General features: G+C 70.8%; 107 protein-coding genes, 1 tRNA gene and 3 pseudogenes (1 of these 111 only partly in view). 60 read left to right on the plus strand and 51 right to left on the minus strand.

Translation table 11 applies throughout. The features are described 5' to 3' along the window. A pseudogene (locus ABD987_RS13555) lies at positions 1-302 on the plus strand (hypothetical protein); the annotation flags it as partial. A 128-nt stretch (positions 303-430) separates the two neighbouring features. On the opposite strand, the pseudogene ABD987_RS13560 reads toward ABD987_RS13555, so the two are convergent. Together ABD987_RS13560 and ABD987_RS13565 are read right to left on the minus strand one after the other, a co-directional pair. Beyond that, positions 431-757 (minus strand): annotated as a pseudogene (locus tag ABD987_RS13560) (GNAT family N-acetyltransferase); the annotation flags it as partial. Positions 758-828: 71 nt separating this feature from the next. Continuing rightward, complete coding sequence (locus ABD987_RS13565; protein WP_345391636.1) at positions 829-1,380, minus strand: nitroreductase/quinone reductase family protein; 552 nt, start codon at positions 1,378-1,380, stop codon at positions 829-831. 85 nt (positions 1,381-1,465) lie between these two features. On the opposite strand from ABD987_RS13565, the gene ABD987_RS13570 reads away from it, so the two are divergent. Together ABD987_RS13570 and ABD987_RS13575 are read left to right on the plus strand one after the other, a co-directional pair. Further along, positions 1,466-2,071, plus strand: coding sequence for a TetR/AcrR family transcriptional regulator (locus ABD987_RS13570; protein ID WP_345391639.1), 606 nt, complete (start codon positions 1,466-1,468; stop codon positions 2,069-2,071). 143 nt (positions 2,072-2,214) lie between these two features. Then, entirely contained in the window at positions 2,215-3,453 is a 1,239-nt protein-coding gene (locus ABD987_RS13575) for an amidohydrolase family protein (RefSeq protein ID WP_345391642.1), read from the plus strand. On the opposite strand, the gene ABD987_RS13580 is transcribed toward ABD987_RS13575, so the two are convergent. Further along, positions 3,437-4,954, minus strand: a complete 1,518-nt coding sequence (locus ABD987_RS13580) for a glycosyltransferase family 39 protein (RefSeq protein WP_345391645.1) — start codon at positions 4,952-4,954, stop codon at positions 3,437-3,439. The genes ABD987_RS13575 and ABD987_RS13580 overlap by 17 nt on opposite strands. A gap of 190 nt (positions 4,955-5,144) precedes the next feature. On the opposite strand from ABD987_RS13580, the gene ABD987_RS13585 reads away from it, so the two are divergent. Then, positions 5,145-6,344 (plus strand): LLM class flavin-dependent oxidoreductase, encoded by a 1,200-nt coding sequence (locus tag ABD987_RS13585; RefSeq protein WP_345391648.1) that lies wholly within the window; start codon positions 5,145-5,147, stop codon positions 6,342-6,344. A gap of 32 nt (positions 6,345-6,376) precedes the next feature. After that, the gene (locus tag ABD987_RS13590; protein WP_345393360.1) at positions 6,377-7,720 is read left to right on the plus strand and encodes an NtaA/DmoA family FMN-dependent monooxygenase; all 1,344 of its coding nucleotides are present in this window, start codon (positions 6,377-6,379) and stop codon (positions 7,718-7,720) included. A 74-nt stretch (positions 7,721-7,794) separates the two neighbouring features. Here ABD987_RS13590 and ABD987_RS13595 read toward each other — a convergent pair whose 3' ends face one another. Further along, positions 7,795-8,751: a cation diffusion facilitator family transporter gene (locus ABD987_RS13595; protein WP_345391651.1), complete on the minus strand. Its 957-nt coding sequence runs from the start codon at positions 8,749-8,751 to the stop codon at positions 7,795-7,797. A gap of 124 nt (positions 8,752-8,875) precedes the next feature. After that, positions 8,876-9,505: a transglycosylase SLT domain-containing protein gene (locus ABD987_RS13600; RefSeq protein WP_345391654.1), complete on the minus strand. Its 630-nt coding sequence runs from the start codon at positions 9,503-9,505 to the stop codon at positions 8,876-8,878. Positions 9,506-9,636: 131 nt separating this feature from the next. Between ABD987_RS13600 and ABD987_RS13605 the strand changes: the two genes are divergently transcribed. The 4 genes from ABD987_RS13605 to ABD987_RS13620 all read left to right on the plus strand — a co-directional run bounded on the left by ABD987_RS13605 (position 9,637) and on the right by ABD987_RS13620 (position 13,280). Continuing rightward, positions 9,637-10,146, plus strand: coding sequence for an ArsR family transcriptional regulator (locus tag ABD987_RS13605; RefSeq protein ID WP_345391657.1), 510 nt, complete (start codon positions 9,637-9,639; stop codon positions 10,144-10,146). A 25-nt stretch (positions 10,147-10,171) separates the two neighbouring features. Beyond that, the gene (locus tag ABD987_RS13610) at positions 10,172-11,275 is read left to right on the plus strand and encodes a serine hydrolase domain-containing protein (RefSeq protein WP_345391660.1); all 1,104 of its coding nucleotides are present in this window, start codon (positions 10,172-10,174) and stop codon (positions 11,273-11,275) included. Between the two features lie 95 nt (positions 11,276-11,370). After that, positions 11,371-12,843 carry a 2-hydroxymuconic semialdehyde dehydrogenase gene (locus ABD987_RS13615; RefSeq protein ID WP_345391662.1) on the plus strand — a complete coding sequence of 491 codons (1,473 nt, stop codon included), beginning with the start codon at positions 11,371-11,373 and terminating at the stop codon, positions 12,841-12,843. A 2-nt stretch (positions 12,844-12,845) separates the two neighbouring features. Next, complete coding sequence (locus ABD987_RS13620; RefSeq protein ID WP_345391665.1) at positions 12,846-13,280, plus strand: RidA family protein; 435 nt, start codon at positions 12,846-12,848, stop codon at positions 13,278-13,280. Here the strand turns inward: ABD987_RS13620 and ABD987_RS13625 are convergent. Further along, a complete protein-coding gene (locus ABD987_RS13625) occupies positions 13,275-13,955 on the minus strand; it encodes a LysR substrate-binding domain-containing protein (protein WP_345391668.1) in 681 nt (226 codons plus the stop codon). The two genes, ABD987_RS13620 and ABD987_RS13625, sit on opposite strands and share 6 nt — an antisense overlap. A 118-nt stretch (positions 13,956-14,073) precedes the next feature. Beyond that, positions 14,074-14,235: pseudogene (locus ABD987_RS44560) on the minus strand (helix-turn-helix domain-containing protein); the annotation flags it as partial. A 101-nt stretch (positions 14,236-14,336) separates the two neighbouring features. Here ABD987_RS44560 and ABD987_RS13635 point away from each other — a divergent pair. Then, complete coding sequence (locus ABD987_RS13635; RefSeq protein ID WP_345391674.1) at positions 14,337-14,861, plus strand: 3-hydroxyanthranilate 3,4-dioxygenase; 525 nt, start codon at positions 14,337-14,339, stop codon at positions 14,859-14,861. A gap of 49 nt (positions 14,862-14,910) precedes the next feature. After that, on the plus strand, positions 14,911-15,915 hold the full coding sequence (locus ABD987_RS13640) for an amidohydrolase family protein (RefSeq protein WP_345391677.1): 1,005 nt from the start codon (positions 14,911-14,913) through the stop codon (positions 15,913-15,915). 8 nt (positions 15,916-15,923) lie between these two features. Here the strand turns inward: ABD987_RS13640 and ABD987_RS13645 are convergent, their stop codons facing one another. Next, complete coding sequence (locus ABD987_RS13645; protein WP_345391681.1) at positions 15,924-17,432, minus strand: MFS transporter; 1,509 nt, start codon at positions 17,430-17,432, stop codon at positions 15,924-15,926. A gap of 120 nt (positions 17,433-17,552) precedes the next feature. Here ABD987_RS13645 and ABD987_RS13650 point away from each other — a divergent pair, with 120 nt between their 5' ends. Continuing rightward, positions 17,553-18,524 carry an Lrp/AsnC family transcriptional regulator gene (locus ABD987_RS13650; RefSeq protein WP_345391684.1) on the plus strand — a complete coding sequence of 324 codons (972 nt, stop codon included), beginning with the start codon at positions 17,553-17,555 and terminating at the stop codon, positions 18,522-18,524. Here the strand turns inward: ABD987_RS13650 and ABD987_RS13655 are convergent. Next, positions 18,472-19,419, minus strand: a complete 948-nt coding sequence (locus ABD987_RS13655) for a LysR family transcriptional regulator (RefSeq protein ID WP_345391687.1) — start codon at positions 19,417-19,419, stop codon at positions 18,472-18,474. The two genes, ABD987_RS13650 and ABD987_RS13655, sit on opposite strands and share 53 nt — an antisense overlap. A gap of 112 nt (positions 19,420-19,531) precedes the next feature. On the opposite strand from ABD987_RS13655, the gene ABD987_RS13660 reads away from it, so the two are divergent. The 3 genes from ABD987_RS13660 (at position 19,532) to ABD987_RS13670 (ending at position 22,778) form a co-directional block, all read left to right on the plus strand. Then, positions 19,532-21,265 carry a pyruvate dehydrogenase gene (locus ABD987_RS13660; protein WP_345391690.1) on the plus strand — a complete coding sequence of 578 codons (1,734 nt, stop codon included), beginning with the start codon at positions 19,532-19,534 and terminating at the stop codon, positions 21,263-21,265. A gap of 105 nt (positions 21,266-21,370) precedes the next feature. After that, the gene (locus ABD987_RS13665; RefSeq protein ID WP_345391693.1) at positions 21,371-22,261 is read left to right on the plus strand and encodes a glycosyltransferase family 2 protein; all 891 of its coding nucleotides are present in this window, start codon (positions 21,371-21,373) and stop codon (positions 22,259-22,261) included. A 133-nt stretch (positions 22,262-22,394) separates the two neighbouring features. Then, a complete protein-coding gene (locus ABD987_RS13670) occupies positions 22,395-22,778 on the plus strand; it encodes an STAS domain-containing protein (protein ID WP_345391696.1) in 384 nt (127 codons plus the stop codon). Between the two features lie 60 nt (positions 22,779-22,838). Here ABD987_RS13670 and ABD987_RS13675 read toward each other — a convergent pair whose 3' ends face one another. Both ABD987_RS13675 and ABD987_RS13680 read right to left on the minus strand, forming a co-directional pair. Then, the gene (locus tag ABD987_RS13675) at positions 22,839-23,642 is read right to left on the minus strand and encodes a SigB/SigF/SigG family RNA polymerase sigma factor (RefSeq protein ID WP_345391699.1); all 804 of its coding nucleotides are present in this window, start codon (positions 23,640-23,642) and stop codon (positions 22,839-22,841) included. Continuing rightward, positions 23,639-24,094, minus strand: a complete 456-nt coding sequence (locus tag ABD987_RS13680; RefSeq protein WP_345391702.1) for a hypothetical protein — start codon at positions 24,092-24,094, stop codon at positions 23,639-23,641. Before ABD987_RS13680 ends, ABD987_RS13675 begins: the two co-directional genes overlap by 4 nt. Positions 24,095-24,186: 92 nt before the next feature. Between ABD987_RS13680 and ABD987_RS13685 the strand changes: the two genes are divergently transcribed. Then, positions 24,187-24,684 carry a hypothetical protein gene (locus ABD987_RS13685; RefSeq protein WP_345391705.1) on the plus strand — a complete coding sequence of 166 codons (498 nt, stop codon included), beginning with the start codon at positions 24,187-24,189 and terminating at the stop codon, positions 24,682-24,684. A gap of 51 nt (positions 24,685-24,735) precedes the next feature. Then, positions 24,736-26,481 (plus strand): aa3-type cytochrome oxidase subunit I, encoded by a 1,746-nt coding sequence (gene ctaD, locus ABD987_RS13690; protein ID WP_345391708.1) that lies wholly within the window; start codon positions 24,736-24,738, stop codon positions 26,479-26,481. A 3-nt stretch (positions 26,482-26,484) separates the two neighbouring features. Here the strand turns inward: ctaD and ABD987_RS13695 are convergent, their stop codons facing one another. Genes ABD987_RS13695 through ABD987_RS13710 form a run of 4 tightly spaced genes read right to left on the minus strand, consistent with a single transcriptional unit; the run spans position 26,485 to position 29,301 of the window. Beyond that, positions 26,485-26,952, minus strand: coding sequence for a GNAT family N-acetyltransferase (locus ABD987_RS13695; protein WP_345391711.1), 468 nt, complete (start codon positions 26,950-26,952; stop codon positions 26,485-26,487). A gap of 13 nt (positions 26,953-26,965) precedes the next feature. After that, positions 26,966-28,393: a sensor histidine kinase gene (locus ABD987_RS13700; protein ID WP_345391714.1), complete on the minus strand. Its 1,428-nt coding sequence runs from the start codon at positions 28,391-28,393 to the stop codon at positions 26,966-26,968. Then, positions 28,390-29,079 (minus strand): response regulator, encoded by a 690-nt coding sequence (locus ABD987_RS13705; RefSeq protein ID WP_345391717.1) that lies wholly within the window; start codon positions 29,077-29,079, stop codon positions 28,390-28,392. The genes ABD987_RS13700 and ABD987_RS13705 overlap by 4 nt, the downstream gene beginning before the upstream one ends. A 54-nt stretch (positions 29,080-29,133) precedes the next feature. Beyond that, positions 29,134-29,301 carry a hypothetical protein gene (locus ABD987_RS13710; RefSeq protein ID WP_345391720.1) on the minus strand — a complete coding sequence of 56 codons (168 nt, stop codon included), beginning with the start codon at positions 29,299-29,301 and terminating at the stop codon, positions 29,134-29,136. A 224-nt stretch (positions 29,302-29,525) separates the two neighbouring features. Between ABD987_RS13710 and ABD987_RS13715 the strand changes: the two genes are divergently transcribed. After that, entirely contained in the window at positions 29,526-30,506 is a 981-nt protein-coding gene (locus tag ABD987_RS13715; protein ID WP_345391723.1) for a CE1 family esterase, read from the plus strand. Positions 30,507-30,609: 103 nt separating this feature from the next. On the opposite strand, the gene ABD987_RS13720 is transcribed toward ABD987_RS13715, so the two are convergent. The 3 genes from ABD987_RS13720 to ABD987_RS13730 form a co-directional block, all read right to left on the minus strand. Next, on the minus strand, positions 30,610-32,178 hold the full coding sequence (locus ABD987_RS13720) for an outer membrane protein assembly factor BamB family protein (RefSeq protein ID WP_345391726.1): 1,569 nt from the start codon (positions 32,176-32,178) through the stop codon (positions 30,610-30,612). Between the two features lie 164 nt (positions 32,179-32,342). Continuing rightward, positions 32,343-34,427, minus strand: coding sequence for a transglycosylase domain-containing protein (locus ABD987_RS13725; protein WP_345391729.1), 2,085 nt, complete (start codon positions 34,425-34,427; stop codon positions 32,343-32,345). A 143-nt stretch (positions 34,428-34,570) separates the two neighbouring features. Further along, complete coding sequence (locus tag ABD987_RS13730; RefSeq protein ID WP_345391732.1) at positions 34,571-35,683, minus strand: TetR/AcrR family transcriptional regulator; 1,113 nt, start codon at positions 35,681-35,683, stop codon at positions 34,571-34,573. A gap of 103 nt (positions 35,684-35,786) precedes the next feature. On the opposite strand from ABD987_RS13730, the gene ABD987_RS13735 reads away from it, so the two are divergent. From ABD987_RS13735 to ABD987_RS13760, 6 genes are all read left to right on the plus strand, one after another. Continuing rightward, on the plus strand, positions 35,787-36,977 hold the full coding sequence (locus tag ABD987_RS13735) for a cytochrome P450 family protein (RefSeq protein ID WP_345391735.1): 1,191 nt from the start codon (positions 35,787-35,789) through the stop codon (positions 36,975-36,977). Positions 36,978-37,060: 83 nt separating this feature from the next. Continuing rightward, a complete protein-coding gene (locus tag ABD987_RS13740; RefSeq protein ID WP_345391738.1) occupies positions 37,061-38,032 on the plus strand; it encodes a hypothetical protein in 972 nt (323 codons plus the stop codon). A 144-nt stretch (positions 38,033-38,176) separates the two neighbouring features. After that, entirely contained in the window at positions 38,177-38,770 is a 594-nt protein-coding gene (locus tag ABD987_RS13745) for an HAD family acid phosphatase (RefSeq protein WP_345391741.1), read from the plus strand. Between the two features lie 66 nt (positions 38,771-38,836). Then, a complete protein-coding gene (locus ABD987_RS13750; RefSeq protein ID WP_345391744.1) occupies positions 38,837-40,000 on the plus strand; it encodes an NAD(P)/FAD-dependent oxidoreductase in 1,164 nt (387 codons plus the stop codon). Between the two features lie 28 nt (positions 40,001-40,028). After that, positions 40,029-41,558, plus strand: coding sequence for an L-piperidine-6-carboxylate dehydrogenase (gene amaB / locus ABD987_RS13755; protein WP_345391747.1), 1,530 nt, complete (start codon positions 40,029-40,031; stop codon positions 41,556-41,558). Between the two features lie 49 nt (positions 41,559-41,607). Beyond that, a complete protein-coding gene (locus ABD987_RS13760) occupies positions 41,608-42,207 on the plus strand; it encodes an AAA family ATPase (RefSeq protein ID WP_345391750.1) in 600 nt (199 codons plus the stop codon). On the opposite strand, the gene ABD987_RS13765 is transcribed toward ABD987_RS13760, so the two are convergent. After that, entirely contained in the window at positions 42,182-43,414 is a 1,233-nt protein-coding gene (locus ABD987_RS13765; RefSeq protein ID WP_345391753.1) for a helix-turn-helix domain-containing protein, read from the minus strand. The genes ABD987_RS13760 and ABD987_RS13765 overlap by 26 nt on opposite strands. Positions 43,415-43,448: 34 nt before the next feature. Further along, positions 43,449-43,937 carry an NUDIX domain-containing protein gene (locus ABD987_RS13770; protein ID WP_345391756.1) on the minus strand — a complete coding sequence of 163 codons (489 nt, stop codon included), beginning with the start codon at positions 43,935-43,937 and terminating at the stop codon, positions 43,449-43,451. A 172-nt stretch (positions 43,938-44,109) separates the two neighbouring features. On the opposite strand from ABD987_RS13770, the gene ABD987_RS13775 reads away from it, so the two are divergent. The 5 genes from ABD987_RS13775 to ABD987_RS13795 all read left to right on the plus strand — a co-directional run bounded on the left by ABD987_RS13775 (position 44,110) and on the right by ABD987_RS13795 (position 47,964). Beyond that, positions 44,110-44,415: an HC3 family zinc finger protein gene (locus ABD987_RS13775; protein ID WP_345391759.1), complete on the plus strand. Its 306-nt coding sequence runs from the start codon at positions 44,110-44,112 to the stop codon at positions 44,413-44,415. Positions 44,416-44,521: 106 nt separating this feature from the next. Beyond that, entirely contained in the window at positions 44,522-45,394 is an 873-nt protein-coding gene (locus ABD987_RS13780) for an ion transporter (RefSeq protein ID WP_345391762.1), read from the plus strand. 537 nt (positions 45,395-45,931) lie between these two features. Continuing rightward, entirely contained in the window at positions 45,932-46,666 is a 735-nt protein-coding gene (locus ABD987_RS13785; protein ID WP_345391766.1) for a S1 family peptidase, read from the plus strand. Continuing rightward, the gene (locus ABD987_RS13790; RefSeq protein WP_345391769.1) at positions 46,663-47,196 is read left to right on the plus strand and encodes a snapalysin family zinc-dependent metalloprotease; all 534 of its coding nucleotides are present in this window, start codon (positions 46,663-46,665) and stop codon (positions 47,194-47,196) included. Before ABD987_RS13785 ends, ABD987_RS13790 begins: the two co-directional genes overlap by 4 nt. 327 nt (positions 47,197-47,523) lie before the next feature. Beyond that, positions 47,524-47,964: a hypothetical protein gene (locus ABD987_RS13795; RefSeq protein WP_345391772.1), complete on the plus strand. Its 441-nt coding sequence runs from the start codon at positions 47,524-47,526 to the stop codon at positions 47,962-47,964. A 61-nt stretch (positions 47,965-48,025) separates the two neighbouring features. Here the strand turns inward: ABD987_RS13795 and ABD987_RS13800 are convergent, their stop codons facing one another. Both ABD987_RS13800 and ABD987_RS13805 read right to left on the minus strand, forming a co-directional pair. Further along, positions 48,026-48,406, minus strand: coding sequence for a tautomerase family protein (locus tag ABD987_RS13800; RefSeq protein WP_345391775.1), 381 nt, complete (start codon positions 48,404-48,406; stop codon positions 48,026-48,028). A gap of 32 nt (positions 48,407-48,438) precedes the next feature. Then, positions 48,439-48,993: a TetR/AcrR family transcriptional regulator gene (locus tag ABD987_RS13805; protein ID WP_345391778.1), complete on the minus strand. Its 555-nt coding sequence runs from the start codon at positions 48,991-48,993 to the stop codon at positions 48,439-48,441. A 341-nt stretch (positions 48,994-49,334) separates the two neighbouring features. Between ABD987_RS13805 and ABD987_RS13810 the strand changes: the two genes are divergently transcribed. The 4 genes from ABD987_RS13810 to ABD987_RS13825 all read left to right on the plus strand — a co-directional run bounded on the left by ABD987_RS13810 (position 49,335) and on the right by ABD987_RS13825 (position 53,037). Further along, positions 49,335-50,090, plus strand: a complete 756-nt coding sequence (locus ABD987_RS13810) for an SDR family oxidoreductase (RefSeq protein ID WP_345391781.1) — start codon at positions 49,335-49,337, stop codon at positions 50,088-50,090. A gap of 67 nt (positions 50,091-50,157) precedes the next feature. Beyond that, entirely contained in the window at positions 50,158-50,472 is a 315-nt protein-coding gene (locus tag ABD987_RS13815) for a nuclear transport factor 2-like protein (protein WP_345391784.1), read from the plus strand. Between the two features lie 46 nt (positions 50,473-50,518). Then, positions 50,519-51,394, plus strand: a complete 876-nt coding sequence (locus ABD987_RS13820) for a LysR family transcriptional regulator (protein WP_345391787.1) — start codon at positions 50,519-50,521, stop codon at positions 51,392-51,394. 95 nt (positions 51,395-51,489) lie between these two features. Next, on the plus strand, positions 51,490-53,037 hold the full coding sequence (locus ABD987_RS13825; protein WP_345391790.1) for a TetR/AcrR family transcriptional regulator: 1,548 nt from the start codon (positions 51,490-51,492) through the stop codon (positions 53,035-53,037). Positions 53,038-53,048: 11 nt separating this feature from the next. Here the strand turns inward: ABD987_RS13825 and ABD987_RS13830 are convergent, their stop codons facing one another. Beyond that, positions 53,049-53,744, minus strand: a complete 696-nt coding sequence (locus ABD987_RS13830; protein WP_345391793.1) for an IclR family transcriptional regulator — start codon at positions 53,742-53,744, stop codon at positions 53,049-53,051. Positions 53,745-53,853: 109 nt separating this feature from the next. Here ABD987_RS13830 and ABD987_RS13835 point away from each other — a divergent pair, with 109 nt between their 5' ends. The 12 genes from ABD987_RS13835 (at position 53,854) to ABD987_RS13890 (ending at position 65,915) form a co-directional block, all read left to right on the plus strand. Then, positions 53,854-54,300: a nuclear transport factor 2 family protein gene (locus ABD987_RS13835; RefSeq protein WP_345391796.1), complete on the plus strand. Its 447-nt coding sequence runs from the start codon at positions 53,854-53,856 to the stop codon at positions 54,298-54,300. After that, positions 54,297-55,115, plus strand: coding sequence for an SDR family NAD(P)-dependent oxidoreductase (locus tag ABD987_RS13840; protein WP_345391800.1), 819 nt, complete (start codon positions 54,297-54,299; stop codon positions 55,113-55,115). The genes ABD987_RS13835 and ABD987_RS13840 overlap by 4 nt, the downstream gene beginning before the upstream one ends. Continuing rightward, positions 55,108-55,887 carry an SDR family NAD(P)-dependent oxidoreductase gene (locus ABD987_RS13845; RefSeq protein ID WP_345391803.1) on the plus strand — a complete coding sequence of 260 codons (780 nt, stop codon included), beginning with the start codon at positions 55,108-55,110 and terminating at the stop codon, positions 55,885-55,887. Before ABD987_RS13840 ends, ABD987_RS13845 begins: the two co-directional genes overlap by 8 nt. Next, a complete protein-coding gene (locus ABD987_RS13850; RefSeq protein ID WP_345391806.1) occupies positions 55,884-57,290 on the plus strand; it encodes an FAD-dependent oxidoreductase in 1,407 nt (468 codons plus the stop codon). Before ABD987_RS13845 ends, ABD987_RS13850 begins: the two co-directional genes overlap by 4 nt. A 49-nt stretch (positions 57,291-57,339) precedes the next feature. After that, the gene (locus ABD987_RS13855) at positions 57,340-58,668 is read left to right on the plus strand and encodes an MFS transporter (protein WP_345391809.1); all 1,329 of its coding nucleotides are present in this window, start codon (positions 57,340-57,342) and stop codon (positions 58,666-58,668) included. A gap of 9 nt (positions 58,669-58,677) precedes the next feature. After that, a complete protein-coding gene (locus tag ABD987_RS13860; RefSeq protein ID WP_345391812.1) occupies positions 58,678-59,202 on the plus strand; it encodes a MarR family winged helix-turn-helix transcriptional regulator in 525 nt (174 codons plus the stop codon). Between the two features lie 89 nt (positions 59,203-59,291). Continuing rightward, complete coding sequence (locus ABD987_RS13865) at positions 59,292-60,119, plus strand: hypothetical protein (protein ID WP_345391815.1); 828 nt, start codon at positions 59,292-59,294, stop codon at positions 60,117-60,119. Further along, positions 60,116-61,294: a fumarylacetoacetase gene (fahA, locus tag ABD987_RS13870; RefSeq protein ID WP_345391818.1), complete on the plus strand. Its 1,179-nt coding sequence runs from the start codon at positions 60,116-60,118 to the stop codon at positions 61,292-61,294. Before ABD987_RS13865 ends, fahA begins: the two co-directional genes overlap by 4 nt. A 432-nt stretch (positions 61,295-61,726) precedes the next feature. Beyond that, positions 61,727-63,577: a RiPP maturation radical SAM C-methyltransferase gene (locus ABD987_RS13875; protein WP_345391821.1), complete on the plus strand. Its 1,851-nt coding sequence runs from the start codon at positions 61,727-61,729 to the stop codon at positions 63,575-63,577. Then, on the plus strand, positions 63,574-64,089 hold the full coding sequence (locus ABD987_RS13880; protein WP_345391824.1) for a DUF5825 family protein: 516 nt from the start codon (positions 63,574-63,576) through the stop codon (positions 64,087-64,089). Before ABD987_RS13875 ends, ABD987_RS13880 begins: the two co-directional genes overlap by 4 nt. After that, positions 64,086-64,781 (plus strand): class I SAM-dependent methyltransferase, encoded by a 696-nt coding sequence (locus ABD987_RS13885; protein WP_345391827.1) that lies wholly within the window; start codon positions 64,086-64,088, stop codon positions 64,779-64,781. Before ABD987_RS13880 ends, ABD987_RS13885 begins: the two co-directional genes overlap by 4 nt. Positions 64,782-64,805: 24 nt before the next feature. After that, positions 64,806-65,915: a SagB/ThcOx family dehydrogenase gene (locus ABD987_RS13890; protein ID WP_345391830.1), complete on the plus strand. Its 1,110-nt coding sequence runs from the start codon at positions 64,806-64,808 to the stop codon at positions 65,913-65,915. On the opposite strand, the gene ABD987_RS13895 is transcribed toward ABD987_RS13890, so the two are convergent. Both ABD987_RS13895 and ABD987_RS13900 read right to left on the minus strand, forming a co-directional pair. Further along, positions 65,906-67,243: an amidase family protein gene (locus tag ABD987_RS13895; RefSeq protein WP_345391832.1), complete on the minus strand. Its 1,338-nt coding sequence runs from the start codon at positions 67,241-67,243 to the stop codon at positions 65,906-65,908. The genes ABD987_RS13890 and ABD987_RS13895 overlap by 10 nt on opposite strands. A 56-nt stretch (positions 67,244-67,299) precedes the next feature. Then, positions 67,300-68,097 (minus strand): hypothetical protein, encoded by a 798-nt coding sequence (locus ABD987_RS13900; protein WP_345391835.1) that lies wholly within the window; start codon positions 68,095-68,097, stop codon positions 67,300-67,302. Positions 68,098-68,389: 292 nt separating this feature from the next. Here ABD987_RS13900 and ABD987_RS13905 point away from each other — a divergent pair, with 292 nt between their 5' ends. Continuing rightward, entirely contained in the window at positions 68,390-69,496 is a 1,107-nt protein-coding gene (locus tag ABD987_RS13905) for a S1 family peptidase (RefSeq protein WP_345391838.1), read from the plus strand. A 51-nt stretch (positions 69,497-69,547) separates the two neighbouring features. Here the strand turns inward: ABD987_RS13905 and ABD987_RS13910 are convergent, their stop codons facing one another. From ABD987_RS13910 to ABD987_RS13920, 3 genes are read right to left on the minus strand one after another with little or no spacing between them, the layout of a single operon-like run. Continuing rightward, on the minus strand, positions 69,548-70,264 hold the full coding sequence (locus ABD987_RS13910) for an alpha/beta fold hydrolase (protein ID WP_345391841.1): 717 nt from the start codon (positions 70,262-70,264) through the stop codon (positions 69,548-69,550). 54 nt (positions 70,265-70,318) lie between these two features. Further along, positions 70,319-70,663 carry a hypothetical protein gene (locus tag ABD987_RS13915; RefSeq protein ID WP_345391844.1) on the minus strand — a complete coding sequence of 115 codons (345 nt, stop codon included), beginning with the start codon at positions 70,661-70,663 and terminating at the stop codon, positions 70,319-70,321. A gap of 56 nt (positions 70,664-70,719) precedes the next feature. Continuing rightward, positions 70,720-71,655: a zeta toxin family protein gene (locus ABD987_RS13920; protein ID WP_345391847.1), complete on the minus strand. Its 936-nt coding sequence runs from the start codon at positions 71,653-71,655 to the stop codon at positions 70,720-70,722. Between the two features lie 189 nt (positions 71,656-71,844). Between ABD987_RS13920 and ABD987_RS13925 the strand changes: the two genes are divergently transcribed. After that, complete coding sequence (locus tag ABD987_RS13925; protein WP_345391850.1) at positions 71,845-72,195, plus strand: hypothetical protein; 351 nt, start codon at positions 71,845-71,847, stop codon at positions 72,193-72,195. Here the strand turns inward: ABD987_RS13925 and ABD987_RS13930 are convergent. The 3 genes from ABD987_RS13930 to ABD987_RS13940 form a co-directional block, all read right to left on the minus strand. Further along, a complete protein-coding gene (locus tag ABD987_RS13930; RefSeq protein ID WP_345391853.1) occupies positions 72,153-73,064 on the minus strand; it encodes a glycosyltransferase in 912 nt (303 codons plus the stop codon). The two genes, ABD987_RS13925 and ABD987_RS13930, sit on opposite strands and share 43 nt — an antisense overlap. A gap of 99 nt (positions 73,065-73,163) precedes the next feature. After that, entirely contained in the window at positions 73,164-73,805 is a 642-nt protein-coding gene (locus ABD987_RS13935) for a S1 family peptidase (protein WP_345391856.1), read from the minus strand. 166 nt (positions 73,806-73,971) lie between these two features. Then, complete coding sequence (locus tag ABD987_RS13940) at positions 73,972-74,715, minus strand: class I SAM-dependent methyltransferase (RefSeq protein ID WP_345391859.1); 744 nt, start codon at positions 74,713-74,715, stop codon at positions 73,972-73,974. 119 nt (positions 74,716-74,834) lie between these two features. On the opposite strand from ABD987_RS13940, the gene ABD987_RS13945 reads away from it, so the two are divergent. Beyond that, positions 74,835-75,905, plus strand: coding sequence for a hypothetical protein (locus ABD987_RS13945; protein ID WP_345391862.1), 1,071 nt, complete (start codon positions 74,835-74,837; stop codon positions 75,903-75,905). Between the two features lie 14 nt (positions 75,906-75,919). Here ABD987_RS13945 and ABD987_RS13950 read toward each other — a convergent pair whose 3' ends face one another. The 3 genes from ABD987_RS13950 to ABD987_RS13960 are packed head-to-tail and all read right to left on the minus strand — an operon-like array spanning position 75,920 to position 79,280. After that, positions 75,920-76,654: a succinate dehydrogenase/fumarate reductase iron-sulfur subunit gene (locus ABD987_RS13950; protein ID WP_345391865.1), complete on the minus strand. Its 735-nt coding sequence runs from the start codon at positions 76,652-76,654 to the stop codon at positions 75,920-75,922. Beyond that, positions 76,651-78,579 carry a fumarate reductase/succinate dehydrogenase flavoprotein subunit gene (locus tag ABD987_RS13955; RefSeq protein WP_345393363.1) on the minus strand — a complete coding sequence of 643 codons (1,929 nt, stop codon included), beginning with the start codon at positions 78,577-78,579 and terminating at the stop codon, positions 76,651-76,653. The genes ABD987_RS13950 and ABD987_RS13955 overlap by 4 nt, the downstream gene beginning before the upstream one ends. Before the next feature lie 2 nt (positions 78,580-78,581). Beyond that, positions 78,582-79,280, minus strand: coding sequence for a succinate dehydrogenase cytochrome b subunit (locus ABD987_RS13960; protein WP_345391868.1), 699 nt, complete (start codon positions 79,278-79,280; stop codon positions 78,582-78,584). Positions 79,281-79,363: 83 nt separating this feature from the next. Between ABD987_RS13960 and ABD987_RS13965 the strand changes: the two genes are divergently transcribed. Further along, positions 79,364-80,314, plus strand: a complete 951-nt coding sequence (locus ABD987_RS13965; protein WP_345391871.1) for a LysR family transcriptional regulator — start codon at positions 79,364-79,366, stop codon at positions 80,312-80,314. Here ABD987_RS13965 and ABD987_RS13970 read toward each other — a convergent pair. The 5 genes from ABD987_RS13970 to ABD987_RS13990 form a co-directional block, all read right to left on the minus strand. Next, positions 80,295-82,496: an SMI1/KNR4 family protein gene (locus ABD987_RS13970; RefSeq protein WP_345391874.1), complete on the minus strand. Its 2,202-nt coding sequence runs from the start codon at positions 82,494-82,496 to the stop codon at positions 80,295-80,297. The genes ABD987_RS13965 and ABD987_RS13970 overlap by 20 nt on opposite strands. A 150-nt stretch (positions 82,497-82,646) precedes the next feature. Beyond that, complete coding sequence (locus ABD987_RS13975) at positions 82,647-83,996, minus strand: MFS transporter (protein ID WP_345391877.1); 1,350 nt, start codon at positions 83,994-83,996, stop codon at positions 82,647-82,649. A gap of 33 nt (positions 83,997-84,029) precedes the next feature. Next, a complete protein-coding gene (locus tag ABD987_RS13980; protein ID WP_345391880.1) occupies positions 84,030-85,169 on the minus strand; it encodes a M20 family metallopeptidase in 1,140 nt (379 codons plus the stop codon). Continuing rightward, the gene (locus ABD987_RS13985; RefSeq protein ID WP_345391883.1) at positions 85,169-85,846 is read right to left on the minus strand and encodes a DUF1028 domain-containing protein; all 678 of its coding nucleotides are present in this window, start codon (positions 85,844-85,846) and stop codon (positions 85,169-85,171) included. Before ABD987_RS13985 ends, ABD987_RS13980 begins: the two co-directional genes overlap by 1 nt. Next, the gene (locus ABD987_RS13990; protein WP_345391886.1) at positions 85,843-86,268 is read right to left on the minus strand and encodes a RidA family protein; all 426 of its coding nucleotides are present in this window, start codon (positions 86,266-86,268) and stop codon (positions 85,843-85,845) included. The genes ABD987_RS13985 and ABD987_RS13990 overlap by 4 nt, the downstream gene beginning before the upstream one ends. 231 nt (positions 86,269-86,499) lie before the next feature. On the opposite strand from ABD987_RS13990, the gene ABD987_RS13995 reads away from it, so the two are divergent. Continuing rightward, positions 86,500-87,741, plus strand: coding sequence for a flavin-containing monooxygenase (locus tag ABD987_RS13995; RefSeq protein ID WP_345391889.1), 1,242 nt, complete (start codon positions 86,500-86,502; stop codon positions 87,739-87,741). Positions 87,742-87,751: 10 nt separating this feature from the next. On the opposite strand, the gene ABD987_RS14000 is transcribed toward ABD987_RS13995, so the two are convergent. After that, on the minus strand, positions 87,752-88,663 hold the full coding sequence (locus tag ABD987_RS14000; protein ID WP_345391892.1) for a LysR substrate-binding domain-containing protein: 912 nt from the start codon (positions 88,661-88,663) through the stop codon (positions 87,752-87,754). A gap of 109 nt (positions 88,664-88,772) precedes the next feature. Here ABD987_RS14000 and ABD987_RS14005 point away from each other — a divergent pair, with 109 nt between their 5' ends. Beyond that, positions 88,773-89,984, plus strand: a complete 1,212-nt coding sequence (locus ABD987_RS14005) for an amidohydrolase family protein (protein ID WP_378214033.1) — start codon at positions 88,773-88,775, stop codon at positions 89,982-89,984. A 116-nt stretch (positions 89,985-90,100) separates the two neighbouring features. On the opposite strand, the gene ABD987_RS14010 is transcribed toward ABD987_RS14005, so the two are convergent. Next, positions 90,101-90,751, minus strand: a complete 651-nt coding sequence (locus ABD987_RS14010) for a GntR family transcriptional regulator (protein ID WP_345391898.1) — start codon at positions 90,749-90,751, stop codon at positions 90,101-90,103. 131 nt (positions 90,752-90,882) lie between these two features. Here ABD987_RS14010 and ABD987_RS14015 point away from each other — a divergent pair, with 131 nt between their 5' ends. Continuing rightward, positions 90,883-92,235, plus strand: coding sequence for a TrpB-like pyridoxal phosphate-dependent enzyme (locus tag ABD987_RS14015; protein WP_345391901.1), 1,353 nt, complete (start codon positions 90,883-90,885; stop codon positions 92,233-92,235). Between the two features lie 14 nt (positions 92,236-92,249). Here ABD987_RS14015 and ABD987_RS14020 read toward each other — a convergent pair whose 3' ends face one another. Then, positions 92,250-92,846 carry a TetR/AcrR family transcriptional regulator gene (locus ABD987_RS14020; RefSeq protein WP_345391904.1) on the minus strand — a complete coding sequence of 199 codons (597 nt, stop codon included), beginning with the start codon at positions 92,844-92,846 and terminating at the stop codon, positions 92,250-92,252. A gap of 81 nt (positions 92,847-92,927) precedes the next feature. On the opposite strand from ABD987_RS14020, the gene ABD987_RS14025 reads away from it, so the two are divergent. Together ABD987_RS14025 and ABD987_RS14030 are read left to right on the plus strand one after the other, a co-directional pair. Continuing rightward, a complete protein-coding gene (locus ABD987_RS14025; protein WP_345391907.1) occupies positions 92,928-93,782 on the plus strand; it encodes an alpha/beta hydrolase in 855 nt (284 codons plus the stop codon). A 321-nt stretch (positions 93,783-94,103) separates the two neighbouring features. Beyond that, a complete protein-coding gene (locus ABD987_RS14030; RefSeq protein ID WP_345391910.1) occupies positions 94,104-95,357 on the plus strand; it encodes a sodium:proton exchanger in 1,254 nt (417 codons plus the stop codon). Between the two features lie 61 nt (positions 95,358-95,418). Here the strand turns inward: ABD987_RS14030 and ABD987_RS14035 are convergent, their stop codons facing one another. After that, on the minus strand, positions 95,419-96,393 hold the full coding sequence (locus ABD987_RS14035) for a PI-PLC domain-containing protein (RefSeq protein ID WP_345391913.1): 975 nt from the start codon (positions 96,391-96,393) through the stop codon (positions 95,419-95,421). Positions 96,394-96,628: 235 nt separating this feature from the next. Between ABD987_RS14035 and murJ the strand changes: the two genes are divergently transcribed. Then, on the plus strand, positions 96,629-98,443 hold the full coding sequence (gene murJ / locus ABD987_RS14040; RefSeq protein WP_345391916.1) for a murein biosynthesis integral membrane protein MurJ: 1,815 nt from the start codon (positions 96,629-96,631) through the stop codon (positions 98,441-98,443). 27 nt (positions 98,444-98,470) lie between these two features. On the opposite strand, the gene ABD987_RS14045 is transcribed toward murJ, so the two are convergent. The 4 genes from ABD987_RS14045 to ABD987_RS14060 all read right to left on the minus strand — a co-directional run bounded on the left by ABD987_RS14045 (position 98,471) and on the right by ABD987_RS14060 (position 101,093). Continuing rightward, positions 98,471-99,064: an HD domain-containing protein gene (locus ABD987_RS14045; protein ID WP_345391920.1), complete on the minus strand. Its 594-nt coding sequence runs from the start codon at positions 99,062-99,064 to the stop codon at positions 98,471-98,473. Between the two features lie 21 nt (positions 99,065-99,085). Beyond that, positions 99,086-99,385, minus strand: a complete 300-nt coding sequence (locus ABD987_RS14050; RefSeq protein ID WP_345391923.1) for a ribosomal protein L7/L12 — start codon at positions 99,383-99,385, stop codon at positions 99,086-99,088. Between the two features lie 110 nt (positions 99,386-99,495). Next, positions 99,496-99,819 (minus strand): type VII secretion target, encoded by a 324-nt coding sequence (locus ABD987_RS14055; RefSeq protein WP_345391926.1) that lies wholly within the window; start codon positions 99,817-99,819, stop codon positions 99,496-99,498. Between the two features lie 14 nt (positions 99,820-99,833). Continuing rightward, entirely contained in the window at positions 99,834-101,093 is a 1,260-nt protein-coding gene (locus ABD987_RS14060) for an amidase domain-containing protein (protein WP_345391929.1), read from the minus strand. A 116-nt stretch (positions 101,094-101,209) separates the two neighbouring features. On the opposite strand from ABD987_RS14060, the gene ABD987_RS14065 reads away from it, so the two are divergent. The 3 genes from ABD987_RS14065 to ABD987_RS14075 all read left to right on the plus strand — a co-directional run bounded on the left by ABD987_RS14065 (position 101,210) and on the right by ABD987_RS14075 (position 103,036). Beyond that, a complete protein-coding gene (locus ABD987_RS14065) occupies positions 101,210-101,524 on the plus strand; it encodes a hypothetical protein (protein WP_345391932.1) in 315 nt (104 codons plus the stop codon). Continuing rightward, a complete protein-coding gene (locus ABD987_RS14070) occupies positions 101,524-102,810 on the plus strand; it encodes a hypothetical protein (RefSeq protein WP_345391935.1) in 1,287 nt (428 codons plus the stop codon). Before ABD987_RS14065 ends, ABD987_RS14070 begins: the two co-directional genes overlap by 1 nt. 152 nt (positions 102,811-102,962) lie before the next feature. Further along, positions 102,963-103,036: transfer RNA gene (locus ABD987_RS14075), tRNA-Pro, on the plus strand. A 117-nt stretch (positions 103,037-103,153) separates the two neighbouring features. Here the strand turns inward: ABD987_RS14075 and ABD987_RS14080 are convergent. The 3 genes from ABD987_RS14080 to ABD987_RS14090 all read right to left on the minus strand — a co-directional run bounded on the left by ABD987_RS14080 (position 103,154) and on the right by ABD987_RS14090 (position 108,395). Beyond that, positions 103,154-103,345 carry a site-specific integrase gene (locus tag ABD987_RS14080; RefSeq protein ID WP_345391938.1) on the minus strand — a complete coding sequence of 64 codons (192 nt, stop codon included), beginning with the start codon at positions 103,343-103,345 and terminating at the stop codon, positions 103,154-103,156. Positions 103,346-103,820: 475 nt separating this feature from the next. Then, complete coding sequence (locus ABD987_RS14085; RefSeq protein ID WP_345391941.1) at positions 103,821-106,979, minus strand: type ISP restriction/modification enzyme; 3,159 nt, start codon at positions 106,977-106,979, stop codon at positions 103,821-103,823. A 900-nt stretch (positions 106,980-107,879) separates the two neighbouring features. After that, entirely contained in the window at positions 107,880-108,395 is a 516-nt protein-coding gene (locus ABD987_RS14090) for a DUF4236 domain-containing protein (RefSeq protein ID WP_345391944.1), read from the minus strand. Between the two features lie 469 nt (positions 108,396-108,864). Between ABD987_RS14090 and ABD987_RS14095 the strand changes: the two genes are divergently transcribed. Further along, positions 108,865-109,716: an immunity 49 family protein gene (locus ABD987_RS14095; protein ID WP_345391947.1), complete on the plus strand. Its 852-nt coding sequence runs from the start codon at positions 108,865-108,867 to the stop codon at positions 109,714-109,716. Positions 109,717-110,171: 455 nt separating this feature from the next. After that, on the plus strand, positions 110,172-110,939 hold the full coding sequence (locus ABD987_RS14100; protein WP_345391950.1) for a hypothetical protein: 768 nt from the start codon (positions 110,172-110,174) through the stop codon (positions 110,937-110,939). Between the two features lie 100 nt (positions 110,940-111,039). On the opposite strand, the gene ABD987_RS14105 is transcribed toward ABD987_RS14100, so the two are convergent. Continuing rightward, positions 111,040-112,842, minus strand: partial view of a glycosyl hydrolase family 18 protein gene (locus ABD987_RS14105; RefSeq protein WP_345391953.1) — the 3' portion only. 453 nt of this gene lie beyond the right edge of the window; 1,803 of the gene's 2,256 nt are visible here — the last part of the coding sequence; its start codon lies off the right edge, out of view; the stop codon is at positions 111,040-111,042.

The following is a 112,842-nucleotide window of genomic DNA, read 5'->3' on the forward strand; positions in this document are numbered from 1 at the left end:
GCCTGATGGCAACTCGTGGAGAGCCGGATGCGGTGAAAGTCGCACGTCCGGTTCGGGGGAGCGACATCGGGGAAACGACCCGGGGCAACCCGGGCACCGCGCCCCGTGTCGACTCCTACTGGGCACACCACGGGGAGACCAAAGTGGACAATTTAGTGCTCGTATGTTCCATACACCACAAGGTCATCCACCGATCCGAATGGGAAGTCCGCATCGCCACCGACGGGCTACCGGAGTTCCTGCCACCCACCTGGCTCGACCCGGGCCGCACCCCACGCCGCAACACCATCCACCGAACCTGAGCTTGTCGTTTAAGGACCTGGTGTCCTCGTCGATCATGAGGAAGTCCGCCGGCGTCTGCTCGGCGTCGAACCGATCCCGCAGCGCCTACGCCACCATCGAATCCGGGCTTCCGCCGACTCGGGATCCGTCAGCTTCCCGGCAGCGTGCGCACGTGCCTGTGCCCGCCGACCGGGTAGGCCGGTAGCAGCTCGTGCAGGAGGTAGCCGCACTTCTCCGCCACGCGACAGGAGGCCTGGTTGTCCTGCGCGTGTAGCAGATCGAGGCGGGGCAGCCGGGCGAGCTCCTGGGTGCTTAGTGCCCACCGCGACGCGGTCTCCAGGGCACGGGCGGCGATGTCGCGCCCGCGGACCTGGGCCGCCGTCCAGTAGCCGACTTCGGCCACATCGGCGGTCCTCGCCTTCACCACCACGTGGCCGACGGGTGCGTGGTCGTTCTCATCGACGATCACCGCGAAGCTGAACCGTGTCGCCGAGTCTCAGCGATCAGCCTGCTGTGCGGTACGGACAAGATGATCGTCACGATCGTTCATTCTGCCCTGTCGGGGCGACTCGCCGGGTTCCGGTTCGGGATGACCGGACCTCGGCCTTGTACGTGGACTCGCTCCAGGAGGACGACGGGGATCTGCCTGCCGGAGGCCGCCTCGAACTCGGCGAACTTCGGGATGAGCGCGACCTCTTTCGCCCAGATTCGCTCGCGTTCCGTGCCCTCCGTGAGCCGGGCGACGACCGGGACCTTCTCCGTGCCCGTCTCGACGGTGGTTCGCGGATTCGCCATGAGGTTGTGGTACCAGACCGGATGACGCGGGCTGCCGCCGTAGGTGCCGAAGATGGCCCAGTTGTCCCCGACCGGCTGGAAGAACAAGGGGCTGATCCGCTCGCGCCCGGTCCTGGCCCCGGTGTGGTGCACCAGGATCAGCGGCATGCCCTGGTCGTCGAATCCGGGAAGCCGTGGCGGGATCGGGCGCCCCGCGGCGAAGTCCTCTTCGCTGCTCCAGGGTGCGTACCCGGCGTTCGCGCGGAACTCGGCGATGATCCGGTCGTTCCAGCTGGGTGTGGTGGGGGCTTCGGTTTCGGTCATGACGTTCCTTCACTATCCGGAGCACTTGCTCCGTAAAGTAGCACAGAGGGGGAGCAAGTGCTCCGGATAAGGTAGGCTCGGCCGTATGGCAGTGGCTGAACGGGAAAGCGCTCCCCGGCGCCGGGCACCGCGCGTGGACGCGGTCCGCAACCGGGAAGCGATCATCGAGGCCGCCGCCGAGGTGCTGGCCGAGCAGGGCACCGCGGTGGACGTACGCGAGATCGCCCGTCGTGGCGGGGTGGGCATGGGCACCCTCTACCGGCACTTCCCGAAGAAGGAAGATCTCATCCACACGGTGCTGCGCAAGGAATTCCTGGAATGGGCGGAGTCCGCGCGCCAGGCGGCGATCGACGCCGAGGATCCCTGGATGGCGCTGACCGACTTCTACCAGCAGGCGCTGACCGGCTGCGCGCGTCACCGCGCGATCATGGAGAACTTCGCGCTGACCTGGTCGGTCCCCGACTTGGAGGGTATCCAGCAGCTTCGCATGGTCATCGAGGAACTGTGCGCCCGCGCGACGAACCTCCTGCGACCCGGCGTGACCACCGACGACCTGCTGCTCCTGCTGGTCTCACTGGGTCACGCCGTCGAGCTCACCGACGAATGTCGCCCGCGGATGTGGAACCGGTTGCTGCGCATCTCCCTCGACGGCCTGCGGGCCGAGCACCGCGAGCCGCTTCCCGCCGAGTGAACGTCGGTTCGTGATTTCGCGCGGTCGCCGCACCTGGTCACCCTGACCTCACCAGGTGCCGTAAAAGTGCCTTCTTGGCGGCTCGATCATGGTTTCCTACGGTTCTGTGGTCACCAATGGTAACCGCAGGCAAGGAGTCGACCATGCACCACTTCGTCATCGCGGGCGCGCGCGTTTTCGATGGTGAGGACCTGCTCGGGATCGTCGACGTCGAAGTCGCGGACGGCAGGATCGCGAGTGTCGCGGGCGGACGGCCCCGAGGAGCCGAGCTGATCGACGGCGCCGGTGCCACGGTGCTGCCCGGCCTGATCGACGCGCACACGCACACCGACGCCGACGCGCTCCGTCAGGCCGTGACGTTCGGGGTCACCACCGAGTTCGACATGCTCTCGATCCCGGACCGCATGATCCCGTTGCGCCGCCAGGTCGCCGAGTCGGCGGACCTCGCCGACGTGCGTTCCCCGTCCGTCGGGCTCACCCCGGCGGCCGGGCATCCGCACCAGCTCCGGAAGGGCGAGGGCGACCCGCCGTGGCCGACGGCCGCGCGCGTGGCCGAGATCCCGGCGTTCGTCGAGGGCAGGATCGCCGAGGGCGCGGACTACCTCAAGGTCCTGGTGGAGGACGGCCGCGCGTTCGGCTCGTCCCTGCCCAGCCTCGCTCCCGAACTGGTCGCGGCGACCGTGCGCGAGGGCCACGCCCGCGACAGGATGGTCCTCGCGCACGCGATGACCGTCGAGGCGGCGGAGCAGGTGGTCGACGCCGGTGTCGACGGGCTCACTCATCTCTTCTTCGATCGGCCGCACACCGGCGAACTGATCGAGAAGATCGCCGCGGCCGGGGCCTTCGTGATCCCCACGCTGACGGTGCTCGCGTCGATCACCGGCGAGCCCGCCGGTGCCGAACTCGCCGAGGATCCACGCGTCCGCGCCAAACTCACGCCGGCGTGGCTCGGCAACCTGTCCGGTGCGATGGCGACGAGCCCGCCCGAGAACTTCGGTTACGCGCTCGAAGCGGTCGCCGCGCTGCGACGAGCCGGCGTCGACCTCCTCGCGGGCACGGACGCCGCACATCTCGGCGCGCCGGGAACGGCCCACGGCGCCAGTCTTCACGACGAGCTGCGGCTCCTGGTCCGGGGCGGCTGCACGCCGACGGAGGCGCTGCGGGCGGCGACCTCCGTTCCGGCCCGCCGGTTCGGCCTCGCGGACCGCGGCCGGATCAGGCCGGGGCTCCGGGCCGATCTCACGCTGGTCGACGGCGACCCGACCGTCACCATCGGCGACACCCTCTCCGTCCGGCGGGTGTGGCGTGGCGGGAGGCCGGTCTTCCCGGCGACCGCGCCCACCACCATCCACAGTGGACCGTCGATCAGTAGAAGTGCCTGAGCCGCGGCCAGATCCGTGACCACGGGGCGGACGGAGGCGCGCACAGCGAGATGTCCGTGCCCTGCTCGCCGTTGGGCAGGCCGTTGTCCTGCACGGCCACCCGTTCGCAGCCACCGAACACGGCCCGCGCCTCGGGCCGGAGCTTGCCGACGTACAGCACCGGCCCGGTCAAGGTGTCCGGCGGCGGACCCCAGTCCGCGTAGGACATGTGGTTCGAGTACGGCCGGGGCAGGCCGAACCCGGCGCCGAACCGCTCGATGGCGCCCGCCTGCCCGTAGTTGCCGGTGAGGATCACCGCGGACCGCCGCCGCTCCGCCGGGATCCGCTGCCAGGCACGGGCGACGGTCGCGGTGAGCTCCGGCCAGCCGAGCTGCTCGCCCTGGTCCCGGTTGACCGCCAGCACCGGTCCGGCGAGGGCCGACGCGGGGAGCACGGGCAGTCCGATCACGACCGAGGACGCGATACCGAGGACCGCGAGTACCCCGGCGCAGGCACGCCGGAGACGCCTGCCGCTCCCGGCCAGCCAGCGCACGGTGGGCTCGGCCCCGGCGGCCAGCAGGATCAGCAGCAACGGCAGGGCGTAGTACGGCTTTCCGCCCACCAGCACCAGGATCACGCACGCGACCGGATAGCTCAGCGCGTACGCGCGCGCCCAGCGCAGGTCCGGATCGCGCCACAGCCGCACCAGCCCGGCGGCCCAGACCGGGACGAGGAAGGGCGAGAGATACACCAGCTGCATCGGGACGAACAGGATGCGGCTCTCGGGCCCGTCGCCGGCGCTGATACCCCCGGCGACGGTCAGCATCGGGAACTCGTGGCCCGCCTGCCAGAACAGCACCGGGGCCATCAGCGCCGCCGCGATCGCGACCCCGCCGATCATCCAGCCGCTGACGAAGACCGCGCGCGGCCCGGTGACCAGCAGGGCGATCCCGAGCGCGGCGAGCAGCACGAGCACCAGCCACTTGTTGGCGAAGGTGACACCGACGGCCGCGCCGATCGCGAGCCACCACCGCCCGTCCCCGGTGCGGAGCAGCCGGAGGCCGAGGAACGCGATCGCTGTCCAGAGCAGCATGTCCGCGGTGTTCGTGGACAGCATGTGCGTGACCACGAGGACATACGCGGACAGCGCGGTCGCCGCCGCGGCCAGTGTCTGCGCCCCGCGTCCGCCGCCGAGTTCCCTGGCGACGAGGGCGACGAGCACCACGGTCACCGCGCCACAGAACGTCGCGGCGACCCGCAGCCCGGCCGGGGTGCTGCCGAACAGTTCGGTGGCGGCCCTGGCCAGCAACGGCGTGATCGGCGGCTGGTCGACGTAGCCCCAGGCGGGGCGGTCGCCCGCGGCGAGGAAGTACAGCTCGTCGCGGTGGAATCCGTAGCGACCGGACAGGGCGGTGAGGACGGCGACCTGGGCGAGGACGACGGCCGCGACCGGGCCCGCCGCGAAGCGGGGCAGTACCTCGCTGGGCGCCGTTTTTCCCGGTGTCACGGCGGTTTCGTCCATCGCGGCCTCCCCCTCGCGCGGGGAGTCCGGCACCCGCGTCCGCGACGTTAGCGGATCCGCGCGGTGCGGGTGGCGGGGCGGCCCGAGATCGTTGCCGGACCGGTTCCCAGCATCCGGGAGCCGGAATTTCGCCGGGCGGCACGGGTTCGGCATGACAGAGGTCGCGCGGCGACCAGGAAGGACACCGGACATGCCCTCAGTGCCGAAACTCCACCTCGCGGTCGCGCTCGACGCGGCGGGCTGGCACCCGGCCGCCTGGCGCGAGCCGGACGCGCGCCCCGCCGAACTGTTCACCGCCCGGTACTGGGCGGACCTGGTCGGCGAGGCCGAGCGCGGGCTGCTCGACTTCGTGACGATCGAGGACTCCCTCGGCGTCCAGTCCAGCCTGCCCGACGGCTTCGACGACCGCGCCGACCAAGTGCGCGGACGGCTCGACGCGGTCCTCGTCGCGTCGCGGATCGCCCCGCTGACCCAGCACATCGGGCTCGTCCCGACGGCGATCGTGACGCACACCGAACCGTTCCACCTGTCCAAGGCGATCGCCACGCTCGACTACGTCAGCAACGGGCGCGGCGGCCTGCGTGCCCAGGTGGCGCCGCGGCACGTCGACGCCGCGCACTTCGGCCGCCGTGAACTGGGCGAGATCAGCTGGGACGACGTGGCGCATTTCGACCAGCAGAGCGCGATCGCGGATCTGCTGGCCGAGACCGAGGACTACGTCGAGGTCGTCCGCAGGCTCTGGGACAGCTGGGAGGACGACGCCGAGATCCGCGACGTCGCGACCGGCCGGTTCGTCGACCGCGAGAAGCTGCACTACATCGACTTCGCGGGCCGGTGGTTCAGCGTCCGCGGCCCGTCGATCACCCCGCGCCCACCGCAGGGCCAGCCGCTGGTGGTCACGCTGGCCCACTCCGGCCTGCCCTATCGCGTCGGCGCCAGGGCGGCCGACGTCGTGGTGGTGACGCCCCGCGAGCGGGACGAGGTCCGGCCGATCGTCGACCGGGTCCGCGCCGAGCAGGAAAAGGCCGGGCGCGCGGGGGAGCGGGTCCACGTCTTCGCGGACCTCCTGGTGTTCCTCGACGAGACCGAATCGGCCGCGGCCGAACGCAAGGCCCGGCTGGACGCGGTGGACGGCACCGAGTACACCTCCGACACGCTCATCTTCACCGGCACCGCGGCGGGGCTCGCCGACCGGCTTCTCGCGTGGCGGGACGAAGGGCTGTCCGGGTTCCGGCTGCGGCCCGGCGCGATCCCGCACGACCTCGAGGCGATCACCCGCGCGCTCGTCCCCGAACTGCGGGCCCGTGGCGCGTTCCGCGACGAGTACGAGGCCACCACCCTGCGCGGGCTGCTCGGCCTGCCCCGTCCGGCGAACCGCTACGCCGCCTAGAGGAGGATTCCGTGAGCACAGAAGGAAAGCCGCTGAAGCAGATCCACCTCGCCGCGCACTTCCCCGGGGTCAACAACACCACGGTCTGGAGCGATCCCGAGGCGGGCAGCCACATCGAGTTCGACTCCTTCGTCCACCTCGCGCGGACCGCGGAGCGGGCGAAGTTCGACCTGTTCTTCCTCGCCGAGGGGCTGCGGCTGCGGGAGCAGAACGGTGAGATCTACGACCTCGACGTCGTGGGCAGGCCGGACACGTTCACCGTGCTGGCCGCGCTCGCGGCGGTCACCGACCGGCTGGGCCTGGCCGGGACGATCAACTCGACGTTCAACGAACCGTACGAGGTGGCGCGGCAGTTCGCCAGCCTCGACCACCTCTCCGCGGGCCGCGCGGCGTGGAACGTGGTGACCTCCTGGGACGCGTTCACCGGCGAGAACTTCCGGCGCGGCGGATTCCTCCCGCAGGACCAGCGCTACGCCCGCGCCAAGGCGTTCCTGGACACTGCGGCCGAGCTGTTCGACTCGTGGCACGGCGGGGAAGTGGTGGCGGACAAGGAAACCGGCGTGTTCCTCGCCGATCCGCGCGCGGGCGCGTTCGAACACCACGACGCGCATTTCGACATCGCGGGGCGGTTCAACGTCCCGCGATCCCCGCAGGGGCGGCCGGTGATCCTGCAGGCCGGGGATTCGGAGGAGGGCCGCGAGTTCGCCGCGTCGACCGCGGACGCGATCTTCAGCAGGCACGGGACACTCGAAGCGGGGCAGGCGTTCTACGCCGACGTCAAGGGCCGTCTCGCGAAGTACGGTCGCCGGCACGAGGACCTCGTCGTCCTGCCCGCCGCCACGTTCGTGCTCGGTGACACCGACGCCGAGGCGCAGGAACTCGCCGACGTCGTCCGCCACCAGCAGGTCAGCGGCCAGACGGCGATCAAGTTCGCCGAACAGCTCTGGAACCGCGATCTGTCGGATCATGACCCGGACGGTCCGCTGCCCGCGATCGACCCGGTGGTCGGGGAAAACACGGTCGCGAAGGGCAGGGCCAGCGTCCGCATGTACCGCGACCCGCTGGCGACGGCGAAGGAATGGCGGGAGCTGGCGGCGGCGAAGAACCTTTCGCTGCGGGAACTGATCATCGAGGTCACCGGGCGGCAGAACTTCATCGGCTCGCCCGCCACGGTCGCGTCGTCCATCAACGAACTCGTACAGGCCGACGCCTCCGACGGGTTCATCCTCGTCCCGCACGTCACCCCGGGCGGGCTGGACCGCTTCGCCGACGAGGTCGTGCCGCTGTTGCAGGAACGCGGTGTCTTCCGGACCGAGTACCACGGGACGACGCTGCGCGATCACCTCGGCATCGGTGCCCCGCGCCCGCTTCACTGACGGGGGAGGAAAGGTCCGTGGGGGCCTCCCCGAGGGACTCTAGGTCCCGGAAGGAGGCCCCCACGGACCGCGTGTCAGGAGGTGGCCGCGGCGCGGTGCACGGGGCCGTGCGCGGTCTCGCAGTGGTCCGCGGTCCCCTCCCGGCCGGGTGTGGCGTGGTCGACCTGCAACGTCGTGTGCTCGATGTCGTGCTTGGCCGCCAGGAGCGTGGCGAGGTCGGTGCGCACGGCGTGGCAGTCGCGGCCCGGCCGGACCAGGACATGGGCGGACAGCGCGGGCTGCCCGGAGGTGATCTCCCAGATGTGCAGGTCGTGCACCTCGGCCACGTCCGGCCGCTCCGCCATGCCCCGGCCGATCACGACCGGGTCGAGCCCGGCCGGCGCGGCTTCGAGGATGACCCGGCCGGAGTCGCGCACCAGGCCGACGCCCGCCTTGACCATCAGCGCGACGACCACGAGTGACGCGATGGCGTCGGCGCGGGCGAACCCGGTCAGCAGCATGACCAGCCCGGCGACCGCGGTCGCGATGAACGCGAACAGGTCGTTGAGGATGTGCTGGAACGCGCCCTCGACGTTGAGGCTGGACCGGTTCGCCTTGCTGATCATCCACGTCGCGGCGACGTTGACCACGACACCGGCGAGCGCGGTCACGAGCACCAGGCCGCCGGTGACCTCCGGCGGTGTGATCAGTCGTTCGATCGCCTCGTAGGTGAGCCACGCGGCCAGCACGAGCAGCGTCAGCCCGTTGGCGAGCGCGGAAAGAATCTCCGCGCGCTTCCAGCCGTAGGTCATCCGGCCCTTCGCCGGGAGCGCGGCGAGCCGGATCGCCCAGACCGCGAGCGCGATGGCGATGGCGTCGGTCAGCATGTGCGCCGCGTCCGACAGCAGGGCCAGCGAGCCCGCCGCGACGCCGATCCCGACCTCGGCGGCCATGAACGCCACGATCAGCCCCAGCGCGCCCAGCAGCCAGCGCTGGTCGGAGCCCGCCGAGAGGCTGTGCCCGTGGCCGGTGTGGCCGTGTCCGCTGCTCACGTCTGTCGTCCTCTCGTCCGTCTCGACTTAACTGGAAATATATGCGCATATCTCTATATGTTCAAGACGTGACTACGCGCTGTCGGTGTGAGCTGCTGCACCCGCCGGGGTCAGACGGGCGGGTTCACGAGGCGACGGCCTTCCCGGCCTTGGCCCAGTTGTCGTGCAGGGTGTCGAGGTAGGTCTGCACCTGCGCACCCGGTTTCGTCCCGCCCGCGACCGCCTTCATCGTGCTCGGCCCGGCGTTGTAGCCCACCGCGAGCAGGTCGCCGGTGCTGTGCCCCGAGCGGGCCGCCGGGAGCTGGGCGGCGAGGTCGTGCAGGTACCACGCCGCCGCCTGGATGGCGAGATCCGGATCGTCCGGCAGTTCCTGCCACTCCCGGCCGGCGAACGGCCTGCCCTTCCTGCTCTCCTCGAAGGCGGCCTTGTGCATGTTGGCGACGCCGAACGCGGCGTCCGGTTTCAGCTTCTGCCAGGCGCGTTCCAGCTCCGGGTCATGGGGTTTGTAGGACTCGTTGTACAGAATCGCCATGACCAGCTGCGGTTCGACACCGGCCTCGCGGGCCCGGGTGACGACCTGTTTCGCGAAGCGCGCCGGATCCTGTTGCGCGGAGGCCGCGGCGGAGGACGACGACGCGGTCGGGGTCGGAGTGGGTGCCGCGCTGCTCGAAGGTGGTGCCGCCTTCGGTGTCGCCGCCTCACATCCGGCCAGGACGAACGCCGCCGACACGAGCACCCACCGGACCGCCTTCACGACCGCGAGTCTAAGTGAGGCCGTGTGAAGGACGCCTTCAGTGCGTCCAGCGCACGCGAAAGCGTCCTTCGGCTCTTTCGGAGGCCGACCCGGCCTGTTGCGGAATTACGTAGTTACGTAATATCCTGCCCATGAGCGAGTACGAGGAGCTGGCCGAGCGCGTCGCCGCGGTGGAGGAGCGGATGGCGCGGCTGGAGGGGGCGCGAGAGCGTCCGGCGGGGCCCGAGGCGGGGGCGCTCTGGGCGTTGCGCGGGCTGCAGGAGCAGCTGCGGGACACCGATGGCGGAGTGCTGTTCACCGGTTCGGTGCGGTTGCCGACCGGGGAGTTCTACGAATGGCAGCGCGGCGCGCTGAGCGCCGGCCTGTTGTCGCGGGACTGGTCGGAGCTGAGCGGCGCGTTCGCCGCGCTCGGGCATCCGGTGCGGCTGCTGTTGCTGCGGCAGGTGCTCGGGGGCGCGCGCACCGTCGCCGAGCTGCGGGAGCACGAGTCGCTGGGGACGACCGGGCAGCTCTACCACCACCTCCGGCAGCTCGTCGCCGCCGGATGGCTGCACGCGGGCGGGCGCGGTCAGTACACCGTGCCCGGCACGCGGGTGGTGCCGCTGCTCGTGCTGCTCGCCATCGCGGCGGACCCGGGCTGAGCCCGGAGGACATGGGGAGGACAACATGACGAATCGTCGGACGTTCCTGGCGGGACTGGGGGCCGCGGTACTGGGCGCGGCCGTGCCCGGGATCGCGAACGCGGGCACCGCGGACAGGCTCAAGTCCCTTGTGGACGCTCGGCTCGCCGCGGCGGGCACCGGTTACCCGAGCCTCGTGATCGGCCTGTTCGACCGGCACGGGCAGTACGTCGCGGGCACCGGCGACAGCGGTCAGCCAGACGGTGGCAAGCCGGACGGGCGGACGGTCTACCAGATCGGGTCCATCACCAAGACGTTCACCGGGCTCGCCACCGCGCTCGAAGTGGTCCGCGGGCGGCGCCGCTTCTCCGATCCGCTGCGGGCCTGCCTGCCGGACTGGCTTCCCGTGCCCACCTGGCACGGAAAACAGGTCACCCTCGGCGACGTCGTCACGCACACCTCCGGCCTGCCACGGCTTCCGGAGAGCTGGGGGCATCGCCCCGACATCGATCCGCGGGACCCCTACGCCGTCTTCACGATGCGGGACCTGGCTGACGGCCTGCGCGAGACCTCCCTGGCGACCGAGCCGGGCAAGGTGCTCGTCTACTCGAATCTCGGGGCGGCGCTGAACGGCCAGTCACTCGCACTCGGCACGGAAGACGCGTACGAGTCGGTGATCCGGCCACGCGTCACTGGTCCGCTCGGCCTGTGTGACACGGGCACGGCCCTCACCCGGGAACAACGCGGGCGCAAGGCCGTCGGGCACGACCCGGCCGGCGCGGTCACCCCGGACTGGCGTTTCCGGACCTGTGTGGCCGAAGGCGGCCTCTACGGCACGGTCGACGACCTGCTGCGATACGCGCGTGCCCATCTCGCCCCGGTCCCGGGCCCGCTGGGCGAGGCGACGGAGCTGGTGCGGCGCAAGCGGTTCGCGGACGCGCAGCAGGCCATCGGCGTGTACTGGTTCCTGCGTCCGCTGCCGGGCGGTGGCCGCGAGATGGTGTGGCACAACGGGGCCACCGGCGGGTTCCACAGTTTCACCGGGTTCTGCCCGGAGAGCGGCACCGGGGTCGCGGTGCTGACCAACATCGCCAGGGGAGACAACGAACTCGAGACCATCGGGGCGGGTCTGCTCGCCGCCGTCAGCTGAGCCGGCGCTATGACGTTTCCGCTATAGCGCGAACACGATTCGGCATTGGACGGGCATGGCCGGTCCGCGCCACCATTCGGGCACCAGGACCGGAGGTGGCTGTGACGGCAGAGCACACGACGTGGTGTTTCATCGACGGGGACTACGTCGAAGAGGCGGACTCCCATTTCCCGAACGTGAGCCCGGTCGACGGCCGGCCCGTGTCGCGGGTCGCCGCGGCGGGCCGGTCGCTGGTCGACCGCGCGGTCGGCGCGGCACGCCGGGCGTTCGACGGGCCGTGGGGCGCGATGGGCGTACCCGAGCGGGCGGAGCTGCTGCGCCGGATCGCCCGGCGGATCGAAGAACGCGCCGACGACCTCGCGCGGGCCGAGGTCGCCGACACCGGGAAACCCTGGGCGCAGGCAAGGGAATTCGAGGTCGGCCGGGCCGCGGCGAACTTCGCCGCGTTCGCGGACGTCATCGCGTCGGCCGGGCTGGACTCGTACCTGACCGACCTGCCGGACGGCGGGCAGGCGCTGAACTACGCGGTGCGCAAACCGCTCGGCGTGGTCGCGGTGATCGTGCCGTGGAACCTCCCGCTGCTCCTGCTGACCTGGAAGGTCGCCCCGGCACTCGCCTGCGGCAACACCGTGGTCGTCAAACCCTCCGAGGAGACACCCTCCAGCGCGGCACTGCTCGCCGAAATCCTCGCCGAGGCCGGTGTCCCGGACGGGGTGTATAACGTCGTGCACGGCTTCGGGCCCGGCTCCGCCGGTGAACTGCTCACCACCCACCCCGGCGTGGACGGCATCACCTTCACCGGCGAATCCGGCACCGGCGCGGCGATCATGCGCGCCGCGGCCGCCCGGGTGCGCCCCGTTTCCTTCGAGCTCGGCGGTAAGAACGCCGCGGTGGTGTTCGACGACGCCGAGCTGGCGCGGACCGTCGACGGCCTGGCCCGCTCGGTCTTCACCAACACCGGGCAGGTGTGCCTGTGCACCGAGCGGGTTTACGTGCAGCGCGGCGTTTTCGACGAGGTGGTCGCCGGGCTCGCCGACGCGGCGAAGCGCCTGCGGCCGGGCCGGCCCGAGGACCCGCTGACCACGACCGGTCCGCTGATCTCTTTGGCACACCGGGAAAAGGTACTGTCCTATCTGGACCAGGCGAAGGCCGACGGCGCCGAGGTGGTGACCGGCGGTGACGTGCCCGCGCTGGGCGGCGCGCTCGACGCGGGCGCCTGGCTGGAGCCGACCCTCTGGACCGGCCTCGACCACGGCTCGCGGGTCCTGCGCGAGGAGGTGTTCGGCCCGGTCGCCGCGCTGGTCCCGTTCGACACCGAGGAAGAGGCCGTCGCGCTGGCCAACGACACCGACTACGGACTCGCCGCGGCGGTGTGGACGACCGACCTGGAACGCGGGCACCGGGTCGCGCACCGGATGCGGGCCGGCATGTCCTGGGTCAACACCTGGTACCTGCGCGATCTGCGGTCGCCGTTCGGCGGCGCCGGGCTGTCCGGGATCGGCCGCGAGGGCGGGGCGCATTCGCTGGCGTTCTACAGCGAACCGACGAACGTCTGCGTGAGGTTGTGAAAATGGGGACACCAAGCGAAAAGAACACCGGCGCGCGGGTGGTCGAGGGCAGGGCGAAGCCCCGCGGCAGGTTCCCGCACGTCCGGCTGGCCGGCGGGTTCGCGTTCGTGTCCGGCACGAGCAGCCGCCGTCCGGACAACACGATCGCGGGCGCCGAGGTGGACGCGATGGGCACCGCCCGGCTCGACATCCGGGCGCAGACCACCGCGGTGCTCGAGAACATCGGCGAGATCCTCGCGGACGTCGGGGCGAGCCTCGCCGACGTCGTCCAGGTGACCGCGTATCTGGTGAACATGAACGACTTCGCCGGGTACAACGAGGTCTACGGGAGCTTCTTCGACGAGCGCGGCCCGGCGCGCACGACCGTCGCGGTGCACCAGCTGCCGCACCCGCACCTGCTCATCGAGATCCAGGCGGTGGCGCTGCTGCCGTCATAGCCGCTCCCGGATCTCGGCGGCGACCGCGTGCAGGCAGCCGAGCAACAGGTTCGCGGCCGGTCCCGCGGGCCGGTCACGGGGCAGCGTCACCCCGACCGGCCTGCGCACCGAGGGCAGCAGCGGTGGCAGCAGGGCGAGATCGTCCGAGCCGGTGGCCACGAGCACGGGCAGCGCCGCGATGGCGTCGGTTTCGACGAGCAACGTCTTCAACGTCAGCATGCAGGTGCACTCCACGCGGTTCTCCGGGAGTGGGATGCCCTCGGCGAAGAAAACCTGTTCGAGCTCCTCGCGCAGCGAGGTTTCGCGCACCGGGACGATCCACGGGTACCCGAGCAGATCGGCCCAGCCGGGTGAGGGCAGATCCCGCGCGGGATGGCCGGCGCGGGTGACCAGCCGCACCGGTTCCTGGTACATCTGTTCCCGCAGGAGCTGGTCGTGGCCGACGGGCGTGGTCAGCCTGCCCACCATCAAGTCGATCCGGCCGGTGAGCAGCTCGGCCTGCAGCGTGTCCGGGGTCGCTTCGCGAACGATGACGGTGACCCGCGGTCGTTCGCGTTTGAGCCGCGCGATCGCGCGTGGCAGCAGGACGTTCGACCCGGCGAGGTGGGTGCCGACGGTGACGGTGCCGACCCGCGCCGAGGCGAGCTCGTCCAGGTGCTGCCCCGCCTTGCGCACCTGGGCGAGAATGGTCTGCGCGTGCTCGACGAACGCGGTGCCGTAGACGGTCGGGGTGACCCCGCGGGCCGCGGTCGAACAGCTCGGCGCCGAGGATGGCCTCCAGCTCGCGCAGCCCGCGGGTGACCACCGGTTGCGTGACGTGCAGCCGCCGCGCCGCGCGCAGAACGCTGCCGTGCTCGGCGATCGTCGTGACGAGCACGAGGTGCCGGATCTTGAGCCGTCCGTCGAGCAGTTTGTCCGGATGCATCGGCTCGTCCTTCCAGCGACCTTTCACCATATGACGATCCGAGCATAACCACGACGAGCAAAGCTATTGGTCAGGCATGGCTGGATGCGTCAGCATCGAAGCGGAAGAGAGCTTCGGCGAAGGAGGGCGACTTGTCCGAGATTCCCCCGGTGATCGACTTCGTGGCGTGGGTCGAGGAGAACCGGCACCTGCTCGTTCCGCCGGTCAACAACAAGCAGTTGTGGACGCGCACCGGGGACTTCATCGTGATGGTCGTCGGCGGTCCCAACCGGCGCACCGATTTCCACGTCGATCCCTACGAGGAGTGGTTCTACCAGATCAAGGGGGCGATGCACGTCGATCTGATGACCGGCGACGGGCCGCGCACCGTGGAGATCGGCGAGGGCTCGATGTGGCTGCTGCCGGGGAACGTGCCGCATTCGCCGCAGCGGCCGGACCCGGACTCGGTCGGGATCGTGATCGAGCGGATCCGCGAGGAAGGCACCCTGGAACGGTTCCAGTGGTACTGCCCGGAGTGCGCGGCGCTCGTGCACGAGGTCGAGCTCCAGGTTCGGGACATCGTCGACGATCTTCCCCCGGTCTTCCAGCGGTTCTACGCGGACGAAACCGCGCGGACCTGCCGCGGGTGCGGAGCGCTACACCCCGGCAAGGGCTGACCGGGTTCTTCCGGCGGCACGAAACAGCGCACGAGAAAGGTTGCGGGAGTTGGCACGGGTACCGGTCATCGACGCGCACACGCACTACGTCCCGCGCGGCTGGCCCGATCTGGACCGGGTCACCGGCGCGGACGGCTGGCCGTGGCTGCGGATCGAGTCCGAAAAGGACGCCACGATCATGCTGCGGTCCCAGGAGTTCCGGCGGATCCGGAGCGACTGCTGGGACGCGGGGGAGCGGCTGGCGGACATGGACGCCGACGGCGTCGACATCCAGGTCGTGTCCCCGACCCCGGTGTTCTTCTCCTATCCGCGGCCCGCCGGCGAGGCGGCGAAGGTGGCGCGGATCTTCAACGACCTGGCACTGGAGATCTGCGCGCCCGCGCCGGCGCGGATGCTGCCGTTCTGCCAGGTCCCGCTCCAGGACCCGGACGCCGCGTGCGCCGAACTGGACCGGTGCCTCGCGGCGGGACACCGGGGCGTCGAGATCGGCAACCACGTCGGTGACCGGGATCTGGACGACGCCGGAACCGTGACGTTCCTGCGGCACTGCGCGGACGTCGGCGCGCCGGTGTTCGTGCACCCGTGGGACATGCCGGGCTCGCCGCGGCTGGACCGCTGGATGTCGCGGTGGCTCACCGGGATGCCCGCCGAGACCCATCTGTCGATCCTGGCCATGGTGCTGGGCGGCGTGTTCGACCGGCTGCCCCGGTCGCTGCGACTGTGTTTCGCGCACGGCGGCGGCTCGTTCCCGTTCTGGGTCGGCCGGATGGACAACGCGTGGCACCGGCGTCCCGACGTCTTCGGCTCGTCGGAGTTCCCACCCTCGCACTACCTCGACCGGTTCACCGTGGACTCCGTCGTGTTCGACGAGCGGGCGCTGCGGCTGCTCGTCGACACGATGGGCACCGACCGCGTGCTGCTGGGCAGTGACTACCCCTACCCGCTGGGGGAACGGCCGGTCGGCGAGGTGGTCCGCACCGCGACCTTCCTCGCCGACGCGGACCGCCGGAAGCTGCTCGGGGGCAACGCGGCGGAGTTCCTCGGCCTTCCCTGAACGCGTTGTCAGGCCACGGTTTCCACGCTGTCGTGGGCCGTCCTCCGGTCGTGGTGCGGTTCGGCGGGAACGGTGACGAACCACGTCGCCGCCGCCCCCGCGAACGCCACCACCGCGGCGACGAGGAACACGTGGTTCAGCCCCGCGGTGAAGGCGGCGTCGATGGTCCGGCCGAGCGCGGCCCGTTCGGGCTCGGGTGTCGCCGCGAGCAGACCGGGGGTGCCGCCACCGGCTACGGCGGCGGCGAACCCCGGATTTCCCGCTCCCGCACCGGACGCGGCGAGGCCCGCCGTGACGTGGCGGGTGAACAGCACGCCGAGGATCGCGATGCCGAGCGCGTTGCCGAGCTGGGCGAAGGTGCTGGTGGCCCCGGCCGCCATGCCCGCGCGTTCCGGGGGTACGACGCTCATCGCGGCCGAGGACAGCCGTGGGCTGGCGACACCGACACCGAGCCCGCCGATCAGGAGCCCCGGCAGCAGCGCGGTTCCGGTGGAATCGGCGTCCAGGCCGAGGAACAGCAGCACGCCGGCGCCGCAGAGCACGAGTCCCGCGCCGATCTGTGCCCGCGCGGAGAGCCGGGGCGTGAGGTGCTTGCCCGCGATCGGGGAGACGACCAGTGCCACCAGGCTCAGCGGCAGGAACGTCAGCCCGACCTCGACCGGGGAGAACCCGAGCACGGACTGCAACCACAGCGCCAGGAACAGGAACAGCGAGAAGAGCGCGAACGGCATCGCCATCGCCGCGAACGAAACGGCGGGGAACGCGGGCCGGGTGAACAGCTTCAGGTCCAGCATCGGTTCGGCGCTGCGCCATTCGACCACCACGAACGCGGCTAGCGCCAGCGCGGCCACCGGGTACATCCACGGCGACCATGAGGCGGTGCCGATCAGGCCCAGCAGCAGCGCCGCCATGGCGGCCGAGAAGGTCAGCACCCCGGCCCAGTCGACGCGCCGGGCGCGGGGGTCGGCGGACTCGGTCAGCACCCGCAGCGCCAGCAGGATCGCGACCACGCTGATCGGTACGTTCACCAGGAAGATCCACCGCCAGCCGAGATGCTCGGTGAGCACGCCGCCCAGGATCGGGCCGATCGAGGTCGCGGTGCCGTTCACCGCGCCCCACACGCCATAGGCGATACCGCGTTCACGTCCGCGATAGGTGTTGCTCAGCAACGCCAGCGTGGTCGCGAACATCAGCGCACCGCCCACGCCCTGCAGGCCCCGCCCCACGATCAGCATCGCCGGGGTGGTTGCCAGCCCGCAGCCGAGCGACGCCGCGGCGAACAGTGCGAGCCCGGTGACGTAGGTCCGCCGCCTGCCCCGCAGATCGGCCAGCGACCCCGCGGAGAGCAGCAGTACCACCAGTGCGAGCACGTAGCCGTCGACGATCCACTGCAGGTCGCCGAAGCCCGCGCGCAGGTCCACGGCCACCGCCGGGAGCGCGACGTTCACGATGGTGATGTCCAGCAACAGCATGAACGTCCCGAGACAGACGGCCGTCAACGGCCACCAGGTGCGCATCTTGTCCGATTCCCCTTTCCCTGGGTTCCCGAGACCGCCGGTGGCCTCGTGCGGGATCCTGGATATCAGCGCATTCGGCGTTCACCGCGCAATTTCCAGCCTGATATGCTGGATTCCTCCATGAAAAGATCAGAGGCAGTGGATTACGCCATCCTGGACGAGGCCGATCAGGCCCTGGTCGCGGCGCTCCGTGTCGACGGCCGCGCGTCCTGGACCCGGCTGGCGGCCGTGCTGGGCGTCTCCGAGCAGACGGTGGCGCGCCGGTACCGGCGGCTGCACTCGGCGGGGCTGTTGCGCGTGGTCGGTATCCCGATCGGCAGGCGTCTCGGCTATGCCGAATGGCTGTTCCGCATCCAATGCACGCCGACCACCGCGCCCGCGGTGGCGCTGGCGCTCGCCGGGCGGCCGGACATCCTGTGGATCGACCTGCTGGCGGGCGGCACCGAGATCATCTGCTTCCCGCACGCCCGCTCGGTCTCCGAACGTGACGACCTGCTGCTGGACAAGCTGCCCCGCAGCGGCCGGGTGACCGGGGTGTCCGCGCAGGCGGTGCTCCGCCAGTTCTTCCGTGAGCCGCTCGCGGGGACCCCGGGCGCGCCACGGCCCCGGCTCGACGAGGACGACGAGCTGTTGTTGCGGGCGCTGGCCAGGGACGGCCGCGCCGGTTACGCCGAACTGGCCGAGGTGACCGGCCGCGCCGAGACCACGGTCAAGCGCAGGCTGGACCACCTCGTCGGCGCGGGGGCGGTGGCCTTCGGCCCGGAGATCGACCCGTCGCTGCTCGGGATGGAAACCGAGGCCGTGCTGTGGCTTTCGGTGGCCCCGTCGGATCTCGACCACGTCGGCCGCGTCATGAGCGGGCACCCGGAGGTCGGCTACGTCGCGGCGACCACCGGCCCGACCAACCTGATCGCCATGCTCGTCTGCCGTGACGCCGACGCCCTCTACGAGTACCTGACCACCACGTTGGGCGCGATGCCCGAGGTGCGGACGGTCGAGACGAGCCCGTTGATCCGCAACGTCAAGCGCTCCGGCTTCGTCAAGGACGGTGTCCGGCTGCTCGACCCGCCGGAGATCGCCCGTCGCCGCTGAGTTCTCCGGCGGCGGTGAGGACGTGCTCGCGGAACCCGGCGGACGCGGGCGGGAGGACGCGGTCGGCCAGCCAGGCCAGCCCGAGGTCGCGGCTGCTCTGGACGTCGGTGACGGTCAGGTGCGGTGCCAGCGGCTCGGTGCCCGAGGAGGGAAAGGTCGCGGTCTGGGGGAGCGGGAGCAGGGAGACGCCGAGTCCGGCGGTGACGAGGCCGCGCAGCGTCTCGACCTCTTCTCCCTCGAAGCCGACGGTGGGCGTGAACCCGGCTTCCCGGCACAGTCGTTCCGTGGTGTCACGGAGCCCGTAGCCGGGCCGGAGCAGCACGAACGTCTCGTCCGCGACCTCGGCGAGGCGGATCCGCCTGCGCCCGGCGAGCCGGTGGCGCGGTGGCACGGCCAGCCGCAGCGGCTCGACGAGCAGGCGTTTCCAGCGGATCGCGGGGCAGCCCGGGTCGCCGCTGGTGAGCACCAGGTCGGCGGTGCCGTCGAGCAGTTCGCGGACGAGCCCCTCCTCGCCGTGCTGCCGCAGCTCGAACCGGGTTTTCGGGAACCTGTCACGAAAACCGCTCAGCAGCGGCGGCACGAGCCAGGTGCCGAGGGTGTGCAGGAAGGCCAGCGGCACCACGCCAGCCTCGGGGTCGACCATCTCCGCGACCGCGCGCAGCCCGCGGTCGTAGTCCTCCAGCACCGTCTCGACGTGCCCGGCGAAGACCGTGCCGACCGGGGTCAGCCGCAGCGCCCTGCCGACGCGCTGGAACAGCTCCGCGCCGGCCTCGCGCTCGATCCGGTTCAGCGCGCGGGAAAGCGCGGGCTGTGTCATGTTCGCCTTGGCCGCGGTCTCCGTCACGGTCGCGCCGCGGGCCACGGCCCGGAACAGGCGCAGTACCTCGAGGTCCATGCCATCCATGCTTCCAGGACATGGATTGGACGTCTACAAGGCATTGGACGCATACGGGAAACGGCGCGAGGATGGTACGGAGAACGTCAGCGGAGGGTAAGGGAGGACGGCGATGGCCACGGTGGCCGAGCAGTTGGTGCGGATCCTGCGGGACTCCGGAGTGCGCCGGATCTACGGGATCGTCGGGGACAGTCTTAACCCGATCGTGGATGCCGTGCGCCGCACCGAAGGTATCGAATGGGTACATGTGCGGCACGAGGAGACCGCGGCGTTCGCGGCGGCCGCCGAGGCGCAGCTGACCGGGCGGCTGGCGGTGTGCGCGGGCAGCTGCGGGCCGGGCAACCTGCACCTGATCAACGGCCTCTACGACGCGCACCGCAGCGGCGCCCCGGTACTGGCGATCGCCTCGCACATCCCGTCCGCGCAGATCGGGACCGGCTTCTTCCAGGAGACGCATCCGGACCGACTGTTCGCCGACTGCAGCCACTACAGCGAGCTGGTCTCGCAGCCCGAGCAGATGCCGCGCCTGCTGCGGATCGCCATGCAGACCGCGGTCGGCAAGGGCGGGGTCTCGGTGCTGAGCATCCCCGGTGACGTCTCCGAGCGGAAGGCGCCGGTCGCCGGGTTCGAGCGGATCACGCCGGTGACGCCCTCGCCCGTGGTGCCGCCCGCCGAGCAGATCGCCGAGCTGGCGAAGCTGCTGAACTCGGGGGAGAAGGTGATGCTGTTCGCCGGCGCGGGCACCCGGGGGGCGCACGACGAGGTGATGGCGCTGGCCGACACGCTCGCCGCCCCGGTCGGGCACTCGCTGGGCGGCAAGGAGTGGATCCAGTACGACAACCCCTACGACGTCGGCATGAGCGGGCTGCTCGGCTACGGCGCCTGTTACGACGCGATGCACGAGGCCGACCGGATCGTGCTGCTGGGCACCGACTTCCCGTACGACAACTTCCTCCCGCAGGCGCGCACGATCCAGATCGACCACGACACGGCGCGGCTGGGCAGGCGCACGCCGCTGGACCTCGCGGTGCACGGCGACGTCAAGGAGACGCTCACCGCGCTGCTGCCGCTGCTGGAGCGGCGCACCGATCGGTCCTATGTGGACAGGATGCTCCGTGAGCACGCGCGGCGGCTGGAGAAGGTCGTCGACGCCTACACCAACAAGATCGAGCACCACACCCCGATCCACCCGGAGTACGCCGCCGACATCCTCGACGACGTCGCCGCCGACGACGCGGTGTTCACCGTGGACACCGGGATGGGCAACGTGTGGGCGGCCCGCTACCTCACCCCGAACGGGCGCCGCAGGGTGATCGGCTCGTTCCGGCACGGGAGCATGGCCAACGCGCTGCCGCACGCGATCGGCGCGCAGCTGTCGCACCCGGGGCGCCAGGTGGTGTCGATCTCCGGCGACGGCGGCCTCGCCATGCTGATGGGCGACCTGCTCACGTTGTCCGCCTACGACATCCCGGTCAAGGTGGTGCTGTTCAACAACGCCTCGCTGGGCATGGTCAAGCTCGAAATGCTCGTCGACGGGCTGCCGGACTACGAGACCGATCACGCCCCGGTGAACTTCTCCGCCATCGCCGCCGCCTGCGGGATCCACGCGACCAGGGTGGAGAAGCCCGGCGAGGTGCGGGAAGCGCTGTCCAAGGCGTTCGCCCACCCCGGGCCCGCGCTGGTCGAGCTCGTCACGGACCCGAACGCGATGTCGATCCCGCCGAAGATCACCGGCGAGATGGTGCGCGGGTTCGCGCTCGCGGCGAGCAAGACCGTGCTCACCGGCGGCGTCGGCAAGATGGTCGAGCTCGCCCGCAGCAACCTGCGCAACATTCCCCGGCCGTGATCGGCGGGCGCGCGGTGTTGCTCCAAAAGGGTTCACCGCGCGTAGCCGGGGGAATACCGGGGTACCCGGAACGCGGAGGAGTGGCTGCGCGAAGGGGAACCGAGGATGACGGCGCCGCGGATCACGGTCGTGATCATCACCCACAACCGGCGCCGGGAGCTGGCGGCGACGCTGGCGCGGATGACTTCGCTGCCCGACGCCGCGCCGATCATCCTGGTGGACAACGGATCCACGGACGGCACGGCGGAAGCCGTCGCCGACAGCCATCCCGAGGTCCGGCTGATCCACCTCCAGGAGAACATCGGCGCGGTCGCGCGCAACGTGGCCGTGCGCCAGGTGCGGACCCCGTATGTGGCGTTCTGTGACGACGACACGAGCTGGCAGCCCGGTTCGCTGACCCTCGCCGCGGACGCGCTCGACCGCCACCCGGCGCTGGCCGCCGTCACCGGACGCTGCCTGCTCGAACCGGACCTGGCCGAGGACCCGGTGATCCCGCCGCTGCGCGCCTCCCCGGTGCCGGGTCCGGTCTGGCTGCCGGGTCCGGCGTTGCTGAGTCTGCTGGCCGGGCTGTCCGCGTTCCGGGTCACGGCGTTCACCGACGCGGGCGGCTTCTCCGGCCGGATGTGGCTCGGCGGGGAGGACGAGCTGCTCGCGCTCGACCTGGCGGCCCGCGGCTGGTGGCTGTGCTGGCTGGAAGGCGTGGTGATCCACGCCCCGTCCCGGTTGCGCGATCCGGCGCGCTGCCGCAGGCTCCGGCTGCGCAACACCCTGTGGACGCTGTGGCTGCGGCGTCCGCTGCCCGCCGCGGTGCGGCGCACGGTCGCGGTGCTCGCGGCGTCGCCCGCCGACCGGACCACGGCGGGGGCGCTGCTCGACGCGGTACGCGGGCTGCCGTGGGTGGTGCGGGAACGCGCGGTGGTCCCCACCAGGGTCGAGTCCGGACTCCGGTTGCTGGAACGGTCCCCTCGGCCGGACCTGCGCCGGGTGCCGGGCTGACACCGTCCTTTGTGGACCGGACGTGGCCGCCTTGACGGCCGGCGCGACCGGCGTACCGTCGGTGGTGTACTGACTGTTGTTCAGACACGTGCTCCGGTCAGCTCGGCGAACCCTGCAGCGAGAAGGAGTGCAGATGTCCGTACCGACACCCTCGCCGCGCCTGCCAGCGGGCGGCCACGGCCCCCGGGGAGCCGGGGAACTCCGCCTCACCATCACCCGCCGTGGCGAGGACACGGCCGTGCTTACCGTCGCGGGCGACGTCGACGTCGCCACGGCCGACCGGCTACGCGCCGCGCTGCTGCGCTGCGACGCGCGGTGCGCGGGCCTGGTGGTGGATCTGTGTCACGTCGACTTCCTGGGCGGGGCGGGCGTTCGCGCCCTGCTGCGAGCCGGGGAGCGCAACCCCGAAGCGGTGGTCGTGGCGAGCGGGCACGCGGCCCGGCGGGCCCTCGCGGTCACCGGCGCCGATCGCGCGCTGGACGTGCGCGGCCGGATGCCCGAGCTCCTCGCCTGCTGACCGGCCCGGCGAAAAAACGGTGGCGGGGAAATCTCCCCGCCACCGTTTCGTCCTTTGTGGTCATTCCGGATCCTCCTCCGCGGGCCCTTCGGCGAGGATTCCTTCGCGCAGTGTGCTCAGTGTCTGGGAGAGCAGCCGCGACACGTGCATCTGGGAGAGCCCGACGCGCTCCGCGATGGCGGACTGGGTCATGTTCCCGAAGAACCGCATGACCAGGATCGAGCGTTCCCGCCGGGGCAGCCGCTGGAGCAGGGGACGCAGCGCTTCGCAGTTCTCCACCTTCTCCAGCGCGGCGTCCTCCTCGCCGAGCGTGTCGGCGAGCAGAGCCGCCTCGGGCTCGTCGTGCACGGGCCGGTCGGTCGAGGTGGTCTGGTAGGCGTTGCCGGCGATCAGCGCCTCGGTGACCTCGTCCACGCCGATGCCGAGGTGCTCGGCGAGCTCGGTGGCGGTGGGGGCGCGGCCCCGGCGCTGGGTGAGCGTGGTGGTCGCCTGGCTCAGCGCGAGGTGCAGTTCCTTGAGCCGCCGGGGTACCCGCAGCGACCAGGACGCGTCGCGGAAATAGCGGCGGACCTCGCCCATCACCGTCGGGATGGCGAAGGAGAGGAACTCGTTCTTCCGTTCGGGATCGAAACGGTCGACGGCGTTGACGAGCCCGAGCCGGGCGACCTGGACGAGGTCCTCGCGGGGTTCGCCGCGCCCGGAGAAGCGGCGGGCGATGTGCTCGGCGATCGGCAGGTGCTCCTCGATCAGCCGATGGCGCAGGCGCTGCCGGTGCGCGTCGTCGTCGGGCAGTGCGTTCATCTCCTCGAACAGCACCGCGCAGTGCCGGTAGGCGTCGGAACGCCGCCGGAGGGAGGTCGTCATGGTCCTCCTGTCCAAGACCGTTTGGTGAACCGGAGGTGCAGGTACCAGGTGTCCCCGATGTCGTCGGTGGGACCGGGCTCTGTCCAGGTCGTGAGGGCGTCGGTGAGCGTGCGCAGCACATGCCATTCGAAGCCTCCGGTGCGGGGGAGAGCCGCGGCCGCGGTCGTGGCGGTGAGCTGGACCGAGACCGACCGCCCGTGCTCCTCGAACCGGCAGCGCAACCCGGTCCCGGGGTGCGCGCGGGGGAACAGGAATCCCGCGCCCTCGTCGACCGCCATGCGGAGATCCGCGATCTCGTCCAGATCCAGCCTGGCGCGGACGGCGACACCCTCGGCCACCATCCGGACGAGGAACAGCAGCTCGGTGTCGAGGGGTATCCGCAGGTCGACGGCATCCGCTGCCCGGCGGGCCGGGCCCGCTCCGTCGACGCTCGCGATCGTGCGGTGGTCCATGGAGCGGGACTACCCCGGAGCGGGCGTACTCATGCACGGATGGGGGCACGGGTCCAGGTTTGCCCGGCAGCGCGGCGGGTTACCCGGCGGGCATGGACACGAACGGATACCTGACGTTCCTCCTCATCGCCGTGCTCCTTGTCGCGCTGGACGGTCAGATCATCTATCGCAGCGGGCGAAGGTACCTCGAAAACTCCTACGGCGGCTCGGACGCGGGCGTCGCGATGGCCCGGCTGGTCACCGTGCTCTTCCACTTCGCGGTGCTGGGCGTGGTGGCGCTGATCTCCACGGTGCCGGTGTTCGACGGCGCGGGCGTGACCGCGATCGTCGGCAGGCTGGGCATCGTGCTGCTGGTCCTCGCGATCGCGCACGGGGTCACGGTGAGCGTGCTGGCGAGGATCCGCGACGACCAGGTGGGCGAGACCCTGGCGACCCGCAAGCAGGAGACGCGGCGCGCGGAGGTCACGCGCGGGCCCGCTGCGTGGTCCCAGCAGGAGCCGGTGGTGAACCCGGTGCCGGGGCAGGTCGGCCGGTCCGCCCAGGTCAGCCCGGGGATCGATGCCGGCACCACGCCTCCGGTGGACCATTGATGCACCGGTTCGGGCGGTACCGTCCTTGCGCGGAGGGCGTACCGTGGACGGATGGGTGTCCGCTCGGGGCACGTCGTGGGTGAGACGACCACGGCGCCGAGGCCGGAGACGATCCGATTCGGTGGTCGTCCCCGTGGGCCGCGTGGTGCCGTGGCGCTGTCGCTGCTGCGCACCACCGATCCGAAGGTGATCGGGCAGCTCTACCTGGTGACCTCGTTCGCGTTCTTCATGGCGGGCGGGGCGATGGCGCTGCTGATGCGTGGCGAACTGGCGCGGCCGGGGCTGCAGTTCCTCTCCTCCGAGCAGTTCAACCAGCTGTTCACGATGCACGGCACGATCATGCTGCTGCTCTACGCGACGCCGAACCTGTTCGGATTCGCGAACTTCGTGCTGCCCCTGCAGATCGGGTCGCCGGACGTCGCGTTCCCCCGGCTGAACGCCTTCTCCTACTGGCTGTACCTGTTCGGCGGCCTGATCGTGCTGAGCGCGTTCCTGACGCCGGGCGGCGCGCCGGACTTCGGCTGGACGGCCTACACCCCGCTGTCCAACGCGGTGCATTCGCCGGGTGTCGGCGGGGACCTGTGGATCATGGGCTTGATCGTCTCCGGGCTGGGCACCATCCTGGGCGCGGTCAACATGATCACCACGATCCTGTGCCTGCGCGCACCGGGCATGACGATGTTCCGGATGCCGCTGTTCACCTGGAACATCCTGTTCACCGGAATCCTGGTGCTGCTCGCGTTCCCGATCCTCACCGCCGCGTTGTTCGCGCTGGAGGCCGATCGGCGGCTCGGCGCGCACGTGTTCGACCCGGCCAACGGCGGGGCGATCATGTTCCAGCACCTGTTCTGGTTCTTCGGTCACCCCGAGGTCTACATCGTCGCGCTGCCCTACTTCGGCATCATCACCGAGATCGTGCCGGTGTTCAGCCGGAAACCGTTGTTCGGCTACCGGCTGATGGTGTTCGCCACGATCGGGATCACCGCGTTGTCGGTGGCGGTGTGGGCACACCACATGTTCGCGACCGGTGCGGTGCTGCTGCCGTTCTTCTCGTTCATGACCTTCCTGATCGCGGTGCCGACCGGGATCAAGTTCTTCAACTGGATCGGCACCATGTGGCGGGGCCAGGTGAGCTTCCAGACGCCGATGCTGTGGTCGATCGGGTTCATGGTCACGTTCCTGTTCGGTGGCCTCACCGGCGTGATCCTGGCGTCGCCGCCGCTGGACTTCCACATCACCGACAGCTATTTCGTCGTGGCGCACTTCCACTACGTGCTGTTCGGCACGATCGTGTTCGCGACGTTCGCCGGAATCTACTTCTGGTTCCCCAAGATCACCGGCCGGATGCTCGACGAGCCGCTGGGGAAGTGGCACTTCTGGACGACGTTCCTCGGGTTCCACACCACGTTCCTCGTCCAGCACTGGCTGGGCGACGAAGGCATGCCGCGCCGCTACGCCGACTACCTGCCCACCGACGGGTTCACGGTGCTGAACACGATCTCCACGATCGGCGCGTTCGTGCTCGGCGCGTCGATGATCGTGTTCATCTGGAACGTGGTGCGCAGCTACCGGTTCGGCGAGGTCGTCGAGGTCGACGACCCGTGGGGCTACGGGAACTCGCTCGAATGGGCGACCACGACCCCGCCGCCCCGGCACAACTTCCTGGAACTGCCCCGGATCCGTTCGGAACGCCCCGCGTTCGAACTGCACTATCCGCACATGGTGGCGCGGATGCACGAGGAGGGGCACGTCCGGTCCCGTCGCGCCCGCGAGCGGGAAGCGGCGAAACGACAGTGAACCTCAGCCCGCCGCCGCGGTGAGGTCGCGGCTGAAGACCACGCGGTCACCGTCGGCGCCGTCGTAGGCGCCGACGGGTTCCGAGACGCTGAAGCCCATCGACCGGTGGAAGGCGATCGACCCCTCGTTCCGCGGCGAGGTGATCGCCCGGACGCCGGTCCGGCCACCTTCCCGCGCGAGGGTGAAGAACCGCTCGTACAGCCCGCGTGCCAGGCCGGTGCCGCGGAAGTCCGGGCCGACACCGACGAAGTGGATGTACGCGGCGTCCTCATTGGACGGTGAGAGAAAACCTACGAGGAAGCCCGCGAGCGCGTCTTCGCGTTCGGCCACGAAGCTGGTGCGGTGGAAGTGATCGAGGAACAGCCGGGGCAGCAGCGTGTGCACGGGACGGCCCCACCACTCATCGACCACCGGGGCGATGCGGTCGTAGTCGGCGGGTTCGGCGTGGCGGACGGTGATTCCGGTGATCATGATCCCGACCATCTCACACCCGCCCGCCCGGCGTCCCCCGTGGCACGGTGAGGACGAACACCGTCCCGGGCGGGCCGGTGACCTCCAGACGCCCGCCGTGCAGGACGGCGTTCTCGTGCGCGATGGCCAGCCCCAGCCCGCTTCCCTCGGTCTCGCCCCTGGCCCGGTCTCCCCGCACGAACCGGTCGAAGACGAACGGCGCGAGGTCGGGCGGCAGGCCCGGCCCCGAATCGGCCACGGACACCGTCGCGTGCCCCGGCGCGTCGCCGTCGACGGTGACCGTCACCGGGGCCGCGCCGTGCCGCACCGCGTTGGTCACCAGGTTCCGCACGATGGTGTGCAGCCGCCGCGGATCGCCGACGATCACGGCGTCCCCGGTCACCCGCACCGGGACGTCCCCGCCGGGGGCGCTCAACGCGATCGCGTCCTCGGCGAGCGCCGCCAGGTCGACGGTCTCCGGCCGGAAGTCCGCGGCACCGGCGTCGAACCGGGACATCTCCAGCAGGTCCTCGACCAGCCTGCTCAGCCGGCGGACCTGGGTGCCGAGCAGTTCGGCGGAGCGTTCGCGGTCCTCGGCGTCGGTGCTGTGCAGGCTGTCGGTGGCCGCGATCATCGAGGCCAGCGGGGTGCGCAGGTCGTGGGCGACGTCGGCGACGAACCGGCGCTGCTGCCGCTCCTTCGTCCGCAACTGCTCGATCGAGTCGCCGAGACGCTGTGCCATGGCGTTGAACGCGCCCGCGAGATCGGCGAGCTCGTCGTTGCCCCGCACCGGGACCCGGGTGTCGAGCGCCCCGGCACCGAGCCGCTGCGCGGCGTCGGCGGCGGCGCGGACCGGCCGCTGGACGCGCCGGGCGGCGAGCACGCCCAGCAGCGCGGCGAGCACGGCGACCCCGCAGCCGACCAGCGCGAGTTGCTTGCGCAGCAGGGAAAGTTCGGCGTCGAGACCGCGCAGGCTGTAGAACTCGACGAGCACGAGGTTGGGGGAGACCTCGCCGACGACGGCGTAGCGCGGCGTGTTCACGGTGTCGAGGGTGTAGGTCCGCACGTGCACGGTGTTCCGGACCCGGTCGATCTCGGCCACCGGGAGGTCCGGGCCGTCGGGCACCCCCACCGACTTCGCGACCGGGACGTACTGGTCGCCCTCGACGGCCGAGGTCGGGCCCGAGGTGGCCTGCAGGTTGACGATGGCCCAGGTGAGGCCGATCCGGCCGGCCATGAAGTCCGCGACGTTGACCACCCTGGGCGCTTCCGGCCACCGGGCGTGCTTGTTCGCCTGCTGGGCGTCCGCGCCGAACCCCGCCTTCGCGGACTCCTCGAACCGCTCGCGCGTCGACCCAGCCTGGATCCGGTAGGCGACGAAGGCCATCGCGACCGTGGCGGCGACGGTCATCAGCACCACCGTCAACGCGATGCTCTCCCGCAGCCCCGGCCGCCACTTCACGGCTTGACCAGGCGGTATCCCAGGCCGCGCACGGTCCGCAGCAGCGTCGGGTTGCCGGTGTCCGGCTCGATCTTCGACCGCAGCCGGGCGACCGCGGCGTCCACCAGCCGGGAGTCGCCGGTGAACCCGTAGTCCCAGACCCGTTTGAGCAGCGTCTGCCTGCTGAGCACCTGCCCGGCGTGCTCGGCGAACTCCAGCAGCAGCCGCAGCTCGGTCGAGGTCAGGTGCAGTTCGGTGCCACCCTTGGTGACCAGCATGGCGTCGCCGTCGATCACCAGCTCGCCGAAGACGTGCTTCGCCGGTGCCGGCGCGGGCACGGCGTGCGCGCGCCGGAGGATCGTCTTGACGCGGGCGTCGAGCACGCGCGGCTCGGCGGGCTTGACCACGTAGTCGTCGGCGCCGCCCTCCAGGCCGACGACCATGTCCACCGGGTCGCCGCGCGCGGTCAGCAGCACCACCGGGATGGTGTCGGTGGCGCGGATCCGGCGGCAGACCTCGAATCCGTCGATCCCGGGCAGCATCACGTCGAGCAGCACGAGGTCGAGAGCGGCGCGGCGCTCGGCCAGGGTTTCGAGGGCCTGTTCGCCGGTCACGGCGACGTCGACCTCGTGGCCGAGCCCGCGCAGCGCGCGGGACAACGTCTCCGCCAGTACGGCGTCGTCCTCGACGAGCAGGAGCCGGGGCACCAGGGAACCTCCTCGCTGATCGTGACCGGGTGCGGAAAGACGGTATACCACCGGCTACGCCGAACGGCTGGTGATCGCCGCCCCCGGATGGGGCATCCGCCAGAGCGCCTCGGCCCTGGCCGAGGCGAACGCCGCGGGCAGCAGGAGCACGGCCGGTACGAGGGTGAGGGCGTGGTACGCCCGGTCGCGGAGGCGGCCGGGCGGCGTGGCGGTCTCGCTCATGGTGTCCACTTTCGACAGTGACTGTGTGCTCCGGGCCGTCGCCGGATGACGGCACCGCGACGAAATGTGACGGTTTCGCACGGCCGGCGCCCCGATGGGCGGAAACGGCGGCACGGACCGGCGCGGCGCCGCGAACTCAATGAACACAACGGTGACAGTCGTCACGTGCGGTACCGAAGGTGTGCACGTCACGCCGAAGTGCGTGCGGTTCGATGGGAGGCCTGATGGCGATGGCACCGGGACGTCGACGGAGGGTGGGACGACGGGTGGTGGCCGCCGCGCTGGTGGCCGCCGGGGCGCTGGCCGTGGGCCCGGGGGTGGCGACCGCCGCTCCGCCGGGCCGGGTGCTCGACTTCGCGGTGCCCTCGGCGGGCTGTCTGCTGTCCTCGGCCGTCGCGCCCGGGGCCACCGTTCCCGGCAAGGTCGTCTCCGGCGGGATCGAGCGGACCTACCTGCTGCACGTCCCGAGCGGCTACCGGGCACACCGGCCGACCCCGCTGGTCCTGTCCTTCCACGGCCACAAGCGGACTTCGGCTTACCAGGAGTCGTTGTCCGGCTTCGATTCCGGGAACAGCATCGCCGTCTACCCGCAGGGGCTCGCCGGCACGGACGGCGAGACGGCGTGGACCGGCGCGCCGTACTCGAACCGCGCGGACGACGTGCTGTTCGTGAGCGATCTGCTGAACCAGTTGCAGGGAAGGCTGTGTGTCGACCCGGCGCGGGTCTACGCCGCGGGCAAGTCGAACGGCGGCGGTTTCACCGGTGTCCTCGCCTGCCGGATGAGCGGGCGGATCGCCGCCTTCGCCCCGGTTTCCGGCGCGTTCTACGACGTCGGTGCCGGGTGCTCCCCGGCGCGCCCGGCACCGATCCTCGATTTCCACGGCACCGCGGACCACACCATCCCCTACACCGGCAACGCCGAGCGGAAGCTGCCGCCGATCCCGGACTGGCTGGCCGCGTGGGCGAAACGCGACAGCTGCGCGGCCACACCGGTGGTGCGTGACCTCGGCAAGGGCGTCAGCGTGCACACCTGGCCGGGCTGCGCGCGGGGCGCGGCGGTCGAGCACTACCGGCTCGACGGGCTTGGGCACGTCTGGCCGAGCACACAACCGAACCTCGACTCCGAAACACCCGCGGCGATGGACGCGACGCCGGTGATCGAGCGGTTCTTCGCCGAGCACCCGCTGCGGCCCGGGACCCGCTGAGCCCGCCTCACCGCCGACGCCCGCTGCCGTAACCACGGTGGTCCGTGGGGGCCTCCTTGAGGGACTCAGAGTCCCTCAAGGAGGCCCCCACGGACCGTTGGGCTTACAGGCCGAAGGCCAGCAGGACGTTGCCGCCGGTGCCGGGGTACTCGGGGGAGTAGCCGGACTGCACGTACACCATCCCGTGGGATACCACGGCTCCGCCGCCGGTGCCCGAGATCGCGCTGCCGTGGCCGACGAGACCGTTGACGCCGGTGAAGTCGCGGATCGTGTCGTAGGTCCACAGCACCTTGCCGTCGCGGGCGGAGTACGCGCGGAGCTTGCCGTCGTTACTGCCCTCGTAGACGACGCCGGGGCTGCTCGTCACCGCCGGGCCGTGCGCGAGTGAACAGCTCTTCGGGTGCTGCGCGGCGCCGCCGGTGGTACAGCCGTCGGCGGGGTTCGGGGTCTTCCACAGTACCTTGCCGGTGGCCGGGTCGACCGCGAACAGTGTGCCGGGGTTGGCGAAGTATGTTGCGATGTAAAGCTTTTCGCCGTCGAAGCTCGATCCCCACTGGATGCCGGAGATCCCGCCGCTGGGCAGGGGGACGCCGAGCTGACGGCGCCACACGACTTCACCGGTGCGCGCGTCGAACGCGTGGTACACGCCGAGCTTCTGCCCGACACCGACGAGCGTGCGCCCGCCGGCGCGGAAGATGTTCGGCGTGGCGCCGATGTCGTAGTCGAGCGCCGAGCCGTCCTTCAGGCCGGGGCAGTAGCCCTCGGGGTCCGGATCGTTGCACGCCGTCCGCCAGGTGTCGGCCTTCGTCACCTGGTTCTTCCACCGCACCGCGCCGGATCGGGCGTCGAGGGCGAGCAGGGTGTCGAAGTCACCGCCGTGCCCGGTGTAGTTCTGGCCGGTGCCGACGTAGAGCGTGCCGTCGGCCGGGTCGATCACCGGGGAACTCCACACCCCGGCGCCGGACGGTTCGAACTTCGGGACGCCGTTCGGCCAGGTCCCGTTCTGTTTCGGCTCGGGGACGGTGTAGTAACGCCAGGCCAGTTCGCCGGTCTCGGCGTCGAGCGAGTCGAGGTGCCCGCGGAAGGTGCAGCACGGGTAGTCCCTCGGCAGCGTGTTCTCGCCGCTGGACACGCCGACGTAGACGCGACCGCCCGAGACGATCGGCGAGCTCGTGATCGTGGCGGCGACGTGCGTGTCGATCCGCTTCGCCCAGCGCAGGGTTCCGGTGCGCTGATCCAGCGCGTAGAAATACCCGCGCAGGTCGCCGAAGTAGACCTTTCCGCCCGACACCGCGGGCCCGTCCCAGGTGACCGCGCGGGTGGCCGCCGGGTCGACGGTCTTCAGGTCGAAGGTCCATTTCTCGGCCCCGGTGCGGGCATCACGGGCGTAGAACTTGCCGTCGGGACCGCCGAAGTAGATCGTGTCGCCGACGACCGCGGGCTCGCTGCGCGTCGGGAGTCCGGGCGACGGCGGATAGGCGAACGCCCATTTGAGTTTCAGATTGCCGACGGTACGCGGGGTGATGGCCCGCTCGGCACGGTTGTGCCGGGTGCCGGTGGGATCCTTCTGCCAGGTCGGCCAGTCGCCGGACCGGCCCGTCGTCGCGGTTTCCGGGTCCGCGGCGGCCACGCCACCGGCCAGGCCGGCGACCAGGACGGCAGCGGCGGCCACGGCGAGCGGCACACGTTTTCTGGCACGGGAAAAGGAGATCAAGACAGCCCCCCGATGGTGCTGGACGATTCCAGGACCATCTCAACCTGTCAGGCTCCGGGGGCGTCGTCGATCGGTTTACGGGTGGATCCGGGGTCAGCCGAACGATGGATGCGCGCGGGCGGTCAGCTGTGCGCGCCGAGATAGGCGGGATCGGGCGCGGGCAGCGGTTTGTCCGGTTGCCCGGCCAGCAGTTCGCCCATCGCGCGGAAGTACGGCGGTGCCGCCACCGTGCCCCCGAACGCGCCCGCGCCGCACTCGCCGAGGTGGACCGGCGTGCCGGGGCAGATCTCGCGGGGGTGCGGGCCGTCGGCGAAGACCATCGACGACACCGCGTAGTCGTCCACCCCGCCGACGAACGCGACCGACTCGCTCTGCTCGGTGGTCCCGGTCTTGGCGATGTCGGGCCGGGTCCAGCCCGCGGCGCGGGCGGCGATGGCGGAGGTGCCGTGCTTGGTGTCCTGGCTCAGCCCGGCCATGAGCGTGTTCGCGACCCCGGTGGGAATGACCCGCTCGCACGGAGGCTGGGTGATCGGGACGGGCTTGCCGGCGCGGTCGGTCACCGAGAGGATCGGATCCGGCGGGCACCACACCCCGCCGCTCATGATCGTCGCGGAGACGTTCGCCATTTCGAGCGGGCTCACCGGGCTGTTGCCGAGGGTGAACGAGAGCAGGTTACGGAAGTAGTCCGACTGCGGCTGGTCGTACTGGGGGTTCCCGGCCAGCGGGCTCGCCGGATCGGTGACCGGTGGGTTCCCGGCGTCGTTGGTGGTCAACGTCTTCCGCAGCCCGAGCCGGCGGGCCATGTCGAGCACCGCGGGCATGCCGACCCGGGCTTCCAGGCCCACGAACGCCACGTTCGGGGACGTCGCGAGCCCGTCGGCGAGCGAGATCGGGTCCGGATAGCCGGTGCCGTCGTTGCCGACCGGATAGCAGGCGGTGTACTGGTTCGCGCCCGGCGGGGTGAAGCAGTCGTGCGGCGGGTTCGGCAGCGGCGTGGTCAGCCCCGCCTTGCCCGTGACCATCGCCGCGGCGGCGGTGAAGATCTTGAACGACGAGCCCGCGCCGAACTTGTCGGCCGCGTCGGCGACGATGTTCGTCGAGCGCTGTCCCCTGTCCGGATCGTTGCCGTAGTCGCGGTTGGCGACCATCGCGAGCACCTCGTGCCCCCGCTGTCCGGGCCGCACGACGGCGAAGGTGTTCGCGACCCCGTCCTGGGTGGTGGGCACGTTCGCGTCCACGGCGTCCTTGGTCACCCGGCTGACCTTCGGGTCCATCGTGGTCCTGACGGTGTACCCGCCGGTGGCCAGCCGGTCGGCGGTGAACCCGGCCTGCGCGAGGTAACTTTCGGCGTAGGCGCAGAAGAACCCGGCGTCCGGGGCGGCGCCGAGGCAGGTGCCGGACGGGGTCACCGGGCCGTCCGGCAACACCCCGAGCGGCGCGTCCTTCGCCGCGGTGCCGTAGCCCGCGGGCAGCAGGCCGCCGGAGACCATGTCGTCGATGACCAGGTTCCGGCGCGCGGTCGCCTCGGCGGGATGTGTGTAGGGGTCGAAGAGGGCGGGATTGTTCACCATCCCGGCCAGCAGGGCGGCCTGGGGCACGGTCAGCTTGTCCGGTGTGGTCCCGAAATACGCCTTCGCGGCGGCGCCGACGCCGTAGACGGTGCCGCTGAACTCGACGACGTTCAGGTAGCCCGCGAGGATGTCGTCCTTCGACATCCTTCTGCTCAGCTCGACCGCGATCTTGGCCTCGCGCACCTTCCGCGCGAGCGAGTCCTCCTGATCGGCCAGCTGCGCCGCCCGATCGTTCCGGTCGACGACGTTGATCAGGTAGTTCTTGACGTACTGCTGGGTGATCGTCGACGCGCCCTGGAGGTTCCCGCCCGCGCTGTCGTGCAGGGCGGCCCGCAGCATGCCCTGCGGGTCCACGCCGCCCTCGGTGTAGAAGCGGCGGTCCTCGACGGACACGATCGCGGCCTTCATGGTGTCCGCGATCCCCGCCGCGGCCACCGGCAGCCGGTACTGGGCGTAGAGCGTGGCGATCGGGGTGCCCTCGCGGTCGGTCACCGTGGTCGTCAGCGGCGGGCTGCCGGTCGCGAGGTCGGCGGAAATCGCGTCGACGGAGTCGCTGACCTGATTGGACAACAATCCCGCGCCGAGCGCGACGGGCGCGAGCAGCCCGGCGACGAGTACTCCGCTCAAAGCGCACAAACCGGCCAGGGTCACGGCATTCCGGCGACGAACCACGGAATCCACGATAAACGCGGTCCGGTGTGGCCGCCGTTTTCTGTGCGGAATCCTACGGGGAGACAACGGAAACGAAGAAGGGCAAAAAGGCGGAGGGTGCCGCTTCGTCAAAAACGCGGCAAATGACGCGTCTTTTCCCTTTCCGTGCTCCGGTCCCCGATCGCGACGGCGTGGCAGGCGCCGAGGCCCTCCGCGCGGGCGACGATCCGGCCCGCCTCGACGCGCACGGCGACCTCGGTCGCGTCGCTGACCGCGGGCACCCCGGCCGCCGCGGCGACGGCGCCGGACGGATCGGGCACCACCCGCAGCCGCGGCCGGTGTTCGGGCGCGAAGGCCTGCCGCAGGCAGCCCATGAGCTCGGCGAGGACGAGCCGGGCGAGCGGCATCAGTTCGGCGGGATCACCGGAGACGAGGACGGCGGTGACCTCGGCGCCCGGTGGCGCGGCGCGGACGGCCGCCTCGACGGCGGACAGCCGGTGCAGCCCGAGCACGGCGACCACGCCGTCCCCGGCCAGTGCGGCGGGTCCGCCCGTCACGGCGTCCACACTGGACGGTGGAGCCCACGGTTCGGCTGCCCGTTGTGCCGGTGGGACGACCGGCGGCGGCGCCCACCAGTCGCCGAGTTCGAGGCCCGCCAGCTGCTCGCACGCGCTGACCACGTCGAAGGGCTCGACGAACCCGGGCGCGGCGGCCGACAGCTGGCTCGCGCCGTGCAACGTGGTCAGCACCGTCTCGGCGAGCCGGACCAGCCGCGCGGGCGGGGCGCCGGGTGGTGTCTCGGGTGGCCGGACGCGTTCCAGCGCGAGACCGAGCAGGAGCGCGTTGAGCTTCATCAGCTGGGCGAACGGGCGCCGGGTCCGGTCGTCGGCCAGCACCTCGGGGAGCACGTCGACGTCGAGCCGTGTCCCCGGGGTCTCGTCGAGGGGCAGCCGGGCGACCCAGGCCCGCGCGAACGCGCCGAGCGCGGCGGGCGCGGTCCGGCCGCGCTCGGCGTGGGGTTTTTCCGGCACGTGCTCGGCGTCCTCGGCCAGCATCGCGAAGTACAGCGCCCGTTTGCCGGGGAAGTTGGAGTAGACGACGCCGCGGGTGAACCCCGCCCGCTCGGCGATGCGGTCGACCTTGGCCTCGCGGAACCCCCGCTCGGCGAACTCCTCGCGTGCCGCGGCGAGCACCTTGGCGCGGTTGCGCTCCTGGAGTTCCGCCCTGCTGAGCCGGCTCATCGTCCTCCTCGATCACGGCGTTTGCCGTCCGTCCCGGAACAAGATACCTTCGCCATCGAGATGACATGAACATCTGTTATCAACATCTGAAAATGGAGGTTCCATGATCGGCATCGAACTGCCCGTGATCGACGTGACCGACCCGGCGGTCCTGCTCGACCCGTTCGCGGCGTACCGGGAGGCGAGGGAACGCGCGCCGCTGGCCCGGCTCGCGATCCCCGGCATGGGGGAGATGTGGGCGGTCACCCGGCACGCGGAGGCCAGGGCGATGCTCACCGACGCGCGGTTCGCGCCGAACTCCGGCAGCTACCTGACCCCGCCCGGGGTGCCGGAGGACTGCCGGGCCTACCTGCGGACCATGCAGGAGAAGGACGGGCCGGAGCACGCCCGGCTGCGTGGGCTGGTGGCGCCCGCCTTCACCGCGCGCCGCGCGCTGGCGTTCCGGCCGAAGATGACGCGGATCGTCGAGAACCTGCTCGACGCGCTGCCCGCGGCTGGTCCGGTGGACCTGGTGGCGGACTTCGCGAAGCCGTTGCCGATGGACGTGATCTGCGAGCTGGTCGGCGTGCCGGCCGCGGACCGTCCACAGTGGAGGGAGTACGGCGCGCTGGTCGCCGACGGTTCCGGCAGGGGATTCGCCGAGGCGATTCCCGGCATCGTCAACGACGCCAGGGCGCTCGTGGCGAGCAGGCGGGCGGAACCGGCCGACGACCTGGTCTCGGAGCTGATCGAGGCCCAGGCCGAGGACGGGGACCGGCTCAGCGACGTCGAGCTGGTCACCCTGGTCTGGCACCTGGTCCTCGCGGGCCAGACCCCGGCGAACCTCATCGCCAACGGCGTCGCCGCGCTCTTCGCGCATCCGGAGCAGCTCGCCGCGCTGCGGGCCGACGAAGGGCTCGCCGCGGGCGCGGTGGACGAGCTGATGCGCTGGTGCGGACCGCAGCTGCTGACCACCCCGCGGTTCACCGCCGGGGACGTGGAGTTCGGCGGGACGGTGATTCCCGGTGGCACGCCGGTGACCGCGGCGATCGTGTCGGCGAACCGGGATCCGCGTGTGTTCGCCGACCCCGACCGGCTGGAGATCACCAGGCGCGGCGCGGGCGCGCATCTCGGGTTCGCCCACGGGCCGCACTTCTGCCTCGCCGCGGCGCTGGCCAGGGTCGAGACCGAGGTGGCGCTGACCGGGCTGTTCCGGCGCTTTCCCCGCCTCGCCCCCGCGGTGCCGGTCGGGGACCTGCGCCGCACGCCGGATCCGGGGACCTGGCGGCTGGGGGAGCTTCCGGTGACGCGCTGATCGCTCCCGTCGTTCGTAGGTTCCGGGCCGTGCCGGGCGCGTCGTAGGGTCCCCACCGCGGCGACTTTCTCGGGAGATTCGGTATGACAGGCGGTTCCCGGCGGGTGCTCCTCGACGACCACCTCGCCGCCGAGCTCGACCGCGCGCTGGCCTACGGTCCGTTCGCGGCCGCGGTGCGGGCCGCGATCCTGGCGAGCGGGCTCACGCTCGACCGGATCCAGGCACGGCTCGCGCGCCGCGGCGCGCCGCTCAGTGTCGCGACGCTGAGCTGCTGGCAGTCCGGACGGCGCCGCCCCGAACGGCCGGGCTCGCTCTACGCGCTCGGTCAGCTCGAAGCCGTGCTGGAGCTGCCGGGTGACTCCCTGCGCGCCCTGCTCGGTGCCCGGGGCGCCCGAGGGCGGCGGCCGGGGACCGGACGGCTTCCGGCGCTGGCCGACCTGTGGGTGACCCGGCCTCGGGCGAGCGAGCTGCTCCGGCAGGTCGGCCAGGACGCCGAGTCGGTGCTGCGGCGGCTGAGCCAGCACGACCGGCTCCAGGTCGGCCCGGACGGCCGCCCCCGGCGGCTGCACTGCCGTCAGGTCATGCGGGCCGAGCGGGCCGGGGCGGACCGCTGGCTGCTGATGATGGACTGGGGCGGCCCGCCGGGGGAACCGCTGGTGGTACGTCACCCGCGCAACTGCGCGCTCGGCCGGGTCCTTTCCGATCCGGAGTCGAGTCTCGGTGCCGCCGAACTGCTTTTCGACCGTCCCGTGCGCGAGGGGGAGACGGTCCTCATCGAATACGAGCTGGTGCGGCCGGGAAGACCGGGCGCGCCGGTCTCCGGTGATCGGTATTCCCGGCGGTTCCGCAGACCCGTGCGGGAATACGTGCTGGAGGTGTGTTTCGACGCGGCGGCGGTACCCGGGCGCTGCCGGCAGATCACCTGCGGGGTCGGGGACGAGACACCGAAGACGGTGCGCGCGCTCGAAGTCGGTCCCGCGGATTCGGTGCACGCGGTGGGAACGGACTTCGGCCCCGGCAAGTTCGGAATAGCCTGGCAGCGGGAGATTTCTTGAATCGTTTCCCCGGTGGTGTCAAAGATGTCAAACAATGCTCGGGCGGAACGCGGTCCGCCGGGGAAAGTGCCGTGCTAGCGTTCGGACGACCGATTCTCCGATGACGCCGCGGAATCGCCGCCGGCGCTCGTGAAGGGTGTGGAAATGAATTCCCAGAGGCTCGTGTTCGGTGTGCTCGGCGCGGGAATGGCGTTGTGCGGGGCGCTGGCCGCGGCCCCGGCGGCGGTGGCCGCGGACCACGGGGTGAGCGCGACCGCGAGCGGGCTGCCGAGCTACGAGCAGTGGCAGGCCGACGTGCGGAAGGTGATGGACCCGGCGATCCCGTACCTGAACGACCGCGTCGCGCGGGGCGGGAAGAAGCTCGCGATCGTGCTCGACATCGACAACACGTCGCTGGAGACCGAGTACCACCGCGGCGCGCCGAACAAGCCGGTGCTCGCGTTCGCGAAGGCCGCCGCGGACAAGGGTGTCTCGGTGCTGGTCGCCACCGCCCGCAAGGAGAGCGGCAGGTCGGGCGCGCTGTCCGACCTGCGCAAGGCCGGTTACCCGGCGATCACGGAGATCTGCTTGAAGAAGAACGAAAGCCACGCGGTGGACGTGAAGATCCGCTGCCGCAAGGAGTTCGTCTCCGAGGGGTACACGCTGATCGCGAACGTCGGCAACCGGCCGGGCGACCTGGAGTACAAGAACTACGAGCGCGGGTTCAAGCTGCCCGACTACGACGGTCAGCTGTCCTGAGCGGGTAGACGCCGGCGGGCGGCACCGGGCACCATCGATCACAGCGTGATCGGAAGGGAGCCGCCGGTGCCGGTACCGCCCGTCCCGCCGCGCGCCTCCGTCGTGATCGTCGGCGGGGGCGTGATCGGCACGAGCATCGCGTTCCACCTCGTGGAGGCCGGGGTCACCGGCGTCGTCCTGCTCGAACGGGCCGAGCTGGGATCCGGTTCGACGTGCCGGGCCGCAGGCGGGGTCCGCGCGCAGTTCTCCGACGAGCTCAACATCCGGCTCGGCGCCCGCAGCCTGGAGGCGTTCACCCGGTTCGCACACCGGCCGGGCCAGGAGATCGACCTGCACCGCGTCGGCTACCTGTTCCTGCTGTCCACATCGGACGATGTCGCGGCGTTCGAGCGGGATGTCGCGCTGCAGAACGCGCTCGGCGTCTCCGGCCGGATGATCGACGTCGGCGAGGCGAAGCGGCTTTCCCCGCTGATCAGCGCGGACGGCCTGCTCGCCGCCGCGTTTTCCCCGGACGACGGGCACTGCACCCCGGAGGCGGTCGTGCTCGGGTACGCCACGGCGGCCCGCCGTCACGGGGCGGTGCTGCTGACCGGGACGCCGGTGCTCGGCTTCGAGACCGAGGGTGACGAGATCAGGACCGTGGTCACCGGCGGGGGAAACATCCGGACCGGCGCGGTGATCTGCGCGGCGGGCGCGTGGTCGGCCGGGATCGGGGCGATGGCGGGCATCGCGCTCCCGGTGACCCCGCTGCGGCGGCAGGTGATGTTCACCGCGCCGATGCCGGACCTGCCCGGGGCGGTCCCGTTCACCATCGACTTCGCGTCCTCGTTCTACTTCCACCGTGAGGGGCGCGGGCTGCTGCTCGGGATGTCCGATCCGGAGCAGGAACCGGGGTTCCAGCTCGGCTACTCCGACGACTGGCTGCCGCGGCTCGGCGCGGCGATGGAGCACCGCGCGCCGGCACTGGCCGAGGTCGGGCTGGTCCCGGGCTGGGCCGGGCTGTACGAGATCACCCCCGACCACAACGCGCTCGTCGGCCGGGCCGCCGACCCGGCGAACTTCCTTTACGCCACCGGGTTTTCCGGGCACGGATTCCTCCAGGCGCCGGCGATCGGCGAGGTGGTGCGCGATCTGTACCTCGGCCGGGAGCCGTTCCTGGACGTCGGGCCGCTGAGCGCGGCGCGGTTCGCCGGGGACGCGCGGCCCCGGCCCGAAGCCCATATCGTCTGAATCCGGAACCCCCGAGGGAAGGAAACCCATGGCCGACACGACCTTGCCGGAGACCGCCGCACTGCGGGACCGGGCGCGCGCCGCGCTGGGCGGGGCCGGCGTGACCCTCCCGGAAGGGGACGGTCTCGCCGCGCGCACGCCGATCACCGGCGAGGTCTTGGTCGAGCTCGCGGCGACCGGCGCCGAGGAGGCCGAAGCCGCCGTCGCGGCGGCGGCCGGGGCGTTCCGGACGTGGCGGCTGACCCCGGCCCCGGCGCGGGGCGAGCTGGTCCGGCGGCTGGGTGAGCTGCTGCGCGAGCACCGGGGCGATCTGGCCGACCTGGTCACGATCGAGGCGGGCAAGATCCGGTCCGAGGCGCTCGGCGAGATCCAGGAGATGATCGACATCTGCGATTTCGCGGTCGGGCTGTCCCGGCAGCTCTACGGCAGGACCATCGCGTCGGAACGGCCCGGTCACCGGCTCGCCGAGACCTGGCATCCGCTCGGTGTCGTCGGCGTGATCTCGGCCTTCAACTTCCCCGCCGCGGTGTGGTCGTGGAACACCGCGATCGCCCTGGTCTGCGGGGACACCGTGGTGTGGAAACCCGCCGAGGCGACCCCGCTGATCTCGCTGGCCGCGAGTGCGCTGCTGGAGCGCGCCGCCGAGGACACCGGCGAGCCCCGGGACGTGCACCGGCTGCTGCTGGGCGGTCGCGACCTCGGCGAGCGGCTCGTCGACGATCCGCGGGTCGCGCTGGTCAGCGCCACCGGGTCGACGCGGATGGGGCGGGAGGTCGGGCCGAGGGTCGCGGCGCGCTTCGGGCGCTCGCTGCTGGAGCTGGGCGGGAACAACGCGACCGTCGTCGCGCCGTCGGCGGATCTCGATCTCGTGACCCACGGCGTGGTCTTCGCCGCCGCGGGTACCGCGGGACAGCGCTGCACGACGCTGCGCAGGCTGATCGCGCACCGCGACATCGCCGGGGACCTGGTGGACCGGCTGACCACGGCGTATCGGAAGCTGCCCATCGGGGACCCGTTCGACGAAACCACCCTCGTCGGGCCGCTCATCTCCGTCGAGGCGTACGAACGGATGCGCGACGCGCTTTCCCGCGCCCGCGCCGAAGGCGGCGAGGTGCTCGCCGGTGGCGGGCGGCGGCTGGCGGACGTCGCGCCGGGTGCCGCCTACGCCGAACCCGCGATCGTGCGGATGCCGGGCCAGACCGGCGTCGTCCGCGAGGAGACCTTCGCGCCGATCCTGTACGTCCTGACCTACGACACGTTCGAAGAGGCGATCTCGCTGCACAACGACGTCCCGCACGGGCTGTCGTCCTCGATCTTCACCCGGGACCAGCAGGAGGCGGAGCGGTTCCTGGCCCCGGACGGCTCCGACTGCGGGATCGCGAACGTCAACATCGGGACCTCGGGCGCGGAGATCGGCGGCGCCTTCGGCGGGGAGAAGGAGACCGGCGGTGGCCGCGAGTCCGGGTCCGACGCCTGGCGCGCCTACATGCGCCGGGCGACCACCACGGTGAACTACTCGGGCGGGCTCACCCTGGCGCAGAACGTCAGCTTCCTCTGAGCACCGCGCGGTAAAGGAACCTTTACTTTTCGTCGCGCGTTGGGGAGGCATGGGTGAGCCGACCACGATCGAACTGGACGGCCGTGACCTGCTCGTCGTGGCCGGGCTGCCCGGTGCCGGCAAGACCACGATGCTGCGGCACGCCGCGGACGGGATACCGGTGCTCGACTCCGACCAGGTCCGCGCGCGGATGCGGGAGGTGCTGCCGGGGGCGGTGGCCTACCGCTGGTACCGGCCGCTGGTGCACGCGGGACACCGGGCGAGGATCGTCGGCAGGGCGGTGGCGGCCGAAGGTCCGGTCGTCGTGCACGAACCGGCCACCAGGGCGTCGACGCGGGCGCTGCTGGCCGCGCTCGGCAGGCTGACCGGCAGGCGGGTCCGGATGCTCTGGCTCGACGCCACCGCCGACGAGGCGCTGGCCGGGCAGCGCAGCCGTGGCCGCCTCATCCGGGAACGGTCCTTCGCGCGGCACGTCCGGCGGGCGGCCAGGACGCGCGCGGCACTGCTGTCCGGCACCGTGCCGAGGGGCTGGCACAGCGCACGGGTCGTCCCCCGTTCGGCCGCGGCCGCCACCCGGCTCGTCGAGCGGAAGCCGTGCGTCCACAGTGGACGTACGAAGTCGCTCAGGACACGGCGGAATCCGGCGTGATGACGCCGTAGTGCGCGGCCAGCGCGGCGTAGGCGGGGCCGCGCCGCCGCGGCGCCCGGTCGAGAAGCCGGCGCAGCGTGCCCGCGCCGAGTGGCTGGTAGCGGACCCAGTCGGGCGCGAGGTGCCGTGCCTCGGCGAGCCAGCCGACCGCCTCCCGGTCCAGGTGCAGCTCGGTGGCGGCCGCGGCGAGGAACAACCGGTGCCCGGCCTCCCAGAACGCGGGCACGTCCCCGGTGGTGCCGGGCACGGCGTCGGCGAGGTGGAGCGCCTCCTCGGGGTCCCCGGAGCGGACCGCGCAGTCGACGCGGTGCAGCGCGGCCACCCGGGGGCCGAAGATCGCCGCCTCCGTCGCGGTGTTCTCCCTGGCACGCAGGGCGGCGGCGTTCGCGGTCATCAGCAGGTCCTCGGCGCGGCGGGACGAGCCCGCGGTGAGCGCCGCGGTCGCCGCGTTGAACAGCAGGTTGCCGAACACGCCCGTCCGCGCCGGATCACGGTCGAGCATGCGGGGCTCGATCCGCGCGGCGGCGGTGGTGGCCACCTGCTCGGCGTCGTCCGCGCGGCCCTGGCGGACCAGCGTCCACGCGAGATACCGCAACGAGATCGCGGTTTCGATGTCGGGCGCGTCGGATTCCCGCGCCGCGGTGACGGCCCTGGCCGCCGCCGCGTAGGCGAGGTCGTCGTAGCCGAGCCTGCCCGCGATCCCCGCGCCCAGCCGGTAGGCGGTCGAAAGCACACGGTGCGCCCCGGCCCGCTCCTCGTCGGCGGTGTCGCGCACGACGCGGCGGGCGTCGGTCAGCACCGCGGGCAGCGCGTGCAGCAACTGCGCGTGCAGCCCGTCGACGTAGGCGCGCCATGCCGCGTGCGCGCTCGCGGTCAGCTCGGGCAGCGGGAGCAGTTCCCTGGTGTCGGCGAAGTCGTCGAGCCCGGGGATGTGGGAATCGGCGTTGATCGAGCGCCGGAGCGAGGTGAGGTCGACGTCGCGGGCGTGCGGCGCGGTGCGGTTGCCCAGCAGCGCGTCCACCGACACGCCCAGCGCGGCGGCGAGCTTGCGCAGGGTGGCCGGTCTGCTCGTCTTGCGGGTGCCCTGTTCGATCCGTGCCACCGTGTCGACGCCGACCGACGCCGCCTCCGCCAGCTGTTCCTGCGACATATCCCTCGCCTTGCGGAAACGGGCGAGGTTTTCCGCCAGCGGAGCGGTGGTCGTCATTTTCTCCTCCGGCCGTACGCGGCGGGGGAGCGGCCTATCGCCGCGCGCGCACCCCGTTGTCACAGATGGCCAAGGTTCGAGTGTGGGCCGCTTCGAGCGCGATGGCCAGCCGTCGGGCGAGTGACGGTTTGAGCCGAGTGGCGGCATCCTCCAGGGAAACCAGCTCCGCGGACACTATTTCCGGATCGGTGATTTCGAGTGCTTTGACCTCGTCGCCGGAAATGGTGCCGCCGTCGAAGATGAAAGCGAGACCTTCCGGAAACCGGTCGTTCGTGGGCAGGTAGTCGATCACCAGCAGATCACCCGGTGTGGTGGTGATGCCCAGTTCCTCGCCGACCTCGCGGGCGGCCGTCCGCCACGGTGGTTCGCCCGCCTCGCACGCGCCGCCGGGAATGTCCCAGTGCGGCTTGTAGGACGGCTCGACCAGCAGCACGCGGTCCGCGTGGTCGTAGTAGAGGACTCCCGCGGACATCCGCTTCCGGTTCAGCGAACGGACGTACTCGTCGAACGGCAGGAGATCCACACCGCCGAGGCTACCGCCGGACGAACCCGATCGGGTGGTCTATGCCTCCGGCGCACAGATCACTTTCCGGCACCGCGTCAATTGATGGTCACAGGCGGTGTTTACGCCCATCACTCTGCGCCAGAGTTGCACCTATGCCGACACGAAGAAAGCCGGGCGGTGAAGCCGTCCGATGAGCGCGCTGATCTATCTCAACCTCGACGCCGTCCACCCGGTCGTCGACGGCCGGTGGCATCGAGCCCGGCTGACCAGCGTCCCCCTGCCCGGCGAGAAGATCACGATGCTCTGCGGGGTCACCGCGGACGCCGAGTTCGAGCGCCCGCGTGAGCACGCCGCGCGCGGGGCGCCCACGCAGTGCTGGGACTGCGATCTCGTCTACCGGCGGGAACATGGCATCGACATCCTTCCGCAGCACCCCGGAATCCGGCGTGAGCGGGCACCGGGGGGAGAGGGAAAGGGCAAGACCCGGTCACGGTGACCGGCGGGTCGGACCGGCGTGGCGCCGGCTCGTGCCATGATCGACCGCGGTCAGTGACGTCCGGCGACGTCAGCGGTCGAGGGCGCGAGTGATGGAGACGTTCGGTATGGCTACCACCCGTGAACCCGGTGTGCGCGGCGGGGCGCAGCCGGAACTCAACAGCGGGATCCTCCCGGGGAACGTGCACGCCGACGACTGGGTGATGTTCGCGCTCTCGGTGGTGTCGGTCGGCCTGCTGGGCTTCATGCTGCTCAGCCCGCCCTCGCGCGACGCGGGCATGGTGGTCTTCTACGTCGACTGCGGCGTGTGCGCGGTGTTCTTCCTGGAGTTCCTGTGGCGCTGGCGCAAGCGCCGCTGGGACGTGCGGTTCCTGGTCCGCAACTGGTACGAGCTGTTCGCGATGATCCCGGTGGCGCACCCGGTGATGGCCTCGCACCACTTCGTCGGCGTCGTGCTGCTGCTGGTCCGCGTCGGCCGGGCGGCCGACCGCGCGGTGGGCGAGCAGTTCACCTACCGGTTCGTGGACAAGCTGTCGGAGCCGATCGTGCAGGCCATCAAGAAGCCCGTCACCATCGCCGTGCTCGACGAGGTGGTCAAGGTGCTGGAAACCGGGAACTACCCGGAGAACCTCGCGAAATCGCTCAGTGAGAACCGGGCCGAGTTGCAGGCCATCATCCGCGAGAAGCTGAGCGAGGACCGGCAGCTGGGCAAGCTGCGGCGGCTTCCCTTCCACGACGAGATCGTGCGCAGCGCGGTGGACGCGTCGTTCCGCGTCGTCCTCGAGGTACTGCTGGACCCGAGGATCGACGACTTCTTCTCGGCGGTCGTACGTGACAACCGGGAGCAGATCCGGCGCGCGGTCGAACTGGGCCTCAACGAGGAGGACTCCGCGGAGAAGGAACGGCTGCTCCGCGTGCGGACGCAGCGCTCGGCGGGGCGGGAGTTCGACGAGCACCACCGCGGGCCGGACGGCGCCTGACGTACCTCTCCGTGTCCACAAAGGACGCGAGGTGGACCTTCGCCGGGCGACCGGCCACTCTGGGTGATCGCCGCGATCGCGTTCTCCCGGTGATGTGTCCCGGGTATCGTCGATCCCGGCGGTCTTCGTGTTCCTCTCCCCGGCCGGGCTCGTGATTTCCGTATTTCCTGCGTGGATGGCCGGACACTGTTCCGGGGTTCCGGCAATTCACGGTACCCGACGGAAAATTCGCCGGGAATTCCGGAATGGACGGGCGTCGGGTAGCGATGAGAATCCCGGGCGCGCGAGCGTAGCGGATTCGCCGCGGCCCGGGTAGTCGCGCACGGATGCCCTGTGGACACCGGAGATCTCCCGGTGCACCGCCCCGGACATGGTCGGTTAATTCCCTCCGTTCGAAGGTGTCCGGGTTTTTCGAACCCTGCAATCCTGTGGCCGCCGGACATGTGAACAGCACCTGAACGAACGTCCGGTGCGTGGCTGCCTCGCTTGTGTCCAATGTCCGTTTAGGGCACTTGATTACGTATGGAGGGAATTGCTGTGCGCAGAATCCTGTTGGCCGCGCTCGGCGCGTGCGCCGTCGTGTTCGCACTCGCCGTGCCGGCGTCCGCGGCCCCGCCGCCGGGCACCGCCCAGCCGTCCATTATCGGTGGCGGCGACGCCACCGAGACGTATTCGTTCATGGTGGCGCTGGACAACGGCTGTGGTGGCAGTCTCGTCGCGCCCCAATGGATCGTGACCGCCCACCACTGTGGAAACGCTTACCAGGGCCGGATCGGCTCCACCCAGCACGACTCCGGTGGTGAGGTCGGGACGATCGACAACGTCACCACGAACCCGGGTACCGACCTGACGCTGATGCACCTGTCGCAGCCGGCCCAGTCGGCTCCGATCCGGATGGCCGACAGCAACCCGGCGCCGGGCACGAGCGCGCGGCTGCTCGGCTGGGGCTGCCTGAGCTGGCCCAGCTGCCAGACCCCGCAGACCCTGCAGGAGATCGACCTGTCCGTGCTCGACAGCGGTGCCTGTGCCGAGGGTGGCGGCGGCGCCGAGGACGTCTGCATCTCCGGCGACTACGCGCATTCGGCCTGCCACGGCGACTCCGGTGGTCCGGCCATCGTCGGTTCCGGTGGCAGCTGGACGCTCGTGGGCGAGACCCACGGGCCGGGCGACAACGGCGGCGAGTGCGCGACCAGCACGCTCTACACCGGCATCGCGCAGTACCGTTCGTGGATCGACGGGCAGATCGGGCGCCTGGACGGAGGCACGCGATGAACCGCCGTCTCGCCTACGCGGCCACCGGGATCGCGGCCGTACTGCTCCCGCTGACCGGCGTCCAGGTCGCCACCGCCGCCGAAGCGTCGCCGCTGGTGGTCGACCTGTACTACGACGCCTCGGACGCGCCCGACTACCAGGCCGAGGCCACCCAGGCGGCGGCCAACTGGAACGGCGCGGTGCACAACGTGCACCTCGACGCGGGCGGCGCCGCCACGATCCTGATCCACGAGGTGACCGGCGGTGGTTCGTACACGCAGACCGACGGGCACGGCAGGGGCGACATCTACATCGACACCCAGCAGGTGGCCGAGGGCAACGATCCCACCCGGATCCTGGCCCACGAGATCGGGCACAACCTCGGTCTTCCCGATCACTACACCGGCCCCTGCTCCGAGCTGATGTCGGGACACGGGCCCGGGATCTCCTGCAAGAACGCGATACCCGACGCGCGTGAGCGCGCGCAGGTCGACGAGAACTTCGCCAACGGGTTCGCGTCGGTGAACGACGGCGTGCGCGTGTACCGCTGAGCACCACCGCGTGACGGCGGCGCCGTCCGTGACCGGATCCCCGGCGCGGACGGCGTCGTCCGCGCTTTTCCCGTGTCCGCAACGGTTTCGAAGGACGGGTCCATAAAGGACGGACGAGGTTTTCGAAGGGCGACACTCCTTCCGGAAGCGGTGCGCCCCGGGGGCCCGCGCCGCCGCCGACGACGCGGACGGCCCGCCGCCGGGCCGTCCCGGCGGAGCGGGACGCGGTGCTTCCCGGGGAGGATCTTGCCCGGCGCCCTCGTGTTCGGGACCGCCATGTGGTATCCCGGGAGTCGTCGACGATGACGGGCTGAACCGGGGGCCGCGATGGCTGGGGCACGGGTACCGACCGAGCCGGAACGGGACGAGATCGCCAGGAAGGCCGCCTACGCGCGCGCCGAACTCGGGATCCGGCGCCGGACCCGGCCCCGGCGTGTCGTGCGCGCGATCGCCAGGCGGATCACCCGGCGGCGCCTCGCCGACCTCACTCCGGAGGAGGCCGTCGCCGAGGCCACCGAACTCGGATTCCTGCTCGGCGAGCAGTGGCGGCTCCAGTTCGGGTGGCGGTGGCGGTACGTCACCGACGGCGTGTGGGAGGGCTACGCCGTCACCACGCCGGACGAGCAGCTCGTCTATCCGTGTGTCAGCAGGGTGCTGACGATGCTCGCCGACCCGCGCGCGGAGGTGAACGTCGTGACGGTGTTCAAGATGGTGGCCGCGGGGAACATGCCGCCGGCCCGCCCGTCCGGCTACCAGTGGCTGAGCTGACCCGGGGTCGTCATCCCGATCGCCGGGGCCACCCCGGACGCGGCGGCGCCCCGGCGGGGCGTCAGGCGTACTGGGCCACGCCGCCGCCGAAGGACCAGTCGATCGACGCGTTCTCGGTGAGGGTGACGACCACGTTGCGCGGCTCGGTCCCGGCGTAGTGGTGGGCGAGTTCGGCGATTCGCCGGTACAGCGCCTGCTTCTGCTCCGGGGTCCGCCCGGCCCGCATCGTGATCGCGACGTACACGATGCCCTCGTCGTGGGCCTGGCCGAGGTAGTCGTCGTACCGCAGCGTGCCGCGGACGCCGTCGTGGCCGGTGAGGACCTGGAACCGGTCGTCGGCGGGGATGCCGATGGTCTCCATCAGTGCTTCGTGCACGGCGCGGCCGAGCGCGTCGAGCCGGGCGGCGTCCGCGTGGAGCGCGTCGATCCGGACGAAGGGCATGGCTGTTCTCCTTGGGGTGAAGGGGAAAAGGGTCAGCGGGTGAGCAGGCCGAGCGCACCGTCGACGGCGCGCTCGTACACCGCGGCGGAACCGGCGGCGCGGGCCAGCACGTAACCGCCCTGGAGCACGGCGACGAGCGCGGTGGCGGTGGCGACCGGGTCGAGCCCGGCGTCGAATTCGCCGTTCTCCCGGCCCTCCGCCAGCAGCCCGGCCAGCCGGTCGGTGAGCCAGGCGAAGGTCTGCTCGACCGGGCGGCGCAGTCCGGGGTCGGCCATGACGTCGGGGTCCTGGGTGAGCCGCCCGACCGGACAGCCCTTCAGCGCGTCCCGTTCCCGCCGCAGGTACGCGCCGATCCGGGCGGTCACCGGGCCGGTGCCACCGAGTTCGGCCTCCGCCCTGGCCCGCAGATCCGCCGCGCTGCGGTCGATCGCGGCCAGTGCCAGCTCGGGTTTGCCCTGGAAGTGGTGGTACATGCTGCCCTGCCCGGCGCCGGACCGCTCCTGGATCGCCTTCGGGCTGGTGCCCACGTATCCGCGTTCCCACAGCAGTTCACGGGTGCTCTCGATGAGCCGTTCCCTCGTGTCCATGCGAGCAGTATACATACTAGTAGGTACAGCCCAGAAGGGGCGGGTCCGAGGGACGCCCTGGATGCGTTGGATGCGCCAAGGGCGTCCCTCGGTGCATCGAGCGCACCGAAGGCGTCCCTCGGCACCGCCGCCCGCCAACGAAGCGCCGTGAAGGCCCCCTTCACGGCGCTCAAGGCAGGGAAGGGGGCTTTCGCGGACCCGTCGAACGGCCTTGGCCTGGTGGTATCCACCGAGGTTGTCGGGGCACCCGATCTTTGTGTTTCCCCGCGGTCCGTGCGGCTGCTTAGCGTGGTGACAGGCCCGGAAAGCGTTCGGGTGAAGGCGAAAAGAGGAGTGCATCGATGACCGGACACACGCTGCGGGACAAGGTCGCGGTGATCGCCGGGGGCGCGAAGAACCTGGGCGGGCTGATCAGCACCACGTTCGCGGACGCCGGCGCGAAGATCGTGATCCACTACCACGGTGACGGGTCCCAGGCGGACGCCGAGAAGACCGCGGACGCGGTGCGCGCGGCGGGTTCGCGCGCGGTCACCGTGCAGGCGGACCTGACCAGGGTCGGCGAGGTGCGGCGGCTGTTCGACGTCGCGGTCGACGAGTTCGGCGGCGCCGACGTCGCGGTGAACACCACCGGGATGGTGCTGCGCAAGCCGATCCTGGAGACCACCGAGGCCGAGTACGACACGATGCTGGCGGTCAACGCCAAGGCGGCGTACTTCTTCCTCCAGGAGGCCGGTCGCAGGCTCAACGACCACGGGAAGATCGTCAGCCTGGTCACCTCGCTGCTCGCCGCCTACACCGACGGCTACTCCACCTACGCCGGGGGCAAGGCGCCGCTGGAACACTTCACCCGCGCGGCCTCCAAGGAGTTCGCCGCCCGCGGGATCTCGGTCACCAACGTCGCGCCCGGTCCGATGGACACCCCGTTCTTCTATCCGCAGGAGACCCCCGAACGGGTGGAGTTCCACAAGTCCCAGGCGCTGGGCGACCAGCTGACGAAGATCGAGGACATCGTGCCGCTGGTCCGGTTCCTGGCGACCGACGGATGGTGGATCACCGGGCAGACCATCTTCGCCAACGGCGGCTACACCACCCGCTGACCACGCCGGGCGACGCCGGATGGGTGATGATCGACGGGGCCGCCGGGCACACGAGAAGGAGCAGAAGATGGCGCAGCAACCGACCGACCCGGTCGTCCGGGACTTCGTGGCCGCGATCAACGCCGGGGACCGGGCCGCGTTCGACGCCCTGCTGGCGGGCGACGCGACCATGTCCGACGACGGCACGGACCGGGATCTCGCGGCGTGGGTGGACAAGGAGATCTTCTCGGCGGACGGGCGGATGGCCGTCGAGTCCGAAGAGGACGGTGGACGGGAACTGGTCGCGACGTTCACGAACTCGACGTGGGGGGCGATGCGTACCCGCTGGCGGTTCACCGTGCGGGACGGCCGGATCACCCGGTTCGACACCGGGCAGGCCTGAAACCGGTGTCCGCGACGTCCCGGCTGGCCGCCGTGGGAGGGGGACGGTGGGAGTGGACCTGCGCAAGCTGGACCAGCTGATCGCCGTCGCGGAGGAGGGCAGCTTCACCCGCGCCGCCGCGCGCCTGCACCTGTCCCAGCAGGCGCTCAGCACGTCGATCCGCACGCTGGAACGCGAGGTGGGCGTGCCGTTGCTGGCTCGGGACGCCACCGGCGTCACCGCGCTGCCCGCCGGGCTCGCGCTGATCGAGGACGCGAAGGTGCTGCACGGCCTCGCGCGTTCCGCGCTCCTGCGGGCCCGGCGGATCGGCCGCGGCGAGGCCGAAACGCTGCGGATCGGGCACACCCCCGCGGTGACCGGTGAGGAGGTCACCGCCCTGCTGCGGGCGGTGCACGCCGACGTGGCGGACCTACGCACCGAGGCGTATCCGCGGTACCCGGACGTGCTCGTCGAGGAACTCGTCCGCGGTGACCTGGAACTGGGGCTGTGCCGGGGAATCCGCCCGCCGCACGGGCTCACCCGCACCACACTGGACCGGCACCGGCTGGCGATCGCCGTCGCCGCCGATCACCCGCTCGCCACCCGTGCCCACCTGGAACCGGCCGACCTCGCCGCCGAGCGGATCGTCGTATGGGGCACACCGGGCCGGTCCGGCTACACGGACCTGCTGCTCGATCTCTGCCGCCGCGCCGGATTCGAGCCCCGCGCCGTCCGGAACCCGATCCAGGGTACCCCGCCGGTCACCGCCGTGCTCGGTACCCGTGACGTCGCCTTCGTGACGGCCGAGCCGGGGACCGCCGCGGACGGCCGGGTGCGCGTGCTCGAACTGCGGCCTCCCGCGTACGCGCCGCTGCACGCACTGTGGAATCCGCACACCAGCAGCGAGATCCGCGACGAATTCCTCGTTGTCAATGGGGACTGAACCACGGTCCCGGCCGTACCGGTCCGGTGATGGCGCTCGATCCGGTCGCGCGGGAGAATGCACGCCGATGCCGTCCCGGCGGAAGGTGAGCGATCGTGAGTTCCCGCGACCAGACCGAAACGGAAACACAGCGATGGGGCCGTGGCACACGAATGCCGCGCGCGGAACGGCGCGCTCAGATCCTGGCCGCCGCGCGGCGGGTGTTCCTGGCTAGTGGCTACCACGCTGCGGCGATGGGCGACGTCGCCGATGAGGCCGGTGTCGGCAAGCCGGTCCTGTACCAGCACTTCCCGGGGAAGCTTGAGCTGTACACGGCCCTGCTGGAGGTACTCGGTGACCACCTGGTCCAGGCTGTCGTGGCGGCGCTGGAGGACGTGACGAGCGGCGCGGAGGATCGGGTGCGCGCGGCGGTGCGCGCCTACCTCGATTTCGTCACCGGGAACGACACGGCAGGGCAGCTTCTCCTCGATTCCGGGCTGCGCGGGGACACCGCGGTACAGGAGATACTCGGCCGGGTCGAGCGCGAAGTCGCCGACCTTGTCGTCGACGCGGTGGCCACCGTCGAGTCGCTCGGCGAGGAGGAACGTGTCCTCTTCGGCGGGATGCTGACCGGCGGCATCGAGGCGGCCGTCCGGTTGTGGCGTGACGGCGATTCGCCCTCGTTCGATCGGCGGGAGATCGAACGGTTCCTCGCGCGGGTCGCGAGTCGCGCGGTGACCGGGTCCCCGGCGCCGGTGTCGCAGCGGGCCGCGGTGCTGGAGCTGGACCGCCGCTACGCGGCGGCCAGGGCTGCGGGGCCGCACCTGGTCCAACAGCCGATGCCGGTCGAACCCGCCGCCGTTCGCCCAGTGCCGGTGTCGATCTACCTGGAGCCCGGGACGAACGCGGGCGAGGTGCACCGGGCGACGCTGGCGGTGCTGGACGTGTTCGGGATCGAGGTCACCGACGAGCGGCCGCCGGTCATCGGGTCGTGGTTCAAGGTGATGCTGGGACGCACCAAGAAGGCGCTGACCTCGGCCGAGATGGCGGATGTCATGACCCGGCTGGAGCGTGCGATCGAGATGCCGGTCCTGCACAAGCCACAGGCGGAGATCGACGCCGCGCGGGCCGACGCGGTAGCGAAGCTGATCACCGCGCTCGGCTCGGAGCGGAACGCCTGTATCCAGGCCGGTTCGGTGTTCCTGCTGAAGGTCGACGGCGCCATCGTCTCCCGGAACCTCTCCCAGCGCGATCTCGCATTCCTGGAAAGGAATTCCCGGCTGCTCGGGTCGCCGAGGGAGGTGCTCGCCGCGCTGGACGAACTGGCGGCCGAGGTCCGGAGGGCGGATCAGGTCGTCGTCGAGGACGGCGCGGCGCGGGTCACGGTGCGACGGCCCGATGATCGCGGCTGTGTCGGCATCGCGGTCACCGTGGACGGCGGGCCGACTAGCAGCTACGAGGTGAGCTTCGGGCAGCGGAACGGCCGGGTCCCGTTGTCGGCCGGTGTCGTCCACGTCCAGGCGAGCAGTGACGGGAAGGCCGTGCTGCGCGAACGTGAGCTGACCATCACGGTCAAGCGGCTCACCGATTCGGCCGGGGAGATCGAGCTTGTGCTGGCGTCCCGGGACGGCCGGGCGACCAGTTACGCGCTCGACTTCGCCTGAAGGTTCGACGGTCAGCGCAGCAGCTGGCCCAGCCGTCGCGCGGCGTCGACCACGGCGTGGCCGAGCCGGTCCTCGTCCGGGGCCTCGAACAGGGACAGGCCGATGCTGACGCCCCCGGCCGGGTCGCGGTCCGGGACCGTCGCGGAGACACCGATCACCGAGGGCGCGATTTCGCCGTAGGACACGGCGAATCCCCGGCCGCGCGCCCGGGTGATCTCGGCCCGCTCGTCCGGTGCCGCCGGGGCGGCGGCGAGCATCGCCAGCCCGGCCGAGCCGCGGTCGATGGGGTCCACCTGTCCCGGGCGGAAACTGACGTGCATCCGCGCCTGGCGCGGTTCGACGATCATCAGCATCCGCACCTGCCGCTCGTTCTCCCGGACCACCAGGTGCGCGGTGGCCTGGGTGAGTTCGGTCAATTCCTCCAGGATCGGCCGGGCCAGGGTGCGCAGGTCCTGCTCGACCGGCTCGGCAAGGCGCACCAGCCCGTTGCCGAGCGAGATGCGCTTGAACCGGTCGCGGCGGCAGAGCCGGTGCGCTTCGAGCGTGCGCACCAGCCGGTGGGCGACGGTGCGGTGGACGCCGATCTCCTCGGCGATCTCGGTGAGGGTCAGTCCCCGTGGGTGCGTCACGAGCAGTTCGAGGATCTCCAGTCCGTTGTGGAGGGTTTTCGACATGCCCGAGTCGAGCTGGACGGGGTTTTCGGACATGGGACTCCTCTTGACGGGGCCGCGGAGCCCGACCTAGTGTTTCCGCAGTTCGCACGATGCGTGCGATAATAGCACGTTCACCGAGACGTGCAAGCCGCGGAGGTAAGCCGTGCCACCCGAAGTCGTCGTCGACGTCAGCCCCGAGACGCTCGCCCGCGTCCACCAGCTTTACGGGGCGCAGAGCCACTTCATCGACAACGGTCACGCCCGCGCGTGGGCGGGCACGTTCACCGCGGACGGGGAGTTCCACTCGCCGAGCTATCCGGCGCCCGTGGCGGGCACCGCGGAGCTGACCCGGTTCGCCGAGCGGTTCTTCGCGGCCGGCCGGGAAAGCCGGGAGGTGGTCCGGCACGTCGTCACGAACGTCTTCGTGGTGCCCACCGGGCCGGGCACCGCCACGGCGCACGCCTACCTGCAGATCGTGGCCACCCCGGCGGGCGGCCCGTCGCGGCTGGTCCGGCAGACCACGATCACCGACGAACTGGTCCTCGGCGACGGGGCGCGGATCCGCCGCCGCACCGTGCGCCGGGACGACGAACAGGAGAGCAGCGAATGAGCGAAAGCGGACGCACGCGGCACGAGCCGATGACGGCGGTCTACCCGGAGTTCCCCGGCAAGGTCGCCGTGGTCACCGGTGCGGCACAGGGGATGGGCGCCCGGTTCACCGCGGCACTGGCCACGCGCGGCGTCCACGTCGTCGGCGCCGACATCGACGAAGCGAAGATGACGGCCACCGCCGGTGAGCTCACCCGTGAGCTGGTCGCCGGCGCGGTGCACGAGAAACCCGGCCGCGTGGTCGCGATCCGCGCCGACGTCACCAAGCCGGACGACCACGAGGCGGTGGCGCAGCGGGCACTCGAGGAGTTCGGGCGCCTCGATTTCTGGGTCAACAACGCGGGAATCTTCCCGTTCGCGCTCGCGGACGAGATCACCGCCGACCAGATCGGCGCGACCCTTGCGGTCAATGTGGAGGGTGTGCTGTTCGGCGCGCAGGCCGCCGCGCGACATCTGGAGCCGGGCGGCGCGATCGTGAACATGTCCTCGGTCTCCGCGCTGCGGGTGCGCCGGGGCCGCGGTGCCTACTGCACCTCCAAGGCCGCCGTCGCGCACCTGACCGAGTCGCTGGCCGTGGAGTTCGGGGACAAGGGCATCCGGGTCAACGCCCTCGCGCCCGGCTACGTCGACACCGAGATGACCCGCTGGGTGAAGGAGGACCCGGTCGCGCTCCAGCACGCGCTGGACGTGGTGCCGCTGCACCGGATCGGCTCGCCGGAGGAGGTCGTCGGCCCGCTGCTGTTCCTGCTCTCGGACAGCGCGCGGTACGTGACCGGGCACAGCATCGCCGTCGACGGCGGCTCCCGGCATGTCTGAGGGCGAGTACCCGGACGTCGTGCTGGTCACCGGCGCGGCCGCGGGCATGGGCGCCGCGCACGCCCGCGCGCTCGCGGCCCGTGGTGTGCACGTCTGCCTCGCCGACCTCGCGGACGTCACCGGGGTGACCGCCGGGATCGTCGCGGCGGGCGGGTCCGCGTCCGCGCACCGGCTCGACGTCGGCGAGCCGGAGGACTGGGCCCGGGTGGTGGCCGAGATCCTCGCCGCGCACGGCACACTCGGCGGGCTGGTGAACAACGCGGGCATTTCCCGGCGGCTCGAATTCCTCGACACCACCGGCGAAATCTGGGGGCGGGTGCTGCGGGTCAACCTGTCCGGCCCGTTCCACGGCATGCGGGCCGTGGCGGAGCCGATGCGGGACGCGGGCGGCGGCTCCATCGTCAACATCTCCTCGATCTCCGGTCAGATCGGCTACTTCTCGCCCGCGTATTCGGCGAGCAAATGGGGACTGACCGGACTGTCGAAATCCGCCGCGGGCAACTTCGCCAAGTGGGGGATCCGGGTCAACTCCGTCCATCCCGGACTGGTGGACACCGGGCTGCTGGCCGGATCGGACGCCTTCGTCGGCGCCGCGGTCGCCAGCGTCCCCGCCGGGCGGACGGCACGTCCCGAGGAGGTCACCGAGGCCGTGCTCTTCCTGCTCTCGGACCGATCCAGCTACATGACCGGCAGTGAGGTCACTGTGGACGGAGGGCTCGTCTCGAACGGCCTGTACCACCGCATCCTCGCCGACGCGGGAGGGGAACTGTGAACGAGTACGACGTCATCGTGGTCGGTGGCGGGGGAGCCGGGCTGGCCGCCGCGGTCACCGCCGCCGAACGGGGTGCGAAGGTCCTGCTGTTCGAGTCCGAACCGGAGCTCGGCGGGTCGACCCAGCTGTCCGCGGGGATGTTCACCGCGGCGGGCACCAGCGTGCAGGCGGGACTCGGCGTCGAGGACTCGCCGGAGAAGTTCTTCCAGCACTACATGGATCTCAACCACTGGATGCTCAATCCCGGGCTGGTGGCGGCGTTCTGCGCGCAGGCCGGCCCGGCGCTGGAATGGCTGATCGGGCTCGGGGTGGAGATCCCGGCGCGGGTGTCGGGCAACGCGCACACCCCGGGGCTGTGCCAGGCCGGCGTCGAGGACGTGTGGCGCGGGCACGTGCCGAAGGACCAGGGCTACGGGATCGTCCAGGTGCTGGTGAGGGCCGCGCGGAAACTCGGCGTCGAGATCGTGCCGAACACCCGGGTGGAGCGGCTGGTCTCCGCGAACGGCCGGGCCGTGGGCGTCGTCGCGGACGACGTCGAGGTGCGGGCGGGCGCGGTCGTGGTGGCCAGCGGCGGGTTCGCGCGGGATCCCGGGCTGCTGGCCCGGTACTACCCGGCGGCGCTGCGCGCGGGCGAGGACCTGTTCGTGGTCGCCGCTCCGGGCAGCCGGGGCGATCACCTGCGGTTCGGCGAGCAGGTCGGCGCGGCGGTGACCGGTGACGGCTGGGGACTGCTGTTGCCGACCGCGTACTTCCAGCGGCTGCACCACTGGCAGTCCGGTTTTCCGCCGAAGTCGCGGATCCTGGTCAACTCCCGCGGGCGCCGGTTCATGGACGAGGACGCTTCCTACGCCGTGTCCGGCGGCATCATCGAGGCGCAGGACGGTCCGGTGTGGATGGTCTTCGACGAGCGCGCCCGGCTCGCCCTGCCCGCGGGCTACGCGCACTGGGACGCCGACGTCGTCCTGCGTGAGGCGACGGAAGGACGCACGATCCGCGCGGACAGCCTGGAACGGCTCGCGGAGCTGATCGGCGTTCCCGCCGGGACGCTGACCGCCACCGTGCGCCGGTGGAACGACGGGCTCCCGCGCGGCGAGGACCCCGAGTTCCTGCGGCACCGCACCCTGGCCAACAAGGGCGTCACCGACCATCCGGCGCCGATCGGGGAGCCGCCGTTCTACGCCGCGCGCACCCTGCCCGCCGAACTGGTCTGCACGCACGCGGGGCTGGAGATCGACGCCCGCGCCGCCGTCCGCGACGAGCGCGGCGACGTCGTTCCCGGCCTGTTCGCCGCGGGCGAGGCCGGGGCGGGCGTGCTGGGGGAGCGCTACGTCGGCGGCGGGAACGCGGTCGCCAACGCGATCACCATGGGCCGGATCGCCGCCACGAACGCCTTTCCGCAGTGATTTCCCGATGAGTCCCCCAGTGCGCCACCTCAACGACGAGGAGACAACCATGGACACCGACCTCGGCCGCCGGACCGTCCGCAAGGTGACCAGACGCGTCCTGCCACTGGTCGCCCTGCTGTACGTGTTCAACTACATGGACCGCTCCAACATCAGCTACGCGCAGCTCGGCATGCAGCACGAGCTGGCGATCACCACCGCGGTGTTCGGGACCGCGTCGGCGATCTTCTTCCTCGCCTACGTGGTCTTCGAGGTCCCGAGCAACATGATCATGAAGAAGGTCGGCGCGCGGGTGTGGCTCGCCCGGATCGCGATCAGCTGGGGCATCGTCACCGCCGTCACCGGGTTCGTGCGGGACGTGCCGCAGCTCTACGTCGCGCGGATCGTGCTCGGCGTGGCCGAAGCCGGGCTGTATCCCGGGCTGCTGCTGTACCTGACGCTGTGGTTCCGGGGCGCGGAACGTGGCCGCGCGATCGCGACACTCGCGCTCGCGCAGCCCCTCGCCATGATCCTCGGCAGCCTCACCGGCGGGGTCATCCTCGACCAGGTGCACTGGTTCGGGCTGGCGGGCTGGCGCTGGGTCTTCATCCTGCAGGGGCTGCCCGCGGTGCTCGTCGGCGTCGCGGTGCTGTTCCTGCTGCCCAACACGCCCGCCAAGGCGAAGTTCCTCACTGCGGACGAGCGGACGTGGCTGCAGGGCGAGATCGATCGGGAATACGTGCCGGAGCGGAAGGAAACCTTCCTCGGCCAGCTGCGGATCGTGAAGGACCGGCGGGTGCTGCACCTGGCGATCGCGAACTTCTTCGCGGCGTGCGGCCTGTACGGGTTCACCTTCTTCCTGCCGCAGATCGTGAAGCAGATGGACGCCTCGTACTCGGCCACCAACATCGGTCTTCTCGGCGTCATCCCGTGGGTGGTCGGCGCGCTCGGCATGCTGCTGGTCGCCCGCAACTCGGACCGGACGGGGGAGCGGCGGGGGCACGTCATCGCGATGATGCTGCTGGCCGCGATCGGGTTGTTCGGCGCGATCCAGTTCCGGCACACCCCGGTGGCGGCGCTGATCTGCCTGTCGCTGGTGGCGGTCGGCGTGCTCGGCTACCTGGCGCCGTACTGGGCGCTCACCGCGCGGATCCTGTCCAAGGAGCACACCGCGGTGGGGCTGGCCGCGATCAACTCGATCGCGGCGCTGGGCGGCTTCTTCGGGCCGTACGTGATCGGCAAGAACGCCACCGCCGACAACGTGACCGTCGGGTTGTACTTCCCGATCGCCTGCCTGGTGGTCTGCGCGGTCATGCTCGCCTTCCTCAGGGTCTCCCGCGGGCCGCGCCCGGTCCCGGAGTCAGGTAGTTTAGACGTTAACTACTTGTCCGGACGTTAGGGCGTGATCATGGCCGAGGGCGAGCTCGACTTCTGGTCCTTCGTCGAGCTCGCCCACCGCCGCCTCGCCGAGGAGTTCGGGTTCGAGCACCAGCTCGCCACCGAGGTGCTGCTGACCCTGAACCGCGCCTCCACGATCGTCACCTACGACCTCGAAGCCAGCGTGCACCGGCCGCGAGGCCGGTCGTGGCCTGCCTTCCGGCTGCTGTTCGTCACCTGGCTGGCCGGGCCCCTGGAAGCGAAGAAGGCCGCCGAACTCACCGGCACCAGCCGCGCGGCGGTGTCGAACCTGGCCAAGCCGCTGGTCGAGGACGGGCTGCTGGAGCGGGCGCCGAGCGCGAGCGACGGGCGCTCGGTCCTGCTGACGCTCACCGAGCGGGGGCGGCGCGAGATGGTCGAGGTGTTCGAGCGGCAGAACCGGCGTGAGCACGAGTGGACGAGTGTGCTCACCGAGGCCGAACAGCGGATCCTGGTGATGCTGCTGAACAAGCTCATCACCGACCGTGACCAGTTCGACGTCCGCGGCCGGACCTGAGGAGTGAGGACCGCGCGGCCCTTGCGCACCCATCAGGTAGTAAATACCTTGACTACATCGGCACGACATCGGAGGAAAGGATCTACGTGATGAGCGTCTTCGCCGGGTTGCTCGACGACGCCGCCGTCTTCCCACCGGGGCTCAAACCCCTGCCCGAGGCCGTGCCCGACCACGCCCGTCATCGGCGTTCCCGCTACGCCGAGCTGGTCGGCCCCCTCATCCTGGCCGCGCCCGCGCTGGACGGGCTGGGCGCGCTCCTCGACGGGCCGCTCGACCTGGCGGTGACCACCCCCGGCGGGCCCGCGCAGCTGCCCGGCGTCATGACCGCCGTCGCCGGCCTGCCCGTCCGGCTCCAGGGTCTCGAGGTGGCGGCGCCGGAGGGAATGCCCGCCGCCGAGTTCTTCGCCGCGCTGGGCCCGGCGGGCGACGTGCCCGTGTTCGTCGAGATCCCCCGCGACGAACGTCGCGCGGAGTTCGTCGCGGCCTGCGCGGACAACGGCCACCAGGCCAAGTTCCGTACCGGCGGCGTCCGCGCCGACCTGTACCCGGACGAGGCCGAGCTGGCCGCGGCGATCCGCGCGGTCGTCGGGGCCGGGGTGCCGTTCAAGGCGACCGCCGGGCTGCACCACGCGATCCGCAACACCGACCAGGAGACCGGCTTCGAGCAGCACGGGTTCCTGAACCTGCTGGTGGCGACCGCGGCGGCGATGGCGGGCGCGCCCGAACGCGATCTGGTCGCCCTGCTCGCCGAGCGGGACGGCGGGAAGGTCGCCGCCCGGGTGTCCACTGTGGATGGTTCGGTGCGCGGGTGGTTCCGGTCGTTCGGTACCTGCAGCGTCATCGAGCCGGTCAGCGAACTGGCGGCACTCGGCCTGGTCCCGGCCGAGCTGACCGCGGGAGAGGAAGAGAGCGCGTGACCAGGATCGAGATTCCCCGGGATTCGTTGTTCGGCACGGAAAACCTGCCCTACGGCGTGTTCTCCGCCGACGGCGCGGAGCCACGTGTGGGCGTCCGGGCCGGCGACTCCGTCGTCGACCTGGCCGTCGCGCTTGGCGACGAGATCTTCGCCCGGCCCACGCTGAACGCGTTCATGGCACGGGGGTACGACTTCTGGGTCGAGACCCGCCGCCGGGTCACCGAACTGGTCACCGGCGAGGTGCCCGGCGAGGCCGTACACCCGGTGGAGCGGGTGCGGACACACCTGCCGGTCGAGGTCGCCGACTACGTCGACTTCTACGCCTCCGAACACCACGCCTCCAACCTCGGCAGGCTGTTCCGTCCGGACGCCGAACCGTTGCTGCCCAACTGGAAGCACCTGCCCGTCGGCTATCACGGCCGGGCGGGGACGGTGGTGGTCTCCGGCACGGACATCGTGCGCCCGAGCGGTCAGCGCAAGGCGCCCGGCGAGGACGCGCCGAGCTTCGGCGGCTCCCGGCGCCTGGACATCGAGGCCGAGCTGGGATTCCTCGTCGGCACCGGTTCGCCGCTGGGCTCGGCCGTGCCCGTCGCGGAATTCTCCCGGCGGGTCTTCGGCGCGGTGCTGGTCAACGACTGGTCGGCCCGCGACATCCAGGCCTGGGAGTACGTGCCGCTCGGCCCGTTCCTCGGCAAGAGCTTCGCGACCTCGATCTCGCCGTGGGTGGTGCCGCTGCTCGCGCTGGAGGCCGCTCGCGTCCCGACGCCGGCACAGGTGCCCGAACCGTTGCCGTACCTGAGGGAAAGCGAACCGTGGGGCCTCGACATCGACCTTTCGGTGTCCTGGAACGGAGAAGAGGTCTCCCGGCCGCCGTACCGGGAGATGTACTGGTCGCCCGCCCAGATGCTGGCCCACCTGACCGTCAACGGCGCGTCCTCGCGGACCGGTGACCTGTACGCCTCCGGCACGATCTCCGGGCCGGAGAAGGCACAGCGCGGCGCGTTCATCGAGCTGACCTGGGGCGGCAAGGAGCCGGTCCTGGTCGGCGGCGCGGAGCGCACCTTCCTGGAGGACGGCGACGAGGTCGTCATCTCGGCGACCGCGCCCGGCGCGAAAGGCACGCGGATCGGCTTCGGCGAAGTACGCGGACGCGTCCTCCCGGCGACCGGGGCGTAGCCGCCGAATCCACAAAGGACACTCCGGTGTCGGGTGGTCGCCTTCGCCGGTGACCACCCGGCGCCGATGGACCCGCCGGACGGCCCGGCTGCGCCGTCGAGGGGGCCGGTGTGGCCGCCGATCGGCGCAAGGTGCGCCTATTCGAGGCACCTTCCTTGTCATCCCGTACGGCGTATTGGGACACTGCTTGCGGCGTCGAAGGTTTCCGTTCAGGGCCGGTCGGCGTGTGTGATATGTCCAGATCACCAGAGTGATATCACCAGGTGCCGGGGAGTGAGACATGTCCGAAAAGAAGAACATCACCAAGAAGAAGATCAAGGTACAGAAGGTTCGCGCCGGGAAAGCCATTCTTCCGCCGCACACCGAACGCTGAGCGAAGCGGCCGTCCCGGAGTGGCCCGCCGCCTCGGGACGCGCGGAATGGTTGATCGCCATGCGACTGTCCCTGGTGTCCATGCCCTGGCAGGCACTGGACACCCCGTCCCTGCCGATCGGCCTGCTCACCGAGTGCGTCCGGCGGACCGGGGCCGACCGGCCGGTTTCCGAGTACCACGGAAATCTCGCCTGGGCGGCATACCTGATTTCCGCGACGAATGGTGAGCTGGGGCCGGCTGAGTACACGACCGTCTCGGAAATGGTCTTTCACGGAATCGGCGACTGGGTGTTCGCCGGGAGCCTGTGCGGGAACGGCGGCTGGGCGCGCGACCGGCTCGCACGCTACGCGGGGCACCGGGGTCTCGATGTTTCCGCCGCGGTCGGCATGCGGGCGCTGGTGGACGGCTTCATCGACGAGGCCGCCGCCGAGGTACTGGCCCAGCGACCGGACGTGGTCGGGTTCACCAGCACGTTCATGCAGAACGTGCCCAGTCTGGCGCTCGCGCGGCGGCTGAAGCGGCTCCGGCCGGACCTGCGCGTGGTGTTCGGCGGCGGCAACTGCGACGGGCCCATGGGACACGCCCTGCACCGGAACTACGGTTTCGTCGACTACGTGGTCCGCGGCGAGGGCGAAGCGGTCTTCCCCCGGCTGCTGGACCGGATCGAGGCCGGGGCACCCGTGGCCGACCTGCCCGGCGTGTGCTGGCGGCGGGGGACGGGGTCCGTCGCCAATCCGCCGTCACGGACACCCCTCGGGATCGGCGCCGTGCCCGCACCGAACTACGACCGGTGGAAGGCCGACTTCGACGCCTCACCGATCGCGGACCACCTCACACCGTGGCTGGTCGTGGAGGGCGCCCGTGGCTGCTGGTGGGGCGAGAAGCACCAGTGCACGTTCTGCGGTCTCAACGGTTCGTCGATCCGGTTCCGGAGCAAACCGGCCGAGGTCTTCTGGGAGGAACTGGCCGATCTGGTCCGGCGGCACCGGATCCTGGACGTCGTCCCGGTGGACAACATCATGGACATGGACTACGTGCGCACCCTGCTGCCGCTCGTCGAAAAGAGCGGATGGGACCTGCGCATCCACTACGAGATCAAGTCGAACCTGCGGACCGAGCAGGTGGCGGCGCTCGCGGCCGCCGGGGTGGTCAACGTCCAGCCGGGCATCGAGAACCTGTCCGGCCGGGTGCTCGGGATCATGGACAAGGGCGTCGACGGCGCCACCAACGTCCGGTTGCTCCGCGACGGCGAGAACAACGACATGACGATCGAGTGGAACTACCTCTACGGGTTCCCCGGCGAACAGCCGGAGGACTACCTCACGGTGATCGAGCAGCTGCCCGCGCTGGTCCACCTGCAGCCGCCGTCGGTGGCCAACCGGATCGTCCTCGAACGCTACAGCCCGAACTACGACCGCCCGGAGATCGGCTTCGCCCGCCGTCGTCCGGCGGAGTTCTACCGGCATGTGTACGACCTGCCCGAGGACGAACTGAGCGGGCTGGCGTACTTCTTCGACACCGACGAACAGGGCATCACCGGCGAGGTGGTGGCGGCGCTGCGGGCGGCGGTCGCGGCCTGGCGGTCGGGACACCACACCTCGACGCTGCTTCTCCGGGTCGACGAGCCCACGGTGCTGGAGATCGAGGACGACCGGCGAGGCTGGCCGCGGCGGACCCACCGGCTGCTCGGCTGGGAGGCGGCGGCCTACCGGGAGCTGGACCGGTGCCAGACCGGTACCGCGCTGGCGAAACGCCTGCGCGCCAAGGGGTTCGAGATCGACGGCGAGGTCCTCGGCGCCTGGCTCGAGGACCAGCGGCGCCATGGCCTCGTATTCGTCGATGGTGGCCGGTGGGTGGCGATCGCCACCAGGAACGTGCCGATCCGGATGCCGGAGACGATCGGCGCATGACCCGGCCCGCCGCACCGGAACCGGCTTGCCGGACAAGGGTTTTCGACGGCGGGCGGCCGGCGGAGGCGGCCGGGCTGATCGCGGCGGTCCGGGACGCGACCGCGCTGGACACGCCGATCGACTGGCACTGGCAGCACGGCGGCGCGGTGGATCCCGGCCCGCTGCGTCATCTACGGCCCCCGGCGATGGACGGCGGGGAGCACCCCGCGGTCGGCGAATGGCGGGAGAAGTTCCGCTACGGCCTGTGCTACTACCGCCGGGGGCCCGGATTCCTGCGGGTGCACGACCACCGCGAGGACGGCTACCTGTCCGTGCTGATGATCGACGACGCGAAAACCGCCGAGACGTTCGAGTACTGCCGCCTGCCCCGGCGGGTCAGCGCGCTGCCGGCGGCGATGGCCGGGGCCTGCGTGGAACTCGGCGCGGAAGACCTCCTGCTCCGGCTGGGCGACTGGGCGATCACGCTGCCTTACCGGCTCCGCCGCTGGCCCGTCCCGGCGACCGTGCTGTGACCATCTCGTCCGGCCCGCACAGCGGGCCCACCGGAGCCGGGCCGTTCACCCCGGACGGCTGCTCGGTGGAGCTGTACGCCCGGTTGCCGTGGGCGGACGACGTCGGTGTCGTCGCCGAAGCGGCGGGAGGGCCCGCGTCCGTGCTGGAGCTGGGCTGTGGGGCCGGGCGGGTCACCCACGCGCTGCTCTCAGCGGGGCACCGGGTCGTCGGCGTCGACCAGTCCGCCGAGATGCTGCGGCACGTGCGCGGCGCGCGGACGGTTCTCGGCACGATCGAGGAGCTGCGGCTCGGCGAGCGGTTCGAGGTGGTGTTGCTGATGTCGTACCTGCTGAGCATGGCGGAGAAACCCCTGCGGGCCCGGCTGCTGGCGACCTGCCGGGAGCATCTGGCCGACGACGGTGTCCTGCTGCTGCAGTGGTTCACGCCGGAATGGTTCGACACCGTGACGCCGCGGGAGCAGGCGGACGAGCGACTGCGGATTTCGCTGCATTCCATCGTGCGCGACACGCCCGGCCGGGTCCACGCCGTGTGCGAATACACCCTGGACGCCCAGGTGTGGCAGCAGCCGTTCACCGTGGTGCGGATCGAACGCGCCGAACTGCGTGCCGAGCTGGCGGCGGCGGGGCTGCGCTGGCGGGAGGGTTTCGCCGGCGACCGGAACTGGGTGCTCGCGGACCCGGTCACCGGGTAGCCGATGTCCGGTACGGAGGAACACATGCGTTTTCGCCGGTCCAGGCACCTCTTCTGCTACTGGCGGGACGACGAGCTGATCGTCGGCGACTACCGGCGCCGGACCGCCGTCGCCGTGGACCCGGTCGTGGTGGAGCTGCTGTCGGCGTGTGACGACTGGTGCGGCGTCGCCGACGTCGTGGCCGAGCTGGCCGGGTACGAGACCGAGACGGTCGAAGCGGCCATGCTTTCGCTGTGCCACAACGGCTTGCTGGATTCCGGCGAGCCGGCGGCCGAAGTGGAGGAGGCCATGACCTGCTGGCGCGGCTGGGAGCCGGAGGCCGCGTTGTTCCACTTCGGGACGAAGAACGCGAACTACGGGCCGAGCACCGCCGAGCTGCGGGCGGAACTGGCCGGCGGGGCTCCCGTGGAACTGTTCAAGTCCTATCCGGACGCGGAAAGAATGGTGCTGCCGCGTACGCCGGTTTCGTTACGGGAGCCGTTCGGCGACGTCCTTTATGGACGGCGGACCCATCGCAGTTTCGCCGCGCGGCCCGTGCCGCTCCAGATCTTCTCGACGTTGCTGGCCGCGGTGTTCGGGCCGGTGGCCTTCGTGGACGGCGACGAGTTCGGCGCGCTCGCCTTGCGCACCAGCGCCAACGGCGGCGCGCGACAGGAATCCGAATGCTATGTGGCCGTGTTCGAGGTGGCCGGGGTCGAAGCCGGGCTGTACCACTACAACGCGCTGGAGCACTCGCTGGAGCTGGTGCGGGAAGAGGTGTCCCGCGAAGCCGTCGGAGAACTCTGCGCGGGCCAGCCGGCGATCCGCGAGGCCGCGATCGTGGTGTTCCTGACCGCGGTCGTCGGCCGGGTGAGCGCGAAGTACCGGGATCCCCGTGCCTACCGGGTCATGCTGCTGAACGCCGGGCACGTCGGCCAGACCTTCGCCCTCGCTGCCACCGCGCTCGGCCTCGGCGCCTTCACGACCGCCGCGTTCGCCGACGAGGAGGTCGAGGCCCTGCTCGGCATCGACGGGGTCGGGGAGACCGTGCTGTACGTCCTCGCCGCCGGTGTGCCGAAGGACCTGCGCGACGGTTTCCCGGAGGGCCGGGCCCCGGCCGGGCTGTCGGCTTTCCGGCGGCGTGCTCAGCCCTGACCGGCGCGCGCGGCGAACACGGCTTCCACAGCGGCGGCGACCCGCAGGAGTTCGCCGTCGCCGAAGACCGGGCCTTCCAGGCACATCCCGACCGGCATCGCCCCGTCCGGGACGGGCGCGGGCAGGGTCACCGCGGGCTGCCCGGCGACCGCGCCCGGCTCGGTGTTCCGGATGACGGCGGGGAAGAGCGGCACGGCGCGCCCGTTGAGCACGACCGTGTCGTTCCGGCCGAGGCGTGGCGGCGCGACGGGGCAGGTGGGCCAGAGCAGCGCGTCGGCCCCGGACGCGGCGAACGCCGCCCGGTACGCCTCGCGCAGCCGCCAGCGGGCGGCGCACGCGGCGGCATAGCGTGCCGCGGTCACCGGCGCGGAGGCCAGGCTCTCCACCAGCGCGCGGACGTCGGGCGAGGCGATCTTCGCGGCGATTTCCCCGAACCCCGCGGTGGCGAGCGGGGATCCGGTGAACAGCAGGCGCTGCCGCACCAGCCGCGCGCATTCGAACCGGACGATCTCGATGCCGTGTTCGGCGGCCGACGCGAGGGCGTCCCGGACCTCGACGTCGACGAGCCGCGCGCCCGCGTCCTCCAGCGCCGCCAGCGCGTCGCGGGCGGCGGTGGCGACCGAGGGATCGACGTCCCGGTAGCGGTCGCGCGGCACGCCGATCCGCAGGCCCGCCACGGGCGGTGGCTCGTCCGGCGTGGTGGTCGCGGTGACCACCGCGTCGACGGCGCGCACTTCCCGCACGCTCCTGGCGTGGACGCCGACGGTGTCCCGGCTGTGCGACAGGTTCGCCAGCCCGTCGCCGGGGTAGCGCCCGGTGGACGGGCGGAACCCGACGATCCCGCAGAAGGCCGAGGGCACGGTGACCGACCCGCCGGTGTCGGTGCCGAGGCCGATCGGCACGACGCCGAGCGCGACCGCGACGGCGCTGCCGCCGCTGGAGCCGCCCGCCGACCGCGCGGGATCCCGCGGATGACGGACCGGGCCGCTGCACGCGTTGTCGCTGGTGACGCCGAAGGCGAGCTCGTGCAGGTTGGTCTTCCCCAGCACCACGGCGCCCGCGCCGGTGAGGACGCTGACGATCCCGGCGTCTGCCTCCGCGACGTAGCCGTCGAACAGCGGGCTCCCCGCGGTGGTGGCGAGCCCCGCGACGTCGATGTTGTCCTTGACCGCCAAGGGGATTCCCGCCAGCGGACCGGCGCGGTGCGGGCCGGGCGCGGCGGCGAGGGAGATCCAGGCGCCGTGCGACGTGGCGGTTTCCCTGGCGAGCCCGGTGAGGTCCGCCCACTCCGGCGAGGGCGTCCGGACGTCGTCGTCGGCGTGTCGCATGGGGGAGCAGTCTGCCAGGCGCGCGGCGTGCCGGGAACCGGGAACGCCGTCGATGCTCACCGGGGCAGCCTTCTGCCCCGGACGAAGCAGCCGACGAAGGTGATCGCGGCGATCAGGCACAGCAGGCCGCCGATCGTGATCACGGCGATCCCGGCCTCGGGGACACCCGGGACGGAGTGGCGGGCGGGATGCCCGGTGGCCGGGTCGAGGTACCGCTGCTCGGTGTCGGGATGTCCCGCGAGGTACAGGATTCCGGCGACGATCGCGGCGAGGCACACGGCGGCGCCCGCCAGCAGCCAGCCACCGCGCTCGCGCTGCCACTCCGCGCCGGTGAGCCGTTTCGCGTCCGGGCATTTCGCCAGCGCGACCCGGCCCACCGCGGTGTGGTCGGCGGCCAGGCCGTCCACCCGGACCCGCTCGCCGTCGGCGAAACGGAGCACACAGGTGTACCCGGTGCCCAGGTGCCGTTCGAGCGCGTGCCGCGCTTCGCCGCCCTTGACCGTGATCGCGGTGACCCGATCCCACGACCAGCCCGCGAGCCGCCGCCGTCCGGCGTGCACCAGCCCGTGCTCCCGCACCTCGACGAACTCGTCGCGCCCGCCGCGGACGGCGCGGGCCGTCTGGGTCACCGCGATGATCGCGGCGACCAGGGTGAGCCCGAGCAGCACGCCGATCACCCTGCGGCCGCCGCCGCTTCCGGTGCCGGAGCCGAGCAGGGACCAGAGTCCCAGCCAGCCGCTGGCGGCCGCGATCACCAGTGCCCAGGCGGCGTTGGCCCAGCGCTTCCCGTTGTTCACCCGGTGCCGGGCCACCAACCGCCCGAGATCCGCGAACATGTCCTCTCCGTCGATCATCCGGTCAGCCAACCGGCCGGGAACCGTGGGGACACCGGCAGAAACGCCGCCATCCGGGAGAGGCGAGGCGCGGCCGGTCGCTGCGGGTGAACAATGCGGTAGCCGGATCGGGGGTACGTATTTTTCCCGGAACACGACGAAAGTCGCTACTGCCGCATCTCGGCAGGAATCACCCTGGAACGCACCGGATCACCGGTCCCGGCCACGGCGTCCGTGCCCGGGCTACCCCACCGTGATCGGCGCGGCCTTCCTCGCGCCGGATCGTCCCCCCTCGCGAAAGTGAGTTTCCGGTATGCGCACAACCTCCCCGGGGCGGCGTCTGTTCGCCCGCTCCGCCATCACCATGGTGGCCGCAGGCGCGGCCGTCGGTTTCCTCGCCCCGGCCACCGCCACCGCCACCACCATCGAGGGCTATTCGCCCACGGTGCAGCACGCCGCGGTCACCGACCTCGCCGCCGAAGCCGGGATCAGCGAAGCCGCCGCGACGCAACTGCTGCGCGCACAGGCCGCGAGCGCCGACACCGTGCGGAACGTGACCGCCGCCCTCGGCGCCCGCGCCGTGGACGGGTACCTCGACGCCGCCGCCAAGCCGGTGGTGAACGTGCTCGACCGCGCCGCCGCGGACGAGGTCACCGCGGCGGGCGCGCAGGCGAAAGTGGTCAAGCACTCCGCCGCGGCGCTGACCTCCGCGCAGGAGGCCCTGCAGGCGCTGCCCGCCGTCACGCACACCTCGATCGGTCTCGACCCGAAGGCCAACCAGGTCGTGCTGACCGTGGCCGACGCGGCCAAGGGCACCGAGGCGCTGGTGAAGGCCGCCGAGTCGCTCGGCGACCGGGTCCGGGTCGAGCGGGTCGCGGGCGAAATGCACACCGCGATCTACAACGGCGAGGCCATCACCGGTGGCGGCACCCGCTGCTCGGTCGGCTTCAACACCAACAAGGGCGGCCAGAACTACGTCGTCGACGCCGGGCACTGCACGCGCGCGGTGTCGCAGTGGAACATCGGCCCGTCGCAGGGTTCCACGTTCCCCGGCAGCGACTACGGCCTGATCCGCAACACCAGCGGCAGCGCGCCCGGCGCGGTCACCCTGTGGAACGGCCAGAACCAGAAGATCAGCTCGTCGGCCGCGGCCACCGTCGGGCAGCGGATCAGCAAGAGCGGCAGCACCACGCACCTCACGACGGGCTCGGTGCAGCGCCTGAACGTGACGGTCAACTACGCCGAGGGCGCGGTGCGCGGCCTGATCCAGACCAGCGCGCTGGTCAACCCCGGTGACTCGGGCGGCTGCCTGTTCGCCGGCAGTGTCGGCCTGGGCATCACCTCCGGCAAGGGCGGCGGGACGTCCTACTTCCAGCCGGTCGGCGCGGCGCTGAGCGCGTACGGCGTCAAGCTCAACTGAGCACGGCCCCACGGCGGCCACCCTCCTGCGCGGGGGTGGCCGCCCGCGTGTTCAGGACAGGAACGGCACTACGGCGTCCGCGAACGCGGCGGGCGCGTCCCGGTGCACGCGATGACCGGCGTCGATCTCGACCAGCCGCGCGTCCGGAAGCGCTTCGGCCAGCATCCGGATCCGGTCCTGGGAAACGATGCTGGCCGGCCCGCCTGCGACCACCAGTGCGGGCGCGTTGATCGTGGGCAGCAGGGCCCACCAGCGCGGGTCGGGGGTACGCAGCTCGCGATAGATCGGCGCGACCAGCGCCCAGTCGTAGTCGACGGGCGCGGGTGGCTCGGCGGGCGGTTCGGGGAGCGGTGTGGCCGGGGGCGTGTGCGGCGGCGGGGCCGCCTCCTCCACGACCAGCCGCCGGACCCGCTCGGGATGGCCGGCCGCGAACAGGTGCGCGACGTGGCCGCCCATCGAGTGCCCGACCAGGTCCACCCGGTCGAGCCCGCGCCGGTCGAGGAACGCCAGCAGGTCGCCGGTCATCAGCTCCAGCGAGTAGTCGCCCGGCCGGGAGCTGGCACCGTGGCCGCGGGCGTCGAGCGCGATGGCGTGGCCACCCGTCTCCGCGACCGACGCGGCGAACGCGTCCCAGGTCGCCGCGCTGCTGCCGAGGCCGTGCAGCAGCACGACCGGCCGTCCCGAGGGCGCGCCGGTTTCCCGGAAGCCGATGGTGAGATCGCCGACGTGCTCCGTGCCGGTGCGGACCGGTTCGAGGTCGATGGTCATCCCCGGACCTTAGCGTTGGCGGACAAGGGATTCCGGAAACGGCCATGCCGCCGCTCAGAACAGCTTGAGCTGGTGTTCGCCGGGGTGACCGGGCTCGGCGAGGGCGTCACAGCGTCCGCAGCTCACCGGCTCGTCGACCGGGGTGAGCCGCTCCGGATCCCACCCGTTCAGCCCGGCCCCGCACGCGGGCAGCCACGCGTCGGGCAGCATGCGGTGCACCGTGCCGGACGGGGTGCGGCCGCGGACGCCACCGGCGTGGCGGGCCACCCACCCGGCCAGGTCCGCCGGAGGGACCGCCCCTCGGCGGTGATGGGGCATGCGGCGCCGGAACGTCCGCAGCGGTGCGCGCTCCGCCGCCAGCGCGAAGAGCGCGGGCGGCTCGTCGTATCGGTCGTCCACGTCCCCAGCATGCCGGACACCACCGACAATTCCGGGCTCCGTGCTCCCGCTCCCCGTCAGCCCTGGTCGGCGAGAGTGGGCGGCAGGTGGGTGGAGTCGTAGCGGTACCAGTGGTCGTACGCGGGTTTGGTCGCCTCGAAGGCCGCGCGGTTCCGGCTGCCCCAGACGGGATCGGCCTGGCGGCGGACGAGATCGGCGGGCACGTGGCGGCCCTCGCAGCGTTCGCCGTCGCGGTATCGCTCGTAGCCGGAGCGGTGCCGCTGGTCGACCCGCCGCACGCTCACCTCGACCGGGAGATCGAGGAAGAGCGCGGAGATCTCGGTGTAGCCCGCCGCGCGCAGCGGGGCGACACGCTTGTCGATGGCGGGCACCGAGGACATCGTGGTGTCCCAGATGACGTTGCGGCGTTCGCGCCGGGCGCGGTCGGCGACCAGTTCGGTGATGTGCGCGGACTCCCGCTGGACCAGATCGGCGGCCTCCATCGGCGCGATCCCCGCCACCGGCGGGATCATGTCGTGGGCGCACATGACCTCCTTGGCGTCGTCGGAGCTGAGCACCAGGTAGTCCTTCGGATTCACGAACGGGTTATCGCGCAGGACGGTGGTTTTCCCCGCGCCGGGCAGGCCGCCGGTGAGCACCGCCTTCCCATGCGCGGGGACGGCCGTGCCCCGCGCGTAGAGCTCCCTCGCCACCTGGTCGTGCAGGCGAGCCCGGGACGGCAGCCAGTGCGCGCGGTCGTGGCCGACGGTGTACAGCACGTCGGTTTCCCGCCCCCGGCTCACCGCTTCGGCGACACGTTCGTCGACCAGCCGGGTGTGCGCGGCCCATTCCGCGTCCGTCAACGGTGGTCGCGAGGACACCGGGGCCGTGGCCGACGCGACGGACGGCACAGCGGTCAGCAGTACGGCCACCAGCGCAGCGGCGGCGGCACGCCACCACGGCCGGAAAGCGCCACGACACGGGCGGAACGCGGAACGCGGGGAAGTGGGCACAGCGGATTCCCTTCGCCACCGAGGCGATCCGTCGGCCACGGATCGCGGCATCCGTTCCGAGTGTGCGGGAGGCCCGGCCGACGACCGGAGAAAACACCTGTGTGTGGTACACCCGAAGGAATTTCCGAAACCGCGGAGGAGGCGTGGCCGAACCACGGGACGGCAAGGAGCTGTCGCTAGGCTTCGGCCGTGCCACTCGTCGAGATCACCTATGCCCCGCAGGTCCCCGAACATCTGCTCCGCGCACTGGCGGACACGCTGCCCCACCTGGTTTCGCTCGCCGTCGAATGCCCCGAGGAGCCCTACGACGGCGATCTCCTGCCGGGGGACGTCGATCTGCGGTTCCGTGCTCGGGGACCGTTCGACCGCGGTGGCCTGGACGTGGTGATCGAGGTGCGTTCGAAGTGGTTCGAGAGCCGCGCCCGCGACCGGCAGGACCGCGTCGACCGGCTGCACGAGGCGATCGTGGCCGCGACCGGGCTGCGCGAGTTCGGGATCTACCTGTCGCTTCCGGTCGCCGCCTGGGCGCAGGACGACTGAGGAGGCCGGGACATCCGCTCCCGCAGTTCGCGGAGCGAGGTCTCCAGCAGGCCGCGCTCGAATCCCATCGGATCGGGATCGTCCTCGTCGTAGGCGTCGATCAGCGCCTCGACGCGGGTGAACCACGCGTCGAGATCGGGCACCCTGGCGGGCGTGACGCGTCCGCGTGCCACGGCGTGCTCGACGAGCAGGCGGAAGTCCTGCGCGAGCAGTTCGGGCTTCGGGCGGATCGGGTTGAACCAGTCGTCGGTCAGGACCGGCCGCAGCTGCTTCGCGTGCTGGTTCCAGTGGAGCGTGATGGCGAGGTCGGCGGTGAAGCCCGGCGGCAGCGTGGCCGGCCACAACGGCCGGAGGGCGGACCGTTGCCCGGACCACGGAGTGGAGCCCACCTTCGGGAGCGCCTCGGGGAGCAGCTGACCCACGAGCGGGACGAAGAACCCGTTGAGCCACAGGTCGGGGTAGATCGGCCGCCAGTAGAGGTTCGCGATCGTCGCGTCCGCGACGCCGCGCAGGACGGGTTCGGTGAGCAGCGCGACGAGCGGGGTGTCCCCGTAGTACTCGAGGTCGGCGTCCATCAGGGTGACCACGTCGTGGCGCGCGGCCGCCACACCGCGGACGATGGCCGCGCCCTTGCCCGCGTCCGCGGTGACGACGACCGCGCCCGCCTTCTCCGCGAGCCGAGCGGTGCCGTCGGTGCAGCCGCTCGCGGACACGATCACCTCGCCGTCCACGCCGAGGACGCGGATGCCCTCCCGCGCGGCCGAGACGGCGGCCTCGACGGTCGCTTCCTCGTTGTGCGCGGGGAGGACCACGGAGACGCTCGACGGCTGTTCGGAGAGGGTGCGGCCGCGTTTCTTTTCCAGGCTCACCAAGGGTCACTTTCTCGGGTGCGTCTACGCCGGTACGTGCTCGATCACGGTAAACCGGCGGAGCGGGGACGCCGCGTCCAGGTCCTCGGTCGCGCGGGCTCAGGGGAGGGTGGCACCGGCCGCGGCCAGCACGGTGGTGACCGGTTCATAGAAGGTCTCGCCGCCGGAGGCGCAGTCGCCCGAGCCGCCGACGGCGAAGCCGAGCGCCGTGGAGCCGTCGTAAAGGGAACCGCCGTCGTCGCCCGGCTCGCCGCAGACGGTGGTCTGGATCAGGCCGGTGACGGTGCCTTCGGGGAAGTTCACCGTCACGTTCAGCCCGGTGACGGTGCCGGTCCGCACCCCGGTCCGGCCGCCGGAACGGGCGACCCGTTCCCCGACGGTGGCTTCGCCCGGCCCGGTGATCGGCTGGAACGTCCCGTCGTGGAGGTTCACGGCGCTCGGCGCCGAGACGCCCGGATCGTAGACCGCGAGGGTGAAGTCGCCGCCGGGGAAATCGACCAGGGCGGTCCTGGCGACGTGCTGGGTGAGCTCGGCGTCGGCGTACCAGTCGCGGACGCCGGTGCCGCAGTGACCGGCGGTCAGCAGCGCGGGAGCGCCGTCGCGGTCGTGCACGTTGAACCCGACGGTGCAGTGCGTGCCGCCGGTACCCCAGATCACGTCGCCGCCGGTGATCGACACGGCGCCGGTGGCGTACGACGGCTGGGCGGCGAAAAGCGTCAGGCCGATGAGCGCCAGCGCCATGGAACTCCGGGAAAGCGGGCACGCGCGCACGGGAACCTCCCTGCGGGACCGGAAACACCCTCGGTCGCATGCTAGAGCTCCGGCACGCGGCGGTACAGGGCCGGACGTCGTATCCGGTGTCCACAGTGGACACCGGATACGGAGGTGCCGGACGCCCCGCGACGTGTCACCGCGGTGCCTCGGCGGACACGATGAGGAAGTTCGGCAGGTGGACGTAGCCGTCGATCCCCGGCGTGGTGGGCGCGGCTCCCGCGGCCACGGCGGGGTCGAGTCCTGGCTCGACGACCTCCCGCGGACGGGCACCGAGGGAAGCCAGTTCGTTGAGGTAGGCCGAGAGCGGCCGATGGAAGTCCGAGGCCGCCCGCCCGGCGATCTCGTACTCCTCCAGGTACCGCCGCACACGGTATTCGCCGTGGTCCCGCCAGCTGTCCAGCAACTGCTCGAAGGCGGGGTGGACCACGGCGAACACGAACAGGCCCCCGGGCCGGAGCGCCCGCACACAGGCCCGCATCGCGGGCCGCCAGTCGGGGATCGCCATCAGGACCATGCTGCAGACGACCGCGTCGAAGCGGCCGAGGTCCGGCAGCCGGGTCAGGTCCGCCTGGACGTAGGTGACGCCCTGCCCCCGTTCGGCCTCCTTTTCCCTGGCGAAGGCGGACATGGCGTCCGTCGGCTCCACTCCCACGACCCGCGCGCCGTGCTCGGCGAGCAGGCGGCTGAGGTACCCGTCCCCGCATCCCGCGTCGAGCACCCGCCGATCGCGGAGGTCGCCGAGCAGCCGCAGCAGGACGGGATTGACCAGATGCCGTTTGGCGAAATCCCCGTCCATCGCGTTCGCTTCCATCGTTTCGCGCGTGGCGGAGCCGTTCCACTGCCTGATCGCGGCTTCGTTCGTCCAGTCGGTTGCCATACCCGTCACGCTAGGACCCGCGCGGTCGCGTCGTTGCGTGTTTCCGGTCTGGAAACCGGTGTCCGGCCTGGCTATCGTCCGGGGCGGTGGTACGTCGGCGAATCCGGGAGGGGATTTCGATGGGAACCACCCCGCTGTGCACCGCGCTCGCCGGATTGGCCCTGCTGCTGGGTTCCGGCCCGGCTCCCGGGCTCGCGGCCGCGTCCTGTCCGCCGGTCACCGGGCTGGGCACGCTGCCGGGCGGCACGAACGGCGGAGCCGCCGCCGTCGATGGCGAGGTCATCGCCGGCTTTTCCACCACGGCACCGGACGGGCCGTCCCAGCCGGCGTGGTGGGACCGGAACGGGACCGCGCACGCGCTGGCCGTCCTGCCCGGTGATCCGGGCGGCCACGCCACCGCGCTCGACTCCCACGGAGTCGTCGTCGGCAACGATTTCCTCGCGGGCACCGGATCCGCGCGGCGCACCCCGGCCCGCCCCGTCCGGTGGGAGCGGAACGGGACCGTCCGAAGCCTGGCGACCCTGCCGGGGGACACCCGCGGCAGCGCCGAGGGCGTCAACGCGCACGGGGTGGTCGTCGGCACCTCGACCGCGGTGCGCGGCCACCTGTCCGAAGACCGCGCGGTGCGTTGGGACCCGGACGGCACGGTCCACGCGCTCGCCGCCCTGCCCGGCGGCGTCGGCAGCGAGGCCACCGGGATCAACGCGGCGGGCGCCGTGGCCGGCACCGCGCGGTCACCCGGCAACCGTGGCCGCGCGGTGCGCTGGGACCCCGACGGGACGGTCCACGAGCTGCGTATCCCGCCCGGCGACACGATCGGCCACGCCGCCGGGATCAACGCCGGGGGCGCCGTCGCCGGGAGCACCTGGCCACCCAGCGGCGGCGGGCACGCGGTGCGCTGGGATCCGGACGGCACGGTCCACGCGCTCGCCGCCCTGCCCGGCGGAACCACCGGCGGTGCCTTCGCGATCAACGCCGGTGGTGTCGTCGCCGGCTGGTCGGACGCGGCCGACGGCAAGGAGCACCCGGTGTACTGGGACCCCGACGGCACCGTCCACGAGCTGGGCGCCCTGCCCGGCGGCACGAGTGGCACGGCCCGTGCCGTCGACGCCGCCGGTGTCGTCGTCGGGGCCGTGACCACCGTGGACGGGCGGAGCCACGCGGTGCGGTGGGACCCGCGCTGCGGCTGAGCCGACCGGCTGGGTCAGCGCGAAGCCCGCAGGAACTCCCGGTTCAGGGTGGCGATGCTGGCGAACGGGATGCCCTTCGGGCACGAGGCCACGCATTCGCCGGTGTTGGTACAGCCGCCGAACCCCTCCGCGTCCATCTCCTCGACCATGGCGAGCACCCGCTGCTCCCGTTCGGGCTGTCCCTGCGGCAGCACGTTCAGGTGCGTCACCTTCGCCGAGGTGAACAGCATCGCCGACCCGTTCGGGCAGGCCGCGACGCACGCGCCGCAGCCGATGCAGGTGGCGTTGTCGAAGGCGACCTCGGCGTCCGGCTTGGGGACCGGGGTGGCGTGCGCGTCCGGGGCGCTGCCGGTCGGCGCGGTGACGTAGCCGCCGGCCTGGATGATCCGGTCGAACGCCGAACGGTCCACGACGAGGTCCTTGACCACCGGGAAACCCTTGGCGCGCCAGGGTTCCACATCGATCACGTCGCCGTCGCGGAACGCGCGCATGTGCAGCTGACAGGTGGTGGTCCGCTCCGGGCCGTGCGCGCGCCCGTTGATGACCACGCCGCAGGCGCCGCAGATGCCCTCCCGGCAGTCGTGGTCGAAGGCCACCGGTTCCTCGCCGCGGGTGATCAGCTCCTGGTTGAGGACGTCGAGTACCTCCAGGAAGGACATGTCGGTGCTGACGTCCTCGACGGGGTAGGCGACCATCCGGCCGCGGTCGTCGGGGCCGGACTGGCGCCAGATGCGCAGGGTGATCTTCACGTGTAGCTCCGCTGGGTCGGGTGAACGTGGTCGAAGGTCAGTTCCTCGTGGTGCAGCACGGGTTCACTGCCGTACTCCCACGCGGCGACGTGGCCGAAGCGGGCGTCGTCCCGCAGCGCCTCGCCCTCGGCGGTCTGGTGTTCCTCGCGGAAGTGCCCGCCGCACGACTCCTCGCGCACGAGGGCGTCGAGCAGCATCAGCTCGGCCAGTTCGAGGAAGTCCGCCACGCGGTTGGCCTTCTCCAGTTCCTGGTTGAGCTCGGTGCCGGTGCCGGGGACCCGGACCGAGCGCCAGAACTCCGCCCGCAGTTCCGGTACCCGTTCGAGTGCCTTGCGCAGGCCGCTTTCGGAACGGGACATCCCGCAGTGGTCCCACATGAGCAGGCCCAGTTCGCGGTGGAAGGAGTCGACGGTGCGGGTGCCGCCGACCGACAGCAGCCGGTCGAGCCGCCCGGCTGCCTCGGCCTCGACGGCAGCCACCTCGGGATGCGCCGGGGTGAGGGCCTCGAACGAGGTCCCGCCGAGATAGTCGTTGAGCGTGGCCGGCAGCACGAAGTAGCCGTCCGCCAGTCCCTGCATCAGCGCGGACGCGCCGAGCCGGTTCGCGCCGTGGTCGGAGAAGTTCGCCTCGCCGATCACGAACAGCCCCGGGATCGTGCTCTGCAGGTCGTAGTCCACCCACAGGCCGCCCATCGTGTAGTGGATCGCGGGGTAGATGCGCATCGGGACGCGATAGGGGTCTTCGGCGGTGATCCGCTGGTACATGTCGAAGAGGTTCCCGTAGCGCGCTTCGATCGCGGGCCTGCCGAGGCGGGCGATCGCGTCGGCGAAGTCCAGGTACACGCCCTGCCCGCCCGGCCCGACGCCGAAACCGGCGTCGCAGCGGTTCTTCGCCGCCCGCGACGCGATGTCACGCGGCACGAGGTTGCCGAAGCTGGGGTACATCCGCTCCAGGTAGTAGTCCCGCTCGTCCTCCGGGATCTCGCCCGGCGGCCGGGTGTCGCCCGCGCGCTTCGGCACCCAGATCCGGCCGTCGTTGCGCAGCGACTCGCTCATCAGCGTCAGCTTCGACTGGTGCTCGCCCGACCGCGGGATGCAGGTCGGGTGGATCTGGGTGAAGCACGGGTTCGCGAAGTGGGCGCCCCGCCGGTGGGCCCGCCAGATCGCGCTCGCGTTGGACCCCTTGGCGTTGGTGGACAGGAAGAACACGTTGCCGTAGCCGCCGGTCGCCAGCACGACGGCGTCGGCGAGGTGCGTGGTGATCTCCCCGGTGATCAGGTCCCTGGCGACGACGCCCCGCGCGCGGCCGTCCACGACGACCAGGTCCAGCATCTCCGTGCGGGCGTGCATCTCGACGCTGCCCGCGTCGATCTGCCGTGACAGCGCCTGGTACGCCCCGAGCAGCAGCTGCTGGCCCGTCTGGCCCCTGGCGTAGAACGTGCGCTGGACCTGCACCCCGCCGAACGACCGCGTGTCGAGCAGGCCGCCGTACTCGCGGGCGAACGGCACGCCCTGCGCGACGGCCTGGTCGATGATCTGCGCGGAGATCTCCGCCAATCGGTACACATTGGACTCACGCGAGCGGAAGTCGCCGCCCTTGACCGTGTCGTAGAACAGCCGGTGGACGGAGTCGCCGTCGTTGCGGTAGTTCTTCGCCGCGTTGATGCCGCCCTGCGCGGCCACGGAGTGCGCGCGGCGGGGGGAGTCCTGGAAACAGAACTGCACCACCTGGTAGCCCTGCTCGGCGAGCGTCGCCCCGGCCGAGGCGCCCGCGAGGCCGGTGCCGACCACGATCACCCGGTGCTTGCGCCGGTTGGCCGGGTTCACCAGTTTCGCGGTGAACTTCCTTTCGGCCCAGCGCTTTTCGAGGTCGACGCCGGGCGCCTTGGTGTCGGCGAGCGGAGCGCCGACGGTGTATCGGGACATGGTCACGCCACCAATCCGGTCATCACGCCGATCGGGACGGCGAGGAAGCCGCCGGTGATCACCACGGCCACGACGGTGCCGGTCTTCTTGAGCGCGCCGCCGGTGAAGCCCAGTGTCCGGGCCGCGCTCGCGAAGCCGTGGTGCAGGTGCAGGCCGAGCATGAGCAGCGCGGCGACGTAGATCAGGTTGACCCACCAGACACTGAAGTCGGCGACGACGTTGTGGTAGGGCTGGCCCTCGACGAAGTCGCGGTTGGCCACGCCGACGGTGAGGTCGAGCAGGTGCCACACGACGTAGACCGCCAGGGTCGCACCTCCCCAGCGCATGGTGCCGGGCGCGAACCGCGCGCGGGCGCGCTGGCCGTGCGCGTACCGGACCGGTCTCGCGGCGCGGTCCCGGCGGGACAGCTGGACGGCGGCGGTGACGTGCAGGACGACCGCGACGAGCAGGCCGGCACGCAGGATCCAGAGCAGCACCGAGTACGGCAGCACCGGTTCGCCGAGGGTGCGCAGCCAGGCCGCGTAGTGGTTCATCTCGGCGGGCCCGAGGAAGACCTTCAGGTTGCCCAGCATGTGGGCGAACAGGAACCCCACGAGCGCCAGGCCGGTCACCGCCATGACGGCCTTCTTCCCGATGGTGGAGGCCCAGAACCGGCGGATCGACGTGCGTTTTCGTGGTGGGACAGCGAGATCCGTGGACACCTCCCCGACGCTAGGTCCGGGCCGATCAGAGGGCAAACAGAAGTTGGGTCTCATCAGCAGAGGCTGTGCCTATGATGCTCGGTATGCAGTTCCATCAGCTCGCGTACTTCGTGGCCGTCGCCGAGACCCGGCACTTCACCCGCGCCGCGGAGCGGATGCGGGTCGCCCAGCCCTCGCTCTCGCAACAGGTGCGCGCACTCGAACGCGCCGTCGGGGCGGAGCTTTTCCACCGGATACGGGGAAATCTCTCGCTGACCGAGGCGGGGGAGACGCTGCTGCCCTTCGCCCGGCGCATCCTGGCCGACGCCGAATCGGCCCAGCAGGCCGTGCGGGAGCTGGACGAGCTGGGACGCGGGCGGGTGCGGCTGGGGGCCACCCCGAGCCTGTGCACCGGCCTGCTGCCCGCCCTGCTCGCGGAGTTCCGGTCCGCCTATCCTGGGATCGAGCTCACACTCCACGAGAGCGGTTCACGCGACCTCCAGACCGATTTGTCCGAAGGCGCCCTGGACCTCGCCATCGTCGTCGACTCCCGGCCGCACGAGCGGAGCGGGCTGGCCGCGCGCCCGCTGCTCGTCGAGGAGCTGGTGGTGATCTCCGCGAAGGACCGCCCGGCGCCGGTGCGGCGGGCGCGGATGCGGATCGCCGACCTGGCGGACAAGCCGCTGGTGATGTTCCGTCGCGGCTACGACCTGCGTGACGTCACCGTGCACGCCTGCCGGGACGAGGGGTTCGAGCCGTCGTTCGCGATCGAGGGCGGCGAGATGGACGCGGTGCTGGAGTTCGTCCAGGCGGGGATGGGTATCGCCGTCGTGCCGGGCACCGTGGTCCGGGACCGGTTCCGCGTGACCCGGTTCGCCGAGCCGGGCCTCAGCCGCGTCGTGCGCCTCGCCTACCGCCAGGACGTCGAACCCTCCCGGGCGGTACGGGCGCTGCGCGACGCCGTCACGCGCCACTTCGCCCGTGCCGCCACCCTGCCCCGGGGAACTCAGTCGCTGGTGAAAGCCGGCGATCCGGCTACGCCGACCGGGGGGTGACCGCGGCGACGAGGCGGCGCTCGGCGGTCATGATCGTGCGCAGTACCGGATCGCTGATCAGCACGGTCGGCATGACCCGCATCGGTGAGTCCGGCCGCCAGGACGGCAGCGCGTCCCGCAGCACGTCCCAGGCCTCGCCGGGACGTCCGAGCCGGACGAGTTCGCGGGCCGTGGCGCAGGCCCGGTCGAACGGGCCGGGGTCGGGGACCGGATCGCCGACGAGCGTGGCGGCGAAGGCCTCCCATTCCGCGTCGTACCGGTCGCTCTCGCTGGGTGGCCGTCCCGGCAGCTCGCCGATCCGGGTGGCGTAGCGGGTGAGCGCCTTCGCGAGACCGGCGGTGGGCCGGAGGTGATCGGGCAGCGTCAGCGCCAGGTACATCGGGACGAGATCGCCGCGGAGGTGCTCGTCGTCGATCGCCGCCAGCACGTGGTCGTTGCCGAGCACCCCGTTGCGCAGGGTGCCCTCGTGCCAGTCGTGGGGGAAGGCGAACAGCCGGACCTGCGCGTCCAGATAGGCGGCCGGTGCCGAACCGGCGTCCATGGCCCGGTTCAGGATTTCGTGCGCCGCCGCCACGTCACCGGCCAGTGCCCGGCGGCGGCCCTCGGCGAGCAGCTCTTCGGCGGCCTCCGGATGGGCGGGCCGCCCCTCGTGCGCGCGGAGCCGTTCGAGGGTCGCCCGTTCGTCCTCCAGCAGGGCGGGGAAACCGTCGTGCCGGGTGGGGTCGCTGCCGTCGGCAGGGTGCCACGTGTAGGCGGCCCATTCGCCGCCGGTGTGGTCGGCCGGATCGAGGAACCAGCGGTCGCCGTCCTCGCTTTCGCCGATCCGCAATGCCCGCAGCAGCAACTCGGACAGTTCGTCGGGCTCGTCGCCGCCGGCGAACACACCCCACGCGTCGAGCAGCTCGGCGTCCTTCACCCGCATCCAGTCCAGCTCCGCCACCCGCAGCACCCGCTCGCCGAACGGGCCGGCCTGGAGCAGCCCGTCGGTGGCCCGGTAGAAGGACCGCAGCGACGGCGGAAGCCGGTGGCCCAGTCGGGTTTCGCACTCCTCGATCGCCGCGTCGGTGGCCGGGGGCCGGGTGAGGCCGGTCTCCGGCAGGCCGGCCGCTTCGAGGTCGTCCTCGCTCGCGGTGCCGAACCACTGCTCGGTGTAGCCGGTCAGCCATTCCGGCCACCGAGGCGATGCCGGAGCCGTTTCGGGGACGTCGTCCTCCGGCACCGGTGCCTTGGCGGGCCTTTCCCGCCCCACCAGGAACCCGCGGAGGGTGACGGCGGCTTCGCCGGGCCGGTGGTACCAGCCGAGGAAGCTCGGCGGCGGCTCCGGTCCTTCCAGCGTGTGCAGCCGCAGTGCGCCCAGTTGCAGGTGCGGCGATCCGGCGTTCCCGGTGATCCGCAGCCGGTACCGTTCGCAGGCGCGTGGCCGGGCGACGGTGAACGTCCGCGACGTGAACCGGCCGTCGAAGCGCTCGCCGCCGCGTTCGTCGAGCACGACCCAGCCGTCGTCGTCGAGGCCGAGCAGCTGCCAGTCCCGCGGGTCCCGGTCCGGTGCGTCGTCGGCCGAGTCCAGTTCGTAGCGAAGGACCGTGCGCTCCGCGCTCAGGCGCAGCGCGAGTTCCGCACGCGGGACCGGGGCGAACCACTTCGTGGCCGCCGACCCGTCGACGAGGTTGGCGGCCACCTCACCGGCATCGGGGTGCTCCGCGGTGGCCTGGATGTCGACCACCTTCGCGAGCTGACTGTCCTGTAAGGACGGTGCGAAGGCGGCGTATCCGCCTTCCCCGCCGGAGAACCGCCAGGACAGCCGTACGGGATGGCCCGCCCCGTCGTCCAGCAGCAGGCGCAGGGGATTGTCCGGGTGCTGGGACAACGGCCGGGCGTTGTCCCCCTCGAACACCAGGTAGGCGGCGGGGAGCGCGGGGCCGTCCGTCCCGCCGGGGACCGGTTCGGCGCGCAGCTCCCAGGTCTCACCGTCCGGCGCGCGATGGGACCCGAGGAGTCCCGTCAGGACCAAAGAGGACTCCGCGCCGTCCCCGGTGCGCCAGCCGATCTCGGTCAGCACACCGTCCACACCGGACCGTTCGACGCCGACCGTGAGCAGCCCGGCCGTGACCCAGCCCTCCTCGGCCGCCGCCGGGCGCCGGAACAACCGGTACCGCGAAATGCCAGGACCGCCGGACCGCACCTTCGGAACTCCTCTCGCGGCGCCGTGAGCGAAGACCCCGGCGCGGGTGGTCGACGACCGACGGTAGCGAGGCCGGGCAGTCCTCGACCAGCGCGACGAAGGGGAGTTGCCCGAACGGATACCACCCTTGTCCCGAGTGGACGCGAAGGCTCAGGGCCCGGTGCGTTCTCCGGGAAGGTCCTCCGCCTGCAGCAACGGATTCCCCGCGGTTTCGCGCATCGAGTAGGCGGCGATGAGGCCGACCACGGCGGCGGCCATCAGGTAGGGGCCGGGGACCAGGGTGCTGCCGGTGGCCGAGATCAGGACCGTCATCAGGTAGGGCACGGTGCCCGCGAACAGGGCGGCGGTGACGTTGTACGCGATGGACAGCCCGCCCTGCCGGGTCCGGGTCGGGAAGATCTCGGCGGACCACACCGCGTACGTCCCGAGGATCGCCGCGAGTACGACACCGAGTACGAGCCCGCCGATCCACGTCCCGGCGAGTCCGGCGCGCATCAGCAGGAAGGCGGGGGTGGCGAGGACGAACAGCGCGACGCCCGCGCCGAGCAGGACCGGCCGCCTCCCGACACGGTCGGACAGGCGCCCGAACGCCGGGACCAGCACCAGGCCGACCAGGGAGATGACCGTGGACAGGATCGCGGCGCTGCCGGCGGAGTGGCCGAGGTAGTCGGTCTGGTAGGTGACCAGGTAGGTGAGCACGGCGTAGAACGGGACGTGCATCATCGTCATCAGCCCGGCGGCCTGCAGCAGCTGTTTCCTGTTGTTGCGGAACAGTTCCCGCACCGGGCTGCGGGGCACGTTGTCGGTCGCCTCGAGGGTGCGGTACTCGGGCGTGTCCTCGATCTTGTTGCGGATGACGAAGCCGATGACGCCGAGCGGGGCGGCGATGAGGAACGGGACGCGCCAGCCCCACGAGGCGAGCTGCGCGTCGGAGAGGCCGGTCGACAGCAGGAAGAACACGAACGATCCGGTGAGGAATCCCAGCAGGGAACCGACTTCGAGCCAGCTGACGCCGAATCCCCGGCGGCGGCGCGGCGCGAACTCGGCGAGGAAGCTCGCGGCGCTGCCGAACTCGCCGCCCGCGGCGAAGCCCTGCAACAGCCGCAGGAAGACCAGCAGCAGCGGCGCCGCGATCCCGATCTCCGCGTACCCCGGCAGCAGGCCGATGACCAGCGTCGCGCCGGACATCACGAAGATGACGATCGACAGCGTCCGCTTGCGGCCGATCCGGTCGCCGAGCGGCCCGAACACCAGCGCGCCGATCGGGCGGATGCCGAAGGAGACCGCGAAGACCCCGAACACGGCGAGCAGCCCGGCGGTGGTGTTCCCGGCGGGGAAGAAGACCGTGGCGATGGTGCTCGCGAGGTAGGCGTACGCGGCCCAGTCGAACCAGTGCACGAAGACGCCGACCGCGCCCGCGGCCACGCTCCGGCGCAGCGTCGCGGGGTCGGCGGCGATCTCGGGGAGCTCCCGGCCGGGAGCGGATTCGGGTGCGGTCATGCGGGCCTCCTGGGGCCGGATCTCGTGGGGACGCTAGGAGCGGCCCTCGGGGGTCGCGCGGTCGACACCGGTCCACGCCAGCGCGATCGCGCCGTCGAGCAGCGCGCGTTCGGCGGTGCCGCCGACACAGTGCGCGGCGAACTCCCGCTGGTGGTTGGTCGCGGGGAGGGAACCGATGCCGAGGTACGGATGGATGGCGGGCACGACCTGTGAGACGTTGCCCATGTCGGTGGAGGCGCGGTTCATCCGGGACGCCGTGCCCGCCGGGGCGAACTCGCGGCCGAGCGTGAGCGCGTTGGCACGGTAGGCGTCCAGCGCCGTCTCGTCCGCGCGGAACTCGGCGTAGGGCTTGCTTTCCGGCTCCACGGACAGCTCGCAGCCGGTGGCCAGCGCCCCGGCCTCGAAGGCCCGCATGACCCGTGGCTCCAGCTCGGCCAGCTCCGCGAGTGTCTCGGCGCGGACGTACCAGCGGCCGGTGGCGTGTTCGGGGATCGCGTTGGGCGCGTCCCCGGCATGCGTGACGACCCCGTGCACCCGCGCGGACGCGGGGAGCTGCTGGCGGAGCAGGCCGATCGCGACCTGGGCGACGGTGAACGCGTCGGCGGCGTTGATCCCGGCCTCGGGGTAGGCGGCGGCGTGCGCGGACCTGCCGGTGTAGGAGATCTTCGAGTGGCTGACGGCGAACGGCCGGGCCTCGGCGACGTCGACGGGCGCGGGATGCGCCATCATCGCGAGGTCCACGTCCGCGAAGGCGCCGCGGTCGAGCAGCTCGATCTTCCCGCCGCCGCCTTCTTCGGCCGGGGTGCCGTAAACCTCGACGGTGAGCCCGGCGTCGTCGGCCACGGCGGCGAGTCCGAGTGCCGCGCCGACACTGCTCGCCGCGATCAGGTTGTGGCCGCAGGCGTGGCCGAGGCCGGGCAGCGCGTCGTACTCGGCGCACAGCGCGATCCGTGCCGGCCCGGAGCCGAAGCTCGCGTAGAAGGCGGTGTCCAGGCCGAGGTACCGCGAGGTGACGGCGAACCCGGCGCGGTCGAGCAGTTCCGGGACCGTCGCGGCGGCGCGATGTTCCTCCCAGGCGGTCTCGGGGTCGGCGTGCAGCCGTTCCGAGAGCCGGATCAGTTCTTCGGCGTGCCGGTCGACGTTCGCGCGGGCCGCGTCCTTGAGCGCCGTCATCACGCGTCCCCCGGCACGCCGTAGGAGGGCGCCGAAGCGGGGTCGAGACCCCGGGTGACGTAGTCGTCGCGCTGGGGGAGCCACACGTCGAGCAGTTCGGCGAGCCGGTCGATCGGGTCGTCGGCCCAGTCCACCCGCAGGTCGGTGACCCGCCAGTCCACATCGGACACCACGACGACACCGGCGGAGCGGACCGGACCCTCTTCGCCACCGGCGGCGAGACCGACGCGCATAGCGGCGAGGAGCCGTTCCTCCAGCTCGCCGGTGGCGGCGGTGAAAGCGTCCACCATGGACTGGGGGATGTGCTCGCCCGCCAGCATGTTGCCCGCGGCCACGACACCGTCGGCGGCCGCCGAACCGTGGGTGCCCAGGGTGCGCGATCCGCTGTGGGCGAAGCCGGGGCCGGTGCGGCCGAGCACGGTGAGCTGCCGGTACGCGATGTGCTCGGCGGCACCGGTGACCTCGGCGAGCGCCCGCTCCGGATCACCGTGCTCGGCCAGCCGGTCCAGGAGACGGCCACCGAGCCGGGGGTCGGTGATGTTCTGCGAGGCCGCGGCGCCGACGCCGGGGCGCAGGTGCGCGACGCGGGCGAGGACGGCGGGGCTGGAGGAGCTCGCCGCGATGCCGAATCGCGTGGTACCGCCCGCGTTCTCGCGGGCCACGATCGAAAAGGTCACTTCTTCTCCTCCTCCGGGATCACGGCGATGGCGTCGATCTCGCACAGCCACTCGGGCCGCGCGAGCGCGGACACCACCACTCCGGTCGAGATGGGGTGCACACCCTTGGTCCAGCGCCCGACGACGCGGTAGACCGCTTCGCGGTAGCGCGGGTCGATCAGGTAGATCGTGAGCTTGACCAGGTGCTCCATCCGGCTGCCCGCTTCGTCCAGCAGCATGGCGATGTTCGCCATGGCCCGCTCGGCCTGCGCGGCGGCGTCGCCGATGCCGACCGACTCGCTGGTGTCGAGATCCTGCCCGATCTGGCCGCGGACGTACACGGTGCCGTTAGCGACGACCGCCTGGCACAGGTCGTTGTCGAGCTGCTGCTCGGGGTAGGTGTCGCGGGTGTTGAACGGGCGGATGCGACGGTGGACAGTCACTGCGTGGTCCTTCCCGGAGGCGGTGGCCGGCCGGTTCGGCGGCGCGGTCGCCACAGCCTGACCGCGGCCTCGCCTTCTGTCCAACAGATGTTTCCGGACCAATGAATCTGATTTTCCGATGCACCACTGCATTGGCAGATCAGATCTTGTGCGCCGGAAACATCTGTTGGACACGGACATCAACGGGCCGCCAGGATCCGCTGAGACGCACAGCGGGAGTGGAGGTCTGGGATGTCGAGCCAAGAGGTGGAGGCCCTCGTCGTGGGCGGGGGTCAGGCAGGCCTGGCGATGAGCGAGCATCTGGGCGAGGCCGGGGTGCCGCACCTCGTCCTGGAACGGAAGCGGATCGCCGAGCGCTGGCGGTCGGAGCGGTGGGACTCGCTGGTGGCGAACGGGCCCGCGTGGCACGACCGGTTCCCCGGCCTGGAGTTCCCCGGCCTCGCCCCGGACGCGTTCGCGTCGAAGGACCAGGTCGCGGACTACTTCGAGGCCTACGCGGAGAAGATCGCGGCGCCGGTGCGGACCGGGGTCGAGGTGACCTCGGTGCGGCGGCACGAGGGCAGGCCCGGATTCCGGGTGGAGACCTCGGACGGCACGTACGACACCCGGTTCGTGATCGCCGCGACCGGGCCGTTCCAGCGGCCGGTGATCCCGCCGATCGTGCCCGCCGGCGCCGGCCCCACGCAGCTGCACTCCAGCGCCTACCGGAACCCGGCGCAGCTGCCCGAGGGCGCGGTGCTGGTGGTCGGCGCGGGCTCGTCGGGCGTGCAGATCGCCGAGGAACTCCGCCGGGCCGGCCGGCGCGTCTACCTCTCCGTCGGCCCGCACGACCGTCCCCCTCGCCGGTACCGCGAGCGCGACTTCTGCTGGTGGCTCGGCGTCCTCGGCAAGTGGGACGCGGACACTCCGCCGTCCGGGGCCGAGCACGTCACCATCGCGGTGAGCGGCGCGCGCGGCGGGCACACGGTGGACTTCCGCGCCCTCGCCGGGCTCGGGATCGACCTTGTCGGCATGACCGGCTCGTACGAGGACGGCGTCCTGCGCTTCGCGCCGGACCTCGGGACGAACATCGCCAACGGGGACGCGAACTACCTCGCGCTGCTCGACGAGGCCGACGCCTACGTCGCGCGCAACGGGCTGGACCTGCCGGAGGAGCCGGAGGCCCGCGTGCTGGGGCCGGACCCCGCCGGTGTCACGGACCCGATCCTCGAACTCGATCTCGCCGCCGCCGGGGTCGGCGCGATCGTCTGGGCGACCGGGTTCGCCGTCGACTACAGCTGGCTGCACGGGGACGCGCTGGACGAACACGGCAAACCGCGGCACCGGCGCGGGGTCTCCGCCGAACCGGGGGTGTACTTCCTCGGCCTGCCCTGGCAGGCGCGCCGCGGCTCGAGTTTCATCTGGGGCGTGTGGCACGACGCCAGGTTCGTCGCCGACCACCTCGCGACCCAGCGTGGTTACCTGAGCCGGTGATCCCCGCCGGTCAGCCCGCGTAGCGGTCGCGGCACAGCTCGCGGAACTCCTGAGCCCGCCGGGTGAGCCGGGCCCCGCGCATGGAGGCCACGACGATCTCCAGCGCCGGGACGTCGTCGGTGAGGGTGAGCGGCACGGCCCGCGCCCCGGAGTAGGTGGTCTCGCCCGGCGGGCGCTGGTTGAGCAGCGCGAAGCCGTGGCCGTACGCGACGAGCGCGCGGACGGTCTCGTATCCGGTGGTGCGGTGGCGGATCCGGGGCCGCACGCCCGCGTCGCTCAGGATCGACTGCAGGTACTCGCGGCTGTGCGGGAGATCCAGCAGCACCATGGGTTCCTCCGCGAGGTCCTGGAGTGACACCCGGCGGCTTTTCCGCCGCGCCAGCCGGTGGTCCTCGGCGACGAGGGCATACGGCGGCGCGGTGCCCACGACCTCGCGGTCGATGTCGTCGTCCAGGTCGTAGCCGTACAACAGGGCGAGTTCGGTCTCGCCCGCGCGCAGGGCCGACTTGAGCGCCTGGTGCTCGCCTTCGCGCAGGGAAACGTGGACCTGCGGGTGCCGGCTTTCGAACTCCGCCAGCAGGATGGGCACCCGGAACGGCGCGAGCGTGGCGAAACAGCCGACCGTCAGCGTCCCGACCAGTTCGGTGCCGGACTTCCGCGCCGCCTCCACGAGTTCGGTGCCGTGGGCGAGGAAGTCGAGCACGCTCTTGTAGAACGCCTCGCCCGCCGTGGTCAGGCTGAGTCCCCTGGCGTGGTGGCGCAGCAGGAACTGCACGCCCATCTCCTTCTCCAGCTGTGCGATCGCGGTCGACACCGCGGACTGCGACACCAGCAGTTCCCTCGACGCGGCGGTCATGCTGAGGTGCCGGGCCGCCGCCTCGAAGTAGCGCAGCTGCACGAGGGTGAAGGAGGGCTCGCTCATGGCGACATCCTGCCCCCGGTACCGGCGAAGCTCATCTCCACCTCTCCGCTGCTAGACTGGAATGGTATACCAAACCGTGTTCGGTGGTCCCCGCAGAAAGGTGTCCTCCTTGTTGATCCGTGACGTCCGCCCGTGGGGCGGCGAACGCAGCGACGTCGAGCTGACCGGTGACCGCATCGCCGCGGTCCGCCCGCACGACCCGGCGGCCGTCCCGCCCGCGAAGACGGTCGAGGGCCGCGGCAGGCTGCTGTTCCCGTCCTTCAGCGACGTCCACGTGCATCTCGACTCCACCCGCATCGGCCTGCCGTTCCGGCCGCACACCGGGGCGCCCGGCGTGTGGGGGATGATGCTGAACGACCGCCACAACTGGCGCACCGCCGAGGTACCGCTGCCCGAACGCGTCGCGGGGACCCTGGAGCGGATGATCGCGGGCGGCACCACGCGGGTGCGCAGTTACGCACAGGTCGACGTCGACTGCGGGCTGGAGAAGCTCGAGGCGGTGCTGGCCGCCAAGGAACGGTTCGCCACGCAGGCCGAGGTGCACGTGATGGCCTTCGCGCAGGCCGGGATCCTGCGGGAGCCGGGCACGATCGACCACTTGGACGCCGCGCTGCGGGCGGGCGCCACGGTGATCGGCGGCATCGACCCCTGCACCGTGGACAAGGATCCGAAGGGACACCTGGACGCCGTGTTCGGCCTGGCCGAGAAGCACCAGGCCGAGGTGGACATCCACCTGCACGAGCCCGGTCATCTCGGGGTGTTCTCCACCGACTTGGTGATCGAGCGGGTCAGGGCGCTGGACATGCGGGGCAGGGTGACCATGTCCCACGCCTACGAGCTGGGTTCGATCTCGGAATCGGAGAGCCGCCGGCTCATCGACGCCTTCGCCGAGCTGGACATCGCGATGACCACCGTCGCCCCGCCCGCCGAGGGCCAGCTCTCGCTCGTGGACCTGACCAACGCCGGGGTGCGGGTCGGTCTCGGCGAGGACGGGCAGCGGGACTACTGGAGCCCCTACGGCAACTGCGACATGCTGGACCGGACCTGGCAGCTGGCCTTCACCAACCGGTTCCGCCGCGACGAGCTGATCGAGCTGTCCCTCGCGGTGGCCACCATGGGCGGTGCCGCCGTCATGGACCACGACGTCCCGCGGCTGACCGGCGTCGGCGACCGGCCGGGCCTGCGTGCCGGCGACCGGGCGGACCTGGTGCTCGTCGACGGCGAAACCCCGGCGAGCGCGGTGATGGACCGCGGCACCGACCGCACGGTCCTGCACGACGGCGTCGTGGTGGCCGACCGGCTCGCCGTGCTCCGCCCCTGACCCCCGCAGTCTCACGGCCGCGGTCCGTGGGGGCCTCCTTGAGGGAGCCAGAGTCCCTCAAGGAGGCCCCCACGGACCGACTCACCGGGGGGACATGCTCTGTGTCTACAGAGGACTCAAGTGTCGTCGGCGGGGTGCAGCCGGGTGGCCTCCCGCGCGCCGGTCGCCAGGTGCTCGGCCACCAGCCGCTCGACCCGCGCCACGTCGCGGTCGGCGATGGCGGCGTAGAGCCCCGCGTGCTGCTCGGCGATCGCGGCCAGGTCGTCGTGCTGGCCGAGCAGCCAGCGCAACCGGCTGCGCAGCCCGCGTTCCAGCTCGCCCAGCAACTCGTTCGCCGAGAGCGAGGTGACCACCTCGTGGAAGTCCGCCGCCGCCCGGCGGGCCCGCACCAGATCACCGGCGCGCGCGGCCGCCAGTTCGGTCTCCAGCACCGCGCGCAGCCGGGCCAGCCCGTCCCGCGTCCGGCGCTGGGCGGCGAGCCGGAACGTCAGCGCCTCGAACGCCGCCCGCACCTCGTGCAGGTCGGCCACGTCGGCGGCGGTGAACTCCCGGACCACCGCCCAGGAACGCGGCCGGGGCGTCACCAGTCCCTCGGTCACCAGCGTGCGCAGCGCGTCCCGCACCGGGACCCGGCTCACCCCGATCTCGGTCGCCAGATCCCGTTCCACCAGCTTGCTACCCGGCGGCCGGACGCCGTCCAGGATCTCGTCACGCAGCCACCGGGTCACCCGCTCGGACTCCGAGGCGAAGTCCGCTGCCGGCTCCATGCCGCCCCCTTGTCTCGCCCGAGTCCCGAGATTTAGTATACCAAATACCGGCTACGCCCACGGAGTGGCACGCATGATTGGCCACGGCACCGGAGCCGTCCTATGGTCGGAGCGCCGACCGAGGAGGCGCGATGGCCGCACGCACGAAGTACGTCCTGGACGAGGCCGATCTCCCCGACCGGTGGTACAACATCGTCCCCGACCTTCCCGAGCCGCCACCGCCGCCGCTGCACCCGGGCACCCGCGAGCCGATCGGGCCGGAGGATCTCGCGCCGCTGTTCCCGCGGGCGCTCATCGCCCAGGAGGTCACCGGCGAGTCGTACGTCGAGATCCCGGAGGAGGTCCGGGAGGTCTACCGGCTCTGGCGGCCTTCGCCGTTGTACCGCGCGCGACGGCTGGAGAAGGCCCTCGGCACTCCCGCTCGCCTCTACTACAAGTACGAGGGGGTCAGCCCGGTCGGCTCGCACAAGCCGAACACCGCGGTGCCGCAGGCGTTCTACAACGCGGCCGAAGGCGTCACGAGGCTGACCACCGAGACCGGCGCCGGTCAGTGGGGCAGCGCGCTGGCGTTCGCGTGCGCGCAGTTCGGGCTGGACTGCGAGGTGTGGCAGGTTCGCGCGTCCTACGACCAGAAGCCCTATCGCAAGCTGATGATGGAGACCTTCGGCGCGACGGTGCACCCGAGCCCCTCGGAGCTGACCGCGTCCGGCAGGGCGATACTGGCCGCCGATCCGCGCTCGCCCGGCAGCCTGGGGATCGCGATCAGCGAGGCGGTGGAGCAGGCGGCCGCGGACCCCTCGGCACGGTACGCGCTCGGCAGCGTGCTCAACCACGTGCTGCTGCACCAGACGGTGATCGGCGAGGAGGCGCTGCGGCAGTTCGCGCTGGCGGGGGACACCCCGGACCTGATCGTCGGGTGTACCGGCGGCGGCTCGAACTTCGGCGGCCTCGCTTTCCCGTTCCTGCGGGAGAAACTCGCCGGGCGGATGAATCCGGTGATCCGCGCGGTCGAGCCGGCGGCGTGCCCGTCGCTGACGCGCGGGACCTACGCCTACGACTTCGGGGACACCGCGGGACTGACCCCGCTGCTGAAGATGCACACGCTGGGCCACGAATTCGTGCCCGACCCGATCCACGCCGGCGGGCTGCGGTATCACGGGATGTCGCCGCTGCTCTCGCACATTTTCGAGCTGGGCCTGTTCGAGGCGGTCGCGATCGGGCAGCGAGAGTGTTTCGCGGCGGGAGTGCGTTTCGCGCGGGCCGAGGGCATCATCCCGGCGCCGGAACCGACGCACGCCCTGGCGGCCTGCGTGCGGGAAGCGTTGCGGTGCAAGGAAACCGGGGAGGAGAAGGCGATCCTCACGGCGCTGTGCGGGCACGCGCACCTGGACCTGCCCGCGTACGGCGCGTATCTGGTGGGGGAGATGACCGATCACGACCTCTCGGAGGAGGCGCTGACCGCGGCGCTGGCGACACTGCCGTGAGCGAATCCGCGCGCTCACGGCCCCGGACGTTTTCGTGGACCGGATCGGCCGTCGCGCATACGCAGGATCAAGGCGACCGCGTCCTCGGAGTGGCCCGCCGGAGTCAGCACCTCCTGTAAGAGCAGACCCCGGATCGCGGCGACGGCGACGGTCGCCATGGTCAGCGCTTCCGCGGCGCCGCGCCCCTCGCGCTCCGCGAGCGAGGCCAGCATCCTGGTCAGATCGTCGAGCGAGTCGATGAACTCGCGAAAGTCCTCCGGGCTGTACGCGGCCAATCCCGCGACGTGAAAGAAGCCGCGGACACGCGACAACTGCTCCGGGCGGGTGTAGGTCCGCCAGATCGCCATGACGAGTTCGTCGAAGGTGCCCTGCCGGGCGGCTTCGAAAAGTGCCTCGTTGTCCCGGGATCGCTGTGCCTCGAGCATGGCCGCCAAGACGCCGGGGAGTGACCCGAAGTGGTAGCGCAGGAGCGCGTGGCTGGTCCCGGCGCGGGCGGCGATCTCACGAAGCGACACTTCCGGTGCGGGAAGGTCCTCGCCGAAGGCGTCGAGGAGCCGGGTGAGGAGACGCTCGCGCGCGTCGCCGGTGCGTTCCGTGCTTGACAGGCTCACTCCCACAGTTTATCCATTGGAAAAGACCGGCGCCAACGCCGTCCTCGTTCTCCTGGCCGGCCGAATTGTGAAGGACCTCCGATGAGCACCATGTGGCAGGGCTGCCTCGCCGACACCGACTACTTCGAGACGCGGTCCGGCGGTGGGCGCGACTACGGCGTCTGGGTCACCACACCACCGGGCTACGACCCCGCCACGACGCGAGCGCCGGTCGTGTACGTGCTCGACGGCAACTGGGCCGTGGGCCTGACGGCTCCGCTCATCGTGACCCAGCTCGATCCCCTGCGGCCGATCCAGCCCTACATCCAGGTCAGCGTCGGCTACGCGGGTGCGGAAGCACAACACTGGGACCGGCTCCGCAACAGGGACCTCGTCCCGCCCGGCGAGCCCATCGCCAAGGAACTCGTCGACGCGGTGGAGATGGGCCTTCGATCGGGCACCAGGACCCGCGAGGAAGCCGACGCCTACCTCGCCGAACTCCGTGACACCCAGGCCGACGCGTTCCTGGGTTTCCTCACCGCGGAACTGCATCCGCGGATCGAACGCGACTACGGCACGGCCACGAGCGGTCACGGCCTCTTCGGCTACTCCTACGGCGGCCTTTTCGGTCTCTACGCCTGGCTCAGCGGCAGCACGCTCTTCGAAAGCATAGGAGCGGGCAGCCCCGGCGTCGCCGGCGAAGACAGCCAAATCTTCGTCATGCTCCAAGAGCTGGGTGACCGCCCGCCCGCCGCCAGGCTTCACGTGACCGTCAACGACCAAGAGCTTCTCGGGGACCTGGCCATTTACCAAGGCCTCGCGAAGAACACGGCGACCGTCCTGCACCGCCTCACCTCCCGCGGCGCGGCCGTCACCAGCGCGGTCCTGCGCGAAACGCACGTGACCGGCCTGCAGGCCTCGTTCCTCAGCTACCTCAGGACCTGCCGGGCCCGGTGACCGCGAACGCCGCGGCCGCCCGGAGGTGACGGCGGTTTTCGGCGTGGCGATCTTCCGGGTTCCTCGTCCCGGATTCCGGTGATCGCCGCGCGGGCACTCGCGGAAACGGTTGCGGTAACAGTGATCCCGGTGGGATTGTCGGTTTCGTTCCGAAGGGGAGTAGCCCGCGAGTCCACTGTCGACACACCGAGAACCCGTTCTCCGGTGGTGGCACCCAGAACCGTTGGGTGGGCGAGACCTTCGGCCAGTTGATCGTGCCTGGCCGAGACCCCCTGGACGTCGCGGCGAGGCAGTCGCGCGTCCGGGAAGGGACCCCGCCTCGTGTTCGTCAAGCTGCTCCGCCCGATCGGGCTGTGCGCCGCGCTCACCGTGCCCGCGCTCGTCCTCCGCCTCACCGGCGCCGCGCCGAGCCCGTTGCTGGGGCTGGCGCTGTTCGGCACGGCCGTGGTCGCCGCGTCCTTCGTCCTGGCCTGGGCCGCCGAGGCCGCGCAGGTCGACATCTCCGGCGGGCTGGCGATCGCGATCCTCGCCGTGATCGCGGTGCTGCCGGAGTACGCGGTCGACCTGTACTTCGCCTACACCGCGGGGTCGGACCCCGCCTACGTCGCCTACGCCGCGGCCAACATGACCGGGTCCAACCGGCTCCTGCTCGGGCTCGGCTGGTCGCTCGTGGTGCTGATCGGTCTCGCGATAGCCCGGGGACGGACCGGGAAGACGGTGCGCGAGCTGACCCTGGACTCGCCCTACCGCGTGGAACTCGGTTTCCTCGCGATCGCCTCCGTCGTGGCCTTCGTCATCCCGGTCACCGGGCAGCTTTCCCTGCTGCTCGGGTGCGCGCTGCTCGGGTTCTTCGGCTTCTACCTCTGGAAGGTTTCGCGCGCCGAAGCCGGCGAGCCCGAGCTCGCCGGGCCCGCGGCGAGGATCGGCGCGCTCCCGGCGCGGCCCCGGCGGATCCTGGTGGTGACGTTGTTCCTGTTCGCCGCGGCGGTCATCCTCGCCTGCGCCGAACCGTTCGCGCACAACCTGATCACCGCCGGCACACAGCTGGGCGTCGACCGGTTCCTGCTCGTGCAGTGGCTCGCCCCGCTCGCGTCGGAGGCCCCGGAGTTCATCGTGGCGATCCTGTTCGCGGTGCGAGGCAAGGGCGCGGACGCGATCGGCACGCTGATCTCCAGCAAGGTCAACCAGTGGACGCTGCTGGTCGGCAGCCTGCCGATCGCGTACCTGTTCGGAGGTGGCGGCGCCGCGCTGCGCCTGGACGCCCGGCAGATCGAGGAGTTCCTGCTGACCGCGACGCAGACCCTGCTCGGCGTCACCGCCCTGCTGGCGCTGCGTTTCCCCCGCTGGGCCGCCTGGTCGCTGCTCGGCCTGTTCGCCGCCCAGTTCGCGCTGCCGGGCCAGACCGCCCGCTACGTCCTTTGCGGTGTCTACGCGCTTCTCGCTGCCGCCGCCCTGATCCGCAACCGCCGTCATGTCCTGCCGACCCTCGCCGCCCCGTTCCGGCGCCGTCCCGGGACTCCTGGCCCTGAAGTCCACATCGGACGGTGGCCCGAGACCTCCGGTACCCGCCGATGAGCGGTTCGGCCTGTGGGGACCCGTCGCCCGCGACGACCACACCGCCCGCGGTGGGGTAGCCCTACCGGAACAGCCGGTCGCCGGGGTTGGCCATGCGGTGGGTGGCGCCGTGCCTGCTCACCCAGTCGCGGACCGCGGCGACGGACTGGGCGCACTGCCAGCTGTCGTTGTACTCGGTCACCTGGTTCTTGGCCCAGCCGGCGATGATGCCGTTGACACCCGCTTCGCCCAGGAGTTTGTCGACGTACCACGGGTCGTTGTAGTCGGTCGTCCACGAGAACGTCGCCGCGAGCGCGCCGGAGTCGCGGTACCGGGCGGCCTTCTTCAGTTCCGAGCAGGTGTAGTAGGTGGGTTCGGCGCAGTTGCCGAAGCCGTTCCTGATGTCGGAATCGCCGTAGTCCATCGCCCGGCGGCCGTTCGGCAGTCCCGCCCCGTGCCTGGCGTAGACGGCCTGCGCGGTCGCGAGCGATCCGGTGGTGGTGATGCCTTCGAGGCCACCGAGCCTGCCCTGCAGGCTCTGCCAGCCGCGTCCGCCGACGTCCGGGGTGCTGCCGCCGTGGTACTCGTAGAACCCGTAGAGCACCTGGATGCCCGCCGCCGTCAGCTTCTGCGCCTTGTCGCGCAGGCCGGCGACACTGCACGCGCGGTTGGGCTGCTCCCCGCAGTAGTTGGGGTCCTTGATGTCCAGCCAGACCAGGGACAGCCGTCGTCCCGCCCGCGCCTCGGACACGATGAGGTCGAACACGCTGTCGACGCTGGGCCCGTAGCGGGTGTTCCCGGCCGAGGAGCAGTCGTGGTACGCGCGCCACTCGTTCGGCTGCCACCAGGAGCAGACGTCCACCTCGATGGCGTTGGCCCCGTGCTTGATCGCGGCGCCTACCCCGGCCAGGGTGTCGACGCGGTGCGCGATGACGTACACCGGTCGTTGCCCGGCGGCCGCGGCCGGGGGAGCGGCGGTCCCGGTGGCCGCGCAGAGGAGGGCCGCGGCGACGGCCGCCACCCGGGAGTCCGGCCGACGTCGTTCCCGCTTGTTCATCCGGACATCGCCTCCGTAGTCGCGAAACTCCGCTGAGTCAAGTCCTTCGAATTCCCCAGCTTCCGGGGAGGAGGCGGGGAAAACCAGCCTCCGGCACCGGACTCTGCCCGAACCTCGCCCGCCGTTGCCCGGACGGCCCGTCCGTTCGGCCGAACGGCGCCGGCGGGGTGCGCCGGGTGCCGAGCGGGCCCGGCGGCGTTCCGCGCCACGCTCGCGCACCTGGCAGGCTAAGGGCATGGCTGACGATCACCGCACGGGCCGACTGGTGTCCGGCTTGGGCCCCGCCGAAGCGGACACGGTCCTGCTTCCGCGCTTTCCGGGGAACGGGGCGATCGTGTGGCCCACGCGTGACCTCGACGCCTGGCGGCCCTACGACGAACTCGCCATGCAGGCGGTGCCCCGGATCCCTGGCGAACGCGACCTCGAACCCGCCGTTGTGGGCTCCGGTCGTTCCCTGGCCCGTTCCAGCGGCCGGATCGCGGTGGCCTCGATGGCGAGCCGCGTCACCGGGTTCCTCGGCAAGGTGCTGCTGGCCGCCGTGGCGGGCACCGGGGCGGTGAACGACTCGTTCAACATCGCGAACACCCTGCCCAACATCGTGGTGGAACTGCTGCTCGGCGGCGTGCTGGCGAGCGTCATCGTCCCGCTGCTGGTGCGTTCGCACGACGATCCGGACGGTGGGCAGGCCTACGCGCAGCGGTTGGTCACGATGGCGCTGGTGGTGCTCGCGCTCGGCACGGTGGTGGCCGTCGCGGCCGCGCCGGTGTTCACCGCGATGTACGTCGACCGGTCCTCGCCGGAGGCGAACCCCGCGCTGGTCACCGCGCTGGCCTACCTGCTGCTGCCGCAGATCCTCTTCTACGGGTTGTTCGCGCTGATCTCGGCGATCTTGAACGCGAAGAACGTCTTCGGCCCGCCGGCGTGGGCGCCGGTGCTGAACAACCTGGTGATGATCGCCACCCTGACCGGCTACGCCCTGATGTCCGGCGAGATCTCCCTGGACCCGGTCCGGATGGGCGATCCCAAGCTCCTCGTCCTCGGGATCGGGGTGACACTGGGCATCGTCGTGCAGGCGCTGACGCTGCTGCCCGCCCTGTTCCGCGGCGGGTTCCGGTTCCGGTGGCGATGGGGCCTGGATCCCCGGATGAAGGAGTTCGGCGGGCTCGCCGCGTGGATCGTCGGCTACGTCGCGGTCAGCCAGGCCGGTTTCGTGGTCACCACCCGGGTGCTGACGCACGGCACGACGGGCGGGGTGACCGCCTACACCTACGCGTGGCTGCTTTTCCAGCTTCCCTACGGCGTGCTCGGCGTTTCCCTGCTCACCGCGATCATGCCCCGGATGAGCCGGTCCGCCGCCGACGGTGACACCCGGCGGCTCGTGGGCGACCTGTCCTTCGCCGCCCGGCTGTCCACCGTGGTGTTCGTGCCGGTGTCCGGTGTCCTCGCCGTCGTCGGGGCGCCGATCGGGATCGTCGTCTTCGTCACCTGGGGCACCAGCACGCTGGCCGACGCCGACCGGCTCGGCCAGACGCTGGCCATCGCGGTCTTCGGGCTGTTGCCCTTCGCGCTGGTGATGTTGCAGCTGCGGGTCTTCTACGCGATGAAGGACGCGCGCACGCCGACGTTGATCATGATCGTCATGACGGCGGTGAAGATCCCGCTGTTGTTCCTGTGCCCGCTGCTGCTCGACGGCGAGCACATCGCGCTCGGTGCCATGCTGGTCAACGTCGCGACCTATTTCGTCGGCGCCATTCTCGGCCAGGTCTGGCTCTGGGTACGGCTGGGGCACCTGCGCAGCAAACGCGCGCTCCGCGTGGTCCTGTACTCCTGCGTCGCCAGCGCGCTCGGCGCCGGGACCGCCATGCTGGCGGGTTTCGCGGTCCCCGCGGTGCTCGGCCCGGTGCTTCAGGCGTGGATCAAACTTCCGCTGGAAGCCCTGGTGGGACTCGTCGTCTCCTTCGGCGTGCTCGCCGCGCTGAAGATCCCGGAAATGAGCCCGATCACCCGCCGGGCCGCCCGCTTCCTCCCGGTCCTGCGCGCCCGCGCCTAGCTTCGTCGATGGCCGCGCGCCGTCCCGTCACCCCGAGATCGGATAGGCGGACTGAAAGGCGAGCCGGGCGTCGGCGCCCGCCGCGACGCGGTCCAGTTCGTCGTCGAGCGCCAGGTAGACCTCCCACGGCGGGCGGCCGGACGCGGCGGCCAGCCGGTCGGTCACCAGCTGTTCCAGTTCCACGACACGTTTAGCCTTCCACACCTTGTCCGCGAGGCTGACCACCAGGTCCGCCATGCGCACGCCGGGCGCCGCCCACGTGGCGTGTGTCCTCGCGAAACGCGCGAGGTCCTCCTCGACCCCTTGGGCCAGCAACAGCTCGTAGCCGGCTTCCTCATGCGCAGAACCGGGCCCGGACAGCTCGCCGGGATGCGCCACCTTGCCGATGTCGTGAATCGCCGCGCCGAACGCCACCGCCGCACGGTCCAGCTCCAGGTCCGGATAGTGCCGCTGGAACCACTCCGTGAGCTGACAGGCCACCTCGTGCACCGCACGCAGATGAGCGGCCAGCCGGGGCGGGGCCTGGAGCTGTTCGAGCAGTCGTGCGGCACGAGCCGGTAGCGGACGCAGCGCCGGGCTACCGGGGTCGGTCAGGGCGCGGTGCAGCGAGGTGGCGGACACCGCGACCACGCTACCGGGCTTTCACCGGGTCTCGCCGCGACTGATCCGCTCCACCGCGTCCTTGGCCTCCTTCAGGCCGGCGCCGGTGACCTCCCGGTAGCGCTTGATCGCCACGATCTTCTTGTCTTGGCGCAGCAACGCTTCCACTTCGCCGGCGAGTTCGGTGCCCGGTTCGTCGACACCGAGGTGGCCGAGCACGAGATCGAGCTTGCGCTCCACCCGGGCCAGCCGGTGCTCCAGCGATTTGGTGCCCTGGCTCGCGTACGCGAGCACTCCCAGGAACAACAGCGCGATGACCAGCCACAGCAGTGCGTTGTCCACTCGCGCAGCGTACGGGGAGCACCGTGCCGGTGGGCGAAAGGGGGCCAGAGCGTGCTGGGCGAGTGGCCCGAAGTCGCCTGCCCGCAATGGCCGAGACCACCGGGAAGGGGTCAGCGGCGACCCATGTTCTGGAGGACTTCGACGAGCCGCTTCTCCGCCTCCTGGTCGGTCGCGTGGTAGAGCCGGGCGGAGGTCCGCACCTTCCAGGCCAGCGCCGACGTGGTGGTCTCCAGGGCTTTGACGTGCTCCCGCCAGTTGCCGCCGCACGTGGCCAGCGCGGGGGAGGACTGCCAGCCGTTGTTGCCCCGCACCGCGTTGTCGCCGCTGGTGAACAGCGCGGCGGTGATCCGCCCCGCCTCCTCGGCCACGGCGGCGAGATCGGCCCCGGCCTGGTCGATCTGGGGCGGTTCCATGTGGATCTTCGGCGGCGTCATCGATGTCCCTCCGGTTACCAGGTCCGCTTCGGCCGGACCACCGTGATTTCCTGCTGTCCGGTGGTGATCTGGTAGTCGGGCATACGCCCGTTCAGGCTGGCGTCCTTCCGGTCCGCGTTGTGCTGGGTGTAGTGGATGTCGCCGTCCGGGGTGACCCCGGTGACCAGGCCGACGTGGTGGGTGCCCCCGATCGGCGTGTCCCCGCTGCCTTTCTGGGTGAAGTAGACGAGGTCGCCCGGCCGCGCCTGGTCCGGCGGGATCTGCCGGCCGCCGTTGCCGAGCAGGAACTGCTTCTGCGCGTCCGCCAACCGCCAGCTCGGCGAGCTGGTCTTCTCGTCGATCTTGAACGGGTCGGGGAGATCCGAGCCGATGCTGGTGCCGCTGTACCACTCGTCGGGGTCGTGGTCGTCGAAGCCGCCCCCCTTCTCGGGGAGTCCGCCCTCCCGCATCGCGTGGGAGATGAAGTTCGTGCAGTTCTCGGAGAAGTTGTCGATGTCCTTGTTGTGCGCGTTCTGCTGGGCCCAGCGGATCGCGTCGATCGCGTTGTAGCCGTCGGTGCCGCGCAGTTCGGCCTTCACGTCCTCGGGAATGCCGTTGAGGTCGTACAGTTCCACGGGGACCGCGCGCTCGTACTCCTCGCGCTGCCGGTCGGTGAGCGAGTCCCACCATTTCCGTACGAGCTCCGGGCTCTGGCCCGTCGGGAGCGTCTCCTTGAACATGGCCAGCTGATCCTGCGAGGCCGTTTCCTGATCGGCGAAGGCGTCGTCCAGACTGGTGCGGTCCACCTTGGCACCGAGCTTGTTCAGCTCGGCGCCCGCCGTCTCGTCGATCTGGGTGGCGGCCGCGGTCGCCTGGGAGATCAGGTGATTGGCCTGCGCGAGCTCCCGCTGCTCGTCGGGGGTACGTCGGCGAGTGTCCGGAAAGGACGCCTTGCCGGTAGCTTCGTCGATGACCAGACCGCACTGGCGCGCGTAGTCCACCGCGGACTGGAGTGCCCGCTGGGCGAGCTGCGCGGATTCGCCGAGACCCTCGAGGACGAGTGCTACGGCGCGGATGGTGACCCCGGCGACCCGATAGGAGTTCGCCAGGTCGCCGAGCTCGTTGACGGCCAGATCGCCGACCTCGTCCTTCCAGTGGTCGGTGACCTTGCCCGCACCCTGGTGGTAGATGTCCGTCGCGGACTGCTCGCACTGCTGGGACAGGGTCACCCAGTCGTTCGCGGCGGCTGTCCACCGCGTGGGATCGGCGTCGCGAAGCGCCTGGTAGGTAACCATGCCACCAGCCAATCACGGTGGTCGTCCGCGAGTGCCGCGATGGCAGTTTGCGGCCAGCGCACCGTGCCGCGGCCGGCGGGTCGGCACAGTGGGAGCCCGAGGGGAAGGGAGCAGCGGTGGGCGACGAGATCAACGCGGACCTCGATCCGGCAGCGGCGGCGGCGATCCGCTTCCAACGGGATCACCCGGCCGGGGGCAAGAAGGCCAAGCTGGAAGACGCATTGGGCGCCGGGGCGGCCCATCCCGGCTGGGCGGCGTCGTCGATGAACGCAACCTGCGTCTACAACTGGGAAGTGCGGCTACGGCAACTGGGCAGGGCTGCGGAAGAGGCGGCCGACGGCGTGACGAAGTCGATGGACATCTACCTGACCGCGGACACGACGGCCGCGGGCGAGCTGCGCCGGAACGCCCAGTGGCTGGAGGGGGCCTGATGCTTTCCGTGTCCGTGGTGCGGAACGCGAAGCCGCAAGCGTGGCGGGACGCGGCCGACGACGCCACCCAAACCGCGCAGCACTGCCGGGACGTGGCCTCGGGCGCGCGGTACGTCGCGTACACCCTGACGCAGGCCTGGCCGGACGACGCCGGAAAGCAAGCGCGGCAACGGTTCGTGCAGCACGCCGCGGACTACGAGATCGCGGGCACGGTGCTGGCGAAGCTGGTGACCGTGTACGACGCGTTCGCGGGCCACATCGACGACGCGCAGCAGATGCTGAACAGCGCGCTCGACTACGCCCGCCAGAACGAGCTGACGGTCGGCGACGACGGCAAGGTGACCGGTAAGGCCGAGAAGGGGCCGGAGATCCGCACGGCGGGGCAACTGGTGGCCGGGGCCCTCAACTACGCGACCACCTGGGACCAGACGACGGCCAACTGGCTGCGGACGATCGGCAGTCTCACCGCCGAGACCGATCCGGAGGTGGTGAACCTGCGGCTGGAGCACGGTGGTGACAGCGCGAGCGATATCGCGAACCGGCTGAAGAACCGGCCCGACGACGTGCACGAGCTGGACATTCCCCCGGAACTGCTGGACGAGGTCCGCAGGATCGCGAAGGAAACCGGGATCAGCGAGGGGCTGCTGACGGCGATCCTGTGGCAGGAGGAGCAGTGGTACCAGAACTGGGAAAAGGATGGCGGCCTGGTGACGGAGTTCGGGCACATCCTGAACGAGGAAGCGCAGGGCCTCAAACCCGACAAGTCGCTGGGCATCACCCATATGAAGCTCGACGCCGCCCGGGAAGTGATCAGTAAGAACCCCGCGGCATTCACCGAGAACGGGAAATATCTGGGCGACCTGGCCGATCTGGATTTGATGCAAAGGATTGAAAAGGACCGCAACCTGGATGTGAAGCTCTCGGGATACTATCTCGCCGAGCTGAGGAAGAACCCCTATGGGGCGGAAACCGACAAGCAGCTGTTCATTCTGTATTCCACCGGGGATGATCCGGCCACGCGAGCCAACAACCACCGGTACGGTGATGCCACCGAGCCCCGGCAGAACGACATCCTTCCCCGGGCGCGGAACTGGGACCGGCTCCAGCCCCGGCTGGCCGACGCCGCGGACTGGGCTTCGCTCTCCTCGGCGGAGCGCCAGCGGGCCCTGTCCGGTGCCGCCGATCAGACGCATGTGGGGGAGAAGGTCGACCTGCACCCCGTCTACGGCTCCGACACCACCGCCGACGGCAGGAAGAACTACCCCCGCCCGGGAGCACCCCGCTGAGGTCGATCACCCGCGGCGGCGTCGCTCCGCCCTGGTGGCTTCGTGTCCTGACCAGCGCGTTCGCGCGGGTCAGCCACGGAAGGTGACCTGCCTGCACGCCCGTTTCCGGGGCACGCTAGAGTACTTACATCGCACTCCACGGAGCGCGGGTCCGGGCTGTGGCGCAGTTTGGTAGCGCACTTGACTGGGGGTCAAGGGGTCGCAGGTTCAAATCCTGTCAGCCCGACCGGACAGGTAGTAGGAAGCGCAGGTCAGGGCCTTGGATCACTTCGGTGAGACAAGGCCCTGAGTTGCGTTTGGGGCCTGTGGTCTCACATTTTCTCACGAACGCTTGTACTGCTTGTCAGCCAAGCAGCGCGTCGAGGTGCCCGGCCGCGGTTTCGAGATGGGCGACATCCGGGTCGACGTAGACCCGATCGGCGATCGTCAGGTCGCCGTGGCCCGCCCGGGCGGACACGATGGGGCCCGGAACCCCGGCCATCCGCAGGTAGGTCCGACAGGCGTGCCGGGCGTCGTACCACCTCGCACGTCTCACAAGCGCCCTCCATCAGCTCTCTCGCCCCAGACGAGCGTCCGGATGTTCTCACCGGCCTTGATGGTCGGAGACTTTGCGTCCAGGTCGACGTGCTCATCCCACCTCAGCTCGCGGACCTCCGCAGATCCAGCCCGATCAACGTCAGCAACATGTCTGCTTCCAACCGGTGCCCGGCCAGGCGCGCGAGAAACTTCCTGACTTCGTCCGCGTCCCACGGCCTGCGCTGAGTCTTGGCCGCACGTGCCTGCCTACGCGCCTCCCGCGGTATGGGCGACGTTGCGCACTACGCGCTTCCGTCGCACCGCCACGGTGAGCGCAGACCGGAGCCGCCCGAGGGTGAGCTGCTCGGATCGAGCACTCAACCCCCGTACCTGTCTTGCCTCAGCGAGTGCGGCTGGTACGCGATTTGAGCGTGCTCTGCGCACTGCGGTCTGTGCGCGTGGGTCTATTCGATGCGATTCCGAGATGGGGCTAGTCAGCTGTCATCGAAGAGGTCACGTTGCTGTTCAGGCTTGGGCATCTTCGTCGCTGAATCGGGTATGGGTAGAACTCCAGATGACACGAGATCTTCGATCTTGATCAGAGGGCCTGCGACGATTTTCGCTAGTAGTTTGTCCTGCGCGGGTGCTAGGGCCACGCAGCGTCCCAGCACATTGAGTAGATCGAGTAGCTCGGTGGTCATAGCAGGGGTCCACGTGGTGGCGACGATGTCGTTGAGCGGTGATGCTCGGGTGCCGTCCGGGTTCTTCTTCCGGTATCCGAACCAGTGTTTCACCACTCGCATTCCGGAAACTTCGAATGCCATCACCTCGGGCGAAACCGGCGCGATGACGCCGTCGCCGATGTGGAGTGCGCGGTTCGGCTCGTCGTACCGCATCCTCTCGGGCATGCCATCTGGTGTGTCAGGAATGCCGACCTGTACGGTCGGCCTAGCAGATTTCATCCGTGGCGCTGCTGCCGGACGATCTGCACTCGGATCTATACAGCGTTCGCCATATGTGTGAAGCCATAGAACCTCCTGCCCCAGGTTCACTGCGGCATGCCACAAGGTTCGGCTTCCTGTCAGCGGAATCCGCACCCCGGGGCGTTTTAATTCCTCGGCGAACCGACGGGTGAAACCCTGGTGTGCGGTGACGGCGGCCAGATAGAAAACCAGTTCCTCGGAGGTGACCGTGCATTTAAACTGTTGGGACAGATGGTGAAGTAGTCCAGGGCTGACGTTGTTCGAGGTAGCCCGAGAATCTCGGTACAACGGAAGAACACGACCGCCGTGATGCCCCATGAAGCAGTCCATATCAGGAATCAGTGAGGAGAAGACTAAACCTGGCCCACCCATGAGCGGCTGCGTGTGCTGCTCGATGACGAAGATCTGCGCGTCCGAATTCGTGTACCACAGTGATGGGCTTGGTCGGTGTTGAAGCCTGCCGTCCGGGATAATCCATTTGCGATCGAAAGACCTGTGTGCTACGCGGCGCAACGGTGGACACGGACCGACCTCGGTTCCGATGGTGCCGGCATGCGCGGCCATTCCCGGCGTCTGAGCCTTCTCCGAGTTCACTTGGGTGGCGCTCGTTTCCTTCAGCAACAATGGTTTCTCGGATTGCGGTGCTTGGATCAACGTTGCCCAGCGCTCACGCAATGTTCCAGGCTCCGGGGCGTAGACCCAGGTCCGGTTCGGTTTCACGCCTGGTGCGGCCCAGGGCATTAGATCGGTGACTGATGGCATCGAAGCCCATGTCTCGGACTCGTCGACGTCGAACGGCGCATCCCAACTGTTCGAGCATAGTTGCCACCGGGCATCTTCGACCGTCAACCCCACCAACGAAGAGCCCTTGTCGTTCACTGTCCCCTCGACGTATGTGCGGTGTACTTGCGCGGGGACTTCAGGATCGGGTCCGCCTCGTCGGATGAACACCGCGACGCAGAGCGGCTGCTGGTTTTCGCGGAAGAACCGGGTGTTGACCGGAGGCTGATGCCCTTCGGGAGTGAGGTCGATGATCCATCCCTCATCGGCTGTACGACGGAGGTACTCACGCATGCCCGCGAAACCTGGCCCCGCCAGAAAACCCGCGGAGCAGACGAAGGCAACGACTCCCGATGGGTGTCCGGGATGCGCGTCGAACGCCTTCCAGGTCGCCCAACGCCAAAAGTATACGTACTTGTTCGACAGCACGTGCTCACGGCGTCCGTTTTCCGCCCTCCGAAACGCCTTCAGTCCCGGGGCATCCCTGCCTGCACCTGATTTCTCCACCCATGGCGCTGTACCGCCTGCTTTGTCGGCGTATGGCGGGTTGCCGATCACCACCATGACAGGTTCTTCGCGCTTGACCTGGTTGGCGCCGCGGCGGGAACGATCTATCGCCTCATACATCTTTCCCAGCGGCAATGTCTGTGCATCGGGGTCGTCCAAGGTGTCCGCGAGGAAACGACGCTCGCTGTGAGGCACCTCGGATCGGTGCCGCTTCTTTAACAGGCTGTGCACTCGTAGCTCGGCGACCGCGTACGGGGCGGCCTGGTTTTCGAAGCCGATCAACCGGCCTGCCAACTCTCGTAGGTGGGGGGCGACAGCGCCTGGTCCCTCCTCTAGGGCAATGGTCGAAGCGACCGTGTTGACGACCTCGGCGAGGAAACTTCCGGTCCCCATCGCCGGGTCGACCACGATCACATCCCGTTCGGCGAAGCCGAGCCGACGGCCTAGTCTCTTCCGGAGTACCTCGTCGACGAAACGAGTGATGAAAGAAACTAGCGCCGTCGGCGTGTAGTAGACGCCGCTCTTGCGGCGCAGTGCCGGGTCGTAGTTGTCGAGAAAGTTCTCGTAGAGCATCGCATAGGATTCGTCGGGGAAAGCTCCCCAGTCGACCACGCTCAGCACTCTGAGCATCGTTGTGAGCGCGATGCTCAACTCGTCCTCTGGCTGGTCGGTCAGTACGGTAAGCGCTCGTCCCATCAGTGAGTGCTTCTTGCCGAGCAACCGCGCGATCTCATCGATCGAGCGCCCTTGGAAACTCACGCCCTCAACCCTGGCCAGCAGCAGAGCGAACGTGATCGTCTGCGCGTACTGGTCGGCGAACTGCGCGTCGGTCAGGTTCGGGAAGAGAACCTGGCGCCAGTCCGTCGCCAACATGCTGAATGTCTGCTGGCGAGCACGGCCGGTGCGTTCTCGGTCTAACTCGGTGGCGACGTCGTCACGGAGGAGACGACAGAGATTCGACGTTAAGCGTACAAGATCATTCAGTGAACGTGGTCGCTCTGGTTCCCAGAGCAGGAAGTCGGTCATGACCCGGGCGAACGCGCTGCTCTGCGCACGTAGCTTCTCGCCGGCACTACTGAGTCCTGGCGTCAAGCGGGCGACCTCGCCCTGCAGTTTTCCGAACTTGTAGCGCGCGAACTGCTCGCCGTCGCTGTAGAGTACATTCGGCAGCAGTTGGAACTTCTCCCACTGCTCCTTGTCATGCGCGGAAGGTTTCGACCAGGTTCCAGGTATCCCGTGTCCTGGCTTCTTCAGTTCGACGTAACCGACGCGGGCCCCTGCCACGTCGATAGCATAGTCGGGGCGAAGAGACAGGTCTGGCAGGCGAGTCTCGCCGATGGTTGTAACTGGAAGGCCGACGCTTTCTGCGATCGCGGTGAGCATCTTTTCGAATGGTCCGCGTAGATGATCTTCCTGAGAGCCGTGGCCGGTATGGAGCTTTTGTGTTACGGCGCGACCGAAGTCAGAGATTACCAACTCAAGGCCCGGTGTGCCGTTCGTTGCTGGAACTCGGCGATCTCGACGCATGTCCGTCTCCCCGCTCCCGTCACGCCCTCTTTCTTTAACAAACCTTGTCGTGGACGGCGTGTCAGCGGCTCAATGGGTGTTAGAAGATCTCTTTGAAGACGCGGAGCGTAAGTGTGTGTTTCACTTCCCTCACATCCGCATCATCTGCAAGTCGAGGTGCGTAACCATGCCGCCGTTCGAGTGAGCGGGAAGCATGGGTCCGCGTGGCGGACGTGCGGCGCGGGCATCCTGCAGGCGTTGCTCGCATCGTATGTAGAAGCAAGTCGGTGGTAGTTGGAGTTCGGAGGGAACATGCACAATTCTTTTGAATATAAGTTTAAAACCCATGCACTACCTCCTCGTTTGGTGTATCTATTTTCGGCATCCAACTGGAAAACGCTACGTGGTGTAGGATAAAGCTTGAGTCACTTCGTTGGCTTAGCGAGGATTCGTCAACGGCAGCGTTAAAATGCTGTGGCATCGTCGCAAGGTGCGTGTCGCGGCGAAACGTAACCGCAGGTGAGCACGGTATGTCACTCACCGCTGCGTGGCGTCTGGTGTACCGATGCGGCGGTCGCGGAACTGGCTGTGCGATGCTCGGGCTGGTGAGCGAAGCTCGGGTTCGTGCGGACCGCCGAGGTCGAACTGCTGGAGGGTAGCCCGACCACACGAGGGTTAAGTCGGCCTGCCGGAAGTGAGGGTGCGTGGTTCGAGACCACGTCGTTCAGCAGGCCGCCGCCTGCCGACTCGTGCGTGACAGGCGATGGTAAAAGATGGTTATGTCGGTGGCTGCTGCTGTACTTTGGCGGCCTGGTTCTCCCGATACCAGCGCATCTCGTCCTTGAGGTTGAGCAGCATCATGATCAACCCGGCGAGCAGGCACGGCAGTGCCAAGAGGAGGAGCGGCAGAACGACGAATCCGATGACGGTAGTCAGTAAACCGACTAGGCAGAGTAGTCGTTCGGTCTTGATGCGACGCGTCATCGGAATCAGGACTGGAGTTCGCCGGGTCGGGGAGGCGGAGTGTGACGTCGGCGCGGGGTAAGCGGCGTTTGCTCTGCGGGTGCGGCGACGTGTGCTGGTGGTGTAGCTCAGCCCGGTCCCTGGCGCGCTGATCGTTGTTTGCATGCCGCCGCGGGCACGTTTAGTCACCCGTATCCCCTTGCCGCCGACGGAGTAGCCTACTTCGCTCTTGGACACGGTCATGCGCACACCCGGCGCCACCCTGAACGACTTGCGGTACCTGAATCCCATGCCAGCCTCCCGAGATATCGCAATATCCGTCGTTGGCATGCCATCCCGTCGTTACGCGGGCAACATCACGATCCAGGCACGGTCACCGTCGGCCGAATCTTGTCAGCCCGACCAGACGCGAAAGCGGGCCTGTGATCAGCATATAGCTGATCACAGGCTCGCTTTGCTGTGCGGCACGCGTTCGCCGGCGGCTCGCCGCGGTCGAGGTAGCCGCCCGGGATTTCCCAGCGGTTGCCATCTCACGGTTCGCCAACGCCACGTTCGGCGACGCGAGGGGAGGTGACTGTGCTGCGTGAGCTGCTGCGCACGACGGTGTGATTCGGCGAGTTCCTGGGTGTGCCCGGCGTGGCGCTGCACGCACTTTCGCGACGGCAGGTGGGGGCTGCTGTAGGCATCGGGTCGTCCTTCATGGGCCGTAGGACGGAGAGCGGCACTCGCCGATATAGTCCCCCGGAGTCCATCCCCCAGCACGTGGCCGACGCTGGCGATCCGGCGAGGAATGAGATCGATGACCATCGTGGCGAGGCATTCCGTCGACACCGACCAGGCGCGGAAGCAGATCACGGCGCTGGCGCCGAAAACGGGCTTCTACCTCGACATCGTCGCGGAGAACACCGGTGCCCTGTCCACGGTGTGGCGCCGAGCGCTGATGCTCGGGCAGTACCGCACGGTCGTCGACCCGGGTGCGGAGTCCCCGGAGACCTGGGAGGACCTGGGCCTCGCCGCGCGGGCCGCGGCCGCCGTCTTCGCCGCGGCCACCGCACCCGCCGGCGACGAGGTCACCGCCGTGGTCGGCCGTCCCCTGACGTTCACCGCCACGGGTCCCAGCGACGACGCGCACCCCGGCGCGTGGGTCACCGCCGCCTGGCTCGCCGTGCTGCAGCGGGACGACGCGGTGATCCAGCAACTGGCCGCGGTCCCGCTCGACGTGCTGCGCGCCTCGGGCGTCGAGCACGACGCGTACCTGATGCCGTGGGTCGAGACGCTGCGGACGTTCCTCGCACACCGCGAGGTCACCCCGGAGATGTTCATGCCCGTGATGGGCGGCACCGACCCGGACGCCGCGCGGTTCACCCCGCCCGAGGCGATGCTGCAACTCGTGTATCCGCCGATCCGGATGTTCTACTACCTGCTGCGCCGTGACACGGAGAAGTTCACCGAGGCGTACGTCGCCGCGCTGGAACGGCACCGCGCGTTCTGGACCGCCGAGGGCCGCGAGGACGACCCCAGTGGTTTCCTCGCGCTGGCTCCGCTCGCGGTGGCGGTGCTGGCCCGCACCGTGGGCATGACCTTCGACGTGCGGTCCGACTACGCGCCGGCCAACCTGCTTTCGGGCGTCGTTCCCACACGGAACGACTGATCGCGGCGGGGTGTTTCGCGAAGCACGGTCAACTCGTTCGCGACCCCGTGCTGGCGCAGCGGCGCCCGTCGGGCGATTTCCGGTTTGCCACTGCGTCTCGGCCAGCGTCGCCCGCCAGCGGGCGTTACGAAACGGCGGTAGGAGACCCGGTCCTACCGGGCCAATTTGCCATTGGAACACGTGCGGGTTGCTCCTGCTCGGACGTGTTCCGGAGCATCCTCGGTTCCAGCGGAGGCATGCTGGTCAGGCGTGGCGGCGACGGCTTCGCCGAGGACCACGGCGAGATAGCCGGCGGTGCGGCCGGTGGACATGGGCGCGCGGGGGCGGAGATCGTTGTCGGGTCTGGGTGGGAACCGCGCGACGGCGCGCAGGAGGTAGCGCAGGAGCTCATGCCGCGACGATTCACTCGATGGAGTTAACGCCGTGTGGTGCGCGCTTACTCGGAAGTGTCGGACGTGGGTGCTCTACTCGATGGCCAACGTTCGCGCGACTTGGGAGGGTTCCGCTCGATGGTTGAGATCCGCACACGGCCCGATGGCACGAAATACCCGATCACCCCGAAGAAGGGCGGAGGCGGCATCGCCGTGGCGGGCGTGGCCGCGCTGGCGATCGCCGGAGGCGGCGGCGCGATCGGCCTCGGCGGCGGCGCCGTAGGCGGAGCCGGGACCACGGCCGAGAGTCTGGCGGGCAACATGGTGGGCGACGTCGCCGATTCCCTGCCCGGCCGCAATGTCGGCACGCGCCGTGCCGAAGGCCGCAAATCAGCGCAGCGTGGGAAGTCCGACGAGGCATGGAGCCGGATGAAACTCAAGGAGCTCAAGAGGATCCCGAAACGTGAGCTCGAGTGCCTGGCCGCGGCGACCGACCGGGTGCGGGACTTCCTGCTCCGCACGCCGTGCACGTCGCTGGATCGTGTTCTGCTCGCCGTCGGCGACGGGCACGGAAACGCGGCCGTGGTGTCGGTGGTCCGGGTCGAGTTCCGCACCACGACGCAGGCCAAAGCATTCGAGCGGGTTGAATCCGTGCAGGGCAGCGGCGACATCAAGCCGTTGGCCAGCTCACTGCTGGGGCTCGCCAACGTGAAGTTCACCGGGCACCACTACCACTCGCGGCCGGACAAGACCGCCAGGGTCGTCGCGGAGACCGAAACCGCAACCGGGCACATCGACGCCGACACGCTCGACGCCGCTGCGGAGATCGCGGCGTATCTGCCTGTCAGGTGATCCCGATCCCCGCGCACACGGGGTTGTTCCAGACCTGAGGGGGCCGGACGGATACCGGGCCGGAGGCGCACCGGCGGGCGGTGCGCCTCCGGCCTCGGTGCTACCGGAGCCCGGAGTCGACGGCGTTCATCAGCTCGCCGGTGTCGCCGGACATCTCCCAGGCCATGGCGCCGAGGAGCCCCTTCGACTTCAGCCAGGCCATCTTCTTCCCGATCGACCACGCGTCGTCGAATGTCCACCACTGACCCTTGTCACCGGTGAAGCAGTACGTCGCGATGGACGGTTCGGCGTGGTAGACGGTGCAGTTGGGCACGCTCGCCTTGAGGTTCGCGTACCCGCGGGTGCCCGCCTCCTCGGCGAACTGGCCCGGTGCGGCGCCGTTGGCCGCCTGCCACGCGCCGTGCTTGCCGCCGTCGGTCACGCTCTGCCAGCCGCGTCCGTAGAAGGCTAGCCCGAGGGTCAGTCTGCGTGGATCGACGCCCGCGTCGGTATAGGCCTTGACCGCGTTCTCCACGCTGAAGTGGAAGTTGTACGGGTCGTCGGCGTCGGCGTACAGGTTGCCCTGGTGGCCGGTGCGCAGCGGTTCCCACGAGTTGTCACTGCCGGACCCGTGGAAGTCGTAGCCCTGCACGTTGGCCACGTCGAGCGACTGGAACACCTTCGGCAGCTCCCAGCCCGCGGCCACCTTGCCGGGGTCGGCGGGGGTGAACGCGTGCAGCTGGTAGCGCTTTCCAGAGGTCGCCCCGTAGGCGTCGAGCTGGCTGCGGAACTCGGCCATCAGTGCCGTCAGGTTCTGCTTGTCGTTCGCGTTCCAGTGGTTGCCGGGGTGCCCGTCGGGACTGCCCGGCCACTCCCAGTCGATGTCGATGCCGTCGAAGATCCCGGCCGCGGTGCCCGGCCCGCCGGCACCGCCGTAGGACGCGATGTTGCCCTTGATCCAGGTGTCGACGCACGAGCTGACGAACTTCTTCCTGGACGCGTCGGTGGCCGCGGCGTCGGAGAAGTACTTCGAGTACGTCCAACCGCCTAGCGAGACCAGGATCTTCAGGTTGGGGTTGAGCTTCTTGAGCTTCTTCAGCTGGTTGAAGTTGCCGCGCAGGGGTTCCCAGCCGGTGTCGGCCACTCCGTCGATCGACTGGTCGGCGGAGAAGGGCCGTGAGTAGTCGGCTTCGGCGTCGCCCGCCCCGTCGCCCTGGTTCGGGTCCTGCGGGTTCGAGGTGGTGCCCTTGGTGACCCCGGACATGCAGGTGAGGTTGACCGGGTCGATGTTCTCGAACGCGTACAGCAGGTGGGTCAGCTTCTTCGCGGCGCCGGTCGTCTGGAGGTTCTTGACGAAGTACTGGCGGCCGTAGATGCCCCACTGGACGAAGTAACCGACGCGAGCGTAAGCGTCGACGATGTCCCCGGTCTTCGCGGTGACGGCCGCGCTCGCGGCGGACACGTTGTCGTAGCCGTCCTTCGCCCGCACGGTGAAGGAGTACGAAGTGGACGGTGCGAGCCCGGAGACGGTGGCCGACGTCGTGGTCACCGTGGTGGCCAGCTTGTCACCCTGGTAGACGTCGTAGCCGACGACACCGGTGTTGTCGGTCGAAGCGCTCCAGGACAGCGAAACGCTGCTCGACGTGGTGGCGGTCGAGTGGACGTTGCCCGGGACGGAGGGCGGCTGGGTGTCGCCGGCCGGGTCGTTCGTGGTCACCGAGAGCGGCGCGCTCGCCGGCGACTTCGTGCCCTTGCCGTCCTTCGCGACCACGGTGAAGCTGTAGTCCGTCTTCGGGGTCAGCCCGGTGATGGTCGCGCTGGTGCCGGTGACCGACGTGGCCAGTGTCGTGCCCTGGTAGACGTCGTACCCGGTGACCGGCAGCGAGCCCGGCGCCGAGGCGTTCCAGCTGAGCGAAACCGTTTT

The sequence above is a fragment of the Amycolatopsis samaneae genome (assembly GCF_039541975.1).
Lineage (GTDB): Bacteria > Actinomycetota > Actinomycetes > Mycobacteriales > Pseudonocardiaceae > Amycolatopsis > Amycolatopsis samaneae.

Bases quoted from the DNA above. Each gene is read 5' to 3' on its own strand.
- ABD987_RS13565 (WP_345391636.1), bottom strand. From the start codon at position 1,380: ATGACCGAAACCGAAGCCCCCACCACACCCAGCTGGAACGACCGGATC.
- ABD987_RS13570 (WP_345391639.1), top strand. From the start codon at position 1,466: ATGGCAGTGGCTGAACGGGAAAGCGCTCCCCGGCGCCGGGCACCGCGC.
- ABD987_RS13575 (WP_345391642.1), top strand. From the start codon at position 2,215: ATGCACCACTTCGTCATCGCGGGCGCGCGCGTTTTCGATGGTGAGGAC.
- ABD987_RS13580 (WP_345391645.1), bottom strand. From the start codon at position 4,954: ATGGACGAAACCGCCGTGACACCGGGAAAAACGGCGCCCAGCGAGGTA.
- ABD987_RS13585 (WP_345391648.1), top strand. From the start codon at position 5,145: ATGCCCTCAGTGCCGAAACTCCACCTCGCGGTCGCGCTCGACGCGGCG.
- ABD987_RS13605 (WP_345391657.1), top strand. From the start codon at position 9,637: ATGAGCGAGTACGAGGAGCTGGCCGAGCGCGTCGCCGCGGTGGAGGAG.
- ABD987_RS13610 (WP_345391660.1), top strand. From the start codon at position 10,172: ATGACGAATCGTCGGACGTTCCTGGCGGGACTGGGGGCCGCGGTACTG.
- ABD987_RS13620 (WP_345391665.1), top strand. From the start codon at position 12,846: ATGGGGACACCAAGCGAAAAGAACACCGGCGCGCGGGTGGTCGAGGGC.
- ABD987_RS13645 (WP_345391681.1), bottom strand. From the start codon at position 17,432: ATGCGCACCTGGTGGCCGTTGACGGCCGTCTGTCTCGGGACGTTCATG.
- ABD987_RS13650 (WP_345391684.1), top strand. From the start codon at position 17,553: ATGAAAAGATCAGAGGCAGTGGATTACGCCATCCTGGACGAGGCCGAT.
- ABD987_RS13655 (WP_345391687.1), bottom strand. From the start codon at position 19,419: ATGGACCTCGAGGTACTGCGCCTGTTCCGGGCCGTGGCCCGCGGCGCG.
- ABD987_RS13660 (WP_345391690.1), top strand. From the start codon at position 19,532: ATGGCCACGGTGGCCGAGCAGTTGGTGCGGATCCTGCGGGACTCCGGA.
- ABD987_RS13665 (WP_345391693.1), top strand. From the start codon at position 21,371: ATGACGGCGCCGCGGATCACGGTCGTGATCATCACCCACAACCGGCGC.
- ABD987_RS13670 (WP_345391696.1), top strand. From the start codon at position 22,395: ATGTCCGTACCGACACCCTCGCCGCGCCTGCCAGCGGGCGGCCACGGC.
- ABD987_RS13675 (WP_345391699.1), bottom strand. From the start codon at position 23,642: ATGACGACCTCCCTCCGGCGGCGTTCCGACGCCTACCGGCACTGCGCG.
- ABD987_RS13680 (WP_345391702.1), bottom strand. From the start codon at position 24,094: ATGGACCACCGCACGATCGCGAGCGTCGACGGAGCGGGCCCGGCCCGC.
- ABD987_RS13685 (WP_345391705.1), top strand. From the start codon at position 24,187: ATGGACACGAACGGATACCTGACGTTCCTCCTCATCGCCGTGCTCCTT.
- ctaD (WP_345391708.1), top strand. From the start codon at position 24,736: ATGGGTGTCCGCTCGGGGCACGTCGTGGGTGAGACGACCACGGCGCCG.
- ABD987_RS13695 (WP_345391711.1), bottom strand. From the start codon at position 26,952: ATGATCACCGGAATCACCGTCCGCCACGCCGAACCCGCCGACTACGAC.
- ABD987_RS13710 (WP_345391720.1), bottom strand. From the start codon at position 29,301: ATGAGCGAGACCGCCACGCCGCCCGGCCGCCTCCGCGACCGGGCGTAC.
- ABD987_RS13715 (WP_345391723.1), top strand. From the start codon at position 29,526: ATGGCGATGGCACCGGGACGTCGACGGAGGGTGGGACGACGGGTGGTG.
- ABD987_RS13730 (WP_345391732.1), bottom strand. From the start codon at position 35,683: ATGAGCCGGCTCAGCAGGGCGGAACTCCAGGAGCGCAACCGCGCCAAG.
- ABD987_RS13735 (WP_345391735.1), top strand. From the start codon at position 35,787: ATGATCGGCATCGAACTGCCCGTGATCGACGTGACCGACCCGGCGGTC.
- ABD987_RS13740 (WP_345391738.1), top strand. From the start codon at position 37,061: ATGACAGGCGGTTCCCGGCGGGTGCTCCTCGACGACCACCTCGCCGCC.
- ABD987_RS13745 (WP_345391741.1), top strand. From the start codon at position 38,177: ATGAATTCCCAGAGGCTCGTGTTCGGTGTGCTCGGCGCGGGAATGGCG.
- amaB (WP_345391747.1), top strand. From the start codon at position 40,029: ATGGCCGACACGACCTTGCCGGAGACCGCCGCACTGCGGGACCGGGCG.
- ABD987_RS13760 (WP_345391750.1), top strand. From the start codon at position 41,608: ATGGGTGAGCCGACCACGATCGAACTGGACGGCCGTGACCTGCTCGTC.
- ABD987_RS13765 (WP_345391753.1), bottom strand. From the start codon at position 43,414: ATGACGACCACCGCTCCGCTGGCGGAAAACCTCGCCCGTTTCCGCAAG.
- ABD987_RS13775 (WP_345391759.1), top strand. From the start codon at position 44,110: ATGAGCGCGCTGATCTATCTCAACCTCGACGCCGTCCACCCGGTCGTC.
- ABD987_RS13780 (WP_345391762.1), top strand. From the start codon at position 44,522: ATGGCTACCACCCGTGAACCCGGTGTGCGCGGCGGGGCGCAGCCGGAA.
- ABD987_RS13790 (WP_345391769.1), top strand. From the start codon at position 46,663: ATGAACCGCCGTCTCGCCTACGCGGCCACCGGGATCGCGGCCGTACTG.
- ABD987_RS13795 (WP_345391772.1), top strand. From the start codon at position 47,524: ATGGCTGGGGCACGGGTACCGACCGAGCCGGAACGGGACGAGATCGCC.
- ABD987_RS13800 (WP_345391775.1), bottom strand. From the start codon at position 48,406: ATGCCCTTCGTCCGGATCGACGCGCTCCACGCGGACGCCGCCCGGCTC.
- ABD987_RS13805 (WP_345391778.1), bottom strand. From the start codon at position 48,993: ATGGACACGAGGGAACGGCTCATCGAGAGCACCCGTGAACTGCTGTGG.
- ABD987_RS13810 (WP_345391781.1), top strand. From the start codon at position 49,335: ATGACCGGACACACGCTGCGGGACAAGGTCGCGGTGATCGCCGGGGGC.
- ABD987_RS13815 (WP_345391784.1), top strand. From the start codon at position 50,158: ATGGCGCAGCAACCGACCGACCCGGTCGTCCGGGACTTCGTGGCCGCG.
- ABD987_RS13830 (WP_345391793.1), bottom strand. From the start codon at position 53,744: ATGTCCGAAAACCCCGTCCAGCTCGACTCGGGCATGTCGAAAACCCTC.
- ABD987_RS13840 (WP_345391800.1), top strand. From the start codon at position 54,297: ATGAGCGAAAGCGGACGCACGCGGCACGAGCCGATGACGGCGGTCTAC.
- ABD987_RS13845 (WP_345391803.1), top strand. From the start codon at position 55,108: ATGTCTGAGGGCGAGTACCCGGACGTCGTGCTGGTCACCGGCGCGGCC.
- ABD987_RS13855 (WP_345391809.1), top strand. From the start codon at position 57,340: ATGGACACCGACCTCGGCCGCCGGACCGTCCGCAAGGTGACCAGACGC.
- ABD987_RS13860 (WP_345391812.1), top strand. From the start codon at position 58,678: ATGGCCGAGGGCGAGCTCGACTTCTGGTCCTTCGTCGAGCTCGCCCAC.
- ABD987_RS13865 (WP_345391815.1), top strand. From the start codon at position 59,292: ATGAGCGTCTTCGCCGGGTTGCTCGACGACGCCGCCGTCTTCCCACCG.
- ABD987_RS13875 (WP_345391821.1), top strand. From the start codon at position 61,727: ATGCGACTGTCCCTGGTGTCCATGCCCTGGCAGGCACTGGACACCCCG.
- ABD987_RS13880 (WP_345391824.1), top strand. From the start codon at position 63,574: ATGACCCGGCCCGCCGCACCGGAACCGGCTTGCCGGACAAGGGTTTTC.
- ABD987_RS13890 (WP_345391830.1), top strand. From the start codon at position 64,806: ATGCGTTTTCGCCGGTCCAGGCACCTCTTCTGCTACTGGCGGGACGAC.
- ABD987_RS13895 (WP_345391832.1), bottom strand. From the start codon at position 67,243: ATGCGACACGCCGACGACGACGTCCGGACGCCCTCGCCGGAGTGGGCG.
- ABD987_RS13900 (WP_345391835.1), bottom strand. From the start codon at position 68,097: ATGATCGACGGAGAGGACATGTTCGCGGATCTCGGGCGGTTGGTGGCC.
- ABD987_RS13905 (WP_345391838.1), top strand. From the start codon at position 68,390: ATGCGCACAACCTCCCCGGGGCGGCGTCTGTTCGCCCGCTCCGCCATC.
- ABD987_RS13910 (WP_345391841.1), bottom strand. From the start codon at position 70,264: ATGACCATCGACCTCGAACCGGTCCGCACCGGCACGGAGCACGTCGGC.
- ABD987_RS13935 (WP_345391856.1), bottom strand. From the start codon at position 73,805: ATGGCGCTGGCGCTCATCGGCCTGACGCTTTTCGCCGCCCAGCCGTCG.
- ABD987_RS13940 (WP_345391859.1), bottom strand. From the start codon at position 74,715: ATGGCAACCGACTGGACGAACGAAGCCGCGATCAGGCAGTGGAACGGC.
- ABD987_RS13945 (WP_345391862.1), top strand. From the start codon at position 74,835: ATGGGAACCACCCCGCTGTGCACCGCGCTCGCCGGATTGGCCCTGCTG.
- ABD987_RS13955 (WP_345393363.1), bottom strand. From the start codon at position 78,579: ATGTCCCGATACACCGTCGGCGCTCCGCTCGCCGACACCAAGGCGCCC.
- ABD987_RS13965 (WP_345391871.1), top strand. From the start codon at position 79,364: ATGCAGTTCCATCAGCTCGCGTACTTCGTGGCCGTCGCCGAGACCCGG.
- ABD987_RS13975 (WP_345391877.1), bottom strand. From the start codon at position 83,996: ATGACCGCACCCGAATCCGCTCCCGGCCGGGAGCTCCCCGAGATCGCC.
- ABD987_RS13980 (WP_345391880.1), bottom strand. From the start codon at position 85,169: ATGACGGCGCTCAAGGACGCGGCCCGCGCGAACGTCGACCGGCACGCC.
- ABD987_RS13995 (WP_345391889.1), top strand. From the start codon at position 86,500: ATGTCGAGCCAAGAGGTGGAGGCCCTCGTCGTGGGCGGGGGTCAGGCA.
- ABD987_RS14000 (WP_345391892.1), bottom strand. From the start codon at position 88,663: ATGAGCGAGCCCTCCTTCACCCTCGTGCAGCTGCGCTACTTCGAGGCG.
- ABD987_RS14010 (WP_345391898.1), bottom strand. From the start codon at position 90,751: ATGGAGCCGGCAGCGGACTTCGCCTCGGAGTCCGAGCGGGTGACCCGG.
- ABD987_RS14015 (WP_345391901.1), top strand. From the start codon at position 90,883: ATGGCCGCACGCACGAAGTACGTCCTGGACGAGGCCGATCTCCCCGAC.
- ABD987_RS14025 (WP_345391907.1), top strand. From the start codon at position 92,928: ATGAGCACCATGTGGCAGGGCTGCCTCGCCGACACCGACTACTTCGAG.
- ABD987_RS14035 (WP_345391913.1), bottom strand. From the start codon at position 96,393: ATGAACAAGCGGGAACGACGTCGGCCGGACTCCCGGGTGGCGGCCGTC.
- murJ (WP_345391916.1), top strand. From the start codon at position 96,629: ATGGCTGACGATCACCGCACGGGCCGACTGGTGTCCGGCTTGGGCCCC.
- ABD987_RS14055 (WP_345391926.1), bottom strand. From the start codon at position 99,819: ATGACGCCGCCGAAGATCCACATGGAACCGCCCCAGATCGACCAGGCC.
- ABD987_RS14060 (WP_345391929.1), bottom strand. From the start codon at position 101,093: ATGGTTACCTACCAGGCGCTTCGCGACGCCGATCCCACGCGGTGGACA.
- ABD987_RS14070 (WP_345391935.1), top strand. From the start codon at position 101,524: ATGCTTTCCGTGTCCGTGGTGCGGAACGCGAAGCCGCAAGCGTGGCGG.
- ABD987_RS14085 (WP_345391941.1), bottom strand. From the start codon at position 106,979: ATGCTCACCGCGATCGCAGAAAGCGTCGGCCTTCCAGTTACAACCATC.
- ABD987_RS14090 (WP_345391944.1), bottom strand. From the start codon at position 108,395: ATGCCAACGACGGATATTGCGATATCTCGGGAGGCTGGCATGGGATTC.
- ABD987_RS14095 (WP_345391947.1), top strand. From the start codon at position 108,865: ATGACCATCGTGGCGAGGCATTCCGTCGACACCGACCAGGCGCGGAAG.